93 protein-coding genes and 1 tRNA gene (2 of these 94 cut by a window edge) are annotated in these 115343 nt (G+C 41.5%); 48 read left to right on the top strand and 46 right to left on the bottom strand.

Going from position 1 to position 115343, the window contains the following annotated elements; genetic code table 11:
* A protein-coding gene (gene topA, locus WFY05_RS07485) for a type I DNA topoisomerase (RefSeq protein WP_340112151.1) crosses the window boundary here: on the bottom strand, positions 1–1900 show its 5' portion. The gene continues 440 nt to the left of window position 1, outside the view; only the first 1900 of its 2340 coding nucleotides appear in the window; its start codon is at positions 1898–1900; the stop codon falls past the left edge of the window.
* Between the two features lie 213 nt (positions 1901–2113).
* Between topA and WFY05_RS07480 the strand changes: the two genes are divergently transcribed.
* Complete coding sequence (locus WFY05_RS07480; RefSeq protein ID WP_340112150.1) at positions 2114–4489, top strand: transglycosylase domain-containing protein; 2376 nt, start codon at positions 2114–2116, stop codon at positions 4487–4489.
* Positions 4490–4515: 26 nt separating this feature from the next.
* On the opposite strand, the gene WFY05_RS07475 is transcribed toward WFY05_RS07480, so the two are convergent.
* From WFY05_RS07475 to ispG, 5 genes are all read right to left on the bottom strand, one after another.
* Positions 4516–5043 carry a nitroreductase family protein gene (locus WFY05_RS07475; RefSeq protein ID WP_340112149.1) on the bottom strand — a complete coding sequence of 176 codons (528 nt, stop codon included), beginning with the start codon at positions 5041–5043 and terminating at the stop codon, positions 4516–4518.
* Positions 5044–5067: 24 nt separating this feature from the next.
* Entirely contained in the window at positions 5068–5760 is a 693-nt protein-coding gene (locus tag WFY05_RS07470; protein WP_340112148.1) for an aspartate/glutamate racemase family protein, read from the bottom strand.
* Positions 5761–5919: 159 nt separating this feature from the next.
* The gene (locus tag WFY05_RS07465) at positions 5920–7965 is read right to left on the bottom strand and encodes a M3 family metallopeptidase (RefSeq protein ID WP_340112147.1); all 2046 of its coding nucleotides are present in this window, start codon (positions 7963–7965) and stop codon (positions 5920–5922) included.
* 122 nt (positions 7966–8087) lie between these two features.
* Complete coding sequence (locus tag WFY05_RS07460; RefSeq protein WP_340112146.1) at positions 8088–8675, bottom strand: flavin reductase family protein; 588 nt, start codon at positions 8673–8675, stop codon at positions 8088–8090.
* 121 nt (positions 8676–8796) lie between these two features.
* Entirely contained in the window at positions 8797–10656 is a 1860-nt protein-coding gene (gene ispG / locus WFY05_RS07455; protein WP_340112145.1) for a (E)-4-hydroxy-3-methylbut-2-enyl-diphosphate synthase, read from the bottom strand.
* A 91-nt stretch (positions 10657–10747) separates the two neighbouring features.
* Between ispG and gldA the strand changes: the two genes are divergently transcribed.
* The 10 genes from gldA to WFY05_RS07405 all read left to right on the top strand — a co-directional run bounded on the left by gldA (position 10748) and on the right by WFY05_RS07405 (position 22388).
* Positions 10748–11662, top strand: coding sequence for a gliding motility-associated ABC transporter ATP-binding subunit GldA (gldA, locus tag WFY05_RS07450; protein WP_340112144.1), 915 nt, complete (start codon positions 10748–10750; stop codon positions 11660–11662).
* A 10-nt stretch (positions 11663–11672) separates the two neighbouring features.
* Positions 11673–12680 carry a glycosyltransferase family 2 protein gene (locus WFY05_RS07445; protein ID WP_340112143.1) on the top strand — a complete coding sequence of 336 codons (1008 nt, stop codon included), beginning with the start codon at positions 11673–11675 and terminating at the stop codon, positions 12678–12680.
* A 112-nt stretch (positions 12681–12792) separates the two neighbouring features.
* Positions 12793–14583: a sensor histidine kinase gene (locus WFY05_RS07440; RefSeq protein WP_340112142.1), complete on the top strand. Its 1791-nt coding sequence runs from the start codon at positions 12793–12795 to the stop codon at positions 14581–14583.
* A gap of 2 nt (positions 14584–14585) precedes the next feature.
* Positions 14586–15356: a LytR/AlgR family response regulator transcription factor gene (locus WFY05_RS07435; protein WP_340112141.1), complete on the top strand. Its 771-nt coding sequence runs from the start codon at positions 14586–14588 to the stop codon at positions 15354–15356.
* A 407-nt stretch (positions 15357–15763) separates the two neighbouring features.
* Positions 15764–17017 carry a methionine adenosyltransferase gene (gene metK, locus WFY05_RS07430; RefSeq protein ID WP_340112140.1) on the top strand — a complete coding sequence of 418 codons (1254 nt, stop codon included), beginning with the start codon at positions 15764–15766 and terminating at the stop codon, positions 17015–17017.
* Between the two features lie 272 nt (positions 17018–17289).
* Positions 17290–18399, top strand: a complete 1110-nt coding sequence (locus tag WFY05_RS07425) for a universal stress protein (protein ID WP_340112139.1) — start codon at positions 17290–17292, stop codon at positions 18397–18399.
* Between the two features lie 118 nt (positions 18400–18517).
* Positions 18518–18590: transfer RNA gene (locus WFY05_RS07420), tRNA-Met, on the top strand.
* Between the two features lie 100 nt (positions 18591–18690).
* Complete coding sequence (locus WFY05_RS07415; protein ID WP_340112138.1) at positions 18691–18924, top strand: GDCCVxC domain-containing (seleno)protein; 234 nt, start codon at positions 18691–18693, stop codon at positions 18922–18924.
* 89 nt (positions 18925–19013) lie between these two features.
* Complete coding sequence (locus WFY05_RS07410) at positions 19014–19622, top strand: hypothetical protein (RefSeq protein WP_340112137.1); 609 nt, start codon at positions 19014–19016, stop codon at positions 19620–19622.
* Positions 19623–19715: 93 nt separating this feature from the next.
* A complete protein-coding gene (locus WFY05_RS07405) occupies positions 19716–22388 on the top strand; it encodes a WD40/YVTN/BNR-like repeat-containing protein (RefSeq protein ID WP_340112136.1) in 2673 nt (890 codons plus the stop codon).
* Between the two features lie 111 nt (positions 22389–22499).
* Here the strand turns inward: WFY05_RS07405 and WFY05_RS07400 are convergent, their stop codons facing one another.
* Together WFY05_RS07400 and WFY05_RS07395 are read right to left on the bottom strand one after the other, a co-directional pair.
* A complete protein-coding gene (locus tag WFY05_RS07400) occupies positions 22500–23243 on the bottom strand; it encodes an outer membrane beta-barrel protein (RefSeq protein WP_340112135.1) in 744 nt (247 codons plus the stop codon).
* A 5-nt stretch (positions 23244–23248) separates the two neighbouring features.
* Positions 23249–24841 carry a hypothetical protein gene (locus WFY05_RS07395; protein ID WP_340112134.1) on the bottom strand — a complete coding sequence of 531 codons (1593 nt, stop codon included), beginning with the start codon at positions 24839–24841 and terminating at the stop codon, positions 23249–23251.
* 111 nt (positions 24842–24952) lie between these two features.
* Between WFY05_RS07395 and WFY05_RS07390 the strand changes: the two genes are divergently transcribed.
* From WFY05_RS07390 to WFY05_RS07305, 18 genes are all read left to right on the top strand, one after another.
* Positions 24953–25186 carry a hypothetical protein gene (locus tag WFY05_RS07390; RefSeq protein WP_340112133.1) on the top strand — a complete coding sequence of 78 codons (234 nt, stop codon included), beginning with the start codon at positions 24953–24955 and terminating at the stop codon, positions 25184–25186.
* A gap of 17 nt (positions 25187–25203) precedes the next feature.
* The gene (locus WFY05_RS07385) at positions 25204–27621 is read left to right on the top strand and encodes an arylsulfatase (protein WP_340112132.1); all 2418 of its coding nucleotides are present in this window, start codon (positions 25204–25206) and stop codon (positions 27619–27621) included.
* Positions 27622–27675: 54 nt separating this feature from the next.
* Positions 27676–28437: an acid phosphatase gene (locus WFY05_RS07380; protein WP_340112131.1), complete on the top strand. Its 762-nt coding sequence runs from the start codon at positions 27676–27678 to the stop codon at positions 28435–28437.
* Positions 28430–29089: an outer membrane beta-barrel protein gene (locus tag WFY05_RS07375; RefSeq protein WP_340112130.1), complete on the top strand. Its 660-nt coding sequence runs from the start codon at positions 28430–28432 to the stop codon at positions 29087–29089. The genes WFY05_RS07380 and WFY05_RS07375 overlap by 8 nt, the downstream gene beginning before the upstream one ends.
* A gap of 91 nt (positions 29090–29180) precedes the next feature.
* Positions 29181–30611: a DUF1254 domain-containing protein gene (locus tag WFY05_RS07370; RefSeq protein WP_340112129.1), complete on the top strand. Its 1431-nt coding sequence runs from the start codon at positions 29181–29183 to the stop codon at positions 30609–30611.
* A gap of 7 nt (positions 30612–30618) precedes the next feature.
* Positions 30619–31461, top strand: coding sequence for a hypothetical protein (locus WFY05_RS07365; RefSeq protein WP_340112128.1), 843 nt, complete (start codon positions 30619–30621; stop codon positions 31459–31461).
* A gap of 18 nt (positions 31462–31479) precedes the next feature.
* Positions 31480–33291 carry an alkyl sulfatase dimerization domain-containing protein gene (locus WFY05_RS07360; protein WP_340112127.1) on the top strand — a complete coding sequence of 604 codons (1812 nt, stop codon included), beginning with the start codon at positions 31480–31482 and terminating at the stop codon, positions 33289–33291.
* A gap of 75 nt (positions 33292–33366) precedes the next feature.
* Entirely contained in the window at positions 33367–34173 is an 807-nt protein-coding gene (locus WFY05_RS07355) for an alpha/beta fold hydrolase (RefSeq protein ID WP_340112126.1), read from the top strand.
* A 124-nt stretch (positions 34174–34297) separates the two neighbouring features.
* Positions 34298–35707: a DUF1214 domain-containing protein gene (locus WFY05_RS07350; RefSeq protein ID WP_340112125.1), complete on the top strand. Its 1410-nt coding sequence runs from the start codon at positions 34298–34300 to the stop codon at positions 35705–35707.
* Positions 35708–35752: 45 nt separating this feature from the next.
* On the top strand, positions 35753–36442 hold the full coding sequence (locus WFY05_RS07345; RefSeq protein ID WP_340112124.1) for a DUF4136 domain-containing protein: 690 nt from the start codon (positions 35753–35755) through the stop codon (positions 36440–36442).
* Complete coding sequence (locus tag WFY05_RS07340) at positions 36439–37029, top strand: hypothetical protein (protein ID WP_340112123.1); 591 nt, start codon at positions 36439–36441, stop codon at positions 37027–37029. Before WFY05_RS07345 ends, WFY05_RS07340 begins: the two co-directional genes overlap by 4 nt.
* A gap of 150 nt (positions 37030–37179) precedes the next feature.
* Positions 37180–37635, top strand: a complete 456-nt coding sequence (locus WFY05_RS07335) for a hypothetical protein (RefSeq protein ID WP_340112122.1) — start codon at positions 37180–37182, stop codon at positions 37633–37635.
* A 36-nt stretch (positions 37636–37671) separates the two neighbouring features.
* On the top strand, positions 37672–38247 hold the full coding sequence (locus tag WFY05_RS07330) for a porin family protein (protein ID WP_340112121.1): 576 nt from the start codon (positions 37672–37674) through the stop codon (positions 38245–38247).
* Between the two features lie 72 nt (positions 38248–38319).
* Complete coding sequence (locus WFY05_RS07325; RefSeq protein ID WP_340112120.1) at positions 38320–39390, top strand: metallophosphoesterase family protein; 1071 nt, start codon at positions 38320–38322, stop codon at positions 39388–39390.
* A 153-nt stretch (positions 39391–39543) separates the two neighbouring features.
* Entirely contained in the window at positions 39544–40191 is a 648-nt protein-coding gene (locus WFY05_RS07320) for a hypothetical protein (RefSeq protein WP_340112119.1), read from the top strand.
* Positions 40192–40293: 102 nt separating this feature from the next.
* Positions 40294–41334, top strand: a complete 1041-nt coding sequence (locus tag WFY05_RS07315; protein WP_340112118.1) for a hypothetical protein — start codon at positions 40294–40296, stop codon at positions 41332–41334.
* A gap of 71 nt (positions 41335–41405) precedes the next feature.
* The gene (locus tag WFY05_RS07310) at positions 41406–42407 is read left to right on the top strand and encodes a glucosaminidase domain-containing protein (RefSeq protein ID WP_340112117.1); all 1002 of its coding nucleotides are present in this window, start codon (positions 41406–41408) and stop codon (positions 42405–42407) included.
* Positions 42408–42444: 37 nt separating this feature from the next.
* Complete coding sequence (locus tag WFY05_RS07305) at positions 42445–43497, top strand: DUF481 domain-containing protein (RefSeq protein ID WP_340112116.1); 1053 nt, start codon at positions 42445–42447, stop codon at positions 43495–43497.
* Between the two features lie 34 nt (positions 43498–43531).
* On the opposite strand, the gene WFY05_RS07300 is transcribed toward WFY05_RS07305, so the two are convergent.
* Positions 43532–45124, bottom strand: a complete 1593-nt coding sequence (locus tag WFY05_RS07300) for an AlbA family DNA-binding domain-containing protein (protein WP_340112115.1) — start codon at positions 45122–45124, stop codon at positions 43532–43534.
* 296 nt (positions 45125–45420) lie between these two features.
* Between WFY05_RS07300 and WFY05_RS07295 the strand changes: the two genes are divergently transcribed.
* Complete coding sequence (locus WFY05_RS07295) at positions 45421–46365, top strand: lipid A deacylase LpxR family protein (protein WP_340112114.1); 945 nt, start codon at positions 45421–45423, stop codon at positions 46363–46365.
* Positions 46366–46443: 78 nt separating this feature from the next.
* On the opposite strand, the gene WFY05_RS07290 is transcribed toward WFY05_RS07295, so the two are convergent.
* Together WFY05_RS07290 and WFY05_RS07285 are read right to left on the bottom strand one after the other, a co-directional pair.
* Positions 46444–47676 carry an acyloxyacyl hydrolase gene (locus WFY05_RS07290; RefSeq protein WP_340112113.1) on the bottom strand — a complete coding sequence of 411 codons (1233 nt, stop codon included), beginning with the start codon at positions 47674–47676 and terminating at the stop codon, positions 46444–46446.
* Between the two features lie 2 nt (positions 47677–47678).
* The gene (locus WFY05_RS07285; RefSeq protein ID WP_340112112.1) at positions 47679–48083 is read right to left on the bottom strand and encodes a hypothetical protein; all 405 of its coding nucleotides are present in this window, start codon (positions 48081–48083) and stop codon (positions 47679–47681) included.
* A 642-nt stretch (positions 48084–48725) separates the two neighbouring features.
* On the opposite strand from WFY05_RS07285, the gene WFY05_RS07280 reads away from it, so the two are divergent.
* The 5 genes from WFY05_RS07280 (at position 48726) to WFY05_RS07260 (ending at position 51603) form a co-directional block, all read left to right on the top strand.
* The gene (locus WFY05_RS07280) at positions 48726–48875 is read left to right on the top strand and encodes a hypothetical protein (RefSeq protein WP_340112111.1); all 150 of its coding nucleotides are present in this window, start codon (positions 48726–48728) and stop codon (positions 48873–48875) included.
* A 260-nt stretch (positions 48876–49135) separates the two neighbouring features.
* Positions 49136–49312, top strand: coding sequence for a hypothetical protein (locus tag WFY05_RS07275; protein WP_340112110.1), 177 nt, complete (start codon positions 49136–49138; stop codon positions 49310–49312).
* Positions 49313–49520: 208 nt separating this feature from the next.
* Positions 49521–50084: a TetR/AcrR family transcriptional regulator gene (locus WFY05_RS07270; protein ID WP_340112109.1), complete on the top strand. Its 564-nt coding sequence runs from the start codon at positions 49521–49523 to the stop codon at positions 50082–50084.
* Between the two features lie 101 nt (positions 50085–50185).
* Entirely contained in the window at positions 50186–50806 is a 621-nt protein-coding gene (locus WFY05_RS07265) for a porin family protein (RefSeq protein WP_340112108.1), read from the top strand.
* 89 nt (positions 50807–50895) lie between these two features.
* The gene (locus WFY05_RS07260; protein ID WP_340112107.1) at positions 50896–51603 is read left to right on the top strand and encodes a porin family protein; all 708 of its coding nucleotides are present in this window, start codon (positions 50896–50898) and stop codon (positions 51601–51603) included.
* Between the two features lie 35 nt (positions 51604–51638).
* On the opposite strand, the gene WFY05_RS07255 is transcribed toward WFY05_RS07260, so the two are convergent.
* Together WFY05_RS07255 and WFY05_RS07250 are read right to left on the bottom strand one after the other, a co-directional pair.
* A complete protein-coding gene (locus WFY05_RS07255; RefSeq protein WP_340112106.1) occupies positions 51639–52277 on the bottom strand; it encodes a hypothetical protein in 639 nt (212 codons plus the stop codon).
* 19 nt (positions 52278–52296) lie between these two features.
* A complete protein-coding gene (locus WFY05_RS07250) occupies positions 52297–52914 on the bottom strand; it encodes a hypothetical protein (protein WP_340112105.1) in 618 nt (205 codons plus the stop codon).
* Positions 52915–53192: 278 nt separating this feature from the next.
* Here WFY05_RS07250 and WFY05_RS07245 point away from each other — a divergent pair, with 278 nt between their 5' ends.
* A complete protein-coding gene (locus WFY05_RS07245; RefSeq protein ID WP_340112104.1) occupies positions 53193–53810 on the top strand; it encodes a porin family protein in 618 nt (205 codons plus the stop codon).
* Positions 53811–53909: 99 nt separating this feature from the next.
* On the opposite strand, the gene efp is transcribed toward WFY05_RS07245, so the two are convergent.
* The 9 genes from efp to WFY05_RS07200 form a co-directional block, all read right to left on the bottom strand.
* Positions 53910–54479, bottom strand: a complete 570-nt coding sequence (gene efp, locus WFY05_RS07240; RefSeq protein ID WP_340112103.1) for an elongation factor P — start codon at positions 54477–54479, stop codon at positions 53910–53912.
* A gap of 103 nt (positions 54480–54582) precedes the next feature.
* Entirely contained in the window at positions 54583–55317 is a 735-nt protein-coding gene (locus tag WFY05_RS07235; RefSeq protein WP_340112102.1) for a DUF3108 domain-containing protein, read from the bottom strand.
* A complete protein-coding gene (gene tsaB / locus WFY05_RS07230; RefSeq protein WP_340112101.1) occupies positions 55314–56027 on the bottom strand; it encodes a tRNA (adenosine(37)-N6)-threonylcarbamoyltransferase complex dimerization subunit type 1 TsaB in 714 nt (237 codons plus the stop codon). Before tsaB ends, WFY05_RS07235 begins: the two co-directional genes overlap by 4 nt.
* Before the next feature lie 32 nt (positions 56028–56059).
* Positions 56060–57709 carry a carbamoyltransferase C-terminal domain-containing protein gene (locus WFY05_RS07225; RefSeq protein WP_340112100.1) on the bottom strand — a complete coding sequence of 550 codons (1650 nt, stop codon included), beginning with the start codon at positions 57707–57709 and terminating at the stop codon, positions 56060–56062.
* On the bottom strand, positions 57709–58695 hold the full coding sequence (locus WFY05_RS07220) for a DUF6427 family protein (RefSeq protein WP_340112099.1): 987 nt from the start codon (positions 58693–58695) through the stop codon (positions 57709–57711). Before WFY05_RS07220 ends, WFY05_RS07225 begins: the two co-directional genes overlap by 1 nt.
* A gap of 3 nt (positions 58696–58698) precedes the next feature.
* Positions 58699–59967 (bottom strand): phosphoribosylamine--glycine ligase, encoded by a 1269-nt coding sequence (gene purD, locus WFY05_RS07215; RefSeq protein WP_340112098.1) that lies wholly within the window; start codon positions 59965–59967, stop codon positions 58699–58701.
* Positions 59968–59995: 28 nt separating this feature from the next.
* Positions 59996–63079: a protein O-mannosyl-transferase family gene (locus tag WFY05_RS07210; RefSeq protein WP_340112097.1), complete on the bottom strand. Its 3084-nt coding sequence runs from the start codon at positions 63077–63079 to the stop codon at positions 59996–59998.
* Positions 63080–63195: 116 nt separating this feature from the next.
* The gene (gene pgeF / locus WFY05_RS07205; protein ID WP_340112096.1) at positions 63196–63945 is read right to left on the bottom strand and encodes a peptidoglycan editing factor PgeF; all 750 of its coding nucleotides are present in this window, start codon (positions 63943–63945) and stop codon (positions 63196–63198) included.
* Complete coding sequence (locus WFY05_RS07200) at positions 63938–64615, bottom strand: Crp/Fnr family transcriptional regulator (protein ID WP_340112095.1); 678 nt, start codon at positions 64613–64615, stop codon at positions 63938–63940. The genes pgeF and WFY05_RS07200 overlap by 8 nt, the downstream gene beginning before the upstream one ends.
* An 85-nt stretch (positions 64616–64700) precedes the next feature.
* Between WFY05_RS07200 and WFY05_RS07195 the strand changes: the two genes are divergently transcribed.
* The 3 genes from WFY05_RS07195 (at position 64701) to fbaA (ending at position 68632) form a co-directional block, all read left to right on the top strand.
* The gene (locus WFY05_RS07195) at positions 64701–65582 is read left to right on the top strand and encodes an ATP-binding protein (protein WP_340112093.1); all 882 of its coding nucleotides are present in this window, start codon (positions 64701–64703) and stop codon (positions 65580–65582) included.
* A 69-nt stretch (positions 65583–65651) separates the two neighbouring features.
* Positions 65652–67313, top strand: coding sequence for a hydroxylamine reductase (gene hcp, locus WFY05_RS07190; RefSeq protein WP_340112092.1), 1662 nt, complete (start codon positions 65652–65654; stop codon positions 67311–67313).
* A gap of 239 nt (positions 67314–67552) precedes the next feature.
* Complete coding sequence (gene fbaA / locus WFY05_RS07185; RefSeq protein WP_340112091.1) at positions 67553–68632, top strand: class II fructose-bisphosphate aldolase; 1080 nt, start codon at positions 67553–67555, stop codon at positions 68630–68632.
* Between the two features lie 62 nt (positions 68633–68694).
* Here fbaA and WFY05_RS07180 read toward each other — a convergent pair whose 3' ends face one another.
* Positions 68695–70206 (bottom strand): MltF family protein, encoded by a 1512-nt coding sequence (locus tag WFY05_RS07180; RefSeq protein ID WP_340112089.1) that lies wholly within the window; start codon positions 70204–70206, stop codon positions 68695–68697.
* A gap of 275 nt (positions 70207–70481) precedes the next feature.
* Here WFY05_RS07180 and WFY05_RS07175 point away from each other — a divergent pair, with 275 nt between their 5' ends.
* Genes WFY05_RS07175 through WFY05_RS07165 form a run of 3 tightly spaced genes read left to right on the top strand, consistent with a single transcriptional unit; the run spans position 70482 to position 76003 of the window.
* Positions 70482–72923: a glycoside hydrolase family 2 TIM barrel-domain containing protein gene (locus tag WFY05_RS07175; RefSeq protein WP_340112088.1), complete on the top strand. Its 2442-nt coding sequence runs from the start codon at positions 70482–70484 to the stop codon at positions 72921–72923.
* 27 nt (positions 72924–72950) lie between these two features.
* Complete coding sequence (locus WFY05_RS07170) at positions 72951–74378, top strand: arylsulfatase (protein ID WP_340112087.1); 1428 nt, start codon at positions 72951–72953, stop codon at positions 74376–74378.
* 41 nt (positions 74379–74419) lie between these two features.
* Entirely contained in the window at positions 74420–76003 is a 1584-nt protein-coding gene (locus tag WFY05_RS07165) for a sulfatase (protein WP_340112086.1), read from the top strand.
* 15 nt (positions 76004–76018) lie between these two features.
* Here WFY05_RS07165 and WFY05_RS07160 read toward each other — a convergent pair whose 3' ends face one another.
* Entirely contained in the window at positions 76019–79942 is a 3924-nt protein-coding gene (locus WFY05_RS07160) for a hypothetical protein (RefSeq protein WP_340112085.1), read from the bottom strand.
* 209 nt (positions 79943–80151) lie between these two features.
* Here WFY05_RS07160 and WFY05_RS07155 point away from each other — a divergent pair, with 209 nt between their 5' ends.
* Positions 80152–81075 (top strand): hydroxypyruvate isomerase family protein, encoded by a 924-nt coding sequence (locus WFY05_RS07155; protein ID WP_340112084.1) that lies wholly within the window; start codon positions 80152–80154, stop codon positions 81073–81075.
* 14 nt (positions 81076–81089) lie between these two features.
* Here the strand turns inward: WFY05_RS07155 and WFY05_RS07150 are convergent, their stop codons facing one another.
* Both WFY05_RS07150 and WFY05_RS07145 read right to left on the bottom strand, forming a co-directional pair.
* Entirely contained in the window at positions 81090–81539 is a 450-nt protein-coding gene (locus WFY05_RS07150) for a hypothetical protein (protein WP_340112083.1), read from the bottom strand.
* Between the two features lie 374 nt (positions 81540–81913).
* Positions 81914–83101 (bottom strand): glycine C-acetyltransferase, encoded by a 1188-nt coding sequence (locus WFY05_RS07145; protein WP_340112082.1) that lies wholly within the window; start codon positions 83099–83101, stop codon positions 81914–81916.
* 184 nt (positions 83102–83285) lie between these two features.
* On the opposite strand from WFY05_RS07145, the gene gltX reads away from it, so the two are divergent.
* Positions 83286–84815 (top strand): glutamate--tRNA ligase, encoded by a 1530-nt coding sequence (gene gltX, locus WFY05_RS07140; RefSeq protein WP_340112081.1) that lies wholly within the window; start codon positions 83286–83288, stop codon positions 84813–84815.
* A gap of 75 nt (positions 84816–84890) precedes the next feature.
* Here the strand turns inward: gltX and WFY05_RS07135 are convergent, their stop codons facing one another.
* The 5 genes from WFY05_RS07135 to WFY05_RS07115 are packed head-to-tail and all read right to left on the bottom strand — an operon-like array spanning position 84891 to position 90931.
* Positions 84891–85130, bottom strand: a complete 240-nt coding sequence (locus WFY05_RS07135; RefSeq protein ID WP_340112080.1) for an LPXTG cell wall anchor domain-containing protein — start codon at positions 85128–85130, stop codon at positions 84891–84893.
* A 16-nt stretch (positions 85131–85146) separates the two neighbouring features.
* Positions 85147–87090 (bottom strand): hypothetical protein, encoded by a 1944-nt coding sequence (locus tag WFY05_RS07130; RefSeq protein ID WP_340112079.1) that lies wholly within the window; start codon positions 87088–87090, stop codon positions 85147–85149.
* Positions 87087–88046 (bottom strand): glycosyltransferase family 2 protein, encoded by a 960-nt coding sequence (locus WFY05_RS07125; protein WP_340112078.1) that lies wholly within the window; start codon positions 88044–88046, stop codon positions 87087–87089. Before WFY05_RS07125 ends, WFY05_RS07130 begins: the two co-directional genes overlap by 4 nt.
* 8 nt (positions 88047–88054) lie before the next feature.
* Positions 88055–89395 carry a Gfo/Idh/MocA family protein gene (locus WFY05_RS07120; protein WP_340112077.1) on the bottom strand — a complete coding sequence of 447 codons (1341 nt, stop codon included), beginning with the start codon at positions 89393–89395 and terminating at the stop codon, positions 88055–88057.
* 12 nt (positions 89396–89407) lie between these two features.
* On the bottom strand, positions 89408–90931 hold the full coding sequence (locus tag WFY05_RS07115) for an SUMF1/EgtB/PvdO family nonheme iron enzyme (RefSeq protein ID WP_340112076.1): 1524 nt from the start codon (positions 90929–90931) through the stop codon (positions 89408–89410).
* 244 nt (positions 90932–91175) lie between these two features.
* Between WFY05_RS07115 and WFY05_RS07110 the strand changes: the two genes are divergently transcribed.
* Positions 91176–93692: a LamG-like jellyroll fold domain-containing protein gene (locus WFY05_RS07110; protein ID WP_340112075.1), complete on the top strand. Its 2517-nt coding sequence runs from the start codon at positions 91176–91178 to the stop codon at positions 93690–93692.
* Here the strand turns inward: WFY05_RS07110 and tnaA are convergent.
* The 10 genes from tnaA to WFY05_RS07060 all read right to left on the bottom strand — a co-directional run bounded on the left by tnaA (position 93689) and on the right by WFY05_RS07060 (position 107441).
* On the bottom strand, positions 93689–95068 hold the full coding sequence (gene tnaA, locus WFY05_RS07105; RefSeq protein ID WP_340112074.1) for a tryptophanase TnaA: 1380 nt from the start codon (positions 95066–95068) through the stop codon (positions 93689–93691). The two genes, WFY05_RS07110 and tnaA, sit on opposite strands and share 4 nt — an antisense overlap.
* 252 nt (positions 95069–95320) lie before the next feature.
* Entirely contained in the window at positions 95321–95707 is a 387-nt protein-coding gene (gene folK / locus WFY05_RS07100; protein WP_340112073.1) for a 2-amino-4-hydroxy-6-hydroxymethyldihydropteridine diphosphokinase, read from the bottom strand.
* Positions 95704–96057: a dihydroneopterin aldolase gene (locus tag WFY05_RS07095; protein WP_340112072.1), complete on the bottom strand. Its 354-nt coding sequence runs from the start codon at positions 96055–96057 to the stop codon at positions 95704–95706. Before WFY05_RS07095 ends, folK begins: the two co-directional genes overlap by 4 nt.
* Before the next feature lie 15 nt (positions 96058–96072).
* Positions 96073–96789: an SDR family oxidoreductase gene (locus WFY05_RS07090; protein WP_340112071.1), complete on the bottom strand. Its 717-nt coding sequence runs from the start codon at positions 96787–96789 to the stop codon at positions 96073–96075.
* A 105-nt stretch (positions 96790–96894) separates the two neighbouring features.
* Positions 96895–97503 (bottom strand): riboflavin synthase, encoded by a 609-nt coding sequence (locus WFY05_RS07085; protein WP_340112070.1) that lies wholly within the window; start codon positions 97501–97503, stop codon positions 96895–96897.
* An 80-nt stretch (positions 97504–97583) separates the two neighbouring features.
* Entirely contained in the window at positions 97584–99059 is a 1476-nt protein-coding gene (gene cysS, locus WFY05_RS07080) for a cysteine--tRNA ligase (protein ID WP_340112069.1), read from the bottom strand.
* Between the two features lie 83 nt (positions 99060–99142).
* Positions 99143–99814 carry a lipoprotein signal peptidase gene (locus WFY05_RS07075; protein ID WP_340112068.1) on the bottom strand — a complete coding sequence of 224 codons (672 nt, stop codon included), beginning with the start codon at positions 99812–99814 and terminating at the stop codon, positions 99143–99145.
* Positions 99815–99897: 83 nt separating this feature from the next.
* The gene (locus WFY05_RS07070) at positions 99898–100275 is read right to left on the bottom strand and encodes a TraR/DksA family transcriptional regulator (protein WP_340112067.1); all 378 of its coding nucleotides are present in this window, start codon (positions 100273–100275) and stop codon (positions 99898–99900) included.
* Between the two features lie 92 nt (positions 100276–100367).
* Positions 100368–103802, bottom strand: coding sequence for an isoleucine--tRNA ligase (gene ileS / locus WFY05_RS07065; protein ID WP_340112066.1), 3435 nt, complete (start codon positions 103800–103802; stop codon positions 100368–100370).
* A 129-nt stretch (positions 103803–103931) separates the two neighbouring features.
* The gene (locus WFY05_RS07060) at positions 103932–107441 is read right to left on the bottom strand and encodes a CotH kinase family protein (RefSeq protein WP_340112065.1); all 3510 of its coding nucleotides are present in this window, start codon (positions 107439–107441) and stop codon (positions 103932–103934) included.
* Between the two features lie 131 nt (positions 107442–107572).
* On the opposite strand from WFY05_RS07060, the gene WFY05_RS07055 reads away from it, so the two are divergent.
* Positions 107573–108148 carry a glycosyl-4,4'-diaponeurosporenoate acyltransferase CrtO family protein gene (locus WFY05_RS07055; RefSeq protein ID WP_340112064.1) on the top strand — a complete coding sequence of 192 codons (576 nt, stop codon included), beginning with the start codon at positions 107573–107575 and terminating at the stop codon, positions 108146–108148.
* Between the two features lie 72 nt (positions 108149–108220).
* Here WFY05_RS07055 and WFY05_RS07050 read toward each other — a convergent pair whose 3' ends face one another.
* The gene (locus WFY05_RS07050) at positions 108221–109342 is read right to left on the bottom strand and encodes an aldose epimerase family protein (protein ID WP_340112063.1); all 1122 of its coding nucleotides are present in this window, start codon (positions 109340–109342) and stop codon (positions 108221–108223) included.
* A 104-nt stretch (positions 109343–109446) separates the two neighbouring features.
* Positions 109447–110250 carry a BtpA/SgcQ family protein gene (locus WFY05_RS07045; RefSeq protein ID WP_340112062.1) on the bottom strand — a complete coding sequence of 268 codons (804 nt, stop codon included), beginning with the start codon at positions 110248–110250 and terminating at the stop codon, positions 109447–109449.
* A gap of 176 nt (positions 110251–110426) precedes the next feature.
* On the opposite strand from WFY05_RS07045, the gene WFY05_RS07040 reads away from it, so the two are divergent.
* Both WFY05_RS07040 and WFY05_RS07035 read left to right on the top strand, forming a co-directional pair.
* Positions 110427–111143 (top strand): 3-keto-disaccharide hydrolase, encoded by a 717-nt coding sequence (locus WFY05_RS07040; RefSeq protein ID WP_340112061.1) that lies wholly within the window; start codon positions 110427–110429, stop codon positions 111141–111143.
* Positions 111144–111267: 124 nt separating this feature from the next.
* Positions 111268–112218 carry a CPBP family intramembrane glutamic endopeptidase gene (locus WFY05_RS07035; RefSeq protein WP_340112060.1) on the top strand — a complete coding sequence of 317 codons (951 nt, stop codon included), beginning with the start codon at positions 111268–111270 and terminating at the stop codon, positions 112216–112218.
* Between the two features lie 21 nt (positions 112219–112239).
* Here the strand turns inward: WFY05_RS07035 and WFY05_RS07030 are convergent, their stop codons facing one another.
* The 3 genes from WFY05_RS07030 to WFY05_RS07020 all read right to left on the bottom strand — a co-directional run.
* On the bottom strand, positions 112240–113082 hold the full coding sequence (locus WFY05_RS07030; protein WP_340112059.1) for a hypothetical protein: 843 nt from the start codon (positions 113080–113082) through the stop codon (positions 112240–112242).
* Positions 113083–113234: 152 nt separating this feature from the next.
* A complete protein-coding gene (locus WFY05_RS07025) occupies positions 113235–113996 on the bottom strand; it encodes a succinate dehydrogenase/fumarate reductase iron-sulfur subunit (protein WP_340112058.1) in 762 nt (253 codons plus the stop codon).
* Positions 113997–114039: 43 nt separating this feature from the next.
* Positions 114040–115343 carry the 3' portion of a fumarate reductase/succinate dehydrogenase flavoprotein subunit gene (locus tag WFY05_RS07020; protein WP_340112057.1) on the bottom strand. The gene runs 637 nt beyond the window's last position, so the window shows 1304 of its 1941 coding nt (coding positions 638–1941); its start codon lies beyond the right edge, outside the window — the gene reads right to left on this strand; its stop codon occupies positions 114040–114042.

Here is a 115343-nt window from a genome sequence, read left to right as displayed (position 1 = left end):
AAAATTGAGGTTTTTCGGCTTGATCATCCTCTGTTGAAGCTTCTCCGAGCTGTGCCAGCGGTCCAAAACGCCCGATCTTCACTGAAACCTGTTTCCCGGTTTTTGGATCGACTCCCAAAATACGCTCTCCTTTCGAGCGTTCGGCATTTTCAGTGGCATGTTCTACCCGCTCGTGAAAAGGCTGGTAAAATTTATCGATCATTTCGTTCCACACTTTTTTACCGTCAGCAATCTCGTCAAATTGCTTTTCTACGTCGGCAGTAAAGTTATAATCCATGATCTGCTTAAAATTGTCGATCAGGAAATCGTTAACCACAATACCAACATCGGTTGGAAAAAGTTTATTCTTTTCTGCTCCTGTAATTTCCGTTTTAACTTCCTCTTTTATTTCACCTCCGTTAAGTTCGAGCACCTGGTATTCTCTTTCGACTCCGGGCCGGTCTTCTTTCACTACATAGTTCCGGTTTTGAACCGTTGTGATGGTTGGTGCATAAGTCGACGGGCGTCCGATGCCAAGTTCTTCAAGCCGTTTTACCAGTGAAGCTTCCGTAAAACGTGCAGGACGTTGCGTAAAACGCTCGGTAGCTACAATAGTCGACAAATCCAGTTTGTCTTTGGCATGCAACGGAGGAATAATGCTTTGTCCGTTTCCATTTGAAGCGCTATCGTCATCGGTCGATTCGATATAAACACGCAGAAAACCGTCGAATACAATCACTTCACCGCTGGCAACAAATTTTTCGTTGGCATTGGAAACGTCAATGGTTACTGTCGTTTTTTCCATAATGGCATCCGCCATTTGCGAGGCAATCGTACGTTTCCAGATCAGTTCGTACAGGCGTTGTTCCTGCGAACTTCCATCAACCGTCTGGTTTTCCATATAGGTAGGTCGAATGGCTTCGTGCGCCTCCTGAGCACCTTTCGATTTGGTACGGAACTTACGTAGTTTCACGTATTTATTGCCGTGCAACTCTTCAATTTTCTTCTTTGAAGTGTTAACCGCCAGGTTCGAAAGATTTACCGAGTCGGTACGCATGTATGTGATTTTTCCACTTTCGTACAAACGTTGTGCAACCGCCATGGTTTGCGACACCGAGAATCCCAATTTACGACTTGCTTCCTGCTGCAGAGTTGATGTAGTAAACGGTTGAGCAGGGGTGCGTTTCCCCGGTCGTTTGGCTACATCGCTTACCGAAAATTCAGCGGTTTTGCATTTTTCGAGAAAGGCGTTTGCTTCGTCACGGGTTTTAAAACGCTTTGAAAGCTCGGCTTTTAATTCGGAGTTATTTCCTGTTTCATCAGCAACCTGAAACAAAGCCGAAACACGAAATGCCGATTCAGATTTAAACTCGCGAATTTCTCTTTCGCGTTCAACGATAAGGCGAACGGCAACCGACTGCACCCTTCCGGCCGACAATGACGGTTTCACCTTTTTCCACAATACCGGCGAAACTTCGAAACCTACAATGCGGTCGAGTACGCGGCGTGCCTGTTGAGCATTTACTAAATGATCGTCGATCGCTCTCGGATTTTCAATGGCCTTGGTAATAGCTTCTTTCGTAATCTCGTGAAAAACAATACGTTTTGTTTTCTCGGGATCAAGTTTCAGCACCTCTTTCAGGTGCCAGGCAATGGCTTCTCCCTCGCGGTCTTCATCGGATGCGAGCCAAACCATTTCGGCATCTTTTGCCATTTTCTTTAACTCTGTTACTACCTTCTTTTTATCGGGGGTAACAATGTATTTGGGCTTGTATTTCTTTTCAATGTCAATTCCAAAATCCTTCTTCTCCAGGTCCCTCACATGGCCCATGCTTGAGGTTACCAAATACCCATCTCCAAGAAATCTTTCGATGGTTTTGGCCTTTGCGGGAGACTCAACTATTACCAGGTTTTTCTGCATATTGTTTCTAATCCGTTCAAAAAAATTTCTGCAAATTAAAGCATTTCAGTCGCTAAGTTCAAAATAAACTCGGCTATTTTTCATTTCTATATCTTTGAAAATGATGATTTTATTTTTAAAAATTTAAAATATTATTACCCTTCAGGCCGTTAAAACAATGCTAAAAAAGTATTATCGTATATATTTGTTGTCCAATTGTAACCAGCGGAATTCATGGGGGAAAAAAAGTCAAAATTTAGAATCTATTTACTCGCGTTTTGGTCGATATTTGTGCTTGGCGTAGGAGGCGTCGCTTTGTTATTTTTGATGATCGCCAACGGATTGCTGGGATTTATGCCAAGTTTTGAAGAGTTGGAGAATCCTAAAAACATACTCGCTTCTGAAATTTATTTTGAAGACGGGGCCATTATCGATAAGTACTTCGTTAGTGAGAACCGTACGTTTGTCGATTATGAAAATCTCCCTTCAGATTTGATTGATGCACTTATTGCTACTGAAGATGTGCGCTTTTACCAACATTCAGGAGTCGACCTTCGTGGATTGGTGCGTGTAGTCAAAGGAATTCTAACCGGCAATTCGAGTTCGGGCGGAGGAAGTACACTGAGCCAGCAACTGGCAAAAATGCTTTTCCCAAGAACCGGGGTCGAAAGCAAATTCGATCTTGTTCTGCGAAAATTTAAGGAATGGGTAATTGCCGTAAAGCTCGAACGCAGCTACACAAAGGAAGAGATCATTCTGATGTATCTGAATAAATACGATTACCTGAACAACGCGGTAGGGATTAAATCGGCAGCTAACGTTTATTTTAGTATTCCTCCCGATTCGCTACAACTTCACCAGTCAGCCATGTTGGTGGGGATGGCCAAAAATTCGTCGCTGTACAATCCTGTTCGCCGACCCGAATTGGTGATGAAACGCCGCAATGTGGTACTGGCACAAATGGAGAAATACGGCTACATCAGCAAAGCCGAAAGAGATTCGGTAAAACAGCTGCCGCTCGATCTGAAATACAATAAAGTAGATTACAAACTGGGGCCTGCTCCTTATTTGCGTGAATATCTGCGCCTGACACTCTCGGCAAAAAAACCTGAGCGCGATAATTATGCCTCATGGCAGGGACAAAAATACATTGAAGATCTTGCCGAGTGGGAGAATAATCCGTTTTTTGGCTGGTGCAATAAAAACCAAAAGCCCAATGGCGAAAAGTACGACATATATAGCGACGGGTTAAAGATTTATACAACGCTCGATTCACGCATGCAAAAATATGCCGTGGAAGCCGTTGAACAACATCTGCGCTATGATCTACAACCGCTGTTCGACGATAATATGGATGCACTTGACAATCCACCCTTTGCCAACAATATGAGCGCCGAAGAAGTGGAAGACCTGCTCGACCGTGAGATCCGTAAAAGTGAACGGTATCGGGTAATGCGTTTGGCGGGAAAAAGTTTTGAGCAGATTAAAGAACGTTTTAACGAACCGACTGAAATGACGGTTTTCTCATGGAAGGGTGAAATCGATACTACGATGACACCCATGGATTCGATAAAATATTACCTGCGCTATTTCCGCTCGTCATTTATGGCCGTTGATACCGAGAGCGGTAAAGTAAAAGCCTACGTAGGCGGCCCAAATTACGAGTACTTCATGTACGACATGGTAAAAGGCGGTAAACGACAGGTTGGCTCAACGGTTAAGCCATTTTTGTACACGCTGGCCATGCAAAACGGACTTACACCCTGTACCAAAGTTCCGTATGTGAGCCAGCAATTTATACAACCCGATGGTTCGATTTACGAACCGAAAGATTCGGATGTAGATCCTGAAATGGATGGTAAAATGGTGACACTGAAATGGGGACTGGCCAATTCGAAAAACCGGATATCAGCCTGGGTATTGAAGCAGTACAATCCGGCTGCGGTGGTTGAAGTGATGAAACGCCTTGGCATTTACAGCCCGATTGATCCGGTGAACTCAATGTTCCTTGGCGTTTCGGATGTAACACTTTACGAAATGGTGGGGGCTTTTAATACATACGCCAACCTTGGTGTTTATACCAAACCTTATTTTGTTACAAAAATTGAAGACCGCTACGGCAACGTGATCGCCCGCTTTTATCCCGAAAGGCACGAAGCCATCGATGCGCAAACCGCTTACCTGATGCTGAATCTGTTGGAAGGAGTTATTAATGAAGGTACGGGTATTCGTTTGCGTTCCACCAATTTATGGCGCGAACGAGTAACGCAGGAATATGGTGATTTCTCGATGCCTATTGCCGGAAAAACAGGAACTACCCAAAACCATTCCGACGGTTGGTTTATCGGCATTACACCAAAACTAACGGCAGGAATCTGGACGGGAGCCGACTTACGAAGCATCCACTTTAAAACCATTGGAGCCGGACAGGGAGCCAATATGGCACTGCCAATCTGGGGTTATTTTTACAAAAAGGTGCTGGCCGACGAATCGCTGGGAATTCGAGAGGACGATATGCAATTTAAGAAACCAGCCAATTTTAAAATCAACCTCGATTGCGATGAAGTTGAGAAAACAAAAAGTCCGGCTGAATTTGATGAGTTTTTTTAAATGGGCTGCGAGCTACGACATGTGAGCTACGAGCGCTGAAAACCATTTATTTTGATCTTTTCAAACTGAAGTTCTTCAAACGGTTTTCCTTCACGTAGTTTTTCGGGATAGCCCACCGTTACTATACTCAACACCCTAAAATGTTCAGGAATATCAAATAAATTCTGAATGTATTTTTCAGATGAAATTTCGTCAGAATGTAGACGGTTTCTGATCTGTATCCAGCAACTTCCCAATCCAAGCGACTGGGCAGTAAGTTGTAATAGAATGGAGGCAATCGAGCAATCTTCTACCCAGACATCGTTTTTTGTTTCGTCGGCACAAACTACAATAGCCAATGGCGCTGTTCCCAATGGCGTTACACCGTGCGGTTTGCAATTCTTTAACTTTGCAATTAAATCCGGATCTTTCACAAAAATAAATTCCCAGAGATTAATATTTTTTGAAGAAGGCGAACGTAATGCTGCTTCCTTCAGGATTTTCAGTTTTTGAGCCTCTATTTTCTGCGAGGTATATTTCCGGATGCTTCTCCGTTGGCGTAAAAGTTCGATCATTGTCTGATTATTTCTTTTTAAAGTTTACTTCAGCGCAAATTCAACCGCCGAAGTCGCATGAATCCTAGTAGTATCAAAAACAGGAACACTAACATCTCCACTTTGGATCAACAAAGGTATTTCAGTACAACCGAGTATCACGCCTTGGGCACCTGCTTTCACTGCTTTGTCAATAATCGCCTGGTAAATCTGCTTTGATTCTGTTTTGATGTTTCCATGCACCAACTCGTCGTAGATAATCCTATGCACCGCTTCCCGGTCCTGTTTATTAGGAATCAGCGTTTCAATCCCAAAATCCTCATCAAGAATATGCTTGTAAAAGTCTTTTTCCATGGTAAAACGAGTTCCGAGCAACAATACCTTTTTAATGTTTTGTTTCTGAATCACGGTTCCGGTGGCTTCGGCGATATGAAGAAAAGGAATACCCGTACTTTGTCGAATCTCTTCACTGCACAAATGCATGGTATTCGTGCACAAAACTGCGAGTTCTGCTCCGGCTTTTTCAAGATTAAGGGCGGCTTCCACCATTATTTCTGCAAGCGTCTTCCAGTCGTCTTTGTGCTGAAGTTCTTCAATCTCTGCAAAATCAACCGACTCGAGCACACATTTGGCCGAATGAAATCCACCCAGTTTTTTATTTACCATCTCGTTTATGAGTTGATAATAAACCTGGGTCGATTCCCAACTCATACCACCGATCAATCCTATTTTCTTCATCGATATGGTTTTTATTGTCCGTAAAGTTAGGAGATAAAAAAGGATTCCATCTTTCTAAAGAGATGGAATCCTTCAAAATTCAACGAGTGACTATTTATATCTTCTCAAAGTCACCCGGTGAGTACTAGTAGTGAATTTTTACGGATTGATCCTTGATTTCTATTCTTGCAGACCGCTGCGTTCGAGCAAAGCGTCAACCGTTGGCTCCTGACCACGGAATCGCTTGTAAAGCACCATCGGATGCTCGGTACCACCTTTTTCCAAAATATTTTCGCGGAACGAAGCTGCCACTTCTTTATTGAACAAACCTTTTTCTTTGAACACGCTGAAAGCATCGGCATCCAGCACTTCGGCCCATTTGTAACCGTAGTAACCTGCAGCGTAACCGCCTGCAAACAGGTGCCCGAATTGAGTACTCATACAAACACCATCTACCGGCTTGAAGATCTGTGTTTTCTTCCAGGCTTTTTCTTCGAAATCCTTAACATCTCCTGTATATGGTTTTTCTAGCGTATGCCAGGTCATATCGAGGTAAGCAAAGCTCAGCTGACGAACGGAAAGGTATCCGGCCAGGTAGTTTTGCGAATCCACGATCTTTTGAACCAATTCAGCAGGAATGGTTTCACCGGTCTGATAATGTTTGGCAAAACGATCGAGGAATTCTTTTTCGGTGGCCCAGTTTTCCATGATCTGTGAAGGGAGCTCCACAAAATCGCGATAAACGTTGGTTCCCGACAAACTTGAATAAGTTGAGTTGGCCAGCATTCCGTGAAGTGCGTGACCAAATTCGTGCATAAAAGTCTGTACTTCGTCAAAAGTCAGCAAGGCTGGCTTGGTTTCGGTAGGGCGGGTAAAGTTCATTACAATGGTTACATGCGGACGCGAATCCACGCCATTGTCTTTCCACTGACCTTTAAAGTCGTTCATCCAGGCACCACCGCGTTTTCCGGGGCGCGGGTGAAAATCGGTGTAAAATACCGAAAGGAATTTACCATCAGCATCAAAAACTTCGTAGGCTGTTACTTCATCATCATATACCGGAATTTCCTTGTTCTCTTTAAAACTGATGCCATAGAGTTCGGTGGCCAGACCAAAAACACCGTCAACCACATTGCTCAGCTCGAAATAAGATTTCAGCATTTCATCGTTCAGATCGAATTTCTCCACTTTCAGTTTTTCGCTGTAATAGCTCCAATCCCACGGCATGATCTCGCCACTGAATCCAAGCGTTTCAGCATATTCCTGAACTTCCTGTTTTTCTTTCATCGCCACATTGTAAGATGCTTCGTACAGGTCATCAAGCAAACCGTAAACTCCTGCAGGATTCATCGCCATTCGTTGTTCGAGCACGTAATCGGCATAGTTTTTATATCCCAGCAGATTCGCCATCTCAAGACGAAGTTCAACAATACGTTTTACATTTTCCTGGTTATCCAGCTCATCGCCTTTGAACGATTTCGAGCCGTAAGCCATGTAAATTTCCTTGCGTAAATCGCGGTTATCGGCGTATTTCATAACAGCCAGGTAACTCGGCATGGTAATATCAAAAATCCAGCCTTCTTTATCTTTGGCTTTTGCTTTTCCGGCTGCAGCTTCCAGAGCACTTTCGGGCAAACCTGGCAGCAAGCTCTTATCGGTAATTTGCTTTTCGTAGCTGTTGGTTTCTTTCAGGACATTCTCGCCAAAGTCAAGCGACAGTTTTGAAAGTTCGGTGCTGATCTTTCTGAATTTTTCTTTGTCGGCTTCCGAAAGATTGGCGCCCTGCCGAACAAATCCATCATATCTGTTCTGAAGCAACATTTGTTGTTCAGGTGTCAGATCCAGTTGATCTTTCTGCGCATAAACAGCTTTTACGCGTTCGAACAATACCGGATCGAGCGAAATATCGTTCTGAAATTTGGTAAGCATCGGCGAAAACTGCTGTGCAATTTTTTGCAACTCGTCGTTGGTTTCCGAATTCAACAGGTTAAAAAATATACCTGCATTTCTCGAGAGTAATCGCCCAACATGATCGAGTGCAACAATCGTATTTTCAAAAGTTGGCGCATCGGTATTGTTTTTTATGGCTTGAACATCCTTCTCGCCTTGTTTAATGCTTTCTTCCAGCGCAGGCAAATAATGTTCGTTTTTTATTTTATCAAATGGTGCTGCGTTGTGTGGGGTATTAAATTCGCCTAACAACGGATTATTCTGTGCATGTAACATTCCTAAATTCATTAAAAAATTAACCCTATAACATAAATTGTCCTCATAGTGTTTTGATTAAATTACTTCAGTGTATAATGAAGAAAGAGTTTTGAAAGTTAATCCAGCGTTACAGTTTACAACTACTTTTTTCGCTTTTTCCTGGTTTTCTTTTTCTCGACCGACCATCCGAATTTGCCAATCTTCTTTCCCAATCCGAAATAATGCCCGTGGCTGTAGACCAGCGGATTGGCTTTCGAGAAACTAAAGGCGTCATTTTCATTCAGATAGGCATCGTCAACCGAAACCCCTGCCACTTCGGAGATAAACATATGATGGCTGCCAAGTTCAACGATGTCTTTTACGCGGCATTCGATATTTACTGGAGATTCCTCGATGATGGGTGCTTTTACGAATTTTGCAGGGGCTGGGGTCAGGTTCATTTCCTCCCATTTATTGTATTTCCGACCCGAGCGGCAACCACACCAGTCAGTAGCTTTTGCCAGTTTTTCGGTGGTCAGGTTAATCACAAACTCGCCGGTTCTTTTTATGATTTCATAAGAATGACGCCCCGGCCGTACCGAAATGTAACACATGGGTGGATCGCTGTTGATGGTGCCCGTCCAGGCAATCGTGATGATGTTCTGTTCTTCGGGAGTTTCGCCACAACTCACCATTACTGCCGGCAATGGGTAAACTATTGTTCCGGGCTTCCAATACGTTCGTGCCATAATTCAAAATATTAATGGTTGCTGAAGTCAATTCAAACAGTATTTTCGAGGTGTAAATAAAGAAAAAGGAAGTATACATTTTGTAACTTCCTTGTTCCTATATTTCGAGAAATTTTTTGTTCTAATCTTCAGGATCTTTCCAGTCGCCGTTTTCGCGAATCAGTTGTTCCAGTTCCTCCACGGCATTTTCGTAAGGAATTTGTCGCTTAACCGGTTTAAGACCTTTGTAAAGGTTTACCTTTTGGTTACCGGCTCCCACAAAACCGTAATCCACGTCGCCCATTTCACCAGGTCCGTTTACAACACATCCCATAACACCAATCTTAAGATGATCGAGGTGTTTGAAATGCGCCTTTACTTTAAGCGTAGTCTCCTGCAAGTCGAATAATGTACGACCACAACCGGGGCAGGAAATAAATTCGGTTTTTGTAACCCTCATCCTGCTGGCCTGAAGAATACCGAAACTCAGGTCTTTCAGTTCAGTAAAGGTGATATTTTCGCTATCGTTCGACAAGCAAATTCCATCGCCATAACCATCAATGAGCAAACCGCCAATATCGGCCGATGCTTTTATGCGAAGATCATCAGGGTTGCTTTCGTTGTATTTTCGATACAGGATAACCGGAACTTTCCAGATGTGTGTTTCCAGAGCCATAAAGAAAGCGCGTAATTCGGCCATCGGGTTGGCATTGTAACTTTCCAGAATCAACACTGTTTTCCGGGTCTGTTTCAGTTTCATAATAATCTCGGGATGCATATCCATGAAGCGGTCGAATTCCGCCTTGTTGGTACGGATAAATTTCATCCTTCCCCAGCGTGTACTTTCAAACAAGTATTCTTCCAGTGTAATCACCGGGTATTCTTCGCCTTCAATATCCAGTATTTTATTTCCCGAAAGGAAATATTCGGGAACAAGTTTACCGCGGATCGGAATCATTTCGCGCAAACTGCGGTCGCCAAGATCGGCGATAACCACCGGCAACTGCTTGCCTCCCATATTCAGCACCGGACGGGTGCTGCGTCGCTCATATTCAAACGGATTTGTTTGAGCGATCATCGGAGCCGTAATGGGTTCGTGGTTCTGGTACGTTTTAAAATGATCGACCAGTTTGGTAGCCACCGGTATTTCGTTCATTGGACTTTCGGTAAGCGAAATCCGAACCGTATCCCCAATTCCGTCGGCCAGGAGTGCTCCAACTCCAACCGCCGATTTTAAACGTCCGTCTTCACCTTCACCAGCTTCGGTAACTCCCAAGTGAATCGGGAACTGCATGTCTTCCAAACGCATTTTAAAGTTCAGCAGACGAACCGTGTAAACCATCACACGCGTGTTACTCGACTTAATGGAAACCACCACATTGGTGAAATTCTCCTTTTTACAAATGCGCAGGAATTCGAGTACCGATTCTGAAATTCCGGCCGGTGTATCGCCAAAACGGCTCATTACCCGATCGGATAAAGATCCGTGATTGGCACCAACGCGTAATGCTGTATTCGTCTCTTTCAACAATCGCAAAAACGGAACAAACTGTTTCTCGATGTTATCGAGTTCAGCTTTATATTCGTCGTCGGTATATATCTTATTTTTGAACTGGGCACGCTTATCGTAGAAATTGCCGGGATTAATACGCACTTTCGAAACAACCTGAGCTGCCAGTTCTGCCAGTTTCGGATTAAAATGAATATCGGCAACCAGCGGTGTTGTGTACCCTCGTTCCACCAGATTCTTTTTAATCGTTTTCAGGCTTTCTGCATCGCTCATGCTTTTCACCGTAACGCGCACGTAATCGGCTCCTGCCTTTACCACACTGATAATTTGTTCAACAGTTGCGTCAGCGTCAGCGGTATCCGTATCCGTCATGGTTTGAATACGAATGGGATTGTTCCCGCCCACCGGCACGTTTCCGATCATGACCTCGGAGGTCTTTTGCCTTTGGTATTTGGTTAGGTCTTTAATGTAGTTGAAATGCCGATCCTTCATTAACTAAGTCTGTTTAACTGCAATGCAAATTTAGCTTAATGCTTCTAAAATAAAAAGATTCATCTATTTTTGTTTCACACGTATTACACGCATGAGTATACAAACAAGCAATATCAGCAAATTGTTTGGGAAACAGCGGGCTCTGGATCAGGTGAGCATTTCCGTTAACAATGGCGAACTCGTTGGCTTTCTGGGGCCTAATGGTGCCGGAAAATCTACATTGATGAAAATTATCACCGGATTTTTGCGCCCCGATGAAGGCGAGTTGTTTGTCAACGGTAAAAAAATTACATCGGACAACCTTGAATACAAAAAGGATATTGGTTACCTGCCCGAACATAATCCCCTATATCCTGACCTCTATATTAAAGAGTACCTCGAAATAAGTGCCGGTTTTTATGGTCTGAAAAACGTAAAAAAACGGGTAGCTGAAATGGTGGAACTTACCGGTCTTGGCATCGAACAACATAAAAAGATCCGGGCACTTTCGAAGGGATACCGGCAGCGTGTGGGACTGGCACAGGCGCTTATTCACGATCCGTCGATCCTTATTCTTGATGAACCCACAACCGGGCTCGATCCCAACCAGTTGGAAGAGATCCGGAAACTAATACGCGAGATCAGTCGCGAAAAAACCGTTATCCTGTCGTCGCACATTATGCAGGAAGTGGAGGCTGTTTGCAACCGGGTGATCATTATCAACCGCGGTAAAATTGTGGCTGACGGCGGTATTGCAGAAGTAAAATCAGGCAACCTGGGGCAAAAGCAAGTTGTGTTTGCCGAATTTAAAGAAAGCGTTTCAAAAGAACAATTGCTGGCCATCGGCGGAATTGACAGCGCCTCTCTTTCAGGAAACATTTGGGAACTGGAAGCCGCAACTGCTGTTGACATTCGTCCGGCAGTTTATTCTTTTGCCATCGAAAATAAGCTAATCCTGCTTACCCTGGTGCAAAAACAGCAGAACCTGGAAAACGTTTTCCACCAGCTGACGCAACAACAGAATTGAGATTTGAGTGATGAGTAGTGAGACAAATCCCAAAGTGTCGGTCATTCTCCCTTTCTACAATGCTGAAACAACTTTGAAAGCTGCAGTAGAAAGCATCTTAAATCAAACTTTTCGCGATTTTGAATTGCAGCTGATCAATAACAATTCCACGGATTCAAGTCAGCAAATAGCAGAAGAACTTGCTCAAACCGATGCACGAGTTCGTTTGCACAATGAAACAAAACCCGGAGTTGCCAACGCCATGAATTGCGGCATAGGTTATGCACGTGGTGAGTTGATTGCACGAATGGATGCCGATGATATTGCCTATCCTGAGCGCCTTTCTAAACAATACGAATTCCTGCAAAATAATCCGGAGATTTGCTTTTTGGGAACAGAAGTGAAATATGTTCCTCATCAGAAAAATACCGCCGGATTCAGACGCTTTGTAAAATGGGTCAACTCTTTTCATTCGCATCAGGAAATTGAAATGAACCGTTTTATTGAAATCCCAATTGTAAATCCGACTATCTTGTTTCGTCGTGAGTTGTATGACAAGTACGGTGGTTGTCTCGATGGCGATTTCCCTGAAGATTACGAAATGCAGTTACGCTACCTCGATGCCGGAGTAAAAATGGCCAAACTGCCAGAACCACTGCTCGAATGGCACGACTATTCAACACGATTAACCAGAACCGATGAACGCTACTCGACCGAAGCTTTTTTTAAAACCAAGGCAACTTATTTCAGAAAATGGTCGGAACAAAACAATCCTTTCCATCCCAGAACATGGATTTGGGGAGCCGGAAGAAAAACACGGCAACGTACTGTTTTTCTTGAACAGGAAGGATTAAAAATTGAAGGCCGGATTGATATCAAAGCATCCAAATCTGATACACTTTTTTATAAAGACATTCCGGTGCCCGGCAAACTATTTATTGTTTCGATGGTGACCAACACAGGCGCCGGAGAAAAAATCAGGGAGTTTTTGGTTGAACGCAATTACGAAGAAGGCAAGGATTTTATTTTGATGGGATAGCACACCATGCCAATAAATGCAGAATATTCCCTAAATTCAGCACTTCATCGGAAAAAGCTGAATTACCATATGATAACACTGTTTCTTTAAGCCAAAATAAAAACCAAAAATTATGAAACAGTTGTTATTCTTCCTGATCATATTCTTGTTCACATCACACTCATTTCAGGTACAGGCCCGAAATAATTATGACGAAACCACCTGGAATACAATACGGGAAAGGCTATTTGATGGAACGAATTCACGAGCTTATCGTTTTACCGAAGATATCAGAATCAAACTGGATGGGAACGTAACTCTAGAAGACTCCTCAATTGTAAAAGGTATTGTAATAGAATTGAGTAAACTAATCGAAACCGTTGAAGTAAAGCTAGTTCAGACTGATGCTAACTTTGTTATCAACATAAACAACCCAGAAAACGGGTTCTACACTCGAATGAGTTTCTCTCCCAAGAACGAAATAACACATATCGAAACAACCATTAATAAAGAAGACAATTATTACCAGAACGAGAAGCATAAGTTTTTCCAATACACCATAATTACAAAACTCACAAAAACATTCACTCCAAGGTATGCCTCAACAAAATACTTCGGATTCTTTGACACTTCTTCTTTTGAAGAGGCTAAACGCTTCACAGAAATAGACCAAAACCTCCTGCAAAAACTTTATTCTAAAAATTTTTATAGAGACCTAAAACGTAACACAGTCAAAAAATATGGCTTTCTGTATTATTTAAACATAAGGTTTGAAGGCTGGATTAAAAAATTTTCTATAATAATTACAATTGTTTTAATCATTATCTTAATTCTTTTAATGCTGGCCTATCCATCTATTTCTACAAAAAATGGGCTGTGGAATTATTCAAAACGAGAACTAATCTTTTTAATTGGCATCGCAATAATCTATTGGTTTTATACCTTGCCTAATTCCATTCCGTTTTTTCAATTTGCAAAAGGGTACTATTACTTTTTCGCCAACTTTGTCGAAGTGATCATTTATGGGATTCCTGTTTTAGTCCTGATTTATTATACCGACCGATTGTTATTAAACAGAATAAATAATTTCTATCAACAGCAAATTTTTGTATTCATATCAACATTTTTATTGATCGCTCTATCTTACTGGTTAATCTCGATTCCATTTGCTTATTTAAATTCAAAATCCAGTGGCCAAACCTTTAACCTGTTAGACCACTTAGTACTAACCAAACTTTTGGATATTGCAATTATAGCCATTTTGAGAGTGCTTTATAATATTATCAATTATCGCATCCAAAGCATGGTCAACCAAAAAGACGTTGAAATTGCTAAAATGAAAGAGCTGAAAAACCAGGCCGAGTTAAATGCACTTCATTCACGAATCAATCCACACTTTTTATACAATTCGTTGAATTCAATTGCCAGCCTGGCTCATATCGACGCCGATAAAACCGAAAACATGGCCACCGGACTTTCCGAGCTTTTCCGATACTCGATCAACAAGGAAAACAAAACCTTTGTTACAGTTGCCGAGGAGCTGGAAATGGTAAAGAAATATCTTGAAATTGAAAAAACACGTTTTGGCGACCGGCTAAGCTTCGAGATAAGTACAGATGAAGGTTCAATGGAAAAACAAATTCCAAAGTTTATGATTCAACCGCTGGTAGAAAATGCCATTAAACACGGGCTTTCGAAAATAAAAGGCACCGGTAAAATTCGAGTTCAAATAGAACGGGAAGAAAAAGATCTGTCCATCGCAATTTTTGACAATGGCCCCGATTTTCCTGAAGAACCGGTTAGCGGTTACGGCTTGCAAAATCTATATGACAAACTGGACATAATTTATCAGAACAAGGCCAGTATTAATTGGGAGAACGGAGACAATAAACACGTGAGAATAACCTTGAAAAATCAATTTTAACGATGACTGGCAAGCAAGCTTATAAAACAATTATTGTTGACGACGAACCCCTGGCCCGGTTGCGGTTGAAAACTCTAATCTCGGAATATCCCGAAAAATTTGAAGTGATTGGCGAGGCTGAAAATGGCGAGGAAGCGATTGAAAAGATCAACCACCAACACCCTGATTTTATTTTTCTGGATATTCAAATGCCGGAAATCAATGGATTTGATGTGCTCAAAAAAATCAACTACCTGCCTAAAATAATTTTCTGCACCGCTTTCGACGAGTTTGCGCTGCAAGCGTTCGACACCAACTGCATCGATTATTTAGTGAAGCCCCTCACAAAAGAGCGCTTTGCCAAAACCATTGAAAAGATCGATCAGTTTAACGACTCTGAAACAACCATCAATATTGAAAGGCTGGTTGAACAATTCAACCGCGAATACAAAAAGAACGATGCGACCTCGATTCCGGTTAAGGTTGGCGACAAAGTAATTTTTATACGACTCGATGAGGTTTCGTATTTCCAGGCCGATGAAAAATATGTTTCGGTGCTTACCAAGCATTCAAAATCATATACTCTGGATTCGAGTTTGAAACGATTGGAAATAAAATTACCTGATTATTTTATCCGGGTACACAAGTCGTACCTCATCAACAAAAATTTGCTAAAAGAAATCAGAAAGCATTTCAACAACCGTTTCGTAATAATTCTCGACGATTACAATCAAAGCAAAATAACCAGCGGAAGAAGTTTTTATGCCGAAATAAAGTCAATGTTTGAGTTATAATATAAAACTGATAAACACGACTAAAACCTTTTAAACAAAGTCTATCCAAAATAAATTCAAATAACTCCTTTTTTATTCAAAATAAAGCTATTACATTTGCCCTCGCTACGTGGAAAGATTTGAGATTGATTGCAACCACAGAAAAAAATGCTAAAGCAATCGTGCTTTATTTTCAATTTGCAATCCATTGTTCCCGCAGTATAAATTTAGTGTTGAATTAGAGTTTTTCCGGCTCGTCATTCTGTCCGTCAATTACCGGATCAGAAACTGAGAACCTGAATCCGTCAAATGAGGGACAGGTTGGCGTCAAAGCCAGACAAAGCTCAACAAAATTTGAGGGAAATGAAATGAGTCCCGTAAGGGACGAATTCCATCTTATACCTTTAAAAATTAAAAGTTTTAATAAGATGAACTATTTATTTACAAGTGAATCGGTTTCCGAAGGACATCCTGATAAGGTTGCCGATCAGATTTCGGATGCTTTGCTCGACCAGTTTCTGGCTTTTGATGCCAACTCGAAAGTGGCTATCGAAACGCTGGTAACTACAGGACAGGTAGTTGTTGCCGGCGAGGTAAAATCGCAAACTTATGTCGATGTACAGGAAGTTGCGCGTAAAGTAATTAACGACATTGGCTACACCAAAGCGGCTTACCGTTTCGATGGCGATTCGTGTGGTGTTTTGACAGCCATTCACGAACAAAGCGACGACATCAACCGCGGTGTCGACAAGGTAGACAAAGACGATCAGGGTGCCGGCGACCAGGGAATGATGTTTGGTTATGCCTGCAAAGATACCGACAATTACATGCCGCTGTCGCTGGAATTATCGCACCTCATTTTACACGAGCTTGCAATCATCCGTCGCGAACAGAAAGACATGACTTACCTGCGTCCCGATTCAAAATCGCAAGTAACCATCGAGTACAACGATGCAAATGAACCTGTAAAAGTGCACACCATCGTGGTTTCAACTCAACACGACGAGTTCGATGCCGACGAACCCATGCTGGCTAAAATCAAAGAAGATGTAATCAATATTCTTATTCCAAGAGTAAAAGCCAAACTTCCCGAACGTGTTCAGGCCTTGTTTGGCGACGATATTATTTACCACGTAAATCCCACCGGTAAATTTGTGATTGGCGGGCCACATGGCGATACCGGACTTACCGGAAGAAAAATTATTGTAGATACTTACGGAGGTCGTGGTGCTCATGGCGGTGGCGCTTTCTCGGGAAAAGATCCATCGAAAGTAGACCGCTCGGCAGCTTATGCTTCTCGCCACATTGCCAAAAATCTGGTGGCTGCCGGAGTAGCCGACGAAGTACTTGTTCAGCTGGCCTATGCCATTGGAGTTGCAGAGCCCGTGGGTGTTTTTGTGAATACCTATGGTCGTTCGAATGTACAATTGTCGGATGCTGAAATTGCCGAAAAAGTTAAAAGTATTTTCGACCTGCGTCCTTCAGCTATCGAAAAACGCTTGTCGTTACGGAATCCAATCTATCTAGAATCAGCTGCTTACGGGCACATGGGGAGAACACCTCGTACTGTTACCAAAGCATTTGAATCGCCATATTTTGGAAAAGTTGAAGTAGAAGTAGAGTTATTTACCTGGGAAAAACTTAATTTTGTCGACCAGATTAAAGAAACTTTCGGACTATAGTTCCGAGGGTAAGTGTTAATAATACGCTTCGGGCGGTCTGTCAGCTGACAGACCGCCTTTTTTGTAAACGTCAATCTCATACAAAATAAAATACTCGCGCTACTCGATCTGTAATGGGTTAACTAAGTCAATTCCTTTTCTTATTATATCCATAATCACAGTTTTGAGGTTTTCACAAAATCATAAATCTTTTTTTGAACTTTTATGTAACATAAATCTTGTGAAATTCGAATAACTTAAAACGAACTATGTTGCAAAAAAAACTAAAAGTCATGGAAGAGAAACTTGTCACACTTGTGGTTCTGCCTTACTCAAAAGCGCATATATTTAAAATACAGCTCGAAGACAAAGGCATTGATTGTGAACTGGAATATGTCAACCTGATCCAGGGCGATACATCAGCAACTGTCAGGTTTAAAATTCTGGAGAAAGACATCCAGAAAGCCGTTCACGAACTGGAGATCTTTTTAGGACACAAAAAGGAGGCTGAAGAAGAGCCTGATGAGGACCGGGCAAAACAAATTCTGGTCCCGATCGATTTTTCAGACGCTTCTTTAAGAGCCGCTAAAACTGCCGTTGCAATTGCAGCGCATGTGGATTCCGAGATACTTTTTATGCACAGCTTTATCAATCCGGTAATTCACAGTATTCCGTACAGCGATATTTATGCATTCGATTCATCGGCACTGTTCAAAATTGAACACGCCGAAGAAAATGCCAACAAGGATTTTAAAGCATTCATTAATAAATTAATTGGCGAGGTTGGCGAGAAAAGCTGGAACGCACTCCAAACCAACTACATCATTAAATCGGGCTATGCCGAAGAAGATATCCTGGCCTATTCGCGGAAAAATTTTCCACGCCTGATTGTTGTTGGCAGCGGTGGCGAAGATTATCCACACGGTATTGTGGGAAGTGTTACAGCCGATATTATGTACAATTCCAATGTGCCGGTACTGGTCATTCCAAAAGACACGCCGGATAAAAAAATTGCAGAGATTTCGAATGTTTTGTACGCCACTGATTTTGATGAAAAAGATTTTGTGGCCATCGATAAACTGCTCGATCTTCTCGAACCCTTTGATATTAAACTTACCTGTGCGCATGTTGGCGAACCACATCGTAACAGTTGGGATCTTGCACGCCTTGAAGGAATGAAAGAACTGCTTCACAAAAAATACGAAAACAAGAATTTTACCTGTATGCTCCTTGAAGGCAACGAGGTGCTGGATACCATAGAATCCTACATCAAAAATGCCGACATCGATTTGCTGTCGCTAACTACGCACAAGAGAAATATGATCGCACGGCTATTTAATCCGAGCATTGCACGAAAAATGGTATTCCACAGCAATACACCGCTCCTGGTATTCCATGCATAGGCAAAAGGCAAGTTTTGAAAATAGATAGAGATTCAAGCATGAAGTTTTGCTGTTTATAAAAAAGCTATTATATTTGCACCCGCGTTCACAGGAAATTTCGACAGAAATAAAGATATATTGCGGGATGGAGCAGTTGGTAGCTCGTTGGGCTCATAACCCAAAGGTCGTAGGTTCAAGTCCTGCTCCCGCTACTAAGAAGCCGGTTTTAAGCCGGCTTTTTTATTTTCGGCTAATTCTAATTTATATTGTACCCTTTGGCAATTATCACTTCTATTTAAAACAAGTTTAATCATGGATTCTTTCGATTTTCAGCAATTAAAACCCGTTGTACTTAAATCCGTAATAACCTGTCCGAAATGTGGATTTCAAAAAGAGGAAGTGATGCCCGAAGATGCCTGTTGTTTTTTCTACGAATGCACAAACTGCCATACAATTTTAAAACCAAAGAAAGGCGATTGTTGCGTGTATTGTTCCTTCGGTACAGTTCCTTGCCCTCCAATTCAGCAAGGGAAAAGCTGTTGCTGAAACAATCATTATTTGCTGCTTAAAGTCATCCCCGCTGTTGCATTCTGCTAATAACTACCTATATTTAACTCCGAACTTACAAGTACATCATGAAGGAACTTATCTTTCTGGCCATTGCTTCAATTTTCACCAATTTAGCAGTCGCCCAACGTGTTGAAGTTACTCCAACTTTCGGTTATACTTTTAGTGGTACAGTTGAAGGTTATTATAGCAATTACGATCTGCAAAACGATTTGCTCTACGGTTTAAAACTGGATGTTGAATTCATCGATTTAACCTATTTCGAACTGAGTTACCGACGAAACGACCCTACACTGGAATACTGGAGCAGTTCAATGGACCACGCGGAAACCAACACGGGAACAGCTCATTATATGGCCGGAGTACTAAGGGAATTGAACGCTAATAAAATTAGTCCATACGGACTTATCAATCTGGGATTAAGCCGCTACTGGGATAAAGGCGACTCAGATTTCAGAAAATGGTTTTTCTCCACCGAATTTGCGCTGGGAACAAAAATCTTTTTAACCGATAATATTGGGCTACGGTTTCAGGCATCGGTAACCACTCCCTGGGATTTTAATGGCGGTGGAATTTACTGGGGCATTGGAGGAGGAGGAAGTGCAAATTTAACTTTTGGTGTTCCGATTGCTCACTGGGACTTATCGGGAGGTGTAATAATCAACCTTCCAAATTAAGCCAGAAACGATTTTGTAATTAATAAACATTCTTCCCCCGCTGACTGAGTCAACATATTTTCCCATTTTTGTATGTAACTACAATCAAACAATATGAAACAATTACTCAGCATTGCCGGCACTGTCATTTTCATTTCCCTGTTTCTTTTAACGGCTTCAGGTCAGAAAAATCAAACTGATAAATATGAGGCTTTCAAGTACCGAAACCTGGGTGCTTACCGGGCCGGTGCCTGGGTAGGATCGCTGGCCGTTCCGGAAAATCCGGGAGAAAAGCATAAATACACCTGGTATGTTGGTGCCCGTGCCGGAGGAATCTGGAAAACAGTGAACAACGGAACAACATTCAAATGCATTTCTGATACTTTTGGCACTTCATCGATTGGAGATATGGCAGTAGCACCTTCCAATCCTGAGATCATCTGGGCCGGAACAGGTGAAGCTTTTAATGCTCGTTCGTCGTATTACGGAAACGGAATCTGGAAATCGACTGATGCGGGAAAAAGCTGGGAAAATATGGGGCTTCACGACTCTCACCACATTGCTAAAGTTGTCATTCATCCAACCAATCCTGAAATTGTCTGGGTGGCTTCAATGGGCCATCTTTTTTCGAAAAATGAAGAACGTGGTGTGTTAAAAACCACTAATGGTGGAAAAACCTGGAAAAAGGTTCTTTACATTGACGATACAACCGGGGTCATTGATCTGGTTATTAATCATTCCGATCCAACAATTTTATATGCAGCCACCTACGAAAAAACACGCACCGCCTGGACTTTTGATCCGGGAGGCGAAAAAAGCCGCATTTATAAATCGACTGATGGCGGAGAAACGTGGAATGTTGTTCAGGGCGGATTGCCGGAAGGTCCACTTGGAAGAATTGGCCTGGATATCCAGCGATCGAATCCCGATGTTTTGGTGGCTGTTGTTCAAAATCTGAATGTAAAACCCAACGTCGATCCAAATGCCGAAACTGCTTTTGATGAATTTACCGATCATTCTTTCGATAACTTAGTCGGTGGCGAAGTTTACATCAGCAAAGATGCAGGCGAAAGCTGGAATCGAATTAATGATCCGGAAACCAACGATGTAAGCGGGAAAGCGGCATACAGCTTTAACCGTATTGCGATTGATCCACTGGATGCCGATAAAATTTACATAATCGGCGATGCCATGCATTACACCCTCGATGGCGGAAAAACCTGGCCCGGCTGGCGCGAACAAAAACTGTTTCAGACAAATTTTGGTGACAACCGTATTTTCTGGATCGATCCAAAAGATCCGCGTCACATGATGCTTGGATCCGACGGAGGCGTTTATTCTACTTTTGATGGCGGTCTGAATATGAACCACTACTATCATCTTCCGCTCGGCGAAATGTACACTGTTGAGGCGGACATGGAAACACCTTACAATATTTACATTGGGTTGCAGGATCACGAAACATGGAAAGCTCCCTCGAACGGATGGTCGGGGCAGATTACACCTGCCGATTGGGTAATAACCGGAATGTGGGATGGTATGTACACCAAAGTAGATCCCGAAGACAATAAAAATATTTATGCCACCACTCAGTTTGGTTCTCACCTTCGAATCGATCAATCGATTGGTGAACGTAAATCAATTGTTCCGGTTCCTGAAGACACAACTGAGCATTACCGCTACACCTGGACAACACCTCTGGCCATTTCGCCACATAACAGCGCTATTGTTTACACCGGTGCACAAAAAGTGTTGCGCTCGCTCGACCGTGGCGAAAACTGGGAAGAGCTCAGTCCTGACCTCACGAGCAACGATCCCGATAAAATACATGGTAAAGGACATATTCAATATTGCACCATCACCACGCTGGACGAATCGCCGGTGAAAGCCGGGGTGATTTGGGTGGGCACCGATGACGGCCACGTTCAACTTACCACCGATTTTGGGCACAACTGGAAAGATCTTACACCAAATCTTAACAGGTCCGGAGCTCCGGATTCGATGTGGGTTAGCAAAGTATTTCCCTCAAATTATGACGCGGCCACGGCTTACATCTCGAAATGTGGTTTTACTGATGACGTTATGGAAGCCCACATTTATGTGACACACGATTTTGGTAAAACCTGGAAGAAAATTACAAACGGATTGCCAAACTCACCGGTGAATGTAGTAATTGAAGACTGTAAAAATCCGGCACTGCTTTTTGCCGGAAATGATCTGGGTATTTATGTTTCAACCGATGCCGGTGAAAACTGGCTGCCATTTCAGGCGAACATGCCAAATGTTGTGGTTCGCGATTTGCTGATCCATCCGCGCGAAAACGATTTGATTGCAGGAACTTACGGACGTGCTGCCTGGATAACCAACATTACTCCCTTGCAACAGCTCACTCCTGAAATTGAAGAGAAGGAACTTCACCTGTTTGATATTGCACCCAAACCACAGCTGAATTATTCGCAACAGGCTACCTGGGGAAATTACCACATGATGGGAAGCAACTACCTGAACTCGCCTAACGAGCCCAATGGATTGGAAATATGGTACATGCAGGGCAAACAACTTAAGGGAGAAACAAGCATTAGTATTAAAGACAAAAATGGTGAAGTTGTTTATGATGAAGTCTTACCTTCAAATGCCGGCATAAATAAAATTTACTGGAATACCCGCCGCGCTGAACCTGGAGAATACACCGTCACATTAAAGAACGGTAGTTTATCAGAAAGTAAAAAAGGCATTGTGCAGAAAAGATGGATCTGGCCGGTGTTAAATTATTCAGGGAAAAAATAAAAACCGTTGCTGATCAGTCCTAAATAACTATTGGAACATGCAAAACAATGTTCAATGTAACGACGTGGAGTTAATACATTACTATGCTATACAAAAAGAAATTAATAGAATTTATTTTCCCAGGTTTTTGGCAGCCAGTTCATCAGTAATAAATGGTAAACTCAAATGGAATGAAAAATAGCCCATGCGGTTCACATCAGAACTTAATTTGTCGTTGAAAATGTCGGCCAAGCCATAATAATATCTGGCATGCACAAATATCCCTCTGCCTTTCATCGCTTTTCCAAGCATATAACAAATATCGGCAACCGGTCCGTAATCTACTTTATTTACAAATGACTTGAAATCTTCCTTAAATTCACCTTGCTCTCCGCTAAATGTTGCACTTGCATCTCGTAAAAAAGAGACTTGCGGTCCCAGGCTGTATCTGAATTTTCCGTTATTGGTTTGATAAGAAAACAATATAGGAATTTCATTGTATCTGATGTACAAAGTTGCAGGGACATTCATGAATTCAGCATCAAGTCCGGGCGTGCCCGTATCCAAAGAATAGGTTTTGAATCGTACATTTCGAATACTAAAGAAATAAATCTGGGGGCTGAAATACCAGTTTTGCGATAGTTGAAGATTGGCACCAATCCCAAAATTTATTCCCATCCTGGAACGCTTTGTATCAGGTATATTTGAATAATGAGCAAAAAAACCACCTGCTTCCATGCTAATATTAAATTTTTCGGAAGCAACCTGGTCACCAAAAAGCAAAGCCACAATGGCCGCCTGACCTTTAACCTGTCGTGTAGGTAATAAAATAGATGTTAAGCACAGAAACAAGACCAAAAATAATTGCTTTTTCATTTTCATTATAGTTTCAATCCTGCCAAACGTAATCCTTCGAAGATATGATTTATTAATGAATCTTCCTTCACATAACGGCTGATAAGTTCTCGTGCTTTCTTTTCAAAATCGGGTTTAAGCTCTATTAATTGTTCGATATTTTTGTTAGCCTCAGCCAGCTGGTCAAGCTGACCCAAAACAGCTGCGCGAAGCATGGGTGCCCAGAAAATTGTTGAAACATTGTATTTATTAGCTTCTTTCAGTGCCTTTTCATATTCTTTTTTACGGTAGTAATAAAGCATGGTTGCTCCATGAAAATAAAGTGGATAGGCAATATTTTTATGCATCAGTTCATCGAGCAATACTTTCCCCTGTTCCCATTGGCCAAAAAGTGAAAGGAATAAGGCAAGTGAACCGGTTCGCAGGGAACTGTGCTCATAATGGGCCAGACAACTTTCCGCTAAATGCAAGAATCTTTCCCTCTCGTTATATACAAAATATTTAAACAAACGCACTGTTTGCACAATTGCACTGTTTGGAGACAGCTTTATTGCCTTTTCCGATAATTCACCCAACAATTCAAATGACTTTATTGCATCCGGAAAATCGAGCATATAGTGGTTGCCATATAAACTCGCGAGCAATGCAATGGCAATTCCCGATTCCGGGTCATTTTCAACTGCACGGGTAAGGGAATTAAATGCATCACGATAGGATTCGGGTGTTTGATGCACCTCGAAATAATAAAATTTGAGTACCGCACTGTAAGTATCAAAATTTTTGAAATCCCGACTATAGGTATCAACGGTTAACTGATGCAATAAAACTCCATATTCGCTGCAAAGTAAATTCGCTATTTCCCTGGATACAGATTCCTGAATCTCAAAAATATTCTCAAGATTTAACTCACGGGTATAACTTTCAGCCCAGATTTGTTTATCAATAGACAGATCAGTTAGTCGTGCCAGAATCTTTATATGGTTTCCTGCCTGGTTTAATGCTCCTTCAAGAATAAATCTTACACCTCTTTTATTAGCCAGTTTTTTTAGACTTGTTGTCGTTTTGTTTTCTTTTGAAAATACATTAAAGTTGTAGACCGAGATATCTTCATATTTTGTTAAAGCAACAGATAATTCTTCTGTAATTCCACGGACAAAATATTCCATAGAACTGTCCGTAGTCAGGTCTTTAAAAGGCAAGATGGCTAATTTAGGTTCGCTGCTATAAGATTTTATTGCTTCAGTTCCCTTTTCATCCTCTTGTTTTTGTTCTTTTAATCCTATGGTTGGAATATATCCGCCTTTTGGAATCTCAATTATGATTTGGTCTTCTTTGCCTTCTTTCAAATAATACAAATCCAGCATTCTGCGTAAGCGCCCTGCATGTATTCGAACCAGTGCGTCCTGGCTCGGATCGAAATCTTCATTTCGCCCGAATACATCTACCCCAATGGAATAGCCTTTTAGTTTTTCTTCGCGGCCGGCTAAATACTCCGAAACAACATACGAAAGAAACTTAGACAATAAATCTTTAGTGCAGAAGTCACTACTTGAGCAAATCTTCTCAATCTGCTTTATAATTAAGCTGTCTTCAATTAGTTGAGTTTTAATGCTTTTCATTTGAACCCCTGGTTATCTTTCCGTTTAACCGTAAAATACGGTTATAAACTTCTAATTGCCAATAATTTACCTTAACTTTTTTTAAAAACCAATAAAATCAACTTATAATTTATGTCTGCCGATCTTTATAATGAACTTATGACAGAATTCCCAAGCTCTAAACGAAAGATCAAACAACTACTTAATTCTGATGAAAACTTTCAGGAAATAGTGGAAGACTACCTGTTTTGTAAACGGGAACTTGAAAAGTTATCCGCAACTAAATCTGTTGATATAACTACGAAATATGCTCAAACGCTTCAGGATTTAAAAGAAGAATTAATTGCACGACTGGAACAAATTTAACATAAATAATAAAAATTATGACACTACAATACCGGCAAAGGTCAACTCAGATTTTCTGGATCATTATATTCATCGGAAGCCTTTTATTTTCCTGTACTCAAAAACAGGAAACGGCCACTACGGTTAAATCGCCAGGCGACGGAAGTGTATTACCATTTCCTGAGCCTAGTTCAGCAAGTGTTGCCGGAAAAACACTGCAAGACTCGAAACACCAGTGGCGAAAAGCGGAAAATCACTTACCTGAGGATGCTCCAAACATCGTCATCTTTATGACCGATGATGCAGGTTTTGCAAATCCAAGCACTTTTGGTGGACCAATCAATACACCAACGATGGATCGCCTGGCAAAAACCGGTATCTGTTACAACGAATTTCATACCACAGCCATGTGTTCGCCTACCCGGGCTGCTTTGCTAACCGGTCGTAACCATCATCGTGTGGGAGCCGGCCAGATTGCAGAACTGGCGTCAGACTGGGACGGTTATGTCGGCAAAATTCCGAAATCAACCGCCACCTTTGCACAGGTATTATCTTATTACGGATACAATATCGCTGCTTTCGGGAAGTGGCACAACACCCCGGTAACCGATCTTACTAAACTGGGGCCTTTTGATCGCTACCCAACTGGTCTTGGATTCGACTATTTCTATGGTTTTATCGCGGGTGAGACTTCGCAATACGAGCCACGCCTGTTCGAAAATACCATTCCGATTGAACCACCCCACGATCCGAAATACCACCTCACCGAGGATATGGCGGAGAAAGCCATTGAATGGTTACGCACCAACCAGACACTCGATCCGGGAAAACCTTTCTTCCTCTATTTTACTCCCGGAGCCGTTCATGGTCCTCATCAGATTTTTAAAGAATGGGCCGATAAATACGAAGGAAAATTTGATGAAGGTTGGGAAGCATTGCGACAGATGACTTTTGAAAAGCAAAAAGAGATGGGATGGATTCCGGAAGATGCTGTTCTCAATCCGCTGGCAAAGGGAATGCAAAAGTGGGATGATGTTCCACAGTCGAACAGGGAGTTTCAAACACGCCTGATGGAAATTTTTGCCGGTTTCCTGGAACACACAGATGTACAATATGGTAAAGTGGTGGATGAAATTGAACGCGAAGACCTACTGGACAATACACTGATTATTTACATTAATTCAGACAACGGACCTTCGGCAGAAGGAATGAACGGAACCATTTCCGAATTATTGGCTCAAAATTCCATGCCATCTACTATTGACCAACAAATTAAAGTACTTGACAAAGATTATGGCGGGATGGATGCACTGGGCGGACCAAAACTGGACATCATGTACCATCATGGATGGGCCTATGCGGGGGCATCTCCTTTCCAGGGGACCAAACTGGTAGCCGCACATTTGGGTGGAACACGCACGCCGATGGTTATTTCCTGGCCAAAAAAAATAAAACACGACGACAAAGTCCGTAACCAGTTCCACCATGTGAACGATATTGCAGCCACTATTTATGATATCCTGGATATCACTCCACCGAAGGTTGTAAACGGAGTTGAACAGCAAGCGCTTGACGGAACATCCATGGTTTATACCTTCAATCAGCCGGATGCTGAAACCACCAAGGAAACGCAGTATTTCGAAATTCTGGGTAGCAGGGGAATTTACCACGAAGGCTGGTTTGCCGGAACCTTTGGTCCGCGGGCTCCATGGTCGACCGATATGAGCGGTATATTTAACTGGGAACCTGAAAATGATATTTGGGAGCTTTACAACCTGACAAACGATTATTCGCAATCACAGAATCTGGCTCAGGAGAATCCGGAAAAACTGGCTGAATTGAAGGTTTTATTTGATGAAGAAGCAACCGAGAACCATGTTTATCCCATCGGAGCTTCCATGTATACGGTATTTTTCAGCCCCAGTGAATTACCCTCATCACCTTTAACTGAATGGACATTTTTTGAAGGGCAGGACCGTATTCCGGAATCCATGGCACCAAAATTTGCAAGTGGCCGCTCCTCAAATGCTGTAATTGATGCTGAAATTGGCGAAAATGCCGAAGGAGTACTTTTTGCACTTGGAGGCATTTCTTCCGGATTCACCGTTTATATGGACAAAGGATTTTTAAAGGCCGAGTACAATGCCATGACCCTGAACCGGTATAAAATTTTATCTGAATCTACTATTCCTACAGGCAAGGTAAAGATGGAAGTAGAAACAAAATATGATACAAAGGAACGCATGGCTCCTGCAACCGTCACATTAAAAGTGAACAGGAAACAGGTTGGACAAGGACGTATTGAAAGATCGGTTCCGGCAGCCCACACTGCCTCCGAAACCTTTGATATCGGAGTAGATCTGGGATCGCCGGTTTCGCTGGATTATTACTATCGGGCCCCCTTCCGGTTTAATGGGCAAATTAATCAGATCAACATAAAGTATATCGACGAATAAAAAAAACTGGAAAACTTAATACACATGGAAAACTATATGAAAATCCGATATTCGATGAAAAGGCTTCTGTTTGTCTTTATTTTGGGAATACTGATCTCCGGCTGTGTAACTAAAAAGCCGTTAAGTTCGGTATCATTGGAGATTCCTGAAATAAGTAAAGGAATTCTGCAAGGTTATTTAGATGAACAGGAATTACCCAACAGCCTGGAATTGGTTTCGCCTCCACCCAAAGAAGGTTCTGCTGCATTTGCACTCGACCAGGAGATTGCTGCCATGTATGTTGCTTCTGATGATGAAGCCAGGAAAGAACAGGCAAAAAAAGATGCAGTACTCCATTTCCCGGAAGCAACCGAAGCATTTAATATCATATTAAACATTCAAATATCGGAAGAAACAACACCGAATCTTTATATGATATTGCGCAGGACATTAGCCGATGCCGGTTTATCAACTTACGCTGCAAAAAATCATTACCAGCGGGAACGGCCATTCATGGTAAATAATACGCCTATTTGCACACCTGAAGATGAAGAAGGTTTAAGGAAAGACGGATCTTATCCTTCCGGTCATACAGCAATTGGCTGGGCCTGGGCACTGATACTGGCAGAAGTTTTTCCTGTTGAAGCAGATGCGATCCTGATTCGTGGTAAGGAGTTTGGCATTAGCCGGAATGTATGCAATGTACACTGGCACAGCGATGTAGTTGCCGGAAGATTAATGGGAGCTGCCACAGTGGCTAAATTACATTCCAACGATCAGTTTTTAATTGACCTGGAGGCTGCTAAACAAGAATTAAAAGCAATAAGAAATGAGTAAAATGAAAAAACTATACCTGCCATTATTAGTTGTTATTCTGATAAATACAGTAGCCATTGCTCAAATAGATTCTTTGGCAGAGGAAAATGATATTGTTCCGGATACGATTGTTAAAATAAGTCCTGAAAAAAAATCTTATAAACGAGTCAGCGATTTTAAGATCTACGGTGGATTAACAGCAAGTCAGATCTTACTACCAAAAAGCACCTATGAGTCAGCATACGCTGCAGGATTTATCGCAGGTTTCTCCTATAAAAGAGGACGATTCGGCTATTGGGAAGCAGGATTAAATTACAATGGTTCGGTGGTAGCGCTTGATGATGTGTCAAATGCGGAAGAAACCATGTACATCAGGCAATTAGAACTGCCGCTCACTGTCGGGCTGAACTTGCTGGCAGAAACCAGAAGAGTATTGGGAATTAGGATATTTGGAGGCGTGGTACCCGGATATATAACCAGCATTGGTGATAATCCATTCGATTTATCATTAGGAGATTTTAATCAGTTTCAATTGGGGGGACGTCTTGGCGTTGGAGTAGATGTATTTTTCCTTTTTGTTGAAGGAGGTTATCAATATGGTTTTACGGATTTGCTTAAAAATCAGGGCTCAAATTTAAGCCAGTTGTATGTTCTGCTGGGATTTCGATTTTAAATTCCGGCTTAAATATTTTGCATTCATAACTTAAAACTAAATTTTCATTTTCAATATACTAGCTTTTATAATTATCTCTTAAAACAGCAATATGAAAACCAAATTCAATTACTTAATTATTTTATTGGCATGTCTCTTTTTTATGGCATGTAACCAGGAAAGCAAGCAGTTAAAACAATCCCAGTTGCCCCAAAACATTGACTGGGAATATCAAATGGCTTACCAGCGGGGTATCGAAGCAGTTAACTGGTCAATACCGGCAGTTAGCATGATCTGCATGAGAGACGCAAACTTTGGATTGGGAGGAAGTTACAATACTGTTTACTGGCTTTCAGCACCACCTACAGCATCTATAGAAGCACTTACTGCCAATAATCAAACTCCATATGCATCAATATTTTTAAATACGAAAGAAGGGCCTGTTGTTCTGGATATCCCACCGGCCTCCGATAGAACAGCTATATTCGGAAGTGCAGTCGACATTTGGCAGGAGCCCGTTGCAGATATCGGACCTGCAGGTGAAGACAAAGGGAAAGGAGGAAAGTACGTTTTCCTTCCTCCTGAATATGGGGGAAAAGAGATTGAAGGTTGTATTAATGTACACGTAAATTCCTATCAGGTTTTTGTTGCATTACGATGTATACCATTAGGCGGAGCCAGTTATAAAGAAGCAGCAGAATACTCCAAAAATATTAATGCCTATAGTGCTACAAAAATTAGTAATCCGCCTGAAGGAGAATATATTGATATGGCAGGGAAACACCTGCCAACTTTGCCCAAATACGATGACAGCTATTTCAAATATATCAAAGAATTAATCGATACCGAACCCTTACAGGAAAGGGATATGGTAATGGGCGGAATGCTGGCTTCAATCGGAATTGTAAAAGACAAACCGTTTCAACCCAGCGAAAAAGTAAAAAAGGCCCTTAAAAAAGCTATTACTGATGGCTATGATTATCTGGAATATATGTTTGAAACTCCGGGATTCTCATTCATTAAGCAATGGGACGACAGGCAGTGGATGGCCATTAGAGAACCTTCGAATGATGGATTTGTATTCGACGAAGGCGATTACTTACTTATAGATGATAGAGGCAGCCTTTTTCATTGGGCTACTTTTTTCCCACGGTATTTAGGCAAAGCAACAGCTTATCTGAATGCAATGAAAGATGCTGACGGGAATTTCCTTAAAGGCGAAAAACAATACAAACTTACCGTTCCGGCCGAAGTTCCTGCCCGCGATTTTTGGTCAGTTATTGTCTATAGTAAAAAGACCAAAGCATGGATATATAGCGACACCGGAAGGGTCGGTTTATCGTCGTATGATAAAGAAAATATGAAATTGAATGACGACGGATCGGTTGACATCTATTTCAGCAAAACAGCTCCCGAAGGAATGGAATCGAATTGGATACCTACCAACGGTGAAGATTTTTTCCTGCTTTTCCGTTTTTACGGCCCGCAGGAAAGTTACTTCGATAAGAGTTTTGAACTCCCCGATGTCCAAATTTTAAAATAAAATTATCGTGAAGCATAAAGTATTTATTACCACAGTTAAGAAGTTAAAAAGAGTTTTTCCCTTTTTATTATGCATCCTATGTTCGCATCTGTTATTTGCACAGGATTCGAAAGATGATCTCGCACAGCAGGCTGCCAATCCAATTGCCGATCTGATGAGTTTTCCATTTCAGAATAACCTGAATATGAATTACGGTCCACACAATCGTAATATGAATGTATTAAATATTCAGCCGGTTTTGCCATTTGCAGAGGGAAGGATTATCACCCGTACTATCTTTCCCATCATCAATATTCCCGATTTTAGCAGTGAATCAGGGAAAACCACGTCAGGATTAAGTGATATCGTTTTTACTGCTTTTTATGCTCCTGAAAGTAAAACGATGTGGGGAATCGGACCTGTTATTGAAATTCCGACCGGAGGAGAAAAAAGAGGATCACAAAAATGGAGTATCGGCCCATCGTTTGTGACGCTGGTTCAGCCCGGAGACTGGACTTTTGGAGTATTAATTAATAATTCATGGTCGTTTGCAGGAAAGGAGGAAGCTGCTGATGTAAATCACATGCTGCTTAACCTGTTTATTGTGCGGCAATTAGGTGATGGCTGGTATGTAAACAGCGCACCAATTATTACTGCCGACTGGACTGCATCTGACGGACAAAAATGGATTATCCCACTTGGACTGGGTGGTGGTAAACTGGTCTTCCTTGGAGGGAAATTACCTCTTAACCTGCAAACACAGATTTATTACAATGTTGTTCATCCCGATTTTGGTCCGGAATGGCAATGGCGTTTTCAGTTGCAAATATTATTACCAAAAAGTATCCTGAGTGGGAAAAGTAATTCTTAATATCTAAATATTTAAATCATGAAATCTAAATCCGTCTTTTTACTTATTATGGTAATCATTACTTTTTATGGTTATTCACAAGAAAAGTCCCGATATATGGGCGGCAATGTAGAACTGGTAGAAGCTCCCAATGGGGCCATTGTGAATAAAAAAGTTCTTGAGACAGCACCAAAAATTACATATCTCGAACCTACCACCGAAAAACTAGCCGATGGGGTGTGGTGCATTGGTGGTTATTCTCTTGCAAACTCAACGGTGATAGAAGGCGATGATGGGCTTATTGTTTATGATGCCGGAGATACCAAAGAAGAAGCAGAACATATACGGACTGCTATCGAGAAAGTTAGCAGTAAACCGATAAAGGTAATCATATACAGCCATTCGCATTATGCACTGGGTGCCGGTGCTCTGGTTGATAATCCCGATGATGTGATGGTAATCGGACATCCAAAGTTGAATGAAACGGTTGAATCGAGCTTAAAGGGAGGAGGATCACCTTCAGCAATACCCGAAGTTGGCCCATTGATGACTTCCAGGCTTTTAATTCAATTTAATAATTTCATGCCTGTGGAAGGACCTGATGCAGCCCTTGCAGGAAAACTGGAAGTAGGAAAACCTATCGCATTTATTCCGGCAAACAAAACAGTTTCCGACGGAGAAGAACTTGAAGTTCTGGGTGTAAAACTTCAATTCTTTACGAAATACACTTCGGATGATTATAATCTTACGGTATATGTTCCGGAAAAGGGATTAGTCATGAATAATTTCTTTTGGCCAGGGACTCCTAATATTTATACACTTCGTGGAGGTGTTTACCGTGATCCCCTAATCTGGAGAGATGGATTAAAGGTAATCCGGGATTTACAGCCTGAAATTCTTTCAAATACACATACCCGTGCAATAACAGGCAAGGAAGAGGTTGCAAGACGTTTAACCGGCTACATGGACCAGCTTACTTTAACCTACGACCAAACATTGCGAGGCATACTTGGCGGTTTGGGGCCGGATGAACTAAGACATGCCATTTATATTCCGGAACACATGAAAAATATTCCGGAGAATGCACAAACCTACGGAGAAACCGTTCATTTTCCCGAAGCAATTTATCAGTATGTAATTGGATGGTTTGATGGGGATGTAACAAAACTCTTTGCAATTCCTCCAACGGAAGAAGCCGAAAGAATGGTAAAATTAATTGGAGGTCAGGAAAAGGTAATTGCAGAAGCAAAACAAGCTTTAGAGAACAATGAGTTTGCCTGGGGTGCTCAAATAATTCAATATGCTTATTTGCTGGAACCAACCAATACAGAAATACGATCTATCAAAGCTGAGTTATTACGCCAGATGGGTTACCGCACCACAGGTTCCATTGCCCGTGCGTTCTTGCTAACCGAAGCTTTAGCGTTGGAGGGTAAGGTAAACTATCCAAAATTAATTCCTCCTTCAGCCGAGATCATAGCATCTTCACCGACAACTTTTGTAGATTATTACAGAGTACGCATCGACCCCAAAAAAAGTGAAGAAACAGATAAGGTTATTGAATTTGAATTTACTGATAAAGGAAATCAATCGGTTGCCCTGCATATTAGAAAAGGAGTAGTAGAATTTATACCTACACCGGCTGATTACTACAAAAAAACAGATTTTACTTTAAAACTGGATGCTTTAACCTGGGCTGCCTTATACCTGAATTCTGTAACACTTGAGGAAGCAATAAAAAAGGGTAAAGTAGTTATCGATGGAGATAACAAGGTATTGGTATCCATCTGGAATATGTTTGATGTGTTTGAACCCGCAAAAAATTATACTATTCCTCCTTTAGAAGATTAATTAGTAGAAGTAAAGGTTATAAAATGATATTTGGTTAAATAAAGAAATAAAAAAATGAGCATTAAAGGAAGAAGCATGAAGATTAATAACCTTAATCTGAACGTTTTAATAGAAGGAGAAGGAGAACCGGTACTCCTTCTTCATGGATTTCCTGATTCCAATTATTTATGGCGTGGTGTCATTCCCAACCTGACAGATTCAGGTTATAAAATCATTGCGCCCGACCAGCGAGGCTTTGGACTATCAGATGCACCTGAAGGCAAAAAAAACTACCAGATAGAACTTATTGCCAAGGATGTAATAGCCATCCTGGATCAGCTGAATATTAATAAAGTCAAGCTGGTTGCTCACGACTGGGGCGCTATGATTGGCTGGTATTTGGCGGGGACATATCCTGACCACTTTAAAAGTTATACTGCCATATCCGTTGGTCATCCCAGTGCATATGCATCTGCTGGTTTTGAACAAAAGAAAAAGGGCTGGTATGTTCTGTTTTTTCAACTGGGCGGAATTGCTGAAAAAGTATTCATGGCCGATAACTGGTCTATTTTCAGAAAGACTGTCAACAATCACCCGGAAATGGATCACTGGATCGAAGACCTTAACCGGCCTGGTCGTTTGACAGCGGGAATGAATTGGTACCGGGCAAATTTATCCAAATTATGGAAAGCTGATTTTCCACGCGTAAAGATACCGGTGTTAGGAATATGGAGTACTGAAGACGTGGCTCTGGCCGAAGACCAGATGATTACCTCGGCTCAATATGTAGATGCTTCATGGCGATACGAACGGTTGGAGGGCGTCAGTCATTGGGTTCCCGTAGATGATCCGGATAGATTAAGTCGCCTTTTACTAAACTTTTTTAAATCGGAAGGCAGCTAACTTCATTTGATAGAAAATAAGATTACAGATCCGGCAAGTTTCAATCCACGAAAAACTAAAGGATATCGTAACGTTAAGATTTTGAAATAATTAGGAGATTTAATAAAAAATAAAATATAAAAATATGAAAAAGGTATATACAGTCGGCGTAGTTTGTTTAGGACTACTTATCGCAAGTTGTACTTCAACTACCAATAAAAAAGCCACCATTGAAGCAGATGAAAACGGAGTTGTCATTCTAACCGACGAGCAAATCGAAAATATTGTAAAGCGATCCTACCAGTATGTAGCCATGTACAATGTAAACAACAAATTTGCCATAAAACAGGGAGGGTGGAATACCATCGATGCTGATACGAAGTTAAAAGATCATACCATGAGAGAAATTGCGCGTCCGAATAACGACAGTTTCTACTCAACTTGTATGCTTGACCTAAGAACAGAACCAGTAATTCTTTTTTTACCGGCTTTTGATTCCAAATATGTATCACTTATGGTAACCGCCTACGACCATTATGTTGATGTGCCCAAAGCAACGCGTAATGGTGATTTTCAGCAACCTGAAAAAATCCTGTTTTATTCCGACAGAACGGAGAATTACAATGGAGAACCTGTCGAGGGAGTTGATGAGATTTATAAAACTACTGGAGATTTTGTTTCCGCTGTAGTGCGCATTATGCCCCATGCAAACGATCCTGATAGATTCAAAAAAATTGTGGATGAAATAGGAACCATTAAGATTCAAACACTTTCAGAATACAATGGTGGTAAAGCATTGCCTCCCAAAGATACTTCCTTCCCGGATGTAGGTAAAACCGATCTGGATGTTTTTAAAAATAACCTGCTGGAAGTCATGCAATTTGTTTTTAATCATCTTTCATTCGATAAGAATGATGCAGAAGATCGGGCGATACTGGAAGCATATAAACCTTTGGGTATTGTACCCGGAAAAAAATTCGATCCTGACGGAATTAAAATTGACAGTAAAAAATTCTATGCTGTTGCCGAAAAAATACAGCAGGAATATCTCGGGAAATTGAGTGATCCAAATCTGATTAAAGAAATGTCACCTAAAATGTTCAAGACAAAAGGCTTAACTGACCTGGAAACCATTCTGACTGTATCGATTATCGGGCCTATTGGATTGCCTATGGAAGAAGCCATGTATCCGAATGTAACATCAGCAGACGGCAAACCTTTAAATGCTATGAATGATTATGTGGTAAAAATGACAAAAGACGAGCTCCCGCCTGATCAGGCATTTTGGTCACTGACTCTTTATGACAAAGCAAACGGATTCTTTATTCCCAATGACCGCAAAAAATACAGTGTGGGAGAAAATGCAGGTTATAAATTAAATGCGGACGGCGGAATTGAAATTTACATCGCTGCAAAAAAACCAGCAGGAGTACCGGAAGAAAACTGGCTACCCATAAACCGTAAAGATGAAGAAATTGATCTAATTCTAAGAGTTTATGTTCCCGACCTTGTAAAGATGGAAACATGGACAGCACCGGTTGCAGTAAAACTCTGAACTGGTAAAAGCGAATTCAATAGAAATAACCAAAAAATAATTAACATGAAGAAAGGATTTAAAATATTTATTTTTTTACTTCCGGTGGCTCTTATAATAAATTCTTGTTATCCTGAATTTGAAGCAACTCTGGATGAACTGGATCTGGCCATAACCAAATATGACACGGACCAGGACTTTGGAAACTTAACCTCATTCTATTTGTATGATACGATTATATACGTTACAGATAAGGACGGGGTGGCACCTCATGTTGATGAATCACAGGATTCATATATACTTTCACAGGTAAGGCAAAATTTACTCGCTTACGGTTGGACCGAGGAAACCGACACGGTTGGTGGTATAAATTCAGATGTTTCAATACTCGTTTCGGTTTTGGAAGTGGATGTTAATTTCTACTATTACTATTGGTGGGACTGGTGGTATTGGTATCCATGGGACTGGTGGTGGCCCGGTTATCCCGGTTATCCTGGATACCCCGGATACCCTGGTTATCCAAGCTATGGCTATACTTTGGGTACAGTAATGATTGAAATGATTAATATGGATGATGTTGTAATGCCCCATCCTGAAGATACTCCACCTTCAGTAAAATTCCCAATTGTTTGGACCGGTGCCGTTAATGGAATTTTAGCCGGCTCATCTGAAAATATTCAGAACAGGTTAAACAAACAGATTTCGCAGGTTTTCGACCAGAGTACATATTTACACATAAAAACTCCAAAACAATGATGAAGAAATTTTTAATAGTAATAATGTCATGTTTCGTTGTCTTTACAAGTAAGGGGCAGGACGAAACAGTATTTATTGTCAATTATTTACCAGCAATAAGTTTGGGAAAAACAGCCGATTTTACAAATAACTTCAGTCCCAGGGGACTCGATTTTGAAGCAAATAAATTTTTATCTGAAGATCTTTCAGTTGGTTTCGTCGTTGGTTGGAATATTTTCAGAGAAAAGATATCTGGAGAAACATTCGAATATAAGGATTTAACCATTACCGGCACACAATTCAGATATACCAACATTATACCCATAAATGTAAATGTGAAGAAATATTTTTCGTCTGGCGGCGATATGCTGCCATATGCAGGTTTTGGTCTGGGGACTAATTACGCAGAACAAAATAACGACATAGGAGTATTTACACTGTCGGATAATAAATGGCAATTTAACATAGCACCTGAAGCAGGATTTCTTTATCACGCCGGAATTAATGCTGTACTTTCTTTCAAACTGAAATACAGTTACAGCCCAAAAGCCGGAGACTTTCCAAGTACATCGTACTTATGTTTTGGGTTAGGCATTGGGTTGGATTAAAATAAAAATTGATCTTGATAATAATTCAAACTTTTAAAGAAAGCAAAAATGCTTTTGTACATTTTAAATCATTGCATAAAACATTTCACGGGCAAACATAACAGACAAATAGCATTAATTAAAAAACTACACATTAAAAATTTAAACATCATGAAAAAACTACTTTTTATCTCAGCATTTTTATTAATACTTAGCAGTACTACAAATGCTCAATCAAATTGGGAAGCCGGAATAAGGTTTGGTGACAACTTTTCAGCAGATCTAACGATCCCAATTGCAGCAACGCCACGTCTGCATACGGCAGTTTATTTCGATCGTTTTGGAGTTGCACCATATTTCGACTGGATGTTCGCACTTTCAGGAGGTCCGACCGGTTTAAAATTCTATCCGGGTGTAGGGCCTGAATTCTTCTTTGAACACGATTTCGATTTTAATATTGCAGGCGATTTTGGTGTTGAATACTCATTTGACTTTCCACTAACAATTGGTGTAGATTGGAGACCTCATTTTGCGGTAACACGTGATTTTGATTTCCATTCAGGGAACTGGGGATTTATTGCCAGGTTCAGATTTGGTGAAGGAGCGAATTTTGTGCGAACAGAATAAATAACTAATAAATAGTAACCTTAAAAAAACATGAAGATGAAAAAGAAAGTATTATTTACAATCGTCCTGGCAGTTGTTTTTTTAACAACAACGCTGGCACAAAACAAGGAAAGTGAAAAAAATATGGTATCAGGTATCCGCGGTGGATGGCATTACGCTACTTTGCTAAAGGATGGAACTGAACCGTATAGTGCCTCCAATTTAAATAGTTTTTACGTAGGATTCTTTAACGAGAATAAAATAGTGCCCATGTTCCATTTTGGAAAAGGATTGGAGTATTTTCAAAATGGACTGTCGTATACAGGTGGCGGCGAAAGAATTTTGCATACTATCAGCGTACCTTTGTATCTAAAACTGAAAGTCGGTCCAGTATACGGACTTGGCGGAATAGCCGGTAATTTTAAGGTCAGCGAAAAATTTTCTGCAGGCGATTATGAAGTCAGCCCTACCGACAATGATAAATCCAACTGGTTTGATGCACCGGTATTTCTGGGTGCAGGAGTAAAGATATTCTTTGTATCAGTTGAAGCACGCTATCACTGGGGTTTGATTGAAGTCAGGAACGGTCTGAAAAGTCAGTATTTACAAGTTGGTGCTGCAGTTTCTTTCTGACAAAAGTTAGCTGATACCATTTATTTTGTATGAATGGACAGGTAGTTGTATAATTTAAAATTGAAAAACATTATGGAAATAAAAAATCAAAAATATCTAAAAACATTACTCATCATTTTTGCTCTTGCCATTTCTGGCGGATGCCGCCAGATGCAGAAAGATAGCCCTGAAATCAAAGAGAAAAGCCCTTTTGCTTATGATGAAACCGCTCTCCCAAACAAAAAACCATGGACTTCACAGAATTTTAATAGCAATCCTGAAAATTTTCAGTTTGTCATCATTGGGGACCGAACCGGTGGGGCCAATGCTGAAGAGACTTTTAAACTTGCTGTGAACCAGATCAATCTTCTGCAGCCCGAGTTTGTTATCAATGTTGGAGATTTGATTGAAGGTTACAGTGACGACAAGGCAGAGTTAAATGCAGAATGGGATGATGTACAAGGAATGTTAAATAAACTTGATATGCCTTTTTTTCGTGTCCCGGGGAATCATGATATTGCTAACGAAACCGCACAAGAGGTATGGCGTGAAAGGTATGGCGCAGGCTACTATTATTTCGTTTACAATGATGTGTTGTTTGTTGCCCTTGACAGTGAAGATCCACCCCGCGTTGCTCCCGAAGGTATGAAGGAAAAACTTGAAGAATATAACCGGCTGCAAACAGAAGATCCTGAAAAAGCACAGGAGATGCTGGCCGAGTTCATGTCAGATGAAGAGGTTATTGCCGGACTGAGCAAGCCTGTTGAATTCAGTGATGAGCAAATTGATTTTGTGAAGAACACACTTGCTCAGAATCCTGAGGTGCGTTGGACTTTCCTATTTCTGCACGAACCTGCCTGGGAAAATCCTTCGGATAGTTTCAAGGCGATTCAGTCATTACTAAAAGGCCGTGACCACACATTCTTTGCCGGACATCTTCACTATTACGACTATGATAAGATAGACGGTTATGAACACATAACGATGGGACCAGCCGGTGCTTCATTCCACCAGACTGGCCCGGGTAATGTTGATCATATTATGTGGGTAACAATGACCGAAAAGGGTCCGCAGATGGGTAATATTGCTTTAAAAGGAGTTTTTGACAGAATGGGACTGGATACTACTCTATTTGGTGCATATGATCGTAAAGGATATTATTAAAGTAGAACAAATGTAAAGGATCTGCTAGGTAAAAGAGTCTGGTATTTGAAAGATGATTAGCTACTGACCTTTTAACCTGGCAGTTCCTTTCGCAATGAATATCAGTACGTTTAATGAAACAAAAGTGAATGTCATAAAAATAATAATAAGACGATGAAAACTATTTACTTACTGTTTGCATTGATTTTTATTGCATACGCCGGCTTCGCTCAGGACACAATCCCAGGTCAGGTTATCCGGGTAGATACAGTGAAAATTCAGCAGGTTAGAGTGGACACGGTTTATGTTCCCCAGAAAACTGCTCAGCCCCAGGCTCAGCAAACAAACGAAAATCAACAACCGGAAGAAAATGTAAACGACAAAGTTTATTTCGGAGGTTATGGTAATTTTTCGATCGGTAAATATACCTCAATTGGTTTTGAGCCTTTGATCGCCTATAAGTTGCTGCCACGTTTCTCAGTAGGAGCAAAAATTTCGTATGAGTATTTTAAAAACAAAAATTATACGCCTAAAAAGGAAGGATCCAATTATGGAGTCGGTGCATTTTCCAGACTTCTGGTTACCCGCAGGATATATGCGCATGTCGAATTTTCTGAGATGAACTATAAATTATATAATGACGCCGGAGATAAAAACCGACAATGGATTTCATTTTTATATGTAGGCGGGGGATATAGTTTGCCCATATCAAAAGGTGTATCATTAAATGCAGAAGTTTTATGGGATGTGCTTCAGAATGATGACTCACCCTATAAAACAGTGGAACCGTTCTTCAATGTAGGGATTGCCGTAGGATTTTAGAAAAAAGCAATGACCGTTCATGCGGATTGAATTAAATACCTGTCAATTCAATACATCATTAAAATAAAAATGTGCAAAGTTGAAAAGTCTATTTACCTATTGATGCTTAAAGAATTATATATCATTATCGTTTTTGCCACGCTATTGAGTTCCTGTGCTTCGATGGGACCAAAAACCATTCCTGTTGACGGATTTAATTACAATCAGAGGATTTCAACCCAGGAAAGAGAGCAGTTATTGTTCAATATTGTACGTTTGAGATACGCTGAAACTCCCATGTTTATTAATGTTAGTTCAATAATTAACCAGTACAGCCGCGATAGGCGTGCCAGTATTGAAGCAGATAATATGTTTGGAGCTGCAAGTGTTACTCCTGATATTTCAGGGGGGTGGTCAGATAAACCGACTATTACGTATTCACCAATGAGCGGCAAGGCATTCTCAGAAACCATGTTAAATTCGATTCCACCTGCACTCGTTTTTTACTTCATTCAGTCTGGTTGGTCTGCGTCCCGTATGTTAAATTTAACAACCACACATATAAACGGAGTCAGGAATAGTGTTTATACTGGCAATTATCAGGTAGCTGCCGACGAGGACTTCAGTAAGGTATTGCAACTTCTGGAATACATGCAGGGCAATAGTGTTCTTGCTATGGAAATAGCTGGAGAAGGAGATGCAAAGAATGTAAATATCTTTTTACCCACAGAATTTTCCGATGACACGATAAAAGCAACGGTAAACAAATTTAAACAGCTATTGAAACTCTCACCTGAATTGAACCGGTTTCCTATAAAATACGGACCTTTTCAAAGAGATGCTGAAGAAATATACCTGCAGACACACAGTCTTCTGGAAATATTTCTCATTCTAAGCAACAACATCGAAGTCCCTCCGGAACATATTAAAGCCGGTAAAACCTATGAATCAAGCAACAAGGAAAATCTGGTTAAAATTAAGATTCTCTCCAGTAAAGAAAAACCTGAGAATGCATACGTAGCCATTAATAACAGGGGGTATTGGTTTTATATTGACGACAGTGACTGGGATTCAAAAATCACATTTGGCATTATCCAGGTACTTCTGAATTTATCTAAAGATTCTGATCCTTCAAAAGGACCATTAATTTCAATTGGAAGTTAACAGTGCTGAAAGCATATTAGCTTCACTAATTTTTTAAAAATTTAAATAATATCGACTAAACAAATAAACCCATGAAATTAAGAAACATAATTATATCAATCATTACAATTGTAATCTTCTCAGGATGCGCAACTAAGAAAAACCCAAAAGGTTTGGCATCTGTTGCTTCAGATACTCTTGTAAATACCATTCCGCAGAACTATATGAAAACGGTGGATGACCTTGACGACTCTCAAAAGTATATTGGAGGATCGTATAAGGATATGCTTGATCTTTTTGAAAAGCTGAACTACACACCAGAAGCCTGGCAGGCTGGAATCCGGGAGATTCCTCGTGTTTACCTTGTTGCCGTTGGAGAAAGATGGGGGACTACTACATCTAAGGAAATCACCACCTTAAATAAAAAACAATTATTTTTTCGTGGACTGGCTCCTCTTATTTTGCACGCCAACGAATTGATTTTACAAGACCGGAACAGGCTAGAAAAAATAAAGACTTCTTTTCAAAGAAATAACTCTTTGTCTGAAAACGATAGTATCTGGATTCTGAAATTGGTAAAATTATACAAGGTCAAAACAGATGATCAGATTACCGAGGCTATGTTTGAAGAACTGTGGAAAAGAGTTGATATCATTCCTCCTTCATTGGCTTTAGGTCAGAGTGCAACAGAAAGCGGATGGGGCACTTCACGTTTCGCCGCACAGGGTAATGCTATGTACGGGCAATGGGCATGGGGAGAAAATGCTATGAAACCTGAAAATCAAAGAACGCATTTGGGAAATTATGGTGTTGCAGCATTTGGATCATTGCAGGAATCAGTTTCTGCATATATGCTTAATCTTAATACCCATAATGCGTATGCCGAACTTCGAAAGATAAGAGCGAATCTTCGATCGAACGGGAAAAAGATAACAGGGATGGCATTGGCAGACGGACTCTCGAGATACTCGGAACACGGGGAAAGCTATGTTCAGTCTCTCAAGTCCATGATGGAGTATAATCGGTTAAATCCGACAGATGATGCTTATTTGTCAAATAATCCTCCCATCTTTCTGATTCCTGCGGCAAATTAAGAAATTGCCGACCAAGCTATTCTTAAAACTGATAAACGTGGCAAAATTGAACCTTAAAAATGTATTGATAATTCTTTCTCATCTGGGGTTATTGATAAGTTCTGCAAATAATGTCGTTGCACAGGTGGATTCGATCCGTTTTTTCGATGGCCAGATCTTAGCTGGAGAAATCAAGTCGATGAAAGAAGGAGTGCTTGAAGTGGAAACAGAATTTAGCGATAGCGATTTCAAAATTGAATGGGAAAAGGTGAGCTGGTTGCGAACAGAAACTAAATTTTTTATCACCCTGAAAAAAGAGGACATTTTTTACAGCTACATCAATTCTATAAACGATTCGTTGGTGCAAATTGTCACGAGGAAAAATGATTCCATATATGTTGATCTGCATGATATTGTTTACCTCGACGCATTGGACGAAAAATTTGGCGACCGTTTGGACGCTGAACTAAGCATTGGCTTTGATTTGGCTAAAGCCAGTAATCTACGTTCATTATCGCTTAGAAGCTATTTTGGATATAAAACAGAAAAATGGTCAACCGATCTGGCCGCTAATACCCTGTCTTCCCAGCAAGATGAATCTGACTTGATAAAAAGGCTCGATGCAGAATTCAATTACCGTTGGATTATTTTTAGACGTTGGTATTTAATTGGCACCTTAAATGCTTTATCAAACACCGAGCAATACATAGACCTCCGCTTAAACAGTCAGTTAGGTGTCGGTCTGTACTTACTCAGGTCAAATAAAGCTCATTGGGGGATTAAAGGTGGAGCCAATTATAACACCGAAAACTATTCCAACGAATTATTTATAAGGTCTTCGTTGAACAGGTCGACATGGGAAGGTTTTGCAGGAACTGAATTAAATATTTATGATCTGGGTGATTTCAGTCTTAAACTCATGGCAATTTCCTATTCAGGAATTACTGATCCCGGCAGGTTCAGAAGTGATATTAATTTAGACTTAAAGTACGATTTACCACTCGATTTTTTTATCAAATTAGGCGCGTCATTAAACTATGATAATCGGCCCGTTCTTAATTCCGATAAGGCAGATTATGTGTTGCAAAGTACGTTCGGATGGGAGTGGTAAAGAAACGATGGTGGCAGACCTAACAAAAAGCTATTTATTTTTTATTTCTGTCTTCGATATACTTTAACGCCTTGCTGATTGGTAGTTCAATTGAAGCAGGACCACTTCTTACAAAAAATTGTTCTTTATTATTACTACTTAAAAACACCGGCTTAGGCGATGGTGTGCAACGTACTGCCAATACTTTCTTCTCATCTATTTCCAGGAGTTTGTATTTAATGTACACAGTGAATTCCATTCCAACATGATCTCTTAAAAGACTTTGTACGTGGAGTAAACATTTGTCATCATTAGCAAATTTGTCCGGTTCAATGCCAACGACTTCACCTTCATCATTTATTCCGATTAATATTGTACCTCCGTTTGAATTGCAGAATCCAACTACCGATTTTAACCAGGCAAGTTCAATTTCTTTACCAGGATTATTGGTATATAAATTTGTTCGGATTGTCGATTTAAATTCAACGTGTTCGTTTTCTCCTTTTTCAATTAATTTTAAAATTTCTGCAATTCCAAACGTTTCCTTTTTCCTCGTTTTGATATTACCCCGTATAACAACTACAAGAACAATTCCGGAAACCAGCAAAAAAAGAATTGGAATAAAAAATAAAATCCCGATCCTGCTTTTTAATACAGTCAGAAAATCATCTTCGGCAATAATTAAAGCAGCCCACAAATTTGCGGTTTGTTTTTGTATCGGTCGATATGCTCCCCAGTATTTTTGTTTGTCCAGTTTAAATGATTGAAATTGAATTGAATCTTTATTGCTAATATCTTCCCATTTTAAAATGGCTTTTTTATAAGCCGGAGTTTTAACGCTATCCCACTTTACCAAATAATCTGAGAGCAGCGGTTCTCCCAAAGTATCGATCTTAGATTCGATGTCAAAAACTTCATGTTCAAGTGTAAACAAGAATATTTCAGCTTTTACATGTTCGGCAATAGTCTCCAAAAAATTGTAAATATTGTGAACTGAAACATATATCGTAATAATGTTTGCATTACCTGATGCTTTATTAATGGTTTTAACAGAAGCTGCTAATCCAAGCGTTGTAGAAATTCCGGGTAGCGGTTGAATTTTATACCACACCACCGAATCGGGTGGAATGGATAATTGTCTTGTATAACTGTCCAGGTTAATAGCTCTGTTTGTAATAATGGTATCTAAGGTCGTAACAGAATCAGTCTCCAAATTCTTCGAATGAACAATCACTTCATTTGAATCATTCTTGCCTATGCGATAATAAATCAAGGAAGAATCACTCAACGAAGCATAATACTCAGTACCATCTTCACTACTTACTGTTACTGCTGAAATATTTCTGTTCAATTGTAAATCGGCATAAAAAGCAGAACTCCAGGTTTCAATTTCATTATCACTAAAAATTCCTGATTGTACCAATCCTGCAATTAATTTCAGATTTGAATTCAATTGTTCATAAAATGCTAATGATTCGGCTTCCGTTCTTTCAGAAACCAATTTGATCTGGTTAATTGCAATCTTATCACGCAAATTATCGGTCAATAATGTACTAAATAGTAATGCAATTAAGGAGACAACAGCAAGTATTGTAGCAACAACAAGTGTTTTGTTTTTTCCTCTGTTCAGAATATTTTTATGAAACATGAAGCTGATTTAAGGTCATATTGTTTTCTAATATAGCTATTTATTTTTAAGATTTTCAATTAATTTTTCAGGTGCATTTATAGTGTTATTTTATAACTTGGGGAAGCTTTCTACAGGAATAAGGTTTCATATAATGTGCCAGCTATACCTGTCCGGTAAGATTATTGATGTATCCATGTTTAATATGGAAACTTGTATAATCCGCATGCGGAACAATATTTTTACTGTAAATAGACAAGAACTTGAACCATAAATCAGCAATATATTGGATTTCAAAAATTCTAATAGGAAATATTTTGATTTTTTCTACACCCAATTTTATATACGGTCAGAAATTAAAAGAATTAAATTACGAAAAACACAAAGAATTTTTTTTGAGATGGGACAACGATGTTTTTTTAACGACCGATTATTATTATACACAAGGTGCTCAACTTTTCTGGGTTAATCCGAAACTAAGAAGGAATCCGGCAAGTTATTTCTTAATTCGATTAAAAAATTCCGATCATTACTTTGGTTTGGGACTGATCCAGGAGATCTTCACACCAAAAGATATTACCGATACCCTTTTGAATACCATAGACAGGCCTTATGCGGGCACCTTGTATCTTAAATCGTTTGTTGCCTCGGCAAATCCTGAAAAAAGACTAAAACTGACTTCCGAATTCGATTTTGGTTTTTTAGGGCCTCTTTCCGGAGCACGACAGGCGCAAGAAAAAATTCATGATTGGCTTGGATCTAAACCTCCAAAAGGTTGGGACTTCCAGATTGACAATCGCATCTACCTCAATTACAATCTTGAACTGGAGAAGGAAATACTTAAGATTCACCAGATCTTCGATGTGACGGGAGTCTCAAGATTTCGTATTGGAACGATTCATGATGACCTTCGTCTTGGGGGAAAATTAAGGATAGGACTATTGAATGATTATTTTAAGGGATTAAATCTGAGCAATAGAAAATATACTGAAAATAAAGATTTTCAATTCTATTTTTTTGGAGGCGCAGGAGTTACCGGCGTATTGTATGATGCCACACTTATGGGTGGCATAATACCACCTGAAAACAATCAGGAATACCAATTTCGGGAAATTCACCACCTGTTAGCAGATCTTAATTTTGGGCTTGCAATAACTTACAAAATGATTAGTGCCAAGGGTACTGTTACCATGATCTCTCCTAAATTCGAAAATGGAGAGAGTCACGGTTGGGGTACAATATCTTTGTTTTTCAGACTCTAGATTTCAACTAACAATCCACTACCCATATTTCTGATTAAAATTCTGGGACTGATAATAGAAACGAAATTTCTATTGGAATTAAATCTTATAAGCCAGTCCCCACTCAATCCAGTCTGCCTTACCTCCATTCCTCGTTTTCAGGGCAATGTGAATGTCGACATGCTCAGAAATCCCTATTCTTCCACCAGCACGCATAAACCAGGTTCCTCTTTGCTCAAATGGTTTATAAATATATCTGCCATAATTAAACATAAATGAAATTCTTTCGATTAAATAGTGAAATCCTATATGTGCGCCATAAAAACTTTTGTCGGAAAAGGTTGTTTCCTGTGGTAATAAGTCATCGTAATAACTCTCAACAGAACCGTCATAAAACATATCTAAACCACCAACTGCTTTCAACTTTCGGGCGAATTGAAAAGCATACTCAGCAGTAATTGAACTAGTAAAAAACCTGGGGCCCCTCGCCCCGGTTGTATCTATCTGGCCAAATTCATCCTTAGAGTTCCCGGGACTTTCCTGCATTGAACCTATGCTACCCATCATAATAAACTCATGTTTCGGCCTGAATGCAGATTTTTCTTGTTCAATAAAGGTCGGACGGACGGCAGGTTGATAATTAGGATTTTCGTATTTAGTAAAATTCTTAACCGGATTATAGTGATAGGCTGCAGATAGATTTAAACCTACCAGATTTATACCCCTTTGTGGCGTGAACGACCTTCCGTTACTGAAATGCATGAAAGATAGCCCCATAGCAAGGTCCATCCGGTTAGTCATCATATAATACAATTGAAAGGAAAGATTAAAATGCAGATTACTTTTTGCTCCGATATAAGTCTGATATGGATTGGTTTCTGCGTCGTATGGTACAAAATCACCTGCAATACCAACCTCAACATCAGCATTTAACCTAAATTTTCCAAAAGTTACAATAGGCTCTCCGTAGAAAAAATAAAAAGAAGCAGGTTTGCCAAGAAGTGAGTCAATAATTGTTCCTCCAAGATCAAGATAAGATACACCCAAACCATAGTAAGGATAACCATGAATCCTCTGCCACTCCTTTCTTCCGGTAGATTGTGTTCCGACCCGTATTCCGGCACCCCAGAAACCATCTTTTAATAAATCAGGCCCTTCTCCTTCAACCATATGTCCTCCCTTGTAACCGGTTAGCTGGACAAAATTGAACCATCCATAATTTTCATCTTTTTTCAAGTCTTCCTTGTTAAAGCTTGAAAATTCCTGTGCACTAACAACACTCAAAATGAAGATTGCCGCTAATGAGCTTAATAATCTTTTTGTAACCAGCATTTTTAGTTCTGTTTAGTTAGTTGGTATTTGAATTTCGTAGGTTTGGGTCTGTAAATATTTCCTGTAGTGTAATCAACGACTAATGGAACTCCTCCGATTAGAAGATCAATAACAGAATAAGCAGCACTTTGCTTTCGCAGAAGAACATATTCTTTTTGTTCATATCCTTCGGCATTCAATACCAGAATACTGCCATGCTGTATTTTTCCTTTTGGTATAATAACTGTCCCCGGTGCCTCGCCTACCACTTCACCATCGATGATAACTTCGGCCCTGGGAAGACTTTCTTCGGAGAATACTAGTCTGTTGTTTTTCCCTCCCAGTATTGTAGCGCAGCTACTAATTATCAATGGGATCACCGTAACAAGAAATAACTTTGAAAAAGAAATTTTTGGATTAGTTTTCATAAGGTTAAGATTTGGTATTTTTAAAGACATGGAATATAATTTGAACTATATAGCCATGTCTCCTTTCAAATTTAGATATTTTTTTCGTTTAAACCAATCATAATAATCTTATTTACAACAACATAAAGAGATGAGAAATTGTTCCCGAACCAGACTATATAAAAGAGAGCAAAAAATGAAGACAGGTCCTTTTTTACTTACTGAACATGTGTGCACTAACATTGGTTGACAACTATTTTTGATAGTTCTAAAACGAACTATCCCTTGTACATTAAAATGGCTTTTTTCATGCCTGTTGATCGAATTAATCTAAAATTTCTATGAACGCTCACCTGGATAATTTGACACCTTAAGAGAAACATAATGGACAAAAGTGCTCAACACGAAAAACTGATATGGGAAAATTGAAATAAGTACACCACCAAATCATATCATCAGTCTTTAACAATAGTTGGTGAAAAATCAAATTACAGCATAGGTTAATAAACTTGCCCCTAAATCATTGGATTCTCTGTTCTGTTATGAGTTTTTTGGATTTCTAACAATATTTTCACCAAAGTTGACACATGTGTCTAAACTCGACTCCAAAAAGGCCCCTACATTTGCCCCCGATAATTAATTACAAATTAAAAATTTACGATTATGAAAAAGTTAATGATGTTATTTATGGGATTACTGTTTATGGGGTCTCTTGTTTTAACCTCCTGCGACAAGGATGATGATATCGCGACTCCACCGGATAATACGACCCTGCCGATTGAATTTCCAGAAGTCGAGCACCATGTATTATAGAGAAGTTAAACAGCAATTCGTAATATGACCCTCACAGATCAAGGATTTGTGAGGGTTATTTTTTTGTCGTTATTCATAGTAAAGCTGCGACAATAATAAACCATAATCCCACCCCAAAATCACTGGAAAATGTTGCCTGAGAATAAGATTTTTGTAATTCAGATAATTATTTTGGGATAGTTGACACAAGTGTCTAAATTATAACAAATTACGTCCCATATCTTTGCCCCCGATAATTAATTAAAAATTTAAAATTAAAGATGATGAAAAAGTTAATGTTTTTGTTTATGGGATTACTGTTTATGGGGTCTATGGTTCTTACTTCTTGCAAAGATGACTTTGAAGATATGAATCCGGAACATCCCGCAAATCCGATTGAACTGCCAAAAGCAGAAAATCCGATCGAATTGCCAAAAGCCGTGCCTCATGTATTATAGATTATTTAAGCAGCAATCCGTTACATGACCCTCACAGATCAAGGATTTGTGAGGGTTATTTTTGGTCACAATTCAACTAAAATTGGATTAATAAAGTCATCTAATTAGTTTAGTTAACCTGTAGAATTAGTCAAATAATATTAACTTTATTTATCTTAAAGATTTCGGTTAATCTGAATTAGTAGATTATTAATTCATTCGAAATGAAATGACTAAAAAAAAATCAATTGATATCTGGTTTGAGGCAGCCTTTAATTTATTCGCCGAAATTGGACCCGATGCTTTAAACGTAAAAACACTTTCTGAGGCCTGTGGATTGCCGCGCTCAAATTTTTATTATCATTTTACTGATAAGGAAGAACTTATTGACCAATTACTCGACTATCATATGAAAAATGCAGCCCAAACAATGTTGTATGAACTGGAGAATAAGTTCAATCAATATATTCCGGATTTTTACGACATTTTAGCTAACAACGAACAAAGTTTACGCTTCCACTGGCAACTGTTTAAAAATCGCGATAATATTAAATACAACCAGATTTTTCTTTATTTACGAAAGCGAAATAGTAAAATTATTATTCCAAAGGTTATTGATTATTACCAGTTAGGGTTGCCATTATCCGTAATTGAAACCATCTGGGACACCTTAACCGATGCCTGGTTTGCAAGTTTGGATTTGAATGACTTAAGTTCTAAAACTATGAGCAAAAAGGCGGATGATATCATGCGCTCAATACTTAGGTTTACCAAATATCAGCATTTAATATAATTTAATAGCTTCTTTTTTTACAAGACATAGTCCTTACTGCAAGTGATATATTTTTAGGTGAAATTTTGTAACTTGACAGTGTGACACTTCAAACTTTCTGAATGAAAAAGCTCATCGTCGTAATATTAATTTGTGTCGCTTTCCCGGTATGGAGTCAGGAGAACAAGTTACCCAAAGATTTCAGTATCGTTACTGGGCCCGGAATAGCCTATGTTTTTGGTGGAGAAAAGCTTGATCCATCATTTGGTTATCTTGTGGGAATTGAAAAAAATGTATTTCAGATCTCGGAAAAATCATTACTGAACATAGGAGTTGTTTATAGCATGCAAGGTGCTGAATACAGTGAAATAATAACTGAAGAAGATGGTTCTCAGTCGGGAAAAGTCAGTCTGGGTTACATTGGCTTGCCAATATTATACAGGCATCGGTCACCGGGAGGATTGTTCTGGGAAGCCGGTTTACAAACCGGATTTTTATTGATCGGAAAAGATCTGCCTGAAGGCGGGGAGAAGTCAAACTACAAAGAGTCAGTAAAATCAGTGGACATCAGCATTCCGGCAGGAATGGGCTACTGGTTTAACCGTCGTTTTAGCATGGGGGTACGGGCGGTGTACGGATTAACAGATATGAGCGGCAACGGTGCCAAAATACCTCCTGCCAACAGCAACCACCAAAATTTTTTGATCACAGCCATGCTCCGGTTTAATATTACAGGCAAATAATATCAAAGCAAAATTAGGTCCATAGTCATTTCACATTTGTTTTTCGGTTTTTATACTACAAATTACTTATCTTCAACTAAAAACACTGAATGCAAAAGATACTTTTAATTATCGGACTAATCCTGGTTTCTGCGACCGCTCAGTCACAAGTTCTTATATCGGTTTTGTTTGGCGATAAACTCAATACTGAAGGCATTGAGTTTGGTCTTGAAGGCGGCTTTAATTACTCCAATATCAGGGGCTTTGACAACGATGCTGGACTGATGAAATTTAACCTGGGGTATTACTTTGATATTCGAATGAAAAATGCCTGGTACTTCCACACCGGACTTCAGTGTCTTTACAACATGGGTATGTCGAAACTTTCGGATAATGACATTGAATTTCTGGATGCCACAAAACTGGAATATCCCGGAGATTACAGCCAGAATATTTATGTATTTTATTTACCCATGCTGGCGCAGTACCGATTTAAAAATTACACTTATTTAGAAGCGGGCCCTCAACTGGGATGGATGTACAGTAGTTTTGTGCAATTCAAATCCAATTACGAGGATCGCAATATTAACATTAAAGATTACAATAACTCCCTCAGAAACTGGTTCGACGGAGGAATCGCCGTTGGCGTAGGTTATAAGTTTATGAAAGGCGAAGGTTGGAGCATCGGCGTACGCTATTACCAGGGATTTACAAACGTATTCAAGGAAGTTTCTGGATCGAGGAACAATTCAATCTACTTCGTATGTAAAATACCCATTGGTGCAGCTTCGAAAAAAGAAAAAGGCCAAACGAATTGATCCGTCTGACCTTGCCTTACCAATATTTTCTTCATTTATTTTTTAATTGCTCCCGATTCGATCAGTGCTTTAACCAGTTGTTTGGAATACGTTTTCGATGAACTTTCCGAGCCTGATGGATCAACCAGTTCTGATTGACCGGCCCATACAACCGCTTGCTTCGGATCGCTAATGTTTACATCGTAAAGCCTGGTTTCAAGCACATAGGTTTTTTCCTCGCGATACTGATCGGAATACATATAATTGTAATTCGAGTAGATAAAGCTGCGGTAGCCATACCCATAATAGCCACCATACATGTAGGGATAATACTGGGTATTATTCACCTGCACATCACGGGTGCGGGTATCGATCAGTGAGGTAACCAGTACACCATCATATCCACCATCTTTAATTCTTTTTTCGATTTCAGGCTCTGAAATATCCTTTAAGTTCTCAACCGGCGTAAAAACATTCAAGGCATTGGTCGCATTAATCCCTTCCTGCTTCAGCAGATCAACCATCGTGTTTTCAAACAGCGTTCTTGATTTCAGGTTCTTACTGATCGCTAAAACCAGGATTTTATCAAACTTTTTCCCTTCAAAACTATCCTTTTTCCAGGTGTGTTCCATGGTGGTTGCACACGACCATAACAAAGTCATGGCCAGCAAACTAATTATTATTCTTGCTTTCATAACAGTTTAATATATTGTGTTATTTGATAACTCCTGAATCGAGTAATGATTTCACCAGCGCTTTGGCGTAATCTTTAACGCCTGATTCCAGCGACGACGGATCGGTAATTTCTGCCTGTCCGGCCCAAACCACTGATTCCTTATTGGCTGAATCTTTTGTGTCGTAGAGCTGCGTCTCCAATACATAGGTAACTTCGCGTCGATAATATTCAGGTTCCTGTACATGAACATATCCGGTGCGGATCATTCTTCCATAACGGTAGGTAACCGGCTGGGCGTAGGTACCACCTCCTTCACGAACTTCTCGCGAATTGGCATCAGCCAGCGACGAGATCAACACTCCATCGTATCCTCCTTTAAGGATGCGGTCTTCGATTTCTTCGGGCGAGAGTGCATTAACTTCTTCGTTCAGCGGAAAGACACCTAAACTGTTGGTGGCATTTATTCCTTCCTTTTGCAAACGTTCCACGATCGCATTCTCAGAATTAATCCGGCCCTGCTTGCTGCTGGCCTCGGCAACTACCAGAATTTTATCAAATGTTCTTCCTTCGTAATCGCTTTTGCTCCAGGTCGATGACATGGTTGATGCACACGACCAAAGTAAAGCCAAGAGCAGAAAGCTAACAAGTATTTTCATTTTCATTTCATTAGTATTATTCGATTTTACAACTTATAGCAATTCCCCTAATTTCTTTTTAAATCAATGGTCACCATTCGGGATAAATGATGGGGTATTAAATTTAGGACATATCAATCAATAATGCAATACTTCTGAATCTACTTTGCTAAATAGCATAATTGTATCTTTCTAGAGTTGAAAGCCGTATATTCATTATTCCTACTCGTTCGTAACCAATTTTGTTGTCGATACAAGAGCAAATTTTACCTAACTACTTATTATTAAAATCGAACATCATGAAAAAAATTTGCTTTATTCTCCTGATGCTTATTTTATCGTTTACAGTATTTAGCCAAAAATCCAGAACTTTTAACAACATAGGTGCTATTGTCGGCCCGGGGATGTCTCATATCCTTGGCGGTGAAAGCTGGGATCCAACTTTTGGACTACTTTTGGGTGTAGAAACAAATGTTTACAATATCAATGAAACTTCTTCAATAAAAGCCGGCGTTGTCTTCACTTTGCAAGGAGCAAATTACTCGGTCAGTTATTCCACTGATATTTACATGCAGACATTGAAAAGCGTTCAGTTGGATGAAATGTCTTACTCCGGCAAAGTTTCGCTTTCATACATTTATATACTCGTACTTTACAATTATATAAGCGAAAATGGATTGTATTTCGAAGGTGAAATTCAACCGGGATTTCTGGTTAGTGCAAAAGACGAATATGATGGAGGCGATAAGGAAGATTATAAAGATGCCATTAAAACTTTCGACCTTGGAATTCCTGTTGGTGCCGGTTATTGGATAAACGACAGATTGAGTCTTGGAACACGAGCGGTATTCGGACTTACTACGATCGACACGGATGAATCGGTAGATTCTAACGAAAATAACCGTAATTCATGTTAATGGGAATCGCGCGATTTAACTTCAATAAAGAATAATAACATAAAAAAATCGGCTCCGGAAAATCCGAAGCCGATTAATTATATATAACCTAGTAAATTTTTACTGTTTTACACGTTCGGCATATGAACGGTCGCTGGTGCTGACTTTAATGACATCGCCTTCGTTAATAAACATAGGAACCATTACTTCGGCACCGGTTTCTAGGGTTGCGGGCTTCAGTGCGGTCGAACTGGCTGTGTTTCCTTTTTCACCTTCGATGGTGCTGGTAACAGTCAACTCCACTTTGTCAGGCATTTCTGCGGTTAATGGAATTTCCTCTTCAGCATGAAACTGAATTTCAATAACCTGTCCTTCTTTCATCAGGTCGTTGTTTTCAACCATTTCAGACGGAATTGATATCTGTTCGAAGGTGTCATTGTTCATCATATTAAGTCCCATGTCATCGCGGTACAAAAATTGATAAGGACGACGTTCAACGCGAACATCATCAACCTTAACACCTGAATTAAATGTATTTTCAATTACCCTTCCGGTTTTAACATTTTTAAGTTTTGTGCGAACAAAAGCCGGTCCTTTTCCCGGTTTCACATGCAGGAATGATACGATAGTGTATATATCACCTTTGAACATGAAGCACATTCCGTTTTTAAAGTCTGCTGTACTAGCCATCTTATATTTTTATTATTGTTTTTTTTTGAACGCTGCAAAAATAATCAAATCCATTAAAAATCAATCAATTCTAATCATTTTACAGGCAATAAAGTGCACGACATCAGTCGGTAACCTGTTCCACACCGTCGATGGTGTAGCTTCTGATTACAGCTTTTAAGGCACCAACCCTCATATCGAAAGTAATGTAAACCGGTAGCTTTTTCTTTTTCGACATGTAAAAGCGGATGCCGTCAGAACGTTCCAGAACCTTTCCCTTTCTAACATTGGGATTTAAAACATAGGTGTCCACTTTACCTATATCGGTTTCCACCACTTCCTCGCGTAAAAACCTCACGGATACATCCGAAATCTTATCGGCATTGATCGTGGGGTAAGTCACACCGTCACCCGGCGCCATATTATCGATATTCTGTGTGTTTACGAAATAAAAGAATACGGAAATAATGTCGACAAGGTCTTTGGGAACTTTACGGCCACCACTTCGTTGACTAAAAATTGAATCGTTATCGTGAAAAAAGAAAGTTTCGTTATAGCGCCGGTAATTGCCTTCCTTTACACTTCTGATGGTTTTTAGCGGCAGGTGTGTTTCAGCATCCACCGTGGTTTCATAAATATCGTAAACACCGTACAACTTTTCGGCCAGTCCGGTTGTTCGACCCAACATATGATAATGGATGGCCGGCCGCCCGTTATATACAGTATCGGTAACGGTTAATTCTGCCTCGCCTCCCTTAAACAGTCCGAATTTCAAATTAAAACGTATCCGCTCTTCCTTAGCCGAAATGTTTTGCCCAAAAAAAAGGATCAGAAAAGCTATCAGAATTGATTTTTTCATTTTATTATTTTGTTTTTTGGGATGGTTGCCACAAAGTCTTTCAGGTAGAAAGGTTCGAAATATGCAACGTTCTCAAACTCCCGCTTATTGTATTTCTTTTCTGCGAGCTTTTGCATAAATCGTGCCGATGTTTTTGAAGGCCCTGCAAATAAGGCATTTTCGTGGGTAATTTTCGAGCGGCATTTCTCGGCACCATTTCCAAAAAACAGGATCTTGTTTTCTTTAAGTTGACCGGCAAAGGAATTTTCATCAATAATTTCTGCAGTAACGGGAAGAATAGCTTCCCCGCTGGAATCAAAAAGCGAGGTGTAAACTTCCATCCTTCTGGCATCGATCATCGGGCAAAACAACAAGTGCTCGTTATCTTCCGGAGTATAGAAATCGGCCGAATGCAGCGCTGCATAATGCCCTATTGCATCGATAGAACCTACGCTGATTAGAGGAATGCCAAGGCCATAACAAAGTCCTTTTGCCACCGAAACTCCAATGCGCAAGCCGGTGTACGATCCCGGCCCTTTACTCACTGCAACAGCATCCAGGTCTTTAAAATTGAAGTTGTTGGATTTAAACAGATTTTCGATAAAAACAGTGAGCAACTGCGAATGATTCAATCCCTCGGTGCTTTCTTCTTCAAACAGTGTATTGCCGTCTTTTGCCAGCGTAACCGAGCAAACTTCGGTAGAAGTTTCAATATTTAGTATGATTGCCATAATTCTCTCTTAACAAAGTTCTGCAAAAATAGTTAAAGTGGAATAAATTTTCCATTTAGCACCAATCCGTTCAATTGCATTTTTTCGGCCGAACTTCGTGCATCCTGTTCAGTGTGTACGATGGGCTCTCCACCGGCATTAAACGAAGTATTGATTAAAGCTTTTACGTGGTACTTTTCATCGAGGTAGGTCAGCAGTTCGAAGAGAAAAGGATTTTGCCTGCGGTTAAAAATAGTTTGAAAACGGGCGGTTCCGTCGGCATGAAGTGCACCGACCAGTTCCTTCTGCTTCTCCGGAAGTACAGTAAAATCGAGCAGCATAAATTCCGACAGTGAATGAATCTTCTCTTCTCCTGTGAAATAGCAGGTGTTTTTCGCCAAAGCCACCGGTGCCAGCGGCCTGTACCATTCGCGACCTTTCTTTTCCATGCTGATTTTCCGAGCCAATTCTTTTGAACCGGCGAGGGCTAAAATACTTCGGTTACCGAGTGCGCGTGGTCCGGCTTCACCAAATCCGTTACACACCCCAATAACCTTTTTATGTACCAATACCTCAGCCGCCTTTTTCACAGCATCCATTTCCGATGCGACTTGATAATTTTCAATTCCCCAATTGTTGAGGTAGGCCGAATGCGGCTCTACTTTGCCGTGTTTTTGCCACTCGGCAAAAGCAGCGGCACCAAGTGCCAGCCCCGAATCTTCGGTACACGGTGGAATGAACACCTCATCGAAAATGCCACTTTTAATGATCCTTGTGTTGGCCACAATATTTAAGGCCGAACCACCGGTATAATACAAGGTTCGTGCACCGGTTTTAGCCTGCAGCTCGATGAGTTTTCCCAAAATTGCTTGTACAAAAATCTGATGCAAAGTGGCGGCCACATCCCGGATGAAAGGATCCTTCTGATTAAAGGACTTCAACTCAATTCCAAAATCTTTTTTTGCATGGTGAAAGAACACCGACGTTTGCCCCCAAATATCGTGGAAGAAATCGTGTTTTCGAAGCCACTCTTCCAGTTCGGGCCGGTAATTTCCCCAACCTGCAAATCCCATAAACTTGCCGGGTACTGAATTCTGGTCTTTAAGCTTTGCCCCGATAATGGCAAAAACCAACGCATTGGCATTAAAAATTGAGGCGTATTTTTTCAGGTCCCAGTGGTATTCAATCCACTCAATTTTATTGTTTTTGAAAAGTGCCGCCGAAAAGTTGCTCAAACTCGCTCCGCCATCAAAATGTACCAACAGGCTGTTTTCTTTAAAGTTTCCGAAAAAGGGCAAACACGAAAACATATGTGCCAGTTCGTGATTGAGTACCCAGGCTTCCTTTTCTTTTCCAAACCACCAACACCGGCCTTTTTCAAGCCCGGTTGACAGTTCCTCATTCAAGGGAGCTTCGAAACGCACCACCCCGGAAGTAGTGAGAAAAGTACGTCCAACCACATTATCAATAAAAACCAGATCGTAATCGTAGCTTAACTGCTGACCTTGCTTTAAAATTTCCTTTAAATGCCGGTGAAGTGTATTGTCCCGCTTGCGCCGCGAAATGCGTTCCTGCTGCAAAAAATGCTGTACTTTTCCATTTTGCATAATGGCCAGGTTATGATCGTGCACATAAAATGGATGCTCATAATCAAAGCGATCCTGAATACCATAAACTGCCAGTGTAGCACGGTTTTTATCCATTATGCCATAAATTGAACAGCAATTACAACAAGCAGCAGTACCGCAAAAAACAATTCTCCTAAAAAGCGGCTTTTGAGAAAAACAAAAAAGTTAGCCAGTAAAAAAGTAACGGGGATGGCCGATATAATCAACATTTCCTGCGAAGTTGACGGGATAAATACATAACTGATCATCGACGCTATAAAAATGTAAAAGAAGACGGTAAAATATTTTCTCGAACTTACTTTTTTAGTATCGTAATGCCGTGCAATATCGATACTTGCCAGAAGTGTCAGCAACACCAGCGCACCCAGATAAATTTGCAGGAACAGGTTGTTTCGCAGGGTATATACCGAGGTGTTAATATTCTTCAGAAAAACAGTGATAAGTTCCTGAGATCGGTCGGTATAAAAATAGTAACTGAATGCCAGTATCGACGGCAGCAAAAAGGCAATGATCAGAATTACAATCTCACGCCAGCCGGTTCCGCGACCTAAAACAACTATCCCAACCAAAAATGCGGGTACCACAATATACAGGTTGAGGTAGAACAAAGCACCAATCCCAAGTAAAAATCCTACATCGAAAACAGTGGTATAGGCTTTTGGCTGGTCGAAAATTCCAAAAAGCCGGAATATGGCCAGCAAAAGAAATACCGCCGCAAAATATACGGGATGAAGAGTATGCATGCCGGTAAGTCCACCCAAAATGAGCGCAAACAAAATGGCCGGAAGCCTTGTACGAATTCGAATGAATTGGTAGCGGGCAATTATTAATTCGATGAGTACCGCCAGAATGACCACAAAAACAGCTGACAGGATCACGTTTAATAAGGGTGCATCGCCTACGATTTTATTGATGTATTTGAACAGCACATTTTCGGCCTCGCCCGGGAAATATGAATAGCTAAAAGGGGCAAAAAGTTTCCCCGCCCAGAATGCAAACACTGCGACCGGGATAAAAAGTAAATTGCTGAGATTATTCGATTTTAATATTCTTAAAAGCATGCATTATAAATCGAAGCCCAAATCTTTCCTGTAATATTTACCTTCAAAATTTATCCGTTCTGCATTTTCATAGGACGTCGCAAGAGCCTGTTTCATGTTCTCGCCGTACGAACTAACCGAAATTACACGTCCTCCGGCGGTTACAACAGCATCATTTTCGGTTTTTGTTCCGGCATGAAAAACAATGCTGTTTTCCACACCTTCGGTGCCGCTGATCACTTTCCCTTTTTTGTAACTCCCCGGATAACCACCCGAAACCAACATAACGGTTACGGCAGTTCGTTCATCGATTTCCAGAGTTTTCTGCCCCAGCGTTCCGTCCGCGGCTCCCTCCAGCAAATCGACAAAATCGGATTTAACACGCAGCATGACGGCCTCGGTCTCCGGATCGCCCATGCGCACATTGTATTCGATAACATACGGATCATCGTTCACATTGATTAATCCAAAGAAAATAAATCCATTATAATCGATGCCTTCTTTTTGCAATCCCGTGATGGTAGGTTGAATAATTTGTTGTTCAACTTTATCCATAAAAACAGCATCGGCAAACGGAACCGGAGTTATGGCTCCCATTCCGCCAGTATTCAGTCCGGTATCACCCTCACCAATTCGCTTGTAATCTTTTGCTTCCGGAAGAATTTTGTAGTCTTTACCATCGGTTATCACAAAAACTGATACTTCTACCCCACTCAAAAATTCCTCGATCACCACTTTGCTGCTGGCGGCACCAAATTGACCACCCAACATCTCTTTCAACGATGCCTGTGCTTCTTCGAGCGAAGAGATGATCAACACCCCTTTTCCTGCAGCCAAACCGTCGGCTTTCAGAACATAAGGTGCGGTCATGGTTTTCAGGAAAGTCAATCCTTCATCTAGATTCTCCGTTGTTACCGTGAAATATTTAGCGGTAGGAATGTTGTGACACGCCATAAAAGCTTTAGCAAAATCCTTACTTCCTTCCAGTTCAGCACCTGCTTTTTTAGGTCCCACAACTTTTACATCTTGCAACTCGGCGTCCGCAGCAAACTTATCGTGTAAACCTTCAACCAGCGGCACTTCCGGTCCAACCAGCATCAAGTCGATGTTGTTTTCCAACACCAGCTTTTTTATTGCATCGAAATCGGATACACCTGCTGAAAGGTTAGTTCCAATGCTTGCTGTTCCGGCATTACCGGGAGCAAAAAACAATTGGTCGACTTTGTTACTTTGTTTGATTTTCCATCCCAATGCGTGCTCTCTGCCTCCTGAGCCAATAATTAAAATGTTCATTTATCTGATCTTCTTGATTTTACTTTATCTAACTACTTCTGAAACGCTCGAAATACGATTGCAAGGTCTCCCCGATTTTATCTGCTAACTCATTATCTCCGGCATTTGCCGCTGTTCGCTGAAGGTTTTGCAGGTAGAACAGGTTACGCTGAATTTCTTCGTTAATCCCAGACGTTAACATGAATTTAGTGTCGAGAGAAAAGAAATAATTCAGCTCATCGTCGAAATTTGAATATGCAGTTTCTACCATTGAAATAGCTTTGTCGTTGGCACCGGCTCTTTGGTAATTCTCGGCAATCGCCAGGGCAAAATACTCGTAAGGAACCACTTCGTTCGGAATAAGTTCGAGGCACCGGTCCAGAACAGCAACGGCCGAATCCATTTTGTTCTCTTCAACCAGAGCGCCGGCCAAACGATTGAACGTGTTTCGAATGTTGGTCATCATCCTGGCGTTATTCTCATCAATATAAACATCAGGTTGATTCATTCTTCCCCAATCAAAATTATTCATCAGGTTATCGTACATGATGCCGGTAGCTACCCGGCCAAATTTCAACTGTTGCGGCGTACTTTCCGTTTTTATCGGGACAAGACGATAAGCAAAACCTTCAACCTGGAAATAATCGATAAGGTTCATGTACTTGTTGCTTCCTACAGTAATCGCCCAGTAAACAGGTCTTTCCCAGTTGTTGGTCGCCAAAAGGTCCAGAATCATCATCTCATCCTTCGAGAGGGTATTCTTTCCTGACAGGTCGATAACAATTTCATCAACAATTTTATCATAATCTTCGGGTGGAACTACTTTATTGCGTATAACTGCTTCTTTATCCACTTTAAAATGAATCTTCTTTTTCGGGATGTAAGCAGCATCTCCGGCCTGCTGCAATTTCGTAGCCGGATTATCGTCTGCAATAAAATTGACTGCTTCCTTCAGTCCCACATAATCGCGTTTTATTCGCGGATTATCCATTACATAAACTGCATCGCGTGTTCCCAGTCGGTACTCATCCGTGGTCATCGAAAACGGAACCGGCTCCGATTCATAAGCCTGACGTTTCATCTGATCGATATACCAGTCGGTTTGCAAATAGCTAAGGTTACATACCCTGACATCAGTTCTTACACCTTCTACTTCCTGGTTGTACCACAAAGGGAAGGTGTCGTTATCGCCGTTGGTAAATATAATTCCGTTTGGTGCACAGGTTTTCAGGTAATTCGCCCCAAAATCGCGAGCTGTGTAACGTCCCGAACGATCGTGATCGTCCCAGTTTTGTGCGGCCATAATTCCCGGTACGAGGATCAATGTTGCAAGTCCGGCAATTCCGGCGGCCACGGTATCGGGAATAAATTTCTTTAGAAATTCGGAGATGGTGATTACTCCTAATCCAATCCAGATGGCAAAGGCATAAAACGAACCGGCATAAGCATAATCACGCTCACGAGGCTGATGCGGATACTGGTTCAGGTAAATTACAATGGCAAGTCCTGTCATGAGAAACAAGAGGAATACCACCCACAATCCTTTTTTACCTTCCTTTCCACGTTTATACTGAAAGAGTATTCCAAGTATTCCGAGTAGTAAAGGCAAGAAATAATAGGTGTTTTTGGCTTTATTATTCGCCAGACTTGGCGGCAGATTATCCTGGTCGCCCAAAAACGCTTCATCGATAAATTTTACTCCACTCAACCAGTTTCCGTGCAGAATGTCACCATGCCCCTGAATGTCGTTTTGGCGCCCTACAAAGTTCCACATAAAGTATCGCCAGTACATCCAGTTTACCTGGTAGCGGAAAAAGAAGCGCAGATTTTCGCCAAAGGTTGGTTTAACAATGGTTTCTGTTTCACCGCGCTCGTCGCGGTACTGAATCCGGGTTCCCTGAATCTGTCCCCAACGCTGGTAATCGCGTTCATGCTGTGGATCCATCGAGCTCCACATGCGCGGGAATATGGTGGTAAAACGCTCGTCGTAATTGGCCTGATACCTGTTGTAGGTTATTTTGTATTTCCCATCGATCTGTGAATAAATCGGTTTCCCTTCCGTAAAACGGTTGCCAACCTTGAGCGGGGAATTGTAATACTGGCCTTTAAACAATGGACGTTCGCCATATTGTTCGCGATTCAGATAACTTAGAAGCGAAAAAGCATTTTTCGGATTGTTTTGATCCATTGGCGGCTCGGCCTGCGACCGGATCATAATAATGGCAAACGATGAATACCCAATCATAATTACTGTAACGGCAAGAATTGCCGTATTTAATACAACCTTCTGTTTTTTGTACGTCCAGTAGATTCCGTATACCAGGGCAGCTACCATCAGCACTACATACACATAAACTCCTGAATCGTAAGGTAATCCGAACGAATTCACAAACATCAATTCAAACCAGGTGGCAATGGTTACTGCTCCCGGAATAATTCCGTACATGATAATTCCGAGAATACCTACCGAAATAATCAGCGCCCAGATAATTCCTTTGCGGGTAGCTTCGTATTTTCTGAAATAATAAACAAAAACAATGGCCGGAATCGCCAATAGGTTCAGCAAGTGAACACCTACTGAAAGCCCTATGATGTAGGCAATAAAAATGAGCCATCGATTGGCGTAGGATTCATCTGCCACATTTTCCCATTTCAGGATGGCCCAGAAAACAATCGCCGTTAACAATGATGAACTGGCATAAACCTCGCCTTCAACTGCCGAAAACCAAAAGGTGTCGGAAAAGGTGTAAGCAAGCGCACCAACCAAACCACTGGCAAGTACTGCAAAACTTTGTCCTTTGGTCATTTCACCGGATTGCGTAAGCACTTTTTTGGCCAGGTGAGTAATGGTCCAAAACAGGAACATAATGGTAAAGGCACTGGCCAGCGCCGACATTATATTCACCAGTTTCGCGGCATTTTCAGGCCCGCCAAATAAGGTAAACATCCGGCCGGCAATCATAAAAATAGGTGCACCCGGAGGGTGGCCTACTTCAAATTTGAATGCAGTTGTGATAAACTCACCACAGTCCCAAAAACTTACCGTTGGTTCAATGGTAATCAGATAAACAACAGCGGCCACGGCAAAACTAACCCAGCCAAAAACGTTGTTAAACAGTTTGTATTGCTTCATTTTTTAATGTTTTCAGAAAGCGAAAAGAAATGCTAAATATTTAACAGATGCGAAGATAAGGCTTTTGGCGAAAACAGCTAAGACTTGCTCTTATTTTAGCCCGAATTAAGTATTATTCATCGCAACATTATTCCGGAAACCATTCTTCCGGTATCCACTCCATCACGACGGGCTGAATAATATTTTTGATCGTATTTGAACGAACATTCCGAAAGCAGTTCTATATTATTGAATTGCAGGCCACACTCCAGCAATATCAAACGGTTGGCTTCCCACAGGTTAAAATGAAAGTTTCCTGAACTATTTTTATGAAGCGTTTTCCGGACTTCCGGAATCGATTTTCTGGCTGCTGCCACCACTTCAGTTCCTACTTCGTACACTTCGGGACCGATCGACGGGCCAATGGCTGCCCTAATATCGGCAGCATCGGAGCCGTAATCCTGTTTCATCTTTTCGATCGTATTGGCTACAATTCTATTCACTGTTCCCCGCCACCCGGCGTGCACAGCGGCAATCACTTTTTTTACCGGATCGAATAACAAAATGGGAACACAGTCGGCCGTTTGAACACACAAACACAGGCCTTTTTTATTGCTCACCAAAGCATCTGTTTCCTGAATTTCCGTTTCTGGAAGATCGTCGATGCAGCAAACAGTTGCGGTATGCGTTTGTCGAGGAAATACCAGTTGTTCTGCGGCGATTCCTAAATATCGGCTCAATTCTTCACGGTTGGTTTTATAACTACTTTCATCATCTCCTGTGAATCGAACATTCTTCTGGATCAAACTTTGTTTGCTGGTGGTAAACACTTCAATTTCAGGGAAAGCTTCAAAGATTTTGTATCGGATAAAATTATTGTCAGCCATTTTTTAGTAATTTGTTGAGTGCATTTTTGTCGAGGAGTGTCACTGTTTTCTTTTCAATTTTTATAAAACCATCACTTTGCATGTCTCCAAGCACACGTGCCAGCGACGGACGAGTTACTCCAAAAAGATCGGCCAATTGTTGTTGCGTATTTTTAAGCTCAAACGAGTGATAGCGGTCGCCGGCCTGTTGCAAAAGAAAATGCGCCACTTTCTCCCTGATGGTTTTAAAACTCAAAAAATTCAGTTTCTGCGACAGAAACTGTGCCCTCGACGAAATACTGTGCAGGTAGTTTCGCAGCAGCAAGGTATTCATCTGTAGTATTTTTAAAAACTCGGGAACCGGAATAGCCAAAATACTAGAATTTTTATTTGCGGTAACCGTCACCGGGTAGCGGTTTTCTTTTCCAAAAAGGAAAGCTGCCGCCAGTGGCTTAGGAGCTTCAATATCTTCAATTTTAACGGTTTTTCCTGAATAATCGATCATTTCGCCACGCACGCTTCCCGACAAAATAATTAGCAGATCCTGCACTGTGTCGCCAGCCAGGACCACCACTTCATCTTTTTTAAACTTCCTGATCTGGAAATGTATCTGCCCGAGTAAATTTTTGGCTTCAGTTTCTGAAATACCTCTAAACACTGGACATTGGCTCAATAATGAATAATCTATCATTTTGTAACATTTGATACAAAATTGGAAACGCCACTGCCCTACTTTTGTTGCGTAAATCAATCAGAAAAGAAAAAAACAAACGAATATGATACGCGAGATTGTAAAAATTGACGAAGAATTGTGCAACGGTTGCGGACAATGTGTTCCGAACTGCCACGAAGGTGCTTTGCAAATTATTGATGGAAAAGCGCGTTTGGTGAGCGAATTAATGTGCGACGGGTTGGGTGCCTGTATCGGTCACTGCCCCGAAGGTGCCATTACAATTGAAGAACGTGAAGCAGATGCATACGATGAAGTAGCTACCATTTCGCAAATGATAAAAGCAGGAAAAGCTACAGTTTTTGCGCACCTGAAACATTTGCAGGATCATGGCGAAAACGGCTACCTGAAAGAAGCACTTGGTTTTATAAAAGCCAACCGCGAAGCCATGCCGTTTGAAATTAGCGAGGTACACGAACTGTTGCACAGCCAAAAAGAGGCGCAACCAGCTTCAGGAGGTTGCTCAACAGGTGGTTGTCCGGGATCGGCTCCGATAGCTTTTGATGCATCCGGTTTTAAAATGGCCGCACCTGCCGACGAAGTACCATCGGCACTTACACAATGGCCGGTTCAGATGCATTTGATCAATCCGGCAGCATCGTATTTCCATGGCGTCGACTTGTTGGTGGCTGCCGACTGCGCCGGATTTGCATACGGTAATTTCCACAACGATTTTATTAAAGGCCGGAAAATGGTGATCGCCTGTCCGAAGCTCGACCAGGTAACGGATATTTACATCCGGAAACTCACTAGTTTAATCGATGATGCACGCGTAAACACCATTAGTGTAGTAATCATGGAAGTACCTTGCTGCGGCGGTCTTTCGCAAATGGTTAAAATAGCCACACAACAAGCTTCGCGTAAAGTACCGGTGAAAGAAATAGTAATAAGTATTCGAGGAGAAGTTCTTTCAGAAGAATGGATTTGAGGTACCTAAAAGTGATGTGATAAACCAGATGTTCCCCCTTTTATTCGATAATCAATAAAATCTTTAGATATGAGTATGTTTTGTTTTCAATGCCAGGAAGCGGCAAAAGGGACCGGCTGTACAATTGCCGGAGTGTGTGGAAAACCAAATGATGTAGCTAATCTTCAGGATACACTTCTGTTTGTTCTGAAGGGAATTAGCTGGTATAATGAGAAATTAAGGGCTATTGGCGCCAATCCTTCAAAAGTTGACAAGTTTGTTTTTGATGGATTATTCAGCACCATTACCAACGCCAATTTCGATAAAAAAGCTTTTGAGCGACGCATTATTAAAGCGCTTCAGCTTCGTAACGAACTCCTGGTTCTCTGCAAAGAAAGCAGTGTAGTATTGCCAGCAGAATTGCCGGAGATGGCTACATGGAATGCTGCTTCGGCTGAAGAATTTGAAGCCAAAGCCGAAGAAGTTGGCGTACTTAGCACTCAAGATGAAGACATCCGTTCCTTACGCGAGCTGATTATTTATGGCGTAAAAGGACTGGCAGCTTATGCCGAGCATGCCTGGAATTTAGGCAATAAAAAAGACGAGATTTTTGCCTTTATGCAGCGCGCATTGTTAGCTACCACCGAAGATCTTTCAGTTGATGAACTGGTGGCACTTACACTCGAAACCGGAAAATACGGAGTTGATGTAATGGCTTTGCTGGATGCAGCCAACACTTCGGCTTATGGAAACCCGGTAGCTACAAGTGTGAACATTGGGGTGCATCAGAATCCGGCTATCCTGATCTCGGGACACGATTTGCGCGATATGGAAGACCTGCTGAAACAGACCGAAGGAACTGGCGTAGATGTGTATACACACAGTGAAATGCTGCCAGCACACTACTACCCGGCTTTCAAAAAATACAAACACCTGGTTGGAAATTATGGTAACGCCTGGTGGAAACAAAACACGGAATTCGAAAGCTTTAACGGCCCGATCCTGTTTACCACCAACTGTATTGTTCCGCCCAAAAAATCGGCAACTTACACCGATCGTATTTACACCACCGGCGCATCAGGATTGGAAGGAGCTATCCATATCCCGGATCGCAAGGAAGGCGAAATGAAAGATTTCAGCCAGATTATTGAACACGCAAAAAAATGTGCTGCTCCGCAAGAAATTGAAAGCGGAGAAATTGTGGGTGGATTTGCCCACGCTCAGGTATTTGCACTGGCCGATAAAATTGTAGATGCCGTAAAAACAGGAGCCATCAAAAAATTCTTTGTAATGGCCGGTTGCGACGGACGTATGAAAAGCCGCGATTATTACACCCAATTTGCTGAGCAACTTCCGCAAGACACTGTGATTCTAACCGCAGGCTGTGCCAAATACCGCTACAACAAATTGCCATTGCGCGATATCGGCGGAATCCCGCGTGTAATTGATGCCGGACAATGTAACGACTCTTACTCGCTGGCTGTAATTGCACTGAAACTGAAAGAAGTTTTCGAACTGAACGATATTAACGATCTGCCAATTGCCTATAACATTGCATGGTACGAGCAAAAAGCTGTGATCGTGTTACTGGCGCTGCTGCATCTGGGTGTGAAAAACATTCACCTGGGGCCAACATTGCCGGCATTCCTTTCGCTAAACGTTGCTAATGTTTTGGTAGAAAACTTTGGTATTGCAGGAATTACTGCAGTGGAGAAAGACCTTGAGATATTTGGAGTTGAATATTCAGCATAAAAATTGAGCTTTTGAGGGGCAGAAGTCCCGTTTAATTCGGGATTGATTTTTGGTTTTTAAATGGCACTCACATTAATTTGAGTGCCATTTTCTTTTCTTAAGCGCTTAAATATTAAATAATAAAGAATTTAAACTTCATTAACGAGGCATTGTTGCGAACCACGTTGGGAAATTATAATTTTGTTTCGCTTTAAAAAAGACAGCATACAAATATTTAAATATCAAATAAACAAATCATTATGGGTAAAATAGCAGAAAACGTAAAACCAGGTGTAATCACCGGTTCCGACGTTCAATACATTTTCCGTGTAGCTCAGGAAAACAACTTCGCCATTCCGGCAGTAAACGTTGTTGGATCATCATCAATCAATGCCGTTATGGAAGCTGCCAAAGTGGCCAAAGCTCCTGTAATCATTCAGTTCTCAAACGGTGGAGCCGTTTTTAATGCCGGCAAAGGCTTAAAGCTCGAAGGTCAGGAAGCTGCCATTCTTGGTGCTGTTGCAGGTGCAAAACACATCCACACTTTAGCTGAAGCTTATGGTGTTCATGTAATACTGCATACCGACCACGCTGCTAAAAAATTGTTGCCTTGGATCGACGGACTGCTTGATGCCAGTGAAAAACATTTCGAAGAAACCGGCAAACCATTGTTCAGCTCACACATGCTGGATTTAAGTGAAGAGCTAATCGAAGAAAATATCGAGATCAGCAAAAAGTACCTCGAAAGAATGAGCAAAATGGGTATGACCCTTGAAATTGAATTGGGTATTACCGGTGGTGAAGAAGACGGCGTTGATAATACCGACGTTGATTCATCGAAACTTTACACACAACCTGAGGAAGTAAACTTCGCTTACGAAGAACTGTCGAAAGTTTCACCAAACTTTACCATTGCTGCTTCTTTTGGAAATGTGCACGGTGTTTACAAACCGGGTAACGTAAAATTGACTCCAAAAATTCTGGATAACTCTCAAAAATACATTGTTGAAAAACATGGTTTAAGCGATAAATTACCTGTTGACTTTGTATTCCACGGAGGTTCGGGTTCATCACACGAAGAAATCCGCGAAGCTATTGGTTACGGTGTTGTTAAAATGAACATCGATACCGATACACAGTGGGCATACTGGGATGGCGTTCGTGCATTCGAAGCAGCTAACCACGATTACTTGCAAGGACAAATTGGTAACCCGGAAGGCGAAGAGAAACCAAACAAGAAATTCTACGATCCACGCGCCTGGGTAAGAAAAGCCGAAGAATCAGTGATCGCTCGTTTGCAAGTTGCTTTCGACGACCTGAACGCAATCGACTCTATCTAAGAATTTTTTTAGAAAAGATATATCAAAACCGTCTCACATTGTGGGGCGGTTTTTTTTGAAGATCATTCAGAAGGCTCGGTAGTAACTACTTTACCCATTTCATCATTATCATAATCAGTTTCCACGTTTTTCTCGATGAAGTGGGAATAATTGTCAAAACGATCAAAAACTTGTCGCACATAGGTATATGGCTCAACCCCACGAACATAGCCGTAGTTAATAATCGGTTTGTTGTAATATTCAGGATAGCTTAATTTCAGTATGGATTCTTCCACATTCTCGTCCCAGCGGTACATGTCCAGGCCTTCTTCGTACGCCAGGTTTCTGGCATCGACTACATGACCATAGCCACAATTGTACGCAGCCATGGTAAACTTTATGCGTTGCAGCGAATCGGGGATATCAATAAAACGATCCCACAAAAGCTCTAAAATTTCCGTACCTGCCTGAATGCTCTGCACTGGATCGGTGCGGTCGGTAACGCCAAAGCGCTCGGCGGTTCTTGGCATCAGCTGCATAATTCCCTTTGCGCCGGCCCACGATTCTAAATCGGGAATAAATTTTGACTCCTGGTAAACCATGGCTGCCATTAAACGCCAGTCCCAGCCCAGAGAATCGGCTCCAGCTTTAATCAGGTCGTCATACTCGCTGATATTGTTGTGATTTATACTGTAAAGTTCGCTGTTCTCCCTGCGCCTGAAATCGCGCGTGTTTTTGAAGTATTTGTTGTAGATGGCGTAATACGCTACTCCATCTTTCATGGTTTTAATCCACTGGTTCAGCTCTTTTTCCAGCTCGGTGTCCTCTGGACGGATAGCCCAGGCCATACGTTGAGAAAAACTGATGGGCACCCGGATGTCAAGTTCGGGATAGTAAGAAGCATTTATGCTGGCGATATTATTATCGGCAACAGTATATTTTATTTCGCCGCTGGCAACCATCTCAATAATTTTATCAGTAGACAAATCACCCGAAAGCGTGTCAATATGTATCGTTCCGCCAATTTCTTCGCTAAGGTTGGCCAGTCGTTTTATGTACGACGAATTGGCACGAACCGAAACGGTATCGCCGATTAACTCAATCGGATCGTGAATAAGCGAGGACTGCAATTTACTCCAACCGATCTTTCTCCAATTTAACGGTTTGCGCTGAACCAACACCTGATTAGTGAGGTACAGGTACTCTGAAAAAGTAACCAGTTCCTTACGCGAATTGGTGATGGTAAGACCATGTGCAATCAAATCTACCTTCCCCTCCAGTAATCGCTGAAACATGGTATCGAGGTTATTAGAAACCGAGATTTCCAGTTTCACATCCAAATGTTTGGCAAAGCGTTTTAACAGATCATATTCGTAGCCCATCGGCTGACCTTTGTACAAAAAATAACTGGTACTGCTGTAGGAAGTAATTACACGAAGTACTCCTTCAGAAGTAATTTCAGCAAGATCTCTGTCGACAACTTTTCTATCCTTTTTTGATCGCTTGTCGCCTCCGGAAGAACCACAGGAGACACTAAAGAAAAGTGCGAGTACCGAGGTGAACAGTATAATTTGTTTTCGTCTGATTGGCGTCATAAAATGCTCTTAAAACCAACAACAATATAAAAAAAGTTCTGACTTAAAAAAAAACGAAAATCGAAAGTCCGCATTGCTCGGCTATTTTATTCAGGTTGATTTTAACAGGAGATGAATAGCGAATTGTTGTTATAAACTGAATATCGGGATAAAATTCACCTCTGGTTTTCTCGTTTTTGTGCTGAACGAAATGCACTGTAGAGATGACATTTTTCCAAATTCTTCTCATATTTGCGAAACAACATACCTGTACCTACAAGTTAAATGATCGAATTATGAAAATAACTAAAATCACCATTCCGATAGTTCTGATTCTTTTTTTGCTTTCGGCATGTTCCTCTCCCAACCGGGTTCCAAGAAAAGTATACACTTTAAGCAAGGACTGGAAGTTCACCAAAGGAGAAACACTAAATGCGGAAAAGCCCGATTTCGATACAGGCAACTGGGAAACAGTTTCTGTTCCTCACGACTGGGCCATAAAAGGGCCATTCGATAAAGAAATTGACAAACAAACGGTATTGATCGAGCAAAACCAGGAAAAGGTTGCTACCGAAAAAACAGGCAGAACTGGTTCTCTGCCGTACATCGGCGTTGGCTGGTACCGCAAAACCTTAGAGGTTCCGGAGTTTAAATCGGGAAAGAAAGCACTTTTGGTTTTTGATGGCGCCATGAGCGAACCACAGGTTTTTATCAATGGTGATAAAGTGGGTGAATGGAAATATGGTTACGCCTATTTTTATTTTGACATCTCAGACTACCTGAAACCCGGCGAAGAAAATCTGCTGGCAGTACGTCTTGAAAATAGAGGAAAATCGTCGCGCTGGTACCCGGGGGCAGGACTGTATCGAAAAGTTCAACTTATTGTAAAAAATGATATGGGCTTCGAGCAATGGGGAACGTTCATCACCACGCCTTTTATCTCGGATGAACAGGCTCAGATAAACATTAAAAGCGATGTTACCGGCGATAACCTGGAATTGATTACCGAAATAAAAGATGCCGATGGCAGAGTTGTCGCAACAGGAACTACCGACCGGGTTTTTGGGAATAAGATGGTACAGAACATTCCGCTAAATCAGCCTGTTCGCTGGGGCATCGAGACTCCATATTTGTACACGGCCAACATGAAGTTATTTAGCGGGGGCAAACTGATGGATGAACAGAATATCCGTTTTGGAATACGCAGTATAGAATACGAACGGGGAAAAGGATTGATTCTGAACGGCGAGCATACCAAGTTTAAAGGAGTTTGCCTGCACCACGACCTCGGACCATTGGGGGCAGCAGTAAACCGCGCCGCCTTAAAACGCCAGCTTACCATACTTAAAGACATGGGTTGCAACGCCATTCGTTCGGCACACAATATGCCTTCAATCGAGCAAGTCGAATTGTGTGATGAAATGGGTATTCTGATGCTGGCTGAAAGCTTTGACGAGTGGGCCCGTCCTAAAGTGAAAAACGGCTACAACCGCTTTTTTAATGACTGGGCCGAAAAGGATGTCGTTAATTTGGTACGTGCCACACGCAACCATCCCAGTATTGTAATGTGGAGTGCCGGAAACGAAGTGCCCGACCAGTGGGGGAACGAGGGCATAAAACGTGCAAAGTGGTTACAGGATCTCTTTCATCGCGAAGATCCAACCCGGCCGGTTACTGTGGGAATGGACCAGGTTGCAAATACCTTGAAAAATGGTTTTGGCGCCATCTGGGATATTCCCGGATTAAATTACCGCCTGCCACTTTACGACGAAGCATACGAACGTTTTCCTCAAGGTTTTATACTCGGCTCCGAAACAGCCTCAACTGTCAGTTCAAGAGGAATTTATAAATTCCCCGTTGAAGAATTCAAGCAAAAAACTTATCCCGACGGGCAATGTTCATCGTACGATCTGGAAGCATGCTGGTGGTCGAACATTCCCGATACTGATTTTAAATGGCAGGACGATTACGACTGGGTAATCGGTGAATTTGTTTGGACGGGATTCGATTACCTGGGCGAACCAACTCCCTATGATGAGTATTGGCCGTCGCGCAGTTCATATTTCGGAATCTGTGACCTGGCAGGACTTCCAAAAGATCGCTACTACTTATATCGTAGCAGATGGAACACTGAAGACGAAACCCTGCACATACTCCCGCACTGGAACTGGGAAGGTCGCGAGGGAGAAACTACACCGGTTTTTGTATATACCAGTTACAACAGCGCCGAATTATTCTTAAACGGAGAAAGTCAGGGACTTCAGAAAAAGAGCCAGGAAACATTATTGAGCCGCAACCGATTGATGTGGACTGATGTAAAATACGAGCCCGGAACTATAAAAATAGTAGCATTTGATGAAGACGGGAAACCTGCTGCGGAACAAGAAATTCACACGGCCGGAGCACCTCACCATTTGGTATTAAATGCCGATCGATCCGAAATTTCAGCTGATGGAAATGACCTGAGTTACATCACCGTATCGGTAGTGGATAAAGACGGTAACCTTTGTCCGAACGCCAGCAACCAATTGGATTTTGAAGTTAATGGTGCAGGCAAATTCAAAGTGGTATGTAATGGAGATGCCACTTCGCTTGAAATGTTCCACTTGCCCACCATGAAAGCTTTCAGCGGAAAACTTGTTGTAACCGTACAATCTCTCCGGGAAAAAGGAACGATTGCATTGGAAGTAAAAAGCGATGGCCTGGAAACCGGTAAAATTGAAATAAATTGCATATAATTGTACTAGTTTTTAAATTTTTTAAGAATGAAAAAATCATATCTTCTCCTTTTCCTGGCAGCAATTCTTATAACTTCCTGTTCCACATCGCCGAAACAGGACGCGGCTAAAAATCAAAAGCCCAATATTGTATATATTTTGGCAGACGACCTCGGTTATCGCGATTTGAGCTGTTACGGACAAACGCATTTCAGCACTCCGCATATCGACCAACTGGCCAAGGAAGGAATGCTGTTCACACAGCATTATGCAGGAACTACGGTTTGTGCACCATCGCGCTCTTCATTAATGACGGGTCAACATACCGGTCATACTCCCATTCGGGGAAACAAAGGCTGGGAACCGGAAGGACAATGGCCACTTCCAAAAGAAGCATATACCATGGCAACCATGCTACAGGAAGCCGGATACGCAACCGGAGCTTTTGGAAAATGGGGACTCGGCTATATTGATACCGAAGGCGATCCCAACAAGAAAGGATTCGATCAATTTTATGGCTACAATTGCCAGAGCCTGGCGCACAACTACTATCCGGGGCACTTGTGGGACAATCACGAAAAAGTAATACTTGAAGAAAATACCGGAGATAAATTCGGAACCTATGCACCAGACCTGATTCATGCACGAGCACTGCAATTTATCGAACAAAATAAAGACAAGCCTTTCTTTTTGTACTATCCAACTACAATTCCTCATGCCGAACTATTACTTCCCGAAGAAAGTCTTGCCAAATACCGGGGCAAATTCCTACCCGAGAAAACATACAAAGGGGCCGAACCGGGCGACAAGAACTTCAGAAAAGGACGTTACGGAACACAGCCGGAATCGCATGCAGCTTTTGCAGCAATGGTTGATTACCTCGATACACAGGTGGGCGAAATTATTGCAAAACTAAAGGAAGAAGGTATCTACGACAATACGTTAATCGTTTTCACATCAGATAACGGCCCGCATCTTGAGGGGGGCGCCGATCCGAATTATTTCGACAGCAACGGCCCACTTAAAGGATTTAAGCGCGATCTTTATGAAGGCGGCATCCGCGTACCCATGATCGCTGTTTGGAATGGAAAAATCGGAAAAGGAACAACCAGCGATCACATTTCGGCTTTTTGGGATGTTTTCCCTACCGTTGCTGAAATGATCGATGTTGAACCACCTGCCAACATCGACGGGATTTCATTTTTACCTACACTGATTGGAAAAGATCAACCTGAACATGACTACCTGTATTGGGAATTTCACGAAATGGGTGGCCGAAAAGCCATACGCCGCGGAAATTGGAAACTGGTCAATTACCAGGTAAATAATCCGGAAAAAATGACCGTAGAATTGTACGATTTAAGCACCGATGTAGGTGAAGAGCACAATGTGGCCGACGAGCATCCTGAACGGGTAAAAGAATTGCAACAACTTATGAATTCATCGCGAACAGAGTCCGAAGTGTTCCCATTCTAATATTCGGGCAATTAAATATCCACAACAACTATTATTATCTCATGAAAATCAGATTTCACATTATCACTTTTTTATTGCTGTTGGTCGTTCTATTCTCATCATGCAACAGTGAAAAAACCGAGCCAGCCAGACCTAATGTTCTGTTCATTCTGGCAGATGATTTTGGTTACCACGACATGAGCATTATGGGCAGCCAATATTACGAAACGCCTAACATCGACAGGATTGCTTCGGAAGGCATGATTTTTACCGATGGCTATGCAGCTTGCCAGGTATGCAGCCCTTCACGTGCAAGTATTCTTTCGGGGAAATTTACCGCCAGGCATGGTATTACCGACTGGATAGGCGCACCTACGGGTGAAAACTGGAGAAAACTTGGCCGGTCGAACCAACTGCTCCCGCCGGAATATGAGCATGCCCTGAATAAGGATTACATCACATTGCCGGAAGCGATGAAAGAGGCGGGATACCGTACTTTTTTTGCGGGTAAATGGCACCTTGGCGGGAAAGGTTCGTGGCCTGAAGATCATGGATTCGACATCAACAAAGGAGGATGGGATGTGGGCAGTCCGAAAGGAGGATATTTTGCTCCATGGGACAATCCGAACCTTGCAAGTGGCCCCGATGGTGAGAACCTGAGTATGCGACTGGCCCGCGAAACGGTAGATTTTATCAGGAATAACAAGGACACTGCATTTTTAGCTTACCTTTCGTTTTATGCGGTTCACGGACCGATTCAAACTACTGCTGAAAAATGGGGCAAGTACCGCGAAAAAGCAGCGGAACAAGGCATCCCGGAGAAGGGATTTAAAATGGGACATTTTCTCCCTATACGGCAGGTACAGGACAATCCGGTTTATGCCGGTCTGGTTGAAACAATGGACGATGCTGTTGGTGTGGTTCTGAATGCACTGGATGAACTCGGGCTGTCCGAAAATACCATCGTAATTTTTACTTCGGACAATGGAGGAGTTTCAGCAGGCGATGCCTTTGCCACTTCCAACCTTCCGCTTCGTGGTGGTAAAGGTTATCAGTTTGAAGGCGGAATACGCGAGCCTTATTTTATAAAAGTACCGGGAATGGGTAATGGGCAGAAATGCAGCACACCGGTTAGCGGAACCGATTTTTACCCCACAATTCTGGATCTGATCGGAGCGCCGTTAAAACCAGCAGAACATGTTGACGGTGTAAGTTTGAAGCCGCTTCTGGAAGATAAAACCATTGCCGAACGACCTCTGATTTGGCACTACCCGCATTATGGGAACCAGGGAGGAGAACCGTCGTCGATTATTCGTGATGGTGATTGGAAACTTATCCATTATTACGAAGATGGACACGAAGAATTGTACAATCTCAAAAATGATGTTTCCGAGACAAACGATTTGGCTGCTGAGTTGACTGATAAAACGGCTGAAATGAGTACTAAACTCTTTTCGATGCTCGATGAAATGGGCGCCAGATACCCTGTGCGTGATCCGGAATGGACAAAAGAAAAGGAAGAAGACCATATGAAATACGTGATCGAGACACGTTGGCCACAACTCGAAAAGCAACGCCTGAATTTTCTTTCGCCCGATTATAATCCGGGGAATGATTGGTGGGGAAGCCAGTTTACGAAAGATTAAGCTGTTTCGCGAAAATCAGGACGATTTAGAGGCCATATTGAACCAACTGGTATCCATAATTTTAATGGCGCCGGAGAACAATGCAATCACACCGGTTAATATTCCTACTACGCGTTCTACGGAAGTTCCCTGCGAAATAAACATAAATGCCACCAAAGGAATCAACAAAAGCAAAATAAGGTAGCGCGTGTTTTTCCATTTGCCCTCCTTACTTAATCTTTGCTCCAGGCTGTTTATTTCCTCCTGGTTGACCGAATATTTCAGAAAATACTGAAAGCTTGACGTAAAAATTTCCGGTGCAGGATCAAGGTTGATCAATCCTTTCAACTTTAAGCGATTAATGAGAAATCGGTTTTTAAGGTTCATCATTCCATCGTCGGCTAAATCAAACAGGATCAGCTTTTCCATGTGGCTTAAATTGTTCCAGATGTGACTGTATTGCAACTTCAAAAGGTGGGCATCGGCAAGCAATTCTTCTTCCGAACCTTCAGGATTGCGTGAGTGCTTGTGCAGCTCTTTCAAAATGTCGTTAATGTAATCTTTATCAATTGAGCCGGTGAAACGGTAAAACCTGCGAAACAGGTGTTTTAGTTCGCTTTCATAATTAATGATCTCAATTTCTTCCTCGGCTTTGTATCGTCCATCAGTAACAAGTTCTTCAAAATACTCTTCAATATAATCCAGATCATAAGGCATTTCAATAATGATCTTGCGGTCGCTTGCGTCCAGCAATTCGTTGAGTTTAGGCAGCAGCGTTTCCATTTTTTTGTGTTGCAAGAGGTATTCGCCCAAACCGGTTATCCAAATCTTCTTTTTCTTTTTCGGAAGTTCGAGCAAATCAGCTACATCGGTTTTTAGAAGCTCTTGAGCCGAGATCTTTTTTACAAGGTCTGTATCGAGTTTCTTATAGTATTTCCGCCCATCGAAAACTACGAGCAATATCCGGTTAATCTCTTTGTTATCCACCACATTCCGCCAGATCGGGCGCCCCTGGTATTTCCATTTATCGATAACACTACCTAACACCAGTTGCGACAGAAAGTAAAAAACAAACCAAATAGTAAGCAGCCAAAGAATAACAGGAATAACAAGAATTACGACTCGCCACAATATTTTTTTAAAGGATTGCTTCACATTGGGGACATGCCACACCTTAACCGTACCATGCAACCCGGGCGAAGTGTAGACTAAAGCCTGATCAAACGACCAGTCATTTCGCTTATTACTGGATTGTAAAAGAGCCATCATGTAATCATCTTTTGTCAGCGGACTTTTGAATCCCCGGTAAAGGATATCGTAATTTATGTTGGTGAGATACGCATAGGCGCGATAGAGCAAACCATTCCATAATCCCGGTTTCGAAGCATCAAAATAGACTTTTTGCTCACTTTCTTTTCCCTTGTGAAATTCATCTTCAAAAGCAATCCGGTAACCATCAATATTACTTCCATTCGATGCACGTGCCCAAACATTCGATTCATGTTCATCGTGATTTCTTAGGTGCTCCAAATTCGACTTTGCCAGGTGAATCATTTCAGCTTTCCGGCTTAACACATTTTCCTGGTGTTTAATGCTGTAATAGTAAATAACTACCGGGACTACGGATAAACTCAGTAACCAGGTAAACATATAAGCCGTGTAAATGACACGGGTGGATAACCCGGAAAGCATGTTAAATACCCAGATTTTAGAAAGGTCAGTTTCTTTTATTCTGTCGAAAAAAACAATCAAAGTCAAGGGTAAAAGCAGGAGCAAAAGTATTCCTGTCGCTATTAATCCAGTTAAACTCATGCCAGTTAGCAGCAACATTAGCAGGGCAATAATTACGAGGCTTATCCACATTGCAGGTTTTAACTTCCTCTTTACAGGTAACTCTTGCTTTTTATTTAACAACTGATAGGCAAATATTCCACCCGACGAAATCAAGATCAATTGAATGATTAATACGCCTATGGGTTTATAAACAAGAATGGATAATACAACCTGCAGCAGAACCAGAACCACTTGAATGAGCAGCACCCACAAATATCCTTCTCGTTTTCCACGCCTGTACAGCAGCCAGTCGAATGACCAGTTCTTCGATTTCATAAAGGTTTTTTCGCTGCCAAAACGCTGCATGATCTGCATTCCGATTACAACGCAAATAAACGTTATCAGAATAAAATAAAAGGTAAACAGGTACATCCTCGTGTTTTTATTATCGAGGTATTGTAAATCGATGAGCGTAATGTGGTATAGAGGCAAATCATCGAGCGGTACAATTTGAGCCAGCCACTGACGTTCGTTGTAGGTTATCCGCGCCTGCTCAATAGTTCGGTAATTAATCCCACCGGCAATAAGTGGCGCGTAGTTGCATTCAACCAAAAAATTCTCGTGCAAAATCTTATTCTGATTCGAATGATACATCACGTCTCCCTTTTCGTTGATGACCATAAAAGCTACATCCTTTGGCAAGATCTGATCGTACAGGGATGGTAAATGAGTAGTAATTGCCATGTAAGGAGCAGTGCCCTTGGATGTTTTAATTGGTTCTGCCAGCCTGAAGGAAATTGCAGTTTCCTTCGAGCCGGTATTGTACGACTTAATCGATTCAATAAAGAAAGCTTCAAACTCCGGATCTTCCTGCGAATTACACGACCAGCTTTTCCCGGCATCCTTCACATTCTTAAAATAATTACGCTTCCCGAGTTCGAGTTGTACAAGGTTCGAAAAGGCAGTTCGGGTAACCGCTTTTACCGCCTTTCCTTCATCACTCATAAAAAGAATCTCGTTATAAGGAATGGAATCGTGGTAAATACTTTTGTCAACAGTATAATAATCACTGGAAGAAAGATAAGAGTGCATTTTATGGTAACACTTATCTTTATCGCGAATCACGGTTTTAGCCAGGTTAAATACGTGATGGAGTTCCCTTTCGATATTCGCGCTGAGTATATGCGATATGTTATTGATTCGTGTATTCGCCTCGTTCCGATCAACCACGTAATATTTCATGGTGCCAATAAACAGCAATACCAGCAAACTTGTACCAACAATTATAGAAACCGTGGTATTGTATGTATCTTTTACATTCAACCGTTCTTTTCGGTTTATAAATGCAATTTTCAGTATGGGCATGCATATCAACAACAAAAGCAGAATACCTCCAAAAATGGTAATAAACTGGTTGTTGATGGTTCGGGTTTTTTGGCGGTAATCCGGATCCTGAATCATACCGGCCAGATAAAATTTGCGGTCAAGAAACATGATCGGCAAAATCATTACATGGGTTTTCATGCCCTGTATTTGAAGCTCGGTAAAAACGCCTCCCTGAGTTTTCGAAACCGTATCGATCCTTAACGCCTCGAAGTTTGAAATGTCGTTTACCACACTTCCGTTCGAATTATGAATAACCTCGGAAGAATCAAGAAGTGCAATGTTCTCGAATAAACCATCGAACTTCAGACCTTCCATAAGCACCTTGATGGGCACCAGTGCCGAATGGAATTTATCACTCAAAGTTTCTTTTATCTGAAGGCTATCTTCCAGGGTACTTTTGATACTTGTCGGGAAAGCAACATATTTGCCTTTGTTACTACGTTCATAGGATAAGGATGCCTTATCCGTCTGCAATTCAATATCCGTATCAAGGTTTTCGATGACGTTCGCAATTGCCTGAGAATCTATTGTGGCATTATTTTCAAACGCAACTGATAATGAATCGATCGTTGTGTTCAACACATAAAACGTAGAGTAGTTTTTTAAATGAGTATCGTAATAATCCTTCTTTTTATGAATGTTTTCGGCATATTCCTCCAATATTCTGAATCCACGTTCGGTCACCCGCATTTCCTGCTTAGGTATAAACAAAAGAAAGTAGGAAGAATAGAGCAGGATCAGCAAAGCAATAACAATGATCCAACTGAAATTAAATTTCGATTTTGTTCGTCTTAAGTTCATGAAGCGTCCTGATTGTATGTGATTTAATGGTGCTCCTATAAACAAAGTTAGAACATAAAGCAATCAATGTCAATAGCTTACCGTTATTTAGAATTACATACCAACTTTCAGCGATGCCTTTTTACATAAAAAGAGTATTGAATAATAATTGGAATAAAAGCGGAATAATAACTAAATTTAAGCGCATTAATAACTTAAACCAGATAACCATGAAGCGACGAAATTTTATTGTGAATGCTGCCGCCAGCGGATTAGCCGTAACAGGCCTCTCGGGATTTGCCAATGCTACCGTAAGTGAATCAGTAGCTGCAAATGCCGGCAAATTCAATCTCAATTATGCTCCCCATTTCGGAATGTTCAGGAACAGCGCCGGAAATGACCTCATCGACCAGATGAAATTTATGGCCGACCAGGGATTTACTGCTTTTGAAGATAACGGAATGATGGGCCGCGATATTCAAACACAGGAAAAAATTGGCGAAACACTCGAGAAATTAAATATGACCATGGGTGTTTTTGTTATCGATAAAGGAGGAAACATGGCCAATACCCTTGCTGCCGGAAAAAAAGAATATATCGATATTTTCCTGGATGGATGCAAACGCGCAGTTGACGTAGCTAAGCGTGTAAATGCCAAATGGATGACCGTTGTTCCCGGCGGTTTTGAGCGCCGGCTACCTATCGGGATTCAAGATGCCAATGTAATTGAAGCGCTGCGACGGGGCGCTGAAATTCTGGAGCCACACGGTTTGGTAATGGTTCTCGAACCACTTTCGGATTCTCCCGACCTTTATTTGCAGACTTCGACACAGACATACATGATTTGCAAAGCAGTTAACAGCCCTTCGTGTAAGATTCTGTACGACATTTACCACATGCAGAAAACCGAAGGGAACCTGATCACCAATATCGACCGCACTTGGGATGAAATTGCTTACTTCCAGATTGGAGATAACCCGGGAAGAAAGGAACCGACCACAGGTGAGATTAATTATTTAAACGTCTTTAAACACATTCACGACAAAGGATTCACCGGTGTAATGGGAATGGAACACGGAAATTCGATGCCGGGAGAAGAAGGCGAGAAGAAGTTGATCGAGGCCTATCGGAAAGTTGATTCCTTCCAGGTTTAAAATCAGAAAAAAACTTAATGAAACAAATCTGATTCGGCGATCCACTCAACAAGCGGAGAAAAAATAAAAGCCAGTAGTAAGGACCAAATAAATATTCCGGCCAGTAGAATTATCACGAATCTTTTCGTGTCCCGGAAAAATATTAATCCAAGTATTGTGGATGTTATTGGCCCTAATATTCCTGCTGTTATGAGCCCCATTCCCCAGGGGCCGTATTTTTGGGCAAAGCGTATAAACTTTCCTTTTTTTCGTGCGATCCGTTGTTGGCCATAAAGGTTGAATACCCATTTTCGGAATGCATCGCCTGCAAAATACAAGATTAGTACCGTTGTAATTGAACCTAATGCAGTAAATATTCCGGTGTATATTGGCAATAATTTTAGACCTATTCCCACGGGAATTCCCTTCCAGATTCCGCTTACACCGGCAAAAAATACAACAATGAATTTCTCAAATGCTTCCAATGCTATCGATTTAATCAGGAAATGAAAACTAATAATTTCTCATGTAGATTTAAAGGACAAATTACTTATTTATTGGATAATATTTTGCCTATGTTCATTAAAAAAGGTGGATCCTTTCGGATACCACCTTCTTTTCGCATTTAAGTTTCATTCCTTGGGGTCGTCATTTAATGTTCTTACTCGGGGAAGAATAAGTCCATAAAATCCGGAATATCTTTATTTCCTCATGGCATTATTTCCTTACGCGTGCCAAATTTGAGCAGATTTTTCCATTTTACACCTTCAAATCGTAAAATCACCCAACAAATCGTAAAAAATTAACAGAAATACCGGTTGAAAATACTTCGGATTGTTTCTGCTTAACAAAACTATTTTTACAATATACCCAGCTTTTCCCCTACCCGAATAAATGCTTCAACGGTTTTGTCGATCTGCTCGCTTGTATGTGCCGCAGAAAGTTGGACACGAATACGTGCTTTCCCACGTGGAACTACAGGGAATACAAAACCGATCACATAAACACCTTCTTTTAGTAACTCGTCAGCAAATTTTATGGCCAGTGGTTCGTCGTAAATCATTACCGGAACAATGGCCGTATCGCCTTTTACAATATCGAAACCTGCAGCTTCCATTTTTGTACGGAAATGCATAGCATTTGCCATTGTTTTTGCCGGTAGTTCGCCCGAGGCCGATAACATATCGATAACCTTAAGTGTGGCACCAACAGTTGCTGGAGCGAGAGTATTCGAGAAAAGATAAGGACGTGAGCGTTGACGTAACATCTCGATAATCTCTCTACGTCCCGAAGTGCAACCACCATTACCGCCTCCCATTGCTTTACCAAAAGTGGTGGTAATAATATCGATTTTACCCAATAAGCCAAAGTGCTCGGCAGTTCCTCTTCCGTGCTCCCCGATATAACCGGTTGCGTGCGAATCGTCAACCATTACCAGTGCATCGTATTTATCGGCCAGTTCAACAATCTCTGGCAATTTTGCCATATCGCCGTCCATAGAGAAAACACCGTCAGTAACAATCAATCGATATTTTGCATCGGCCGCATCTTTCAAACATTTTTCAAGTTCTTCCATGTTCGAATGTTTGTAACGAAAACGCTGTGCCTTACAAAGACGAACACCGTCGATTATAGAAGCATGGTTCAACTCATCCGAAATAATTGCCGAATCTGGTCCCAAAAGTGGTTCAAAAACTCCGCCGTTGGCATCAAAAGCAGCTACATACAAAATGGTGTCTTCGGTTCCCAGAAACTCCGAAACTTTATCTTCAAGCTCTTTGTGTATTTGTTGTGTTCCGCAAATAAAACGAACCGATGAAAGTCCAAAACCATAATCGTTCATAATATCTTGGGCTGCTTTAACAACTTCCGGATTATTTGCCAGCCCGAGGTAGTTGTTGGCACAAAAATTCAGTACCGATTCTCCACCGGCAACACTTATTTCAGAACTTTGCGAAGAAGTAATAATACGTTCTGTTTTATACAGTCCCTGCTCTTTCAATTCTTCAAGGTTTTTTTGAAGATCTTGTTTTATTATTCCGTACATGTTATTTTGTTTTTTTGTTCTTGTTGCAACATCTGTGGCGATCCACCAACTCAGGCGAATTCAGTCATTAAATACAAAATAACGAAACAGACAGAAAATAAATGGTGATAAATTACAGTTATCCGCATTCGTCAATTCAATCCTTATTTTTCTTCTATCTTTGCAGCGATTAAAAATTTTAATGATGAGTGAGAACAAAGTAAGGGTACGTTTTGCCCCGAGTCCTACCGGGCCACTGCATATGGGAGGAGTCAGAACTGCATTGTTTAACTACCTTTTTGCCAAAAAAAATAACGGTGATTTTATTCTTCGTATTGAAGATACCGATCAAACTCGTTTTGTGCCGGGTGCCGAAGAATACATTGCTGAAAGCCTTAAGTGGTGCGGATTAAATCCGGAAGAAGGACCCGGTATTGGTGGCGATTTTGGACCTTACCGACAAAGCGAGCGCAAAGACCTTTATAAAAAATATGCTGATCAGTTGGTAGCAACGGGCTGGGCTTATTATGCATTCGACACTCCCGAAGAAATCGACGTACTCCGCAGAGAAGCCGAAGCTGTAAAAGAAACGTTTTCATACGGAATTTCAACCCGTGAAAAGCTAAACAACTCATTAAAACTTTCAGAAGAGGAAGTTCAGAAAAAGCTGAAAGACGGAAATGCATACGTTATCCGTTTTAAAATGCCGGAAGACACTGAAGTTACGGAAGAAGACCTGATCCGCGGCAGCGTAACTTTTAATACCACAAAAAGCCTCGACGACAAAGTACTTTTCAAGTCGGATGGCATGCCGACTTACCACCTTGCCAATGTGGTCGATGACCACCTGATGAAAATTTCGCATGTGATACGTGGTGAAGAATGGCTTCCATCGATGCCTTTGCACGTTTTGTTGTATAAAGCGCTGAACTGGGAAGATACCAAACCGCGCTTTGCCCACCTTCCGCTCATTTTAAAACCGGCGGGTAAAGGAAAACTCAGTAAACGCGATGGTGATAAAATGGGCTTTCCGGTATTTCCACTGGAATGGACCGACCCGAAAACAGGCGATTTTTCGCGTGGATACCGCGAAGACGGTTATTTCCCCGAAGCATTTATCAACCTGATGGCTTTGCTGGGATGGAACCCGGGAACCGAACAGGAATTCTTCTCACTGGAAGAACTTAGCGAAGTATTTAGCCTCGAACGTGTTGTGAAATCAGGATCACGTTTCGATCCGGAAAAGGCCAAGTGGTTTAACCGGCACTATTTCCAACAAAAAACAGTTGAAGAACTTGTGTCGCTTTTCAAACCTGTGTTAACCGAAAAAGGAGTAGAGGCAGGCGACGAAAAATTGAATAAGGTGGTTGCCGAGATCAAGGAACGCTGCGAGTTTGTTGCTGACCTGTGGGAGCAAAGCTATTACTTTTTTGAAGCACCTGAAGAATACGATGCAAAAACAGTAAAAAAGCGCTGGAAAGAAGATACTTCGGATAAACTCAAAGAAATTTCAATTGTGTTTGAATCGGTTGAAAATTGGAATGCTGACGACATCAAAGAAGCTTTTTCAGCTTTTATGAATGAAAAAGAATGGGGTTTTGGAATGATAATGAATCCATTACGACTGAGTTTAGTTGGCGGAAACATGGGCCCCGATCTCTTTGTAATTTGCGAATTACTTGGCAAAGATGAAACGGTAAGTCGTATAAATACCGCGGTTGAAAAGATCGGCTGATTCAACAGCTGACACAATAATATAAAAACCCGGCTCAAAAGGCCGGGTTTCTATTTCAATCACTTTTAACGGGGTTTATTTTTTCTTTTTCTTTAGCAGAAAATAGGCCGCAGCAGCAATTACTACTAAAACGATTATTACGATTACAACCACATTCGAATTCGATGACTGTTCGGCAGCTGCCAAAGGAGCATCGTCGAAGTACGAACTGTCTTGTGCTCCAAGATTATCGATATAAGTTCCTTCGTCCTGCGCCATCAATAAAGTCGGTAAGTTCATTATGAACAAGCCGATCATTGCAATAATTCTCTTCATTTCAATTTTTTTTACGTTACTTATTTAATTTCTCTTTTACTTTCTTTAATAAAGGTCCAGCATTTTCGTAGCGCGGATTAACTTCGATCAATTGATCCAGCACTGCCATGCTTTCGATGTACTTTTCCTGATCGAAATATTTTTGTGCTTCGAGCAGATAAAACGGCTCATAATTGGGATGTATTGCCCTACCTTTATTAAGCAAATCATCAAAAGCGGCATAGTTGGCCTGTGCCAGTTTTGCATTCGCCAAATTTACAAATAACCAAACATTTTTAGGCTCCGTTTCAAGTGCTTTCATCAGTAAATCCTCACCTTCAACCCACTGGCCGTTTTTCAATTCTTGTATTCCCCGAAGATCGTTTTTATCTCCGCGTTTCACGATCACTACCAGCGGATTTCCCTTATGATAGTAAGTTTTCATGATTTTGGCCGATCTCCATGTATCATTCTTCAGCATCGAGGGATAAATGTAGTTCACCCCAAAAATTCCGTAATCCCAGTCAACAGAACTTCGCTCGAGATAACGGGTATATTTGTAATCGATGTTTTCCAGCTTTTCAAAATAGTTTGGCAACCTGCAATTCATGGCTACTTTGGCATTTTTATCACCAATTTCTTCCTTCAGGAAACTGGCAGCCTGCTTTATCCCGTGAAAATAATAATCGTACTCATAATTGCTCCAGGCCTTTTTATTTCCTCCCGAAATGGCATTAAAGTACACATAATCAACAGGAAAAGTTTTAGCTTCATGAACCAATGGAAGAAGCATCAATACGAATGAAAATGCAAGCGCCGGAATTTTGAATCTTTGGGCTTGCTTCATTTTAAAAAGCTGATAAGTCCCCCAAACAGCCAGTAGAACTGCTACGGGTACCACAAACAACATTTGCCGGATGCCGCTGTACAAATTCGAACCGATTGCAACAACATAAACTACCGGAAACAAAAAGGTAAAAAGAGCGAACAACTCGAAAAAGAGTTGTTCGCTTACAGGTCTAGTAAACTTATAGGTTAAAAAGGCTATAAAGAATATGAACCCCAGCATGATAAATTCCGGGGTGGATTTCCAAAACCAAAGAGGTAGATAATCCCAGGGAAGTGCTGTACTCCAAATTACTTCGCCGTCAAAAATCTGCTTAATGCTGATCTTGTAATGCTCCATAACCGACAGGCTTTCGAGTGGATGACGAAAAACATTCTGCAAGGCATAGGGCCAGAACAACAAGCCGATAAAATAACCTACTACGGCTATTGTAACAAGCTGGCCCGTTAACCTTACAAAACAAGATTTAGTTGAAACGATATATTTAAGTAAAAAAGGCTTCAAAATTATAATACCGATCAAACCGGCTACCAGGTAAGCAAAGAGTATTAATCCTCCGATTCGCACCGAGTTGGTAAAAGCGATGGCAAGGCCCAGATAAAATACTGTGGTCCATTTGGGAGTTGGTAGTTCTTTTAAAAAGCGTACTATGAAAAGTATGGCAGCAATGTAACCGGCAGCAAAAGGAATATCTTTCAGGTTGCCAAATGCCTGGCCAAACAAACGAGGAGTGAGCATCAAGCTGGCTACAACCAATGCTGAAATCCAATATGAACCACCTAATTCTTTGCCTAGTTTACCGGCAAAAAGCAAAAGCAACCAAAAGAAAAAAGCCCCGGTAAAATGTCGCGTCAGGTATTCATCTTTGATATGAAAAAAGCGGTTGATCAGCGCGGTTAAATTATCAACCGACTGCCCGTAATATTTTAAATTATGAACCGGAGTATGCAGACACGAGGCATCTTCGCCGCCCGTAAAATACCAGTTGACCACCTTTTTAGCATGTGGATAATGCAACAGTTCATCGACATTAACAGCAGTTTTTGGTGCCAGAAATAACAGGATCAAAGCTGCAACCGACAGGCTGGCGATGAAGGCATTTCGTGCTGTTATTATTTTCAATGGTGAGTTCATTGTTTCTTTGAACTTTTATTTTCTTTTTCTTCTTTATCGGCTTCAAAAATTTTTTTAACGATGTAAATCGGCCGTTTTTGCACTTCTTTGTAAATGCGGAAAATATATTCCCCAATCAATCCCAGGAACGTGAGTTGCACCGATCCGAAAAAACTGATGGCCAAAAAAGTTGATGACCAGCCAAAAGGTGCCAAACCTGTAAATTTTGAAACCAGCGTATAAATAATGGCCAGAAAAAATACCACAACGCCCAGCAAACCAAGGTACAAACAGGCTTTTATCGGCCATTTCGAAAACGAATAAACCGCGTCGGCTGCAAGTGCAAACAACTTTTTACGATTCATTTTTGCACTGCCTTCAGATCGATCGGGCCGGTCGTATTCCACAAATTCGTGCCGGAAACCAATAAAATTCCTGATGCCCGGGAAATAGCGGTTTTGTTCGCTGAATTTCAAAACAGCATCAACTGCTTTTCGACTCAACATGCTGAAATTGCCGGTCTGTTCCACCTGCCCGGTTTCCGAAACGTTCCGAAATATTTTGTGGAATATTTTAATGTAAAACCGTTTACCGAATTTCTCAGCCCGGCTGGTTCGCAATGCAGAAACCACATCGGCTTTCGTTTCTGTGATCTTTTTAAATAAAGCCGGAATCAATTCCGGGGGATCCTGGAAATCGCCATCCATGATTACCACATAGTCGCCTCCGACATGATCCAATCCTGCGGTTATAGCCGCTTGCAAGCCAAAATTCCGCGACAGTGAAATCACTTTTAATTCTTCAATTTCCTTTGTGGTTTTCCGAAGATTTTCAAAAGTGGTATCCGTACTTCCGTCGTCAACACAAACAATTTCGAAAGGCTTGCCTATGGATTTTACATGTTGGCACACTTCCTCTACAAGGCGAGTTACCAAAGCTCCTTCATTATACAACGGTATGACTACAGATATCTTCATCTTCTGTTTTAAGCTTTATGCGCTGTTCCGGGAACAGGAACAGGAAACTCCATATCCACTGGTCCCATTTCATATTTGTCGGGTCCAAGTCGTTCGGTCGATGTCATCATTTCTTCCCAGGTTACTTTTTGCCCGGTGTAAGCAGCCGTTCTTCCCATAATTGCAGTCAGGGTTGAAATTGCTGTACGTTCAGCTTCTACTACCGGCTGGTTGTTTCGAATCGATGTAACCAAATGAATGTGTTCCTGAACGTAAGGAGAAATCTTCAGCGATCCTGTTGAGCGCCCGTTTTCATCTTTCGGGTAATCGTAAGTCCATTTCACCGATCCATCGAAATTGAAAATGGTATTTTTGCAATTGGTGTATCCTTCGGTACCCATAATCATTTCTCCCATTTGGTTGGCGCAACCGTCGATCTGTCGCGAAAAACTGTGGGAGGAAACACCGGTCCCAAAATCGAAATCAATACTAAAAAAATCGTACTGGTCGCCGGTTAAACGGTGTGTCCGTCCACCAAAACCAATGGCTTCAACCGGATGTTTACCCATAAACCAGTTGACGATATCGATGTTATGCACATGAGTGTCCAGAATATGATCGCCGCATAACCAGCAGAAATTATTCCAGTTCCGAAGCATATATTCCATGTCGCTCCACTCTTCTTCGCGGGTGCGAAACCACACATGCGACTGCATCCAAAATGCTTTGGCCGATTTAAGTTCACCAATAGCTCCTGAAGCAACTTGTTTGTACGTTTCAAGATAATCGTCACGATGCCTGCGTTGCGTTCCGGTAATGACCGACAATCCCATATTTTCGGCTTTTTTCGAAGTGGCTATAATTCTTCGCGCACCAACCGGATCGACACATGCCGGTTTCTCCATAAACACATGCTTTTTTGCCTGAATGGCAGCATCGAGGTGCTCGGGACGGAAATGCGGCGGAGTGGCCAGAATCACAATATCAACATCCAGATCCATTACTTTTTTATAAGCATCAAATCCCCAGAAACAGTTTTTTTCGGATACCTCAACTCGCTGTTTTAAAAGTTTATCCCGCGAATCCCAAACCTTATCTTCAAAAACATCGGCCAGTGCCACAAGATGAAGATCGTGTCCTGCGGCCAGAAAATTCAAAGCTGCACCGGTTCCGCGGTTACCACATCCTATCAAGCCGGCCTTCAATGGTTTTCCGTCGGGAGCACTATCCAGTAACGGCGGGAATGCATAATCAACTTCTTTCTTATTCTTCGAACAGGAAGTTAGTGCACTCATGCCAACCACTCCGGCAGCCCCTATTAGTGCTGACTTCTCGAGAAAATTCCTGCGTGATAGTTGATTCTTATCCATAACGGTTTATTTTTATTTTTTTTTATCTTGAAAATCCTCGGGATCATATTCACAAATGACCCGGAAACCCACACTTTTTACATCGGAATACCACCAAATACTTTTGGGTATTTGCGGATCGGTAGTCAGCCAATCTGTTGTTCGGGTAAAATCTCGGCGTGCTACCCGCAAATCCTTTGGCGAATTTCGGAACGAACCTCCGCGCACAACATGCTCCATTCCACTTCGAGGTCCTCTTGGATTCATAATTGTTCCCTTTGGATATTTGCCGTAAACCGTCGGATCGTAATAATCGGCACAAAATTCAGCCACATTACCCAGCATATTTTTAAGACCAAAAGGATTGGCTTCAACAGCATCGGGCTCTTCGGTCTTATTCGGACTATTATCGTGATGAATCACATATTTATCAAACACTTGGGTATTGGCGCCTAAAAGTTTTCTCAGAAATCCGTCGGCTTCATAATCTTTTGGCGATCCTTCAAAGAAATAAGGCCCTTGCGTAGCTCCTCTCGCTGCATATTCCCATTCGGCTTCGGTAGGTAAACGGTACTTTCTGCACGTTACCTGGCTGATCCAGCGGCAATAAGTTTCAGCCGCGTGATGGCTCATGGTAATTGCCGGCCGACTTCCTTTTCCCCATCCCTGATCGGGTGCTCCCCAAGGTGGAGTAGCTCCTGTAATTCCATCGGTTTCTTCGTTCGTAGTTACAGCTTCTTTGCGTCCCTGCGATCCGGTAGCGGTAAAAAAGGCCAGGTACTCATCCCAACTTACTTCAATTTCTGCCATCCAGAAACTATCAACTTTAACTTCACGAACTGGTCCTTCATTGGATCTTCGGTAGGGCTCATCGGCGGGACTTCCCATTTTGAATTCACCCCCCGGAATGGCGATCATTTTGAATGAAACATCAGTGCCCGGGATTTTTTCCTCAAAGTCTTCGAAGGAGTTTACTTCGGTCAAATCTGTAAATATTTCTTTAGGTTGAGCATCCATCTCTTCTTCTGCAAAGCCACCTTTTTCTCCCCGCCAGTGCCCAACCTCGTGATGACACTGAATGCAGGAATTACCTTCAGGATCGCGAATGTATTTGATATGCTGTTCGCTTCCTTTTGCACTCAATGTTGAGGGAAACATATTTGTGTGACACTTTATACAGCCATCCTCGTACACAAAACGTTGAGCCGCTTCGGTCGATCGTTTGGCTGCCCAGTCAATTTCATCCGGCTCCATGGTAACGTATGCATACAAATCGTGAAAACCATGATAAGCTTTGCGTGTAAGGAAATATGCCGTTTGATCTTCCGGGGGCAAATGACAATCTACACATTTCACCGAAATACCGCTTGGCGTGTTATGATGTACCGACAATCGCCAACTTGCTTCGGAATGCGGATGTACGTGGCACGAAGCACAAGATTCATTGCTTGATGTATATTCAACGGTTTTGTTGAATATCAAAAGAAAGAGAATTATACTTAGTCCTCCTGTGATGAAAAGCAGGTAGTGTGTTCTTTTGATCGTTTTATCGGTCATCCCTCGTACAAATTTGAACAACAAGTATACGCGCGCGCAATTAGCTACATCTTAACTCAAATACCATTCAAGGCTTATCAGCATCTTAATTTCATCTTAATTTATTTCGTAAGTATTTGATTAAAAAGTCATTTTGCCAATCATATATTTTCTTAAAATTATTTCGGGTAAGCTACAATTTGGTATATTTGGAAACAAAATAAGAAGATATTAAGTCTTAATCTTAATTCTTGTACGGAGGGAAATGAACAATAAAATCAGTGTAAAGCACCTACTTTTTTTTCTGCTGATTGCAATGTCGGGCTTGTTTTGCCGTGCCAACAATTTTTCCGATAATACCTTCCTTATCGCTAAGATTTCACCTGCGGATTACAAGAATTCAGACCTCTGGAATTTTATTGCGGACAATGATTGGGTAGCCCTGGAAATGAATATTGGCCTGAACCAAAAAAGCGCAGTTCTGGTCAACAGCAATATTCTTTTGAGCGAACTACTTGAAAAAATTGCCACACTTGCTGATTCAAAAGAATCGAAAATAATCCCTGTATTTATCAACTACAGCGGAGATATTCACCTTCTTGATTCTATCATTACCGTTTCGCCGGTTTCCCGAAGGCTTTTTTATTTGCCCCAAGGTGAAACGTGGCCATCAACCGAATACATGGTGCAGGCCAACCGGCGCATTATCTTTTTTGTGGATGGAGCGATTGAAAATGAGAGCCGGATATTTCACCCGATCAATGACTATTCGTTGCAGATTTCAGCCAGTAGATTCACCCCAAGTTCGGTGATCCTGGATAATGAATCAAAAATCAATAAAGAGCTTTTCAAAATCAACGATTTTCAGAATTTACCTACAGGTTCGGTATCAAGCAGATTAGGTAAAAACATGGTGCCCGATTATGTGAACTTCCTGCTCGAAAACTGGAGAAAATTTGGCAAGAAACCGAATTTTATTGGTGTTGGAAATAACATTGTCAGTTTCGATTTTATTGTCGATCAGCTGAACTCTTTCAATTCAATTAACGGGCAAGTCAGAACTACCGGGAAGAACCTGGAGCGTGTTTACTGGAAAAATCCCGATATACTAATGACGGGCGGAAAATTCAGTTTCCCCATTCGCGGAGGTGAAGAAATTATCCTGTCGCCCTTTGTTCCCGGCTACCGGATGACACCAGCGCAGTTGATTATTACTGCAGAGATGACCATGCAGGACGACTACCCTGTATTGGCCACTCCTATGAGCCTGAGCGAAGGATTGACAGCTTCTTTTCATTTCGAAGGCTCTATTACTGATCTGGTTAATCCATCCAGAAATTATGCAGGCGAGAATTATTCTTTCACCGAGGACATTGACAGGGGGATGGTGCTGAAACTTCCCGAAAATGCGAATGTTCTGCTTGGTAATCCCGAGCGATTCGGTCTGCCTAACAGCAGTTTTACGGTAAGCTGTTTTGTAAAATTCACTGATATTCTTGAGTTCGGAGACAATGCCATTCTTGGAAATAACGAAACCGGGTACCGGCGTGGAATGCACCTGATCCTACGTTCAGGACATCCTTATTTTGGATTGTGGTCAAACGATTACATTTCGGAAGAAGTGCTGGAAAACAACATCTGGTACCACCTAACCTGGCGTTACATTATTGAAACCGGTCAACAGGCCATTTTCCTGAACGGTAAATTTGTTGGCGGTTCCGACGGACACCCGCCCTACTCAGGAACAAGCGATCTGCATATTGGAAGTGCATTTTCGCAGGGTGCAAGTTTGAGGGGGTATATTGATAATCTGAATTTTTGGGACCGTCCTTTGGGAACTGAAGAAATCAACAGGCTTTCGATCGATGAGGAAATTATCCTGAATAATGAAACATATAAAGAGCTGCCGGTACCTCGCGGATTGTTGATTTCCGCGATTGTTGTTGTGACACTACTAATCGCGGTATTGCTTTTTCTGCTGGTATTCCGACTCATCCGAACAAACAAAAAAACTGCGGTACAATCTACGCATTTTCCTCCGGCCAAAAATCAGATCAAACTGTTTGGCGAATTCAAAGCAATTAATGTTCAAGGTGAAGATATTTCGGCTCAATTCACTCCTAAAGTCAGGGAATTGCTTGTTTTCAGCATTTTGCACACCATGAAAAACAATAACCTAGGAGCAGCAGTCAGCGAAATTGATGCTACGCTCTGGGAAGGAATTTCTCCGCGAAAAGTTGCCAATAACCGTGCGGTTACCTTAAATAAGCTCCGTAAGAATCTTGTTCAGTTCGATCAGGTTGATCTGATCTCTCACAACGGATATCTGATCTTCAAAACCAAAGCTTCATTTTTCTGCGATTATATGCAGGCTTTTCAACTTTGCCAGATCAGAAAAGGAATGTCGCGCGAACAACTCGAAGCTTTCTTTCATATTGTCAAGGAAGGAAGCCTTTTAAAAGGTACCGAATGGAGTTGGCTCGATGAAATTCGAGGGTACATTGGAAACCAGGTGATCGATAATTTACTGAAACTGGCTTCCTACTACCAAAAAGACAAAAAGCCTCAAAATGTTGAAGAAGTTGCACAACGCATTCTTGATTACGACGATTTAAACGAAGAAGCGGTGTACCTGCAAGTTTGGGCACAACAAAAATCCGGAAACCTGCACCTGGCCAAATTTCATTTCGAATCGTTCTGCAACCGATACGAAAAAAATATGGGTACCAAATACGAAATGAGTTTCAACGAATTCTCGCGCCATTTCGTTGAAAACAGCTAATCCACTTTCTCCAACTCCACCGAGAAATGCCTCATAATTGGTGCTTCATTCGAAATTTTAAAGCCGTGTTTAATTTTATCTCTTTTCTCCCAGATGTTCTTTAATGCCACCGCCACCACATCCATGTGATTATTGGTGTATGTTCGTCTTGGAATTGCCAGTCGCAACATTTCAAGTTTAGGATAACGGTTTTTATGCGTTGCCGGGTCCCTGTCGGCGAGTAAAGTGCCTACTTCAACACCTCTCACACCGGCTTCTAAATACAACTCAATAGCTAATGTTTGTGCAATGTATTCTTCCTTCGGAACGTGCTCTAAAAAGTGTTTTGCATCGATAAAAACTGCATGCCCTCCAATGGGTTTCTGCACCGGTATTCCCCACCCGATAAGCTGGTATCCAAGGTAAGCCACCTGCTGGATTCTGTTTTCAAGATAAGCACCCGAAGTGATCTCATCGAGGCCAATGGCGAGCGCGTTCATATCGCGGCCGGCCATTCCGCCATAGGTATTAAAACCTTCGTACATAATATTGAAAACCGACGCCTCTTTATAAAGCTTTTCATCGTTCATGGCCATAAAACCACCGATATTAACAATACCGTCTTTTTTGCTGCTCATGGTCATGGCATCGGCATACGAAAACATTTCAGCCACTATCTCCCTGATGCTCTTATCCTTATATCCCGGCTCGCGTTCTTTTATAAACCAGGCATTTTCGGCAAAACGTGCCGAATCAAAAACAACCGGGATACCGTATTTCTTTGAAAGATGGTGAACAGCTTTCAGATTTTCAATGGAAACCGGCTGGCCTCCCGAAGTATTGCAAGTGAGTGTAACGATAACCATCGGAATTTCTTCGCGATGAAAAGATGAATATACTGCCTCCAGTTTCTCCAGATCAATATTTCCTTTAAACGGATGCAACGATTCTGTATCAAATGCTTCGTCAATGGTACAATCGATAGCCTTTGCTTTTCTGAACTCGATGTGTCCTTTTGTAGTATCGAAATGACTGTTCCCCGGAACCACATTTCCGTCCTTCACCAAAACTGAAAACAGCACATTTTCAGCTGCACGCCCCTGATGAGTTGGCAGGAAATAATCGAATCCGAGGATTTCTTTTATAACGTTTTTAAGGTTATAATACGACGATGAACCCGCATAACTTTCATCGCCGGTCATTAATGCAGCCCACTGATTGTGACTCATGGCACCGGTCCCACTGTCAGTCAGCAGATCAATGTAAACCTGTTCGCTTTTTAAATTGAATAAATTGAATTTAGCTTGTTTGATCCATTTCTCACGCTGTTCGCGGGTGCTGCGGAAAATGGGCTCAACCATTTTTATTTTATACGATTCTGCAAATGGTATTTCCATGTCAAAAAATATTATGAATTAAAAATTGCCGGAGTAATCCGGAGTTCAAAATAAAAAGGGATAAATAAAGTTTATTGACATGGAAAAGCGTCCCTGTTTTTGATATTAAGGAAACTTCGGTTGTGAAGAAATATGGCCATCAAGAATTTGATCATTCCTTCGGTTTTATGCAAAGTTAACAGGCTTTGGGAAATTTTTTTGTGTACAAAAATCAGTTTTGCCGAATTTACTTTAAAAAGCGCAGCGTTAAATTTAATCGGGAAACGGTCCAGCGTCGACCGCTTGTACACTGGTACGAATAAATTCACGCGTGTAGTAATCCGGATCCACAATCTCACCATTCCAGACGACAATATCCAGATCCATGGTACGTGGACCGAATTTTGGTCCGCTGCGATCGCGACCTAACCGGTCTTCAATTTCTTTCAGGATTTTATTCAGCGACGATCTGTCATTTTCCGTTTGTATCTTTACTGCACCATTGGTATAATCCGGCTGGTTTTCAATTCCAACAGGTTTGGTTCGTATCATCGGTGACACTTTTGTCACTTTTACTTTTGTACGCAGGATTTCAAGCATTCGGGCGACGTTCTCATCGGCATTAATATTGGAGCCGACACCTATTATCACCTCATTCATCGTCGTGCCTCCATTTCGAGTGATACCGACTCGGCGAAACGCAGTGCATGCGGTTTATCGACCTCCACTTTTGCCCGTGCCACACGTTCATCTTCCATCACCAGGTCAAGAATATTTTTGGTCAATACTTCTAGTAGCTTGAACTGTCCTTCCTGAACCAGGGCGATCACTTTTTTTGTTACTGTTTTATAGTCAAAAATATCATCCGGTTCATCAGCTTCAAGCGCTGTAACCGGAATATCTGTTTCAATCTCGATATTGATTAAAACATCCTGTTTGTTCACCAGTTCTTCCGGATTAAATCCGATGTAGGTCCTGATCAGCAGGTTTTTTACACGTATTATTGCCATTTTTTATCCGTTAGTTCAAAGGTTTTCGCCACCGTCGGCAAACAATAACTGCCCCGTAAGGTGGTCGTTTTCCAAAATATAATCGATGCTTTTAAGAATCGGCTCCGTTCCACCCGGTTTTTTCATTGGGATGTTTTGAGCGAGTTCCTGCAAGTATTTTTCGTCTTTATCAGCCGGTGCCAATGTAACACCTGGAGCTATGGCATTTGCCCTGATCGCGGGAGCAAACTCCACAGCAGCCATTTTGGTGGCTTCCCACAAGGCTTTTTTCGAAAGCGAGTAAGCTGCATAATCAGCTTTGTTGTTTGTTATCCGCGTATCTACAAAGTTAATGATGTTCCCCTTTTTGCATGCTTTGGCAAAGTCGCGCATCAGAAAAAAGGGAGCTTTAAAATTTACATTCACCTGGCTATCGAAAAGCTGCTCGGAAGTTGCACTAAAATCACCTTTATTGAACATCGATGCATTGTTAACCAGCAAATCAAAGGGGCCACGCTTTTCAACAATATTCGGGATAAGACTCGTTACTTCGTGGCTGTTTGCCAGATTGGCCGTTATCGATGAAAAGAGCTGTTTTGGATATTTTGATGCCAGATCCTGAACCAATGTAATAGCATCTTCTGCCGATCGATTGTAATGAATAATTACATTCCAGCCCTGCTGCGCCAAATGCTCTGCAACGGCTTTTCCAACTCGTTTTGCTCCGCCCGTTATTAATGCTGTTTGATTCATCTTTAAAAGATATCGATTTTTTTCAGAATAACATGCAGAGCCGGTATTGATTCATAAAAAAAGGCCCGCTGAAAGGACCTTTTCTGTATCATAATTTACTTGTTATCAATTATACGAATTCAACTTACTCAAGTATTTTCCAATAATATCAAACTCGATGTTGATTACGGTTCCTTCCTTAAAAGTGTGAAAGTTGGTCACTTCCTGAGTAAACGGAATGATGGCCACCTGGAAAGAATTATCTTTTGAATTGACAACTGTTAAACTAACACCATTCACAGTTACCGACCCTTTTTCAACTGTCATGTATCCCTGCTTCGCCTTATCAATGTCGAACTCATATTCAAAAGTGTAGTACCAACTACCGTCAGCTTCTTCCACCTTTTTACAAACGGCTGTCTGGTCGACATGTCCCTGAACGATGTGCCCGTCCAAACGGCCATTCATCATCATGCTGCGCTCCAGGTTCACCTTTGAACCTACTTCCAGTAAACCCAGATTCGACTTTAAAAGTGTTTCCTTGATGGCTGTAACTTTGTACAATTTTTTTTCCTTGTCGACCCATACTACGGTCAAACAAACCCCGTTGTGCGACAGACTCTGGTCTACTTTTAATTCATCGGCAAACGAGCAGGTGAATGTAAAATGTACATTCTCCTGGTCTTTTTCAATCGCTGCTACTGTTCCGTATTCTTCTACTATTCCTGAAAACATGTCTAGTCTAAAGTTTAGAGTTCAAAGTTCAAAGACTTTTAACTCAGTTTATTTATTTGAATAAAATCAAAAATCTGTAATCACTTAAAGCTCCACTCTACCCCTTCTTTGGTATCTTTTAGTTCGATACCGATGGCATTTAATTCATCTCGAATTTTATCGGCAGTTGCCCAGTCTTTATTGGTTTTGGCATCCTTTCTCAAGTTGATGAGCAACTCCATCGTTTCCGACAAAATGTGATTATCTCCTGTTTCTGATGTCTGTTCTTCCTTTAATCCCAATACATCAAATACCATAGCATGATAGAATTTGCGGAGTTCTTCAAGATCGGCGGCCGAAATCGTTTCAGTTCCTGCTTTTATTGAATTGATCATTTTAACGCCATCAAAAAGATGGGCAATGGCGATCGGACTGTTCAGATCGTCACTCAGTGCGGTATAACATTTTTTCTCTAGCCCGGGCACATCTGCGGTCGACTTCTCCGAAACTTGCAGCTCTTTCAGGGTATTTACGGCAGTCATCAAACGTTCCAAACCTTTCTCGGAAGCCTGAAGTGCTTCGTTTGAAAAATCGATGGTGCTGCGGTAATGCGCCTGAAGAATAAAAAAGCGAATTGTCATTGGCGAATAAGCCTGTTCCAAAATTTCGTGCGATCCTGTAAACAACTCATCAAGTGTAATAAAATTTCCCAGCGATCGGGCCATTTTCTGCCCGTTAATGGTGATCATGTTGTTGTGCATCCAGTACTGCACCGAGTCGTCGCCTTTACTGGCTGTATTTTGGGCAATCTCGCACTCGTGGTGTGGGAAAGTAAGATCCATTCCTCCACCGTGAATATCGAATTTATCGCCCAAATATTTGGTGCTCATGGCCGAACATTCGAGGTGCCAGCCCGGAAAACCGTCGCTCCAGGGCGAAGGCCAGCGCATAATATGTTCCGGTGACGCTTTTTTCCACAAAGCAAAATCAAAGGAATTTTTCTTTTCACTTTGTCCGTCCAACTTGCGGGTATTGGTTTTTATGTCTTCGAGATTGCGTCCCGAAAGCTTTCCGTATTTGTATTGTTGGTTGTATTTCTCAACATCGAAATAAATCGAGCCATTGGTTTCGTAGGCAAAGCCGTTTTTCTGAATATCCTTAATCACCTGGATCTGTTCAATGATATGGCCCGATGCCCGCGGTTCAATACTTGGCGGAGTAACATTCAGATCGTCCATGTTGCGGTGAAAGGTGTTCATGTATTTCTGCACCACTTCCATGGGCTCGAGTTGTTCCAGCCGGGCTTTCTTGGTTATCCGGTCTTCCCCGGTTCCTTCCACTTCGTCTTCGAGGTGACCAACATCGGTAATATTACGCACATAACGCACCTTGTACCCCAAAAAAGTAAGGTAGCGGTACAGCAGATCGAAAGTAATAAACGGTCGTGCGTGCCCAAGATGAGAGTTGCTGTAAACTGTCGGACCGCACACGTACAAGCCGACTTTACCCGGAACCAAAGGTTTGAACTCTTCCTTCGATCGACTTAATGTATTGTAGATAAATAGCTGATTTTCCATCGTTTTATTCCATCGAAATAATGCTGCAAAGGTAAGATAAATGAGGGATTTTAAATAAAGTCTTTTGATTTACTGACAGAAGCTTAAGGCTTTGTTTCACTTTCGGTTGCCAGCTCTTCAGTGCCATTCTCTTTGGATTGATTTTCCTCGTGTTTGTTGAAATGCTTTCTGTAAAACAACAATATTGAGAAGATACCAACGGTAATGGCCGAATCGGCAATATTAAACACCGGCCGGAAGAAAATAAATGGATTCCCCCCTACTCTTGGCACCCATTCCGGATAGCGTCCTTCAATCAGCGGAAAATAAAACATGTCGACTACCCGTCCGTGCAGGAAACTTGAATAGCCACCTCCTTCGGGAAAGAGCGCAGCTACCTGCCCGTAACTGTGGTTGAATATCATACCGTAAAATAAACTGTCGATAATATTACCGATGGCACCCGCAAATATCAGCGAAATGCACACAATAAAACCAAAGGGAATATCTTTTTCCTTGGTGAGTTTGAACAGGTACCAGCCGATGGCAACAACGGCCAGAATACGGAAAACACTCAGAAACATCTTCCCGTATTCGCCTGCAAATTCAAACCCAAATGCCATTCCGTTGTTCTCGACAAAATGCAGTATGAACCAATTCTTAAACACAACGATCTCGTCGCCGATCGACAGATTGGTTTTGATCCAGATCTTCAGCACCTGGTCGGCCAACAGAATCAGGAAAATGATTAAAAGCGCTTTTTTTGCTCGCGACATAACAAGTTATTAAAATAAAAATGCTCTCCGAAATTTCATTTTATGAAGGTTTCGAAGAGCAAAATTAAATATTTTTCTTCTACCTATTTTTGCCCCATTTTGGCATCAATACAAAGCGTGGCATGCGGTACGGCACGCAATCGTTCTTTTGAAATCAATTTACCGGTTTCGCGGCAAACCCCATACGTTTTATTTTCGATGCGTACCAGTGCGGCTTGCAAATGTTGAATAAACTTTTGCTGACGTTGCGCCAATTTACCGGCTTCTTCTTTCGAAAGGGTAGCAGCCCCTTCTTCCAATACTTTAAATGTTGGCGAAGTATCAGAAATATCATTCCCGTCGCCCTGAGTAATGGAGTTTTTATACATCAAATAATCCTCCTGCGCCTTTTCAAGCTTCTTTAAGATGATGCTTTTGAATTCCATCAACTCCTCATCCGTATATCTGTTTTTATCTCCCATAGTTCAGGATTTTAGTTCATTCCTAATTTTCAAGAAGCCCCTAAAGTAATCAAAAATTAGATATATTTTCCTGAGGCTGCTCTTATTTCAAATTATATCTTTTCAATTTCAATTTTTGCAATTACATCCTTATCAATTTCTGCTTCCTTTGCCAGCTCGGGATCCACAGTATCAACAAGGCTTAGCTCATCTGCAAGCGTTTGTACGCAAATATATTCTTTGTGTTTCTCAACCGCAGATTTATACTGAATATGATTTTCAATACGCAACCTGATCCTGTCGGTTACCTCAAAATCGCTTTCTTTTCTAAGATTTTGAATTTTGTTGATAAACTCACGCGCGATTCCTTCCTCTTTAAGTTCTTCCGTTACATTGATATCGAGTGCAATCGTCATCTGTCCTTCCGTTGCAACTGTCCATCCCGGAATGTCTTCGGTCTGGATTTCAACATCTTCCAGCGAAAGTTTTATCGTTTCATCGCCTGCTGTGATTTCATATTCACCGGCACTTTCAAAAGTTGAAATGGCATTCTGATCGAGCTGATTCACCGCACCGGCAATCTGCTTCATCATCTTTCCGTATTTTGGCCCCAGCGTTTTGAAATTCGGTTTGATCTTCTTCTTGATCACCCCGGCTGTATCTGTCAGGAATTCAACTTCCTTCACGTTAACTTCGGCCAGAATAATATTCGAAACCGCTTCGAATTGCTCTTTGAAATGCGGGTTCAACACCGGCACCATGATTTTTGCCAGCGGCTGACGTACTTTTAGTTTTTCCTTACGGCGCAGTGCCAGTATCATCGAAGAAGCACGCTGAGCAATATCCATTTTTTCTTCCAAATCCTTGTCGATCAGTTCCTCATCGGATTTTGGGAAATCAATCAGATGGACACTTTGGTCGCCTTCATTTCCGCTCACTTTGTTCAGATCGTTGAATAACTGGTCGGCATAAAACGGCGCGATCGGTGCCATTAATTTGGCCACGGATGTCAAACAATTATACAAAGTTTGGTAAGCCGAGATTTTATCCTGCGAGTATTCACCACCCCAGTAACGTTTACGACTCAAACGCACAAACCAGTTACTCAGGTTCTCCGTCACAAACTCAGAAATGGCACGGCCGGCACGCGTTGGTTCGTAACTTTCGTAGCTATCGCCTACTTCTTTTATCAGCGAATTCAACAAAGAAATAATCCAGCGGTCAATTTCAGGACGCTCCGACATTGAAATTTCTTCCTCAGCATATTTAAAGCCATCGACATTGGCATAAAGCGAAAAGAAACTGTAGGTGTTGTAAAGCGTTCCGAAGAATTTGCGTTTTACTTCCTCGACACCGGCAATATCAAACTTTAGGTTGTCCCAGGGTTGCGCATTGGTTATCATGTACCAGCGCAGCGGATCGGAACCATAAGTTTCGATGGTCTCGAACGGATCGACTGCATTGCCCAGACGTTTCGACATTTTAACACCGTTTTTGTCGAGCACCAGCCCGTTCGAAATAATATTTTTGAAGGCTACCGATTCATCGATCATGGTAGCAATGGCATGCAATGTAAAGAACCAGCCACGGGTTTGGTCAACACCTTCGGCAATAAAATCGGCTGGGAAAACATCTTTAAAGTTTTCCTTCCATTCGAACGGATAGTGGCGTTGTGCGAATGGCATGGCACCCGAATCGAACCAAACATCGATCAGGTCGGTTTCGCGGTACATTTTCTGTCCTTTTGGCGATACCAGCACAATATCGTCGACATGCGATTTATGCAGGTCGATCTTATCGTAATTTTCAACAGAGTTGTCTCCGGTCACGAATCCTTTAAACGGATTCTCAGTCATGAATCCGGCATCGACAGATTTTTGTATTTCATTCATCAGCTCTTTTACTGAACCGATGCAAATTTCTTCAGAAGCATCTTCCGTACGCCAGATCGGTAGCGGCGTTCCCCAGAAACGCGAGCGACTTAGGTTCCAGTCCACCAGATTTTCAAGCCAGTTACCAAAACGACCTGTCCCGGTTGATACCGGTTTCCAGTTGATGGTTTTATTCAGCTCCACCATTTTGTCTTTTACAGCAGTCGATTTGATAAACCACGAATCGAGCGGATAATAAAGCACCGGTTTATCAGTACGCCAGCAGTGCGGGTAACTGTGCACATGTTTCTCTATTTTGAAAGCCTTGTTTTGCTGTTTCAGCATTACCGCGATATCTACATCTACGGTTGGCGCATCGTCGTCGAGCTTGTCGTCGTATTCGTTTTTCACAGTTCGGCCGGCAAATTCGTGGTAAGTTTCCTTATTAACGTATTTTTCCACAAACTCCGGATCGAGGTCGATGGTCGGAAAAAAGCGACCTTTCTTGTCGACCAGTGCCTGGTTTTTACCTTCCACGTCTTTTACAATCAGCGGTGCAATACCGTGTAGTTTGGCTACGCGGTCGTCATCAGCACCAAAAGTTGGCGCAATGTGAACGATTCCCGTACCGTCTTCAATGGTCACAAAATCGCCGGTAATTACCTCAAAAGCTTTACCTTCAGGTTTCACCCAGCCGATCAGCTGTTCGTATTGTACACCTTTTAAATCATTGCCGCCGTATTCAGCCAGCACTTTATACGGAATATTTTTATCACCCGGCTTATAAGCTTCCAATGCCAGTTCGGCATTTTTTGCGCTGAAATAAACCGGGAACAGGTCTTTTGCCAGAATCAAGGTCACCGGATCGCCGGTGTAAGGATTAAACGAACGAACCTTCACATAGCGAATGTTGGGGCCCACACACAAAGCAGTATTCGATGGCAATGTCCATGGAGTAGTCGTCCAGGCCAGGAAATACAGGTCAGTATCCACATCGTTGAACAAAAACTCTGAACGCTCGTTACGGATGGCCTTGAACTGCGCAATGGCCGTGGTATCTTTTACATCGCGGTAGCAGCCCGGCTGGTTCAGCTCGTGCGAACTCAAACCTGTTCCGGCAGCAGGAGAATAGGGCTGAATGGTGTAACCTTTGTAAAGCAATCCTTTGTTGTAGATCTGCTTCAGCAACCACCAAACGGTTTCTATGTAGCGATTATCATAGGTAATATAAGGATCGTCCATATTTACCCAGTAACCCATTTTACGCGTGAGTTCCTCCCACTCGCGGGTGTATTTCATCACCTCGGTTTTACAGGCTTGGCTGTATTCTTCTACCGAAATCTTTTTGCCAATATCGTCTTTGGTAATTCCAAGCGCTTTTTCCACACCAAGTTCCACGGGCAAACCGTGCGTGTCCCAACCGGCTTTTCGGTGAACACGGTATCCCTGCATGGTTTTATAGCGACAGAAAATATCTTTTATGGCGCGCGCCATCACGTGGTGGATGCCGGGCATCCCGTTGGCCGATGGCGGACCTTCGTAAAATACAAATGTTTCGTGCCCCTCACGGGTAGAAATACTCTTATGGAAAGTGTCATCTTTTTCCCAACGCTCCAGCACATCTTTGTTGATCTGCGATAAATCTAATTGTTTGTATTCCTTGAACTTATTACTCATAAGATTTCTTTCCTAATCTGCTGATTTTAAAAAATATGCAAATATAGAAATTTTTTTAGGGGTAGCGTGTGAATTTAAGTTTTATGACGGATTCAACTTTGGCTTAACATTTAGAAATTTCACTCCAACTTATCTCACCATAAGTTTGATGCGAACCATATTACCTTGAACATTGGTATAAGCCAAAATATACATCCCTGCACTGAGGTTCGGCATGTTAAAGCTGCTTTGGTTTTCCGTAACGGTATGTCGTCTACCGTCCATTCCGATCAGTAACAAAGATCCGTTTTGGATTGGTTCAGAAAGATATACTATATCACTCGCATTTGCCGGATTGGGAAAAACCTGTGGTGTAGTAGCAATCGGGTCTTCATGAATACCATTGTAGGAACCGTTGTGTTTACCGGGACTTCCATATAGAGATGTGCAATACCAGTTCTCGGGGATGGAATTATCGTAATCCGGTTGCCTGAGTTCAAGGGTATAGCCCCCGCCATTTGCTTCTGCCGGCCATGGGAATTCCGGGAAGAATGCCACACTGTCCTGTAATTCCAGCTGATCGTTAAAAAGCCGAACAACATCACCAGAACTCGAAAGCCCAAAAGATAAGTTTCCTACTACATTTTCGACATTTTGATAGGTAGCATTAAACTTATCATTATCACGGGCTATCACCAAAAATCCACCCGCCCCAATTTGAGTATTTTCAGGAACAGAAAATATGTGGCTGTCATTGTCATCCTTTAAAATCCAGTCGGAAACATCCACTTCGTAGGCATTAGGATTATAGATTTCAATCCAGTCGCCTGAAGGTTTTTCTTCCGAAGAATTGTAGTTGATTTCGTTAATGACCAATGGAATATATTCATCGCCCAGTGATTCAAAAACAGGTATAGCAGTCATGTTTGCAGACATGGACAGGTAAATATCAGCCTCGTATTTTAATGAACCTGGAACACTGCCTGACCAGTGCGAGAAGCGATAACCGACTCTTGGCAATGCTTTAATGTTTATGGGAATACCATGAAAGTAATACCCATTCCATCTGTTTTCATTTATTACTAAACTGTTTACTCGTACTCCTCCAAATTCATTATCACTGATGTTAACGGTAAGCAAACGCTCGGCACTGATATTAAACTTCGATTTGATGTGTGATCGCACCTGTTGTGGTCGGGCAGAAGCAAATGACTTCATACCATGTACCTGGTTATTCCAGTATTGAAGAGAACCATTCCAGCGCGCCAGATGCCGGGGAATTTCCTGTGTTATTCTGGCAGCATAATCGTCAATGCGGCTGCTTACATTTTCGGCCAGAAAACGACTGTTGAGCTCATCGGCAAACTGGTTAATAAAACGTATTTTAAATGATTCGTTTGCCAGTAATTTCCTTAAAAGCAAGGTTGACCAAGGCGGATTGGGCCAGTCAGGTCCATTTGTAGCTGTAGCAAAATTAAGCGTGTTGTTGTATACGTCGTTTGAATTCCAAATACCAAAACCAAAATCGGTATCGTATAAAATCCAACGCCACTTTCCATCTTTTGGCCTCCAGAACTTTATGTTGTTTCCCGGCCAATCGGTGTTATTATAATAAATTTGTGCCAACTGGTATTTGATAAAATTATCAATGTCAATTCGTTGGGCTACATAGTTGTAGTTGCTTTCTCCGACAAGACTATTTCTGTTTACAAAATCAATCAATTCAAGGTATTCGGTGTTATCCCCCTCGATCACATTTCCACTAAACTCCAGCAAATCAATCTCATCGGGATCCAGATTGTGGTGATCGGCCAAAAAATGTTCGTTGATTTTTTCCCGCAAATTGTACATTCCCCAATAATCGCCGTTAAGATAAGTAGCCACAGGCCGAAATGCCTGATAGTCGACTCCTGATCCTTCCATTAATGATGTGAGAACGCCATCGCGCAACATGGTGTTGTTCCAATCGTTCCCTGAATTTCGCAGCACAATAGCTTCATATTTTTCGATGGACAGATCCGGAAAAATCGGATAATCAAAATTACTATAGCCATAATCCGATCGGGCAAAAATCGACAACGAACGCTGGTCATTTGCGCGGGTCCAGCCACCAAATATCTTTACTCCGGCATCCAGAAATAGGGCCGGCTGACCATCTGGTTCGTACAAGGAAAAATGAATCGGGCGTTCCCAGTCTTCCCAGATGTTTGATCCATAATACGGAACCTGGCCTGAATATCCTTCGCCCAGCACATACATTCCGGTTTGCGGATGGAAAAAATTATCCGGTTCAGTTACCAGCGAAACCAATGGCAGGTCGTGAGCCTCATCAAAAATATAGGATCGACTTTCGGTAGGCGACGGAAAATATCCGCTTTTAAATATACGTGCCCGTACAACTTTGGTCGTATTTATTGATATTGGACCCGTGTACAATGCTGACATTTCAGTCGGGATTGTGGCATCAGTTGTATAACGAATTTCTTCGCCCTGCGCATTTCCTTGCAGCGATAATTGAAACCAACCGGAACGTTGTCCACCCTGATTTGAAAATTCGACCCGTGATTCGACCCGGCCTTCAAAACCCGAAGCAGCATTTCTGGCGCCCGGTGTTACTTCATCAAGCAAAATAAGCTGATCGGATGGATAAGCGTATCCATACGAAATATCCGATCCGAGTGAAGGTACTTTCAGGCTATCCACTAATTTTTGTGAATTATTGTAAAGGTAAAGTGTTTCTCCATCGGCCGAAATTTTAAAATTGGTGTGCATACTCTGTCTGCTAAGTTCCAATATTTCTGCAGGTGCAGTACCTTCATTTGTTTCTCCAGAATACATGGCAGTCAGAAAGGGAATCAAGGTAAAATCAGATGAGCCGGCTGAAACATTATGCCCTTGCACACACAGCACATTTTCGCCGGGTTTCAGGTAGTCCTCGAAATTTTCCAAAATAAACTCATCGGGTTTTCGCCCCTGATACATTTGAGCTTCATGATCGTTTGATGCATAAGCTGAATAGGCAGGTGGGTATCCGCTAATTCCTGCACGGGCCACTTCAGTCCCATTTATATAAGCCACAAAGGCATCGTCGTAATCCATATGCAGGATTAGCTCCTTTACAACACTTGTATCGCTTACCGTAAATTTTTTTCGAAGAAATACGGAAGATATGCCACGGCTTAATTGTGTAGCATCATCATTATCGCCGTATCCAAAACCGGAAACACCTTTCAGCCAGCTTTCATCGTTGTAGTTCAGCTTTACCCAATCATTGGAGATACTACTTCCCGGAATAATGTATCGAAATTCATCACCCTGACTTATCAGACTGCGAGGGATCAGCGGATTTGTAATATCTTTTCCCGATGCCCAGATCCACAAATATCCACCGGCTTCAATATGTCCCTGTGTAAATTGCCATTTTTGGGGTTCCAAAATGTCATCCGAGACGAACCATCCACTTAAATCAATCTCGCTCGTACCATAATTATACAGTTCAAAACCATCGGATGTATTGCCAAGATCATCAAAATGCAAGGAATTTTTTGAAAGAACCTCATTAATCCGTACAGACTGAGCCTGGCTGAAGGCAAACCCCAACATCATGTAAAATAGTGTAAATAATATTTTCCCGGCTGTTATGTATTTTTTATCTGCCAAAGGTTAGCGTGGTTTTTTTAATAAACATCGCAAGATATAGATTTCAGTCGTGGAACAAATCTATATGGCTTAATTTTTAATGATTCTTAGGTTCAACAATTCTCAATCCTTGTCCGTTAGAATTAAATATTTTGAAAACACTCAAAAAAATACTGTTTCCGTTTTTCTCGCTGTTCCTGCTGTACCGTTCGGCAGAACTGGTGCGTATGTTAATTGCGTCAGGAAGTTCGGGATACAGCACCGGTGAACAGTTTTTACTGGCCTTTTTGTTGAGTATGTTTATCACGGGTGTTTTTGCCATTACCGGATTTGCCTGGCCGACCGGGCGTATTTTACCCAATAGCTTTTTCGAATTAAAAAATCCGGACACCCTGAAAAAAGTGTATCAAATACTCGGTGTTGATTTATTCAGAAAGGCTTTACTTATTTTCTTCTGGGGCCATAAAAAGAACCGCAAAAAGTATTTTGATGGCACGCGAACCGGACTTCAAAATTTTATCTATCAATCCAAACAATCGGAGTTCGGGCATTTTGCCAGTTTTGTTTCCATCGTACTTGTTTCGTTTTTTTTACTCGCCAAAGGTCTGTGGTTAGTTGTGGGATTCCTGACCCTTGTAAATATAATCGGCAATTTCTACCCGATTATTTTACAACGATATCATCGCCTGAGGATTGCCAGAGTACAAAGCAAATTTGTAGCTGACTAAAGATAATTGACGAGTTTCATGCCACAAAAAAGGCCCGGGACTACCCGAGCCTTCATAATATTTTAGCAGGATTTATTCAACCCCGAATTTATATACACAAATTGAATAGTACTCATCACCGGGTTCGAGAATAGTCGAAGGGAATTCAGGTTTGTTCGGACTATCAGGATAGTGTTGTGTTTCGAGGCAGAAAGCACCTCGGAAAACATATGGCACACCTTCTTTTCCGGTAACAGTTCCATCAAGGAAGTTACCACCATAGAATTGCAATCCGGGCTCATTGGTCAGTACTTCCATGGTACGTCCCGAAGCCGGTTCTACTACTTTGGCAGCGGAAGTCAGTCCATCACCAGCTTGATTTAGTACCCAGTTGTGGTCGTAACCATTACCAAACTTAAGCTGTTCGAAATCCGCATCAATACGTTCGCCAATGGCTGTTGGTGTTCTGAAATCCATCGGGGTACCTTCAACTGGTGCCAGCTCGCCGGTAGGAATCAAACCTTCATCAACCGGCGTATACTTATCCGCATTAATTTCGAGAATGTGATCGTTCACCGTACCTTCGCCGGCTCCTTTCAGGTTAAAGAACGAGTGGTGAGTCAGATTTACCGGAGTGGCCTTATCGGTGGTAGCCCAATATTCAATTTTTAGTTCGTTATCGTCAGTAAGCTGGTACTGAACTTTAACATTCAAATTCCCGGGATAGCCTTCTTCGCCATCCGGAGAAAGATAGGTTAAAATCAATGTATGGTCATCGGGCTGAGTAGCATCCCAAACCACATTGTTGTATCCTTTTATTCCACCATGCAGGCCGTTTTCGCCATTGTTTTGAGCCAACTGGTAGGTTGTATCACCAATTGTAAATTGTCCGTGTGCAATACGGTTTCCATAGCGACCGATTAGCGAGCCAAAGTAAATTTCGCCGGTATTTTCATAGCTTTCAATGTTGTCGAAGCCCAACACAATATCTCCAAAATTCCCGTTCTTGTCGGGTGTCCACAGATTCACCACCTTACCACCATAATTGGTGATTTGAACGAGTAATCCTTTGCTGTTTTTCAAAGTGTAAAGACTAACCGGCTTTCCATCAATTTCGGTCTTGAAATTATCGGCTGGTATAGCAACCGGCATTTTTTTCTCCTGTGTACAGGAAAACAAAATCAGGAGTAACAAAATTACGATCGAATTCTTCATTTTATGATTATTTATACTGGTTTAAAAGTGTGAATTTAACGCTTATGTTTTTACTTTATTCCTTTATACTGAAAAAATTTTATCTCCAATCGATTTCCCGACCATTAAATAACAATACGGCTTCTCAGCTTATTTACAATGCTCATCAATTCTTTTACCCTGGGTTCGTCCACAGCATTCTCCCAGTTACCCTTGAATTTTAATGAGGATCCAACAATAAATGCATCGGCCAGATCCCAGTATTCCGGAAGGTTTTCGGCGCTGATACCGGAACCAATTAATACCGGAATCTTAATGGAATTCCTGACTTCCCTCAAGTCGGAAACGGCAGCTTTCTCTCCGGTTGCACTGCCTGTAACAATCACACCGTCGCTCAGGAAAAATTCTGCTGTCCTTGCGGTTTCAGCAATCGAAACGTCGGCCGAAAGTGCATGAGATGAATGTTTCTTTTTAATGTCGGTGTAAATTTTAATGTGTTCGGCGCCAATTTGTTTCCGGTAGCGCAACAATTCTCCGGCATCGCTATTCATAATGCCTTCGTCGGCCAGGTGACCAAAAACAAAACCTTCGGCCCTGATAAAATCAAGCCCGGCAGCATAAGCAACAGCCAAAGCCTGGCGATTCGCTCCCGCCAGTATCTGAATTCCAATTGGAAGATCGAACTCTCTTCGCAATGCAGCGGCCACTGCAGTCATCGCCGAAACAACTTCAGGTCCGACTTTTCGGTTCAAATAAGGCCGGTCGTGCATGTTCTCAATCATAATGGCATCAACACCGCCCTGCACCAACAGCCTGGCATCGGACAAAGCTATTGAAACAATTTCGCTCATTGACAGCCGATTGGCCGGTGTACCGGGCAAAGCTGCCACATGAATCATTGCTATTATCGTTTTTTTCGCGCTAACCATTTTAGTATCTGAACCATAAAATTAAACCGATTCCGATAATTATCCTCAATTTTTTTGTGTTAATGGACAATCGTTTAGCTTCCCGATCATAAACCGCACAATTTCATTGAATTGGAAGTACAAGGGACAATTGATTTTATTACTTTTGCTTCGATTTTTACCTAAAACCAATTAACATGAAGTGCACTTCTTCTTTCCTTGTAATGGCCGTTCTATTTCTGATCACCTCCTGTTCTCCTAAACAACAAATAAACAGTCTTTCGAAAAAAGAAATCGACGCGGGTTGGTTCTTGTTATTCGACGGAACGAAAACCAGCCTGGATTCGATGTGGAAAACATTTAATGCCGGTCCGGTCACGGGATGGAAAGTTCAGGATGGAATTTTATACAATTCGGGAGTAGGTTCCGACCATGGTGGCGATATCATTACCAAAAAAGAATTTACCAATTTCGAACTTAGCCTCGAATGGAAGATCGATTCGCAAAGTAACTCCGGAATTTTTTACCACGTTCAGGAAGGTTTGACGGATGCCATTTACGAATCGGGACCGGAATACCAGCTCATCGACGGTAAAGGCTGGCCTGATGGATTGCACAAAGACCAGTACTCGGGTGCCAACTATGCGATGAATGCACCGGTTGATGCCGAAGTGCGGCCGGTTGGCGAATGGAACACTGCCCGAATTCTGGTAAATGGACCACATGTTGAACACTGGCTGAACGGTAAAAAGGTAGTTGAATACGAACTTTGGTCGCCGGAATGGCTCAAGCTTAAAAACCAGAGCAAATGGGCAGAAGCACCAAATTACGGTATGTCGAAAAGCGGTCATATTGGATTGCAGGACCACGGCGGACTAACGATGTTCAGAAATATAAAGATCAGAGAACTCTAGCTGTTCATGGTCATTCCGCATAAACGGGAATCTGCTGCAAGTTTAAGATTCCCTCTTTCGAGGGAATGACCGACACATTTCCGAGCTTACCCAAAAAAACTATCTTTACCGCAAATTCTTAACTATGGCATTTACGGCATTCCGGGACATGAAACCGCTCCCGCAGCTTTTATTCTCGGCATTTGTTATTTTGGTCAGTTTCCTGGCATTTTTTGTTTTGTCGTTGTTGGTTGCTTTGCCCATTTTTGGGCTCGATTCCATCTTGAATTTGCCAACCCTTACCGATCTGGACAATCCCGGAACCATTGCCATTCTCAAATTTTTTCAAACCGTACAGGCTATTGGTCTTTTTATTCTTCCACCTTTGATTTTAGGTTACCTGTACCTGGGAAATCCATTAAACTACCTGTATTTGAACAGGTCATTTCGAAGCTCTACCTTCCTTTTGGTTTTGGTACTGATGTTTGCCATGGCTCCGTTTATCAATTTTCTCGGAGTGTTGAACAGCAACATGAGTTTACCTGAGTGGATGAGCGGAGTAGAAGAATGGATGCGAAATTCGGAAGAAAATGCAGCGGAACTTACAGAAGCTTTTCTGAATGTAAAAACCCTGACCGGACTGGCTTTTAATATATTCATGGTAGCACTTTTACCGGCAATTGGCGAAGAACTTTTATTTCGAGGTGTCATTCAAAAAATATTTACCCGAATGACAAGAAACAACCACTGGGGGATATGGATCTCCGCTATATTGTTTAGTGCAATGCACCTGCAATTTTATGGATTTATCCCACGTGCTTTGCTCGGAGCTCTGTTTGGTTACCTTCTGGTATGGGGCGGATCGATGTGGTTGCCAGTTATAGGACATTTCCTGAATAACGCGATCGCAGTCACCGCCATGTTCTTTATCAATAACGAATTGATCACTCCCGATGTCGAAGAATTTGGCTCCACTTCGGGCAGTTACTATGCGGCAATAATAAGTTTGGGAATGATCGTTTTGCTGCTTTACATCATCAAAAAAGATAACCGGGGACAACAACTGTCGGTTGAAGCCATTGAAAAAGAGGGTTGAAATATATTTTATCCGAATTGATTAATTAAACTGAAATAAGTCGCGCTGTATAAATTGCGGTCTAACGGGTATTTCCTCTTCCATCTCAACTTTTTCTTCAACCACAGGTTCTGCCTTTTCTTCTTCCTGAACTTCGGTTTTAAGTTCCCGTTTTTGTTGTTGCAGCAATTTCCTTTCTTTCCTGCGCAGTACGTAAACAATACCGAATTCTTCTGCCAGTTCTCGTTTTTGTTCAGGAGTTTTGGCTTCCAGTTCCAGGTGATTTTCAATTTCAGTCCAGAGCTGAGAAATAAATTCGTTCGTGGTTTTTCGCAAGGTCTGCATTTTCTCGAAAGTACGCAGCGTGTTCCGTTTTAAGTTCTGCTGAAAAATGGCAGCATCGTTAAACTCTTCGAGCTTAAATTTCACCAAGGCAATCGATGGGCTGTAAATGGCGCTACCGCCTTCGCGAACGCGTTTTTGCTCGCCATCCACCATAATTTTACCCCATTCTAGAATCTCCCGTTCAGTATTTAACGACGGAATGCGGCCACCTAAATCTTTCAGGTTGCCGTAATATTTAATTCCTCCGTTAATCTCTCCGCGTTCTGATGCAAAAAGCAATACCTGCATAAAATGCGAAAGGTACAGCCTGGCGGTCTCAAATACTTCCTTGTACTTTTTATTATTTGCCGATTGTTGATTGATGTTCAACTCATAGTGTTTCAGGGTATTCTCGAATTGGGTCTTTACACTTTGCAGCTCCTCGACAGAATGTCTGGCAAAAGGAATATTCTTTACGCTGACTTCATTCACTTTCTGTAGGGCTGTTTCTAATGCACGCAAGCGTGCTTTGTCCGTTGTGGGTAATCTTCTGTATGGCATAAATCCTCTTTGTTTATTGCGAATTTAAAGAATCGGACTTTCAAAAGAAGTCGTTCGCCAGCCAACTTATGCACAGCCGGTTGTGGATTAGTGTGCAAAAAGAAGGCCTTTTCGTCACGAAAAGGCCTTCTGATTTATTCTAATTAACAAATTTATCTACTCAGTCTCGATTTCAGATACTCGCGGTTCAGGCGGGCAATATTCATAATCGAGATGCTTTTGGGACATTCTACCTCGCAGGCACGTGTATTGGTACAACCTCCAAAACCCAGCTCATCCATTTTCGACACCATGTTCAAAGCACGTGTTTTGGCTTCAACTTTACCTTGTGGTAATTTGGCCAAATGCGACACTTTTGCCGAAACAAACAACATTGCCGATGAGTTCTTACAGGCGGCAACACAGGCACCACAGCCAATACATGCTGCAGCATCCATCGCTTCTTCGGCATCTTCACGGGCCACCGGAATTGCATTGGCATCAGGTACACCACCGGTATTTACTGATACAAAACCACCGGCCTGCAGAATTTTATCAAATGCCGTACGATCGACAACCAGGTCTTTGATCACCGGGAATGCACGGGCACGCCACGGTTCAATAGTAATGGTTTCGCCATCTTTGAACTTACGCATGTGCAACTGGCAGGTAGTTACTTCAGTGTCCGGTCCGTGCGGACGGCCATTGATGTACAAACTACAGGTTCCGCAAATACCTTCACGACAGTCATGATCGAAAGCGATCGGATCGATTCCCTTTTCAATGAGGTCGTTATTCAAAATATCCATCATTTCGAGAAAAGATGAACCGGTAGAAATATCATTGATAATATAGGTTTCGAATTTTCCTTTGGATTTGGCGTTATTTTGCCTCCAAACTTTTATTTTGAGTTCTTTCAAAATTTTATCAGCCATTTTTCTTACATTTTTTAAAATGAATAAATCTGAGATGTGATTCTTACTTGTAACTACGTTGTGTGAGTTTCACATTCTCAAACACCAAATCTTCTTTGTGTAATATCGGCTCGGCACCTTCTCCTTTGTACTCCCAACACGAAACGTAAGTGAATTTCTCGTCGTTACGCTTTGCTTCGCCTTCTTCAGTAGCCGATTCTTCACGGAAATGACCACCGCATGATTCATTTCTGTCGAGTGCATCGCGGGCCATCAGTTCGCCGATATCGAAGAAATCAGCTACACGACCGGCTTTCTCCAATTCCGGATTCAGATTGTCAAGTTCTCCCGGAATACGAACATCTTTCCAGAATTCCTCGCGTATCTCCTTAATCATTTCAATGGCTTTTTTCAGTCCTTCAGCTTTACGCGACATTCCCACGTAATCCCACATTACATGACCTAATTTCTTGTGGAAATAATCAACTGATTTCGTTCCTTTTATATTGTATAATTTCTCGATACGATCAGACACTTCTTTTTCTGCTTCTTCAAACTCAGGTGCACTTACATCCACTTTCGGAGTCATGATTTCATCCGCCAGATAATCGCCAATGGTATATGGCAGAATGAAATAACCGTCAGCCAGTCCCTGCATCAAAGCCGAAGCTCCAAGGCGGTTGGCTCCGTGATCGGAGAAGTTGGCTTCACCAATCGAGTATAAACCGGGAACTGAAGTCATCAGGTTGTAGTCGACCCAGGTACCTCCCATTGAATAGTGAATGGCCGGATAGATCATCATCGGTGCTTTGTAAGGATCAACGTCAGTAATTTTTTCGTACATCTGGAAAAGGTTTCCATAACGTGCTTCAATTACGTCTTTTCCCAAACGCTCGATGGCATATTTAAAATCGAGGAAAACTGCTTTTCCTTCAGAATTTACCCCAAAACCGGCGTCGCAACGTTCTTTAGCTGCACGCGATGCAACATCACGCGGTACCAGGTTTCCGTACGACGGATATCTTCTTTCGAGGTAGAAATCGCGATCTTCATCTGGAATATCGTTCGGATGAAGTTCGCCTTTCTGCAATTTTATGGCGTCTTCTTTTTTCTTCGGAACCCAAACACGACCATCGTTTCGCAGCGACTCCGACATCAAAGTCAGTTTCGATTGCTGGTCGCCATGAACCGGAATACAGGTCGGGTGGATCTGTACAAAACAAGGATTCGACATGAATGCTCCTTTTTTGTAGCATTGCCATGCAGCCGATCCGTTACTTCCCATGGCATTGGTCGAAAGGAAGAAAACATTTCCGTAACCTCCTGTTGCAACAACCACGGCATGTGCTCCGTATCGCTTGATCTCGC

This window comes from Maribellus mangrovi (assembly GCF_037646455.1).
GTDB classification, from domain to species: domain Bacteria; phylum Bacteroidota; class Bacteroidia; order Bacteroidales; family Prolixibacteraceae; genus Draconibacterium; species Draconibacterium mangrovi_A.
The sequence above is the reverse complement of the archived record's forward strand: the minus strand, read 5'-3'. Positions and strand labels throughout refer to the sequence as shown.

Bases quoted from the DNA above. Each gene is read 5' to 3' on its own strand.
- purD (WP_340112098.1), bottom strand. From the start codon at position 59,967: ATGAACATTTTAATTATTGGCTCAGGAGGCAGAGAGCACGCATTGGGA.
- WFY05_RS07085 (WP_340112070.1), bottom strand. From the start codon at position 97,503: ATGTTTTCAGGAATAGTAGAAGAATACGGAACAGTAGCAGCGATTGAA.
- gltX (WP_340112081.1), top strand. From the start codon at position 83,286: ATGAGTGAGAACAAAGTAAGGGTACGTTTTGCCCCGAGTCCTACCGGG.
- WFY05_RS07155 (WP_340112084.1), top strand. From the start codon at position 80,152: ATGAAGCGACGAAATTTTATTGTGAATGCTGCCGCCAGCGGATTAGCC.
- WFY05_RS07110 (WP_340112075.1), top strand. From the start codon at position 91,176: ATGAACAATAAAATCAGTGTAAAGCACCTACTTTTTTTTCTGCTGATT.
- efp (WP_340112103.1), bottom strand. From the start codon at position 54,479: ATGGCTAGTACAGCAGACTTTAAAAACGGAATGTGCTTCATGTTCAAA.
- cysS (WP_340112069.1), bottom strand. From the start codon at position 99,059: ATGGAAAATCAGCTATTTATCTACAATACATTAAGTCGATCGAAGGAA.
- WFY05_RS07125 (WP_340112078.1), bottom strand. From the start codon at position 88,046: ATGAAGATATCTGTAGTCATACCGTTGTATAATGAAGGAGCTTTGGTA.
- WFY05_RS07145 (WP_340112082.1), bottom strand. From the start codon at position 83,101: ATGTACGGAATAATAAAACAAGATCTTCAAAAAAACCTTGAAGAATTG.
- WFY05_RS07375 (WP_340112130.1), top strand. From the start codon at position 28,430: ATGAGTAAAATGAAAAAACTATACCTGCCATTATTAGTTGTTATTCTG.
- fbaA (WP_340112091.1), top strand. From the start codon at position 67,553: ATGGGTAAAATAGCAGAAAACGTAAAACCAGGTGTAATCACCGGTTCC.
- WFY05_RS07195 (WP_340112093.1), top strand. From the start codon at position 64,701: ATGATACGCGAGATTGTAAAAATTGACGAAGAATTGTGCAACGGTTGC.
- pgeF (WP_340112096.1), bottom strand. From the start codon at position 63,945: ATGGCTGACAATAATTTTATCCGATACAAAATCTTTGAAGCTTTCCCT.
- WFY05_RS07275 (WP_340112110.1), top strand. From the start codon at position 49,136: ATGATGAAAAAGTTAATGTTTTTGTTTATGGGATTACTGTTTATGGGG.
- WFY05_RS07425 (WP_340112139.1), top strand. From the start codon at position 17,290: ATGGAAGAGAAACTTGTCACACTTGTGGTTCTGCCTTACTCAAAAGCG.
- WFY05_RS07255 (WP_340112106.1), bottom strand. From the start codon at position 52,277: ATGAAAGCAAGAATAATAATTAGTTTGCTGGCCATGACTTTGTTATGG.
- WFY05_RS07415 (WP_340112138.1), top strand. From the start codon at position 18,691: ATGGATTCTTTCGATTTTCAGCAATTAAAACCCGTTGTACTTAAATCC.
- folK (WP_340112073.1), bottom strand. From the start codon at position 95,707: ATGAATGAGGTGATAATAGGTGTCGGCTCCAATATTAATGCCGATGAG.
- WFY05_RS07050 (WP_340112063.1), bottom strand. From the start codon at position 109,342: ATGAAGAATTCGATCGTAATTTTGTTACTCCTGATTTTGTTTTCCTGT.
- WFY05_RS07445 (WP_340112143.1), top strand. From the start codon at position 11,673: ATGAGTAGTGAGACAAATCCCAAAGTGTCGGTCATTCTCCCTTTCTAC.
- WFY05_RS07480 (WP_340112150.1), top strand. From the start codon at position 2,114: ATGGGGGAAAAAAAGTCAAAATTTAGAATCTATTTACTCGCGTTTTGG.
- WFY05_RS07385 (WP_340112132.1), top strand. From the start codon at position 25,204: ATGACACTACAATACCGGCAAAGGTCAACTCAGATTTTCTGGATCATT.
- WFY05_RS07315 (WP_340112118.1), top strand. From the start codon at position 40,294: ATGCTTAAAGAATTATATATCATTATCGTTTTTGCCACGCTATTGAGT.
- WFY05_RS07175 (WP_340112088.1), top strand. From the start codon at position 70,482: ATGAAAATAACTAAAATCACCATTCCGATAGTTCTGATTCTTTTTTTG.
- WFY05_RS07130 (WP_340112079.1), bottom strand. From the start codon at position 87,090: ATGAACTCACCATTGAAAATAATAACAGCACGAAATGCCTTCATCGCC.
- WFY05_RS07160 (WP_340112085.1), bottom strand. From the start codon at position 79,942: ATGAACTTAAGACGAACAAAATCGAAATTTAATTTCAGTTGGATCATT.
- WFY05_RS07025 (WP_340112058.1), bottom strand. From the start codon at position 113,996: ATGGCTGATAAAATTTTGAAAGAACTCAAAATAAAAGTTTGGAGGCAA.
- WFY05_RS07370 (WP_340112129.1), top strand. From the start codon at position 29,181: ATGAAAACCAAATTCAATTACTTAATTATTTTATTGGCATGTCTCTTT.
- hcp (WP_340112092.1), top strand. From the start codon at position 65,652: ATGAGTATGTTTTGTTTTCAATGCCAGGAAGCGGCAAAAGGGACCGGC.
- WFY05_RS07470 (WP_340112148.1), bottom strand. From the start codon at position 5,760: ATGAAGAAAATAGGATTGATCGGTGGTATGAGTTGGGAATCGACCCAG.
- WFY05_RS07245 (WP_340112104.1), top strand. From the start codon at position 53,193: ATGAAAAAAATTTGCTTTATTCTCCTGATGCTTATTTTATCGTTTACA.
- WFY05_RS07335 (WP_340112122.1), top strand. From the start codon at position 37,180: ATGAAAAAACTACTTTTTATCTCAGCATTTTTATTAATACTTAGCAGT.
- gldA (WP_340112144.1), top strand. From the start codon at position 10,748: ATGAGTATACAAACAAGCAATATCAGCAAATTGTTTGGGAAACAGCGG.
- WFY05_RS07200 (WP_340112095.1), bottom strand. From the start codon at position 64,615: ATGATAGATTATTCATTATTGAGCCAATGTCCAGTGTTTAGAGGTATT.
- WFY05_RS07390 (WP_340112133.1), top strand. From the start codon at position 24,953: ATGTCTGCCGATCTTTATAATGAACTTATGACAGAATTCCCAAGCTCT.
- WFY05_RS07340 (WP_340112123.1), top strand. From the start codon at position 36,439: ATGATGAAGAAATTTTTAATAGTAATAATGTCATGTTTCGTTGTCTTT.
- WFY05_RS07435 (WP_340112141.1), top strand. From the start codon at position 14,586: ATGACTGGCAAGCAAGCTTATAAAACAATTATTGTTGACGACGAACCC.
- WFY05_RS07030 (WP_340112059.1), bottom strand. From the start codon at position 113,082: ATGCCATACAGAAGATTACCCACAACGGACAAAGCACGCTTGCGTGCA.
- ispG (WP_340112145.1), bottom strand. From the start codon at position 10,656: ATGAAGGATCGGCATTTCAACTACATTAAAGACCTAACCAAATACCAA.
- WFY05_RS07220 (WP_340112099.1), bottom strand. From the start codon at position 58,695: ATGCTTTTAAGAATATTAAAATCGAATAATCTCAGCAATTTACTTTTT.
- WFY05_RS07075 (WP_340112068.1), bottom strand. From the start codon at position 99,814: ATGTCGCGAGCAAAAAAAGCGCTTTTAATCATTTTCCTGATTCTGTTG.
- WFY05_RS07225 (WP_340112100.1), bottom strand. From the start codon at position 57,709: ATGGATAAAAACCGTGCTACACTGGCAGTTTATGGTATTCAGGATCGC.
- metK (WP_340112140.1), top strand. From the start codon at position 15,764: ATGAACTATTTATTTACAAGTGAATCGGTTTCCGAAGGACATCCTGAT.
- WFY05_RS07355 (WP_340112126.1), top strand. From the start codon at position 33,367: ATGAAGATTAATAACCTTAATCTGAACGTTTTAATAGAAGGAGAAGGA.
- WFY05_RS07405 (WP_340112136.1), top strand. From the start codon at position 19,716: ATGAAACAATTACTCAGCATTGCCGGCACTGTCATTTTCATTTCCCTG.
- WFY05_RS07170 (WP_340112087.1), top strand. From the start codon at position 72,951: ATGAAAAAATCATATCTTCTCCTTTTCCTGGCAGCAATTCTTATAACT.
- WFY05_RS07280 (WP_340112111.1), top strand. From the start codon at position 48,726: ATGAAAAAGTTAATGATGTTATTTATGGGATTACTGTTTATGGGGTCT.
- WFY05_RS07465 (WP_340112147.1), bottom strand. From the start codon at position 7,965: ATGTTACATGCACAGAATAATCCGTTGTTAGGCGAATTTAATACCCCA.
- WFY05_RS07250 (WP_340112105.1), bottom strand. From the start codon at position 52,914: ATGAAAATACTTGTTAGCTTTCTGCTCTTGGCTTTACTTTGGTCGTGT.
- WFY05_RS07135 (WP_340112080.1), bottom strand. From the start codon at position 85,130: ATGAAGAGAATTATTGCAATGATCGGCTTGTTCATAATGAACTTACCG.
- WFY05_RS07345 (WP_340112124.1), top strand. From the start codon at position 35,753: ATGAAGAAAGGATTTAAAATATTTATTTTTTTACTTCCGGTGGCTCTT.
- ileS (WP_340112066.1), bottom strand. From the start codon at position 103,802: ATGAGTAATAAGTTCAAGGAATACAAACAATTAGATTTATCGCAGATC.
- WFY05_RS07120 (WP_340112077.1), bottom strand. From the start codon at position 89,395: ATGGATAAGAATCAACTATCACGCAGGAATTTTCTCGAGAAGTCAGCA.
- WFY05_RS07235 (WP_340112102.1), bottom strand. From the start codon at position 55,317: ATGAAAAAATCAATTCTGATAGCTTTTCTGATCCTTTTTTTTGGGCAA.
- WFY05_RS07350 (WP_340112125.1), top strand. From the start codon at position 34,298: ATGAAAAAGGTATATACAGTCGGCGTAGTTTGTTTAGGACTACTTATC.
- WFY05_RS07400 (WP_340112135.1), bottom strand. From the start codon at position 23,243: ATGAAAAAGCAATTATTTTTGGTCTTGTTTCTGTGCTTAACATCTATT.
- WFY05_RS07320 (WP_340112119.1), top strand. From the start codon at position 39,544: ATGAAAACTATTTACTTACTGTTTGCATTGATTTTTATTGCATACGCC.
- WFY05_RS07380 (WP_340112131.1), top strand. From the start codon at position 27,676: ATGAAAAGGCTTCTGTTTGTCTTTATTTTGGGAATACTGATCTCCGGC.
- WFY05_RS07475 (WP_340112149.1), bottom strand. From the start codon at position 5,043: ATGATCGAACTTTTACGCCAACGGAGAAGCATCCGGAAATATACCTCG.
- WFY05_RS07095 (WP_340112072.1), bottom strand. From the start codon at position 96,057: ATGGCAATAATACGTGTAAAAAACCTGCTGATCAGGACCTACATCGGA.
- WFY05_RS07330 (WP_340112121.1), top strand. From the start codon at position 37,672: ATGAAAAAGAAAGTATTATTTACAATCGTCCTGGCAGTTGTTTTTTTA.
- WFY05_RS07360 (WP_340112127.1), top strand. From the start codon at position 31,480: ATGAAATCTAAATCCGTCTTTTTACTTATTATGGTAATCATTACTTTT.
- WFY05_RS07460 (WP_340112146.1), bottom strand. From the start codon at position 8,675: ATGGCACGAACGTATTGGAAGCCCGGAACAATAGTTTACCCATTGCCG.
- tsaB (WP_340112101.1), bottom strand. From the start codon at position 56,027: ATGGCAATCATACTAAATATTGAAACTTCTACCGAAGTTTGCTCGGTT.
- WFY05_RS07070 (WP_340112067.1), bottom strand. From the start codon at position 100,275: ATGGGAGATAAAAACAGATATACGGATGAGGAGTTGATGGAATTCAAA.
- WFY05_RS07180 (WP_340112089.1), bottom strand. From the start codon at position 70,206: ATGACGCCAATCAGACGAAAACAAATTATACTGTTCACCTCGGTACTC.
- WFY05_RS07210 (WP_340112097.1), bottom strand. From the start codon at position 63,079: ATGAAGCAATACAAACTGTTTAACAACGTTTTTGGCTGGGTTAGTTTT.
- WFY05_RS07410 (WP_340112137.1), top strand. From the start codon at position 19,014: ATGAAGGAACTTATCTTTCTGGCCATTGCTTCAATTTTCACCAATTTA.
- WFY05_RS07285 (WP_340112112.1), bottom strand. From the start codon at position 48,083: ATGAAAACTAATCCAAAAATTTCTTTTTCAAAGTTATTTCTTGTTACG.
- WFY05_RS07040 (WP_340112061.1), top strand. From the start codon at position 110,427: ATGAAGTGCACTTCTTCTTTCCTTGTAATGGCCGTTCTATTTCTGATC.
- WFY05_RS07115 (WP_340112076.1), bottom strand. From the start codon at position 90,931: ATGACCGATAAAACGATCAAAAGAACACACTACCTGCTTTTCATCACA.
- WFY05_RS07045 (WP_340112062.1), bottom strand. From the start codon at position 110,250: ATGGTTAGCGCGAAAAAAACGATAATAGCAATGATTCATGTGGCAGCT.
- WFY05_RS07310 (WP_340112117.1), top strand. From the start codon at position 41,406: ATGAAATTAAGAAACATAATTATATCAATCATTACAATTGTAATCTTC.
- WFY05_RS07440 (WP_340112142.1), top strand. From the start codon at position 12,793: ATGAAACAGTTGTTATTCTTCCTGATCATATTCTTGTTCACATCACAC.
- WFY05_RS07035 (WP_340112060.1), top strand. From the start codon at position 111,268: ATGGCATTTACGGCATTCCGGGACATGAAACCGCTCCCGCAGCTTTTA.
- WFY05_RS07265 (WP_340112108.1), top strand. From the start codon at position 50,186: ATGAAAAAGCTCATCGTCGTAATATTAATTTGTGTCGCTTTCCCGGTA.
- WFY05_RS07290 (WP_340112113.1), bottom strand. From the start codon at position 47,676: ATGCTGGTTACAAAAAGATTATTAAGCTCATTAGCGGCAATCTTCATT.
- WFY05_RS07165 (WP_340112086.1), top strand. From the start codon at position 74,420: ATGAAAATCAGATTTCACATTATCACTTTTTTATTGCTGTTGGTCGTT.
- WFY05_RS07325 (WP_340112120.1), top strand. From the start codon at position 38,320: ATGGAAATAAAAAATCAAAAATATCTAAAAACATTACTCATCATTTTT.
- WFY05_RS07270 (WP_340112109.1), top strand. From the start codon at position 49,521: ATGACTAAAAAAAAATCAATTGATATCTGGTTTGAGGCAGCCTTTAAT.
- WFY05_RS07090 (WP_340112071.1), bottom strand. From the start codon at position 96,789: ATGAATCAAACAGCATTAATAACGGGCGGAGCAAAACGAGTTGGAAAA.
- tnaA (WP_340112074.1), bottom strand. From the start codon at position 95,068: ATGGAAATACCATTTGCAGAATCGTATAAAATAAAAATGGTTGAGCCC.
- WFY05_RS07395 (WP_340112134.1), bottom strand. From the start codon at position 24,841: ATGAAAAGCATTAAAACTCAACTAATTGAAGACAGCTTAATTATAAAG.
- WFY05_RS07300 (WP_340112115.1), bottom strand. From the start codon at position 45,124: ATGTTTCATAAAAATATTCTGAACAGAGGAAAAAACAAAACACTTGTT.
- WFY05_RS07260 (WP_340112107.1), top strand. From the start codon at position 50,896: ATGCAAAAGATACTTTTAATTATCGGACTAATCCTGGTTTCTGCGACC.